The organism is Paraburkholderia sp. JPY465 (assembly GCF_050436725.1).
GTDB classification, from domain to species: Bacteria; Pseudomonadota; Gammaproteobacteria; order Burkholderiales; family Burkholderiaceae; genus Paraburkholderia; species Paraburkholderia youngii.
In genome coordinates this window covers 3566513-3680997 of the sequence record NZ_JBNDMT010000003.1, presented here as the reverse complement: position 1 = coordinate 3680997, position 114485 = coordinate 3566513, and the positions used below count along the sequence as shown (strand labels likewise).

At 63.4% G+C, this 114485-nt stretch carries 96 protein-coding genes, 6 tRNA genes, 3 rRNA genes, 6 pseudogenes and 1 riboswitch (2 of these 112 running past the window's edge); of the genes and pseudogenes, 45 read left to right on the top strand and 66 right to left on the bottom strand.

Going from position 1 to position 114485, the window contains the following annotated elements:
• The 17 genes and pseudogenes from rpoB to QFZ94_RS31560 all read right to left on the bottom strand — a co-directional run.
• Positions 1 to 4103 (bottom strand): annotated as a pseudogene (gene rpoB / locus QFZ94_RS31640) (DNA-directed RNA polymerase subunit beta) (it extends 5 nt beyond the left edge of the window).
• Positions 4104 to 4472: 369 nt separating this feature from the next.
• Entirely contained in the window at positions 4473 to 4850 is a 378-nt protein-coding gene (gene rplL / locus QFZ94_RS31635; RefSeq protein ID WP_018420143.1) for a 50S ribosomal protein L7/L12, read from the bottom strand.
• A gap of 63 nt (positions 4851 to 4913) precedes the next feature.
• Positions 4914 to 5417 carry a 50S ribosomal protein L10 gene (gene rplJ / locus QFZ94_RS31630; RefSeq protein WP_115781228.1) on the bottom strand — a complete coding sequence of 168 codons (504 nt, stop codon included), beginning with the start codon at positions 5415 to 5417 and terminating at the stop codon, positions 4914 to 4916.
• 303 nt (positions 5418 to 5720) lie between these two features.
• Positions 5721 to 6419, bottom strand: coding sequence for a 50S ribosomal protein L1 (gene rplA, locus QFZ94_RS31625; RefSeq protein WP_013090766.1), 699 nt, complete (start codon positions 6417 to 6419; stop codon positions 5721 to 5723).
• Complete coding sequence (rplK, locus tag QFZ94_RS31620; protein WP_008922976.1) at positions 6420 to 6851, bottom strand: 50S ribosomal protein L11; 432 nt, start codon at positions 6849 to 6851, stop codon at positions 6420 to 6422.
• A 160-nt stretch (positions 6852 to 7011) separates the two neighbouring features.
• Positions 7012 to 7569 carry a transcription termination/antitermination protein NusG gene (gene nusG, locus QFZ94_RS31615; protein WP_075303275.1) on the bottom strand — a complete coding sequence of 186 codons (558 nt, stop codon included), beginning with the start codon at positions 7567 to 7569 and terminating at the stop codon, positions 7012 to 7014.
• A gap of 1 nt (position 7570) precedes the next feature.
• Complete coding sequence (secE, locus tag QFZ94_RS31610) at positions 7571 to 7951, bottom strand: preprotein translocase subunit SecE (RefSeq protein ID WP_410850202.1); 381 nt, start codon at positions 7949 to 7951, stop codon at positions 7571 to 7573.
• 34 nt (positions 7952 to 7985) lie between these two features.
• Positions 7986 to 8061: transfer RNA gene (locus QFZ94_RS31605), tRNA-Trp, on the bottom strand.
• Between the two features lie 64 nt (positions 8062 to 8125).
• On the bottom strand, positions 8126 to 9316 hold the full coding sequence (gene tuf, locus QFZ94_RS31600; protein ID WP_013090760.1) for an elongation factor Tu: 1191 nt from the start codon (positions 9314 to 9316) through the stop codon (positions 8126 to 8128).
• 62 nt (positions 9317 to 9378) lie between these two features.
• Positions 9379 to 9453, bottom strand: a tRNA-Thr gene (locus QFZ94_RS31595).
• A gap of 16 nt (positions 9454 to 9469) precedes the next feature.
• Positions 9470 to 9543 (bottom strand) — tRNA-Gly (locus QFZ94_RS31590).
• Between the two features lie 39 nt (positions 9544 to 9582).
• Positions 9583 to 9668, bottom strand: a tRNA-Tyr gene (locus tag QFZ94_RS31585).
• A gap of 157 nt (positions 9669 to 9825) precedes the next feature.
• A 5S ribosomal RNA gene (gene rrf, locus QFZ94_RS31580) occupies positions 9826 to 9939 on the bottom strand.
• A 225-nt stretch (positions 9940 to 10164) separates the two neighbouring features.
• Positions 10165 to 13044: ribosomal RNA gene (locus QFZ94_RS31575) — 23S ribosomal RNA — on the bottom strand.
• Positions 13045 to 13335: 291 nt separating this feature from the next.
• Positions 13336 to 13411, bottom strand: a tRNA-Ala gene (locus QFZ94_RS31570).
• 57 nt (positions 13412 to 13468) lie between these two features.
• A tRNA-Ile gene (locus tag QFZ94_RS31565) sits at positions 13469 to 13545 on the bottom strand.
• Between the two features lie 78 nt (positions 13546 to 13623).
• Positions 13624 to 15156 (bottom strand): 16S ribosomal RNA (locus QFZ94_RS31560).
• Together the 16S, 23S and 5S rRNA genes with 5 tRNA genes alongside form the textbook arrangement of a ribosomal RNA operon.
• A gap of 128 nt (positions 15157 to 15284) precedes the next feature.
• Here QFZ94_RS31560 and QFZ94_RS31555 point away from each other — a divergent pair.
• A complete protein-coding gene (locus tag QFZ94_RS31555; protein ID WP_429461692.1) occupies positions 15285 to 15509 on the top strand; it encodes a hypothetical protein in 225 nt (74 codons plus the stop codon).
• 1 nt (position 15510) lies between these two features.
• Here QFZ94_RS31555 and QFZ94_RS31550 read toward each other — a convergent pair whose 3' ends face one another.
• Both QFZ94_RS31550 and QFZ94_RS31545 read right to left on the bottom strand, forming a co-directional pair.
• Complete coding sequence (locus QFZ94_RS31550; protein WP_429461690.1) at positions 15511 to 16791, bottom strand: SGNH/GDSL hydrolase family protein; 1281 nt, start codon at positions 16789 to 16791, stop codon at positions 15511 to 15513.
• A gap of 85 nt (positions 16792 to 16876) precedes the next feature.
• Positions 16877 to 18499 carry an NAD(P)/FAD-dependent oxidoreductase gene (locus tag QFZ94_RS31545; protein ID WP_368587924.1) on the bottom strand — a complete coding sequence of 541 codons (1623 nt, stop codon included), beginning with the start codon at positions 18497 to 18499 and terminating at the stop codon, positions 16877 to 16879.
• Between the two features lie 199 nt (positions 18500 to 18698).
• Here QFZ94_RS31545 and paaA point away from each other — a divergent pair, with 199 nt between their 5' ends.
• The 8 genes from paaA (at position 18699) to QFZ94_RS31505 (ending at position 25116) form a co-directional block, all read left to right on the top strand.
• A complete protein-coding gene (paaA, locus tag QFZ94_RS31540; protein ID WP_368588000.1) occupies positions 18699 to 19697 on the top strand; it encodes a 1,2-phenylacetyl-CoA epoxidase subunit PaaA in 999 nt (332 codons plus the stop codon).
• Positions 19698 to 19766: 69 nt separating this feature from the next.
• On the top strand, positions 19767 to 20051 hold the full coding sequence (paaB, locus tag QFZ94_RS31535; protein ID WP_410853326.1) for a 1,2-phenylacetyl-CoA epoxidase subunit PaaB: 285 nt from the start codon (positions 19767 to 19769) through the stop codon (positions 20049 to 20051).
• Positions 20052 to 20067: 16 nt separating this feature from the next.
• Positions 20068 to 20880, top strand: a complete 813-nt coding sequence (gene paaC / locus QFZ94_RS31530; protein WP_429461963.1) for a 1,2-phenylacetyl-CoA epoxidase subunit PaaC — start codon at positions 20068 to 20070, stop codon at positions 20878 to 20880.
• 7 nt (positions 20881 to 20887) lie between these two features.
• Positions 20888 to 21463 carry a 1,2-phenylacetyl-CoA epoxidase subunit PaaD gene (gene paaD / locus QFZ94_RS31525; protein WP_410849977.1) on the top strand — a complete coding sequence of 192 codons (576 nt, stop codon included), beginning with the start codon at positions 20888 to 20890 and terminating at the stop codon, positions 21461 to 21463.
• Position 21464: 1 nt separating this feature from the next.
• Entirely contained in the window at positions 21465 to 22553 is a 1089-nt protein-coding gene (gene paaE, locus QFZ94_RS31520; RefSeq protein ID WP_429461687.1) for a 1,2-phenylacetyl-CoA epoxidase subunit PaaE, read from the top strand.
• Positions 22554 to 22728: 175 nt separating this feature from the next.
• Positions 22729 to 23544: a DUF1835 domain-containing protein gene (locus QFZ94_RS31515; RefSeq protein WP_410852561.1), complete on the top strand. Its 816-nt coding sequence runs from the start codon at positions 22729 to 22731 to the stop codon at positions 23542 to 23544.
• A gap of 17 nt (positions 23545 to 23561) precedes the next feature.
• Positions 23562 to 24173, top strand: coding sequence for a TetR/AcrR family transcriptional regulator (locus QFZ94_RS31510; protein WP_368586392.1), 612 nt, complete (start codon positions 23562 to 23564; stop codon positions 24171 to 24173).
• Between the two features lie 274 nt (positions 24174 to 24447).
• Positions 24448 to 25116 carry a GNAT family N-acetyltransferase gene (locus QFZ94_RS31505; RefSeq protein WP_410852562.1) on the top strand — a complete coding sequence of 223 codons (669 nt, stop codon included), beginning with the start codon at positions 24448 to 24450 and terminating at the stop codon, positions 25114 to 25116.
• Positions 25117 to 25215: 99 nt separating this feature from the next.
• Here the strand turns inward: QFZ94_RS31505 and QFZ94_RS31500 are convergent, their stop codons facing one another.
• Positions 25216 to 25713 carry an Lrp/AsnC family transcriptional regulator gene (locus QFZ94_RS31500; protein ID WP_013090779.1) on the bottom strand — a complete coding sequence of 166 codons (498 nt, stop codon included), beginning with the start codon at positions 25711 to 25713 and terminating at the stop codon, positions 25216 to 25218.
• A gap of 188 nt (positions 25714 to 25901) precedes the next feature.
• Between QFZ94_RS31500 and hppD the strand changes: the two genes are divergently transcribed.
• Positions 25902 to 26999: a 4-hydroxyphenylpyruvate dioxygenase gene (hppD, locus tag QFZ94_RS31495; protein WP_368586390.1), complete on the top strand. Its 1098-nt coding sequence runs from the start codon at positions 25902 to 25904 to the stop codon at positions 26997 to 26999.
• Positions 27000 to 27137: 138 nt separating this feature from the next.
• Here the strand turns inward: hppD and QFZ94_RS31490 are convergent, their stop codons facing one another.
• The gene (locus tag QFZ94_RS31490; protein WP_368586389.1) at positions 27138 to 27332 is read right to left on the bottom strand and encodes a hypothetical protein; all 195 of its coding nucleotides are present in this window, start codon (positions 27330 to 27332) and stop codon (positions 27138 to 27140) included.
• Positions 27333 to 27720: 388 nt separating this feature from the next.
• Here QFZ94_RS31490 and QFZ94_RS31485 point away from each other — a divergent pair, with 388 nt between their 5' ends.
• Positions 27721 to 31320: an indolepyruvate ferredoxin oxidoreductase family protein gene (locus QFZ94_RS31485; RefSeq protein WP_429461683.1), complete on the top strand. Its 3600-nt coding sequence runs from the start codon at positions 27721 to 27723 to the stop codon at positions 31318 to 31320.
• A 126-nt stretch (positions 31321 to 31446) separates the two neighbouring features.
• Here QFZ94_RS31485 and QFZ94_RS31480 read toward each other — a convergent pair whose 3' ends face one another.
• Entirely contained in the window at positions 31447 to 33729 is a 2283-nt protein-coding gene (locus QFZ94_RS31480) for an NADP-dependent malic enzyme (protein ID WP_368586387.1), read from the bottom strand.
• A 293-nt stretch (positions 33730 to 34022) separates the two neighbouring features.
• Positions 34023 to 35267 carry an MFS transporter gene (locus QFZ94_RS31475; RefSeq protein WP_368586386.1) on the bottom strand — a complete coding sequence of 415 codons (1245 nt, stop codon included), beginning with the start codon at positions 35265 to 35267 and terminating at the stop codon, positions 34023 to 34025.
• Positions 35268 to 35580: 313 nt separating this feature from the next.
• On the opposite strand from QFZ94_RS31475, the gene QFZ94_RS31470 reads away from it, so the two are divergent.
• On the top strand, positions 35581 to 36267 hold the full coding sequence (locus tag QFZ94_RS31470; RefSeq protein ID WP_013090785.1) for an orotate phosphoribosyltransferase: 687 nt from the start codon (positions 35581 to 35583) through the stop codon (positions 36265 to 36267).
• A gap of 157 nt (positions 36268 to 36424) precedes the next feature.
• On the opposite strand, the gene QFZ94_RS31465 is transcribed toward QFZ94_RS31470, so the two are convergent.
• Positions 36425 to 37114, bottom strand: coding sequence for a response regulator (locus tag QFZ94_RS31465; RefSeq protein WP_429461680.1), 690 nt, complete (start codon positions 37112 to 37114; stop codon positions 36425 to 36427).
• A gap of 269 nt (positions 37115 to 37383) precedes the next feature.
• Here QFZ94_RS31465 and QFZ94_RS31460 point away from each other — a divergent pair, with 269 nt between their 5' ends.
• From QFZ94_RS31460 to argC, 3 genes are all read left to right on the top strand, one after another.
• Positions 37384 to 37980, top strand: a complete 597-nt coding sequence (locus QFZ94_RS31460) for a YbhB/YbcL family Raf kinase inhibitor-like protein (protein ID WP_368586384.1) — start codon at positions 37384 to 37386, stop codon at positions 37978 to 37980.
• Positions 37981 to 38069: 89 nt separating this feature from the next.
• Positions 38070 to 38642: a flavodoxin family protein gene (locus QFZ94_RS31455; RefSeq protein WP_410852567.1), complete on the top strand. Its 573-nt coding sequence runs from the start codon at positions 38070 to 38072 to the stop codon at positions 38640 to 38642.
• Between the two features lie 217 nt (positions 38643 to 38859).
• Positions 38860 to 39807, top strand: a complete 948-nt coding sequence (gene argC, locus QFZ94_RS31450) for an N-acetyl-gamma-glutamyl-phosphate reductase (protein ID WP_429461677.1) — start codon at positions 38860 to 38862, stop codon at positions 39805 to 39807.
• A 373-nt stretch (positions 39808 to 40180) separates the two neighbouring features.
• Here argC and QFZ94_RS31445 read toward each other — a convergent pair whose 3' ends face one another.
• Together QFZ94_RS31445 and QFZ94_RS31440 are read right to left on the bottom strand one after the other, a co-directional pair.
• Positions 40181 to 40816 carry a LysE family translocator gene (locus QFZ94_RS31445; protein ID WP_368586381.1) on the bottom strand — a complete coding sequence of 212 codons (636 nt, stop codon included), beginning with the start codon at positions 40814 to 40816 and terminating at the stop codon, positions 40181 to 40183.
• Between the two features lie 108 nt (positions 40817 to 40924).
• Positions 40925 to 41794 (bottom strand): NAD(P)-dependent oxidoreductase, encoded by an 870-nt coding sequence (locus tag QFZ94_RS31440; RefSeq protein WP_368586380.1) that lies wholly within the window; start codon positions 41792 to 41794, stop codon positions 40925 to 40927.
• Positions 41795 to 41887: 93 nt separating this feature from the next.
• On the opposite strand from QFZ94_RS31440, the gene QFZ94_RS31435 reads away from it, so the two are divergent.
• Positions 41888 to 42646 (top strand): Mut7-C RNAse domain-containing protein, encoded by a 759-nt coding sequence (locus QFZ94_RS31435; RefSeq protein WP_368586379.1) that lies wholly within the window; start codon positions 41888 to 41890, stop codon positions 42644 to 42646.
• Between the two features lie 53 nt (positions 42647 to 42699).
• Positions 42700 to 42978 (top strand): hypothetical protein, encoded by a 279-nt coding sequence (locus QFZ94_RS31430; RefSeq protein ID WP_410852571.1) that lies wholly within the window; start codon positions 42700 to 42702, stop codon positions 42976 to 42978.
• Between the two features lie 151 nt (positions 42979 to 43129).
• Here the strand turns inward: QFZ94_RS31430 and QFZ94_RS31425 are convergent, their stop codons facing one another.
• The gene (locus QFZ94_RS31425; RefSeq protein WP_018432578.1) at positions 43130 to 43339 is read right to left on the bottom strand and encodes a hypothetical protein; all 210 of its coding nucleotides are present in this window, start codon (positions 43337 to 43339) and stop codon (positions 43130 to 43132) included.
• A 268-nt stretch (positions 43340 to 43607) separates the two neighbouring features.
• Positions 43608 to 44360, bottom strand: a complete 753-nt coding sequence (locus tag QFZ94_RS31420; protein WP_368586377.1) for an IclR family transcriptional regulator domain-containing protein — start codon at positions 44358 to 44360, stop codon at positions 43608 to 43610.
• Between the two features lie 236 nt (positions 44361 to 44596).
• Here QFZ94_RS31420 and QFZ94_RS31415 point away from each other — a divergent pair, with 236 nt between their 5' ends.
• On the top strand, positions 44597 to 45526 hold the full coding sequence (locus QFZ94_RS31415) for a DMT family transporter (RefSeq protein WP_429461674.1): 930 nt from the start codon (positions 44597 to 44599) through the stop codon (positions 45524 to 45526).
• A 78-nt stretch (positions 45527 to 45604) separates the two neighbouring features.
• Here QFZ94_RS31415 and QFZ94_RS31410 read toward each other — a convergent pair whose 3' ends face one another.
• The 3 genes from QFZ94_RS31410 to QFZ94_RS31400 form a co-directional block, all read right to left on the bottom strand.
• Complete coding sequence (locus QFZ94_RS31410; RefSeq protein WP_368586375.1) at positions 45605 to 45856, bottom strand: hypothetical protein; 252 nt, start codon at positions 45854 to 45856, stop codon at positions 45605 to 45607.
• Between the two features lie 782 nt (positions 45857 to 46638).
• Positions 46639 to 47511: a DUF2242 domain-containing protein gene (locus tag QFZ94_RS31405; RefSeq protein ID WP_429461671.1), complete on the bottom strand. Its 873-nt coding sequence runs from the start codon at positions 47509 to 47511 to the stop codon at positions 46639 to 46641.
• A gap of 197 nt (positions 47512 to 47708) precedes the next feature.
• Positions 47709 to 48386, bottom strand: coding sequence for a transglycosylase SLT domain-containing protein (locus QFZ94_RS31400; RefSeq protein WP_429461669.1), 678 nt, complete (start codon positions 48384 to 48386; stop codon positions 47709 to 47711).
• Positions 48387 to 48944: 558 nt separating this feature from the next.
• On the opposite strand from QFZ94_RS31400, the gene QFZ94_RS31395 reads away from it, so the two are divergent.
• A complete protein-coding gene (locus QFZ94_RS31395; RefSeq protein ID WP_368586396.1) occupies positions 48945 to 49205 on the top strand; it encodes a DUF6723 family protein in 261 nt (86 codons plus the stop codon).
• 49 nt (positions 49206 to 49254) lie between these two features.
• On the opposite strand, the gene QFZ94_RS31390 is transcribed toward QFZ94_RS31395, so the two are convergent.
• The 6 genes and pseudogenes from QFZ94_RS31390 to QFZ94_RS31365 all read right to left on the bottom strand — a co-directional run bounded on the left by QFZ94_RS31390 (position 49255) and on the right by QFZ94_RS31365 (position 55753).
• Complete coding sequence (locus QFZ94_RS31390; RefSeq protein WP_429461667.1) at positions 49255 to 49854, bottom strand: rhomboid family intramembrane serine protease; 600 nt, start codon at positions 49852 to 49854, stop codon at positions 49255 to 49257.
• Between the two features lie 197 nt (positions 49855 to 50051).
• Positions 50052 to 51871 (bottom strand): annotated as a pseudogene (glmS, locus tag QFZ94_RS31385) (glutamine--fructose-6-phosphate transaminase (isomerizing)).
• A 59-nt stretch (positions 51872 to 51930) separates the two neighbouring features.
• The gene (glmU, locus tag QFZ94_RS31380; RefSeq protein ID WP_429461665.1) at positions 51931 to 53292 is read right to left on the bottom strand and encodes a bifunctional UDP-N-acetylglucosamine diphosphorylase/glucosamine-1-phosphate N-acetyltransferase GlmU; all 1362 of its coding nucleotides are present in this window, start codon (positions 53290 to 53292) and stop codon (positions 51931 to 51933) included.
• A 141-nt stretch (positions 53293 to 53433) separates the two neighbouring features.
• Positions 53434 to 54435: a tRNA 2-thiocytidine(32) synthetase TtcA gene (gene ttcA, locus QFZ94_RS31375; protein ID WP_429461663.1), complete on the bottom strand. Its 1002-nt coding sequence runs from the start codon at positions 54433 to 54435 to the stop codon at positions 53434 to 53436.
• 3 nt (positions 54436 to 54438) lie between these two features.
• Entirely contained in the window at positions 54439 to 54834 is a 396-nt protein-coding gene (locus tag QFZ94_RS31370; protein WP_013090805.1) for a dihydroneopterin aldolase, read from the bottom strand.
• A gap of 90 nt (positions 54835 to 54924) precedes the next feature.
• Positions 54925 to 55753 (bottom strand): annotated as a pseudogene (locus QFZ94_RS31365) (SDR family oxidoreductase).
• A 13-nt stretch (positions 55754 to 55766) separates the two neighbouring features.
• On the opposite strand from QFZ94_RS31365, the gene QFZ94_RS31360 reads away from it, so the two are divergent.
• A complete protein-coding gene (locus QFZ94_RS31360) occupies positions 55767 to 56969 on the top strand; it encodes a class I SAM-dependent methyltransferase (protein ID WP_410852165.1) in 1203 nt (400 codons plus the stop codon).
• 31 nt (positions 56970 to 57000) lie between these two features.
• Positions 57001 to 57195, top strand: a complete 195-nt coding sequence (locus tag QFZ94_RS31355) for a DUF2905 domain-containing protein (protein WP_018418711.1) — start codon at positions 57001 to 57003, stop codon at positions 57193 to 57195.
• Between the two features lie 31 nt (positions 57196 to 57226).
• Here QFZ94_RS31355 and QFZ94_RS31350 read toward each other — a convergent pair whose 3' ends face one another.
• From QFZ94_RS31350 to QFZ94_RS31335, 4 genes are all read right to left on the bottom strand, one after another.
• Entirely contained in the window at positions 57227 to 58459 is a 1233-nt protein-coding gene (locus QFZ94_RS31350; RefSeq protein WP_368586365.1) for a multifunctional CCA addition/repair protein, read from the bottom strand.
• On the bottom strand, positions 58456 to 59109 hold the full coding sequence (locus QFZ94_RS31345) for a glutathione S-transferase family protein (RefSeq protein ID WP_429461660.1): 654 nt from the start codon (positions 59107 to 59109) through the stop codon (positions 58456 to 58458). Before QFZ94_RS31345 ends, QFZ94_RS31350 begins: the two co-directional genes overlap by 4 nt.
• Positions 59110 to 59149: 40 nt before the next feature.
• On the bottom strand, positions 59150 to 60103 hold the full coding sequence (locus QFZ94_RS31340; protein WP_368586363.1) for a complex I NDUFA9 subunit family protein: 954 nt from the start codon (positions 60101 to 60103) through the stop codon (positions 59150 to 59152).
• Between the two features lie 82 nt (positions 60104 to 60185).
• Complete coding sequence (locus QFZ94_RS31335) at positions 60186 to 62153, bottom strand: lytic transglycosylase domain-containing protein (RefSeq protein ID WP_368586362.1); 1968 nt, start codon at positions 62151 to 62153, stop codon at positions 60186 to 60188.
• 77 nt (positions 62154 to 62230) lie between these two features.
• On the opposite strand from QFZ94_RS31335, the gene QFZ94_RS31330 reads away from it, so the two are divergent.
• A complete protein-coding gene (locus QFZ94_RS31330; protein WP_410852168.1) occupies positions 62231 to 62773 on the top strand; it encodes a 5-formyltetrahydrofolate cyclo-ligase in 543 nt (180 codons plus the stop codon).
• A 50-nt stretch (positions 62774 to 62823) separates the two neighbouring features.
• On the opposite strand, the gene QFZ94_RS31325 is transcribed toward QFZ94_RS31330, so the two are convergent.
• Positions 62824 to 63336, bottom strand: a complete 513-nt coding sequence (locus tag QFZ94_RS31325) for a winged helix DNA-binding protein (RefSeq protein WP_018418717.1) — start codon at positions 63334 to 63336, stop codon at positions 62824 to 62826.
• A gap of 210 nt (positions 63337 to 63546) precedes the next feature.
• On the opposite strand from QFZ94_RS31325, the gene pxpB reads away from it, so the two are divergent.
• The 5 genes from pxpB to QFZ94_RS31300 all read left to right on the top strand — a co-directional run bounded on the left by pxpB (position 63547) and on the right by QFZ94_RS31300 (position 67955).
• Entirely contained in the window at positions 63547 to 64200 is a 654-nt protein-coding gene (gene pxpB / locus QFZ94_RS31320; RefSeq protein ID WP_429461657.1) for a 5-oxoprolinase subunit PxpB, read from the top strand.
• Entirely contained in the window at positions 64197 to 65249 is a 1053-nt protein-coding gene (locus QFZ94_RS31315) for a biotin-dependent carboxyltransferase family protein (protein ID WP_429461655.1), read from the top strand. Before pxpB ends, QFZ94_RS31315 begins: the two co-directional genes overlap by 4 nt.
• Positions 65250 to 65269: 20 nt before the next feature.
• The gene (gene pxpA, locus QFZ94_RS31310; RefSeq protein WP_368586358.1) at positions 65270 to 66022 is read left to right on the top strand and encodes a 5-oxoprolinase subunit PxpA; all 753 of its coding nucleotides are present in this window, start codon (positions 65270 to 65272) and stop codon (positions 66020 to 66022) included.
• A 206-nt stretch (positions 66023 to 66228) separates the two neighbouring features.
• On the top strand, positions 66229 to 67002 hold the full coding sequence (locus QFZ94_RS31305; RefSeq protein WP_368586357.1) for a DUF969 domain-containing protein: 774 nt from the start codon (positions 66229 to 66231) through the stop codon (positions 67000 to 67002).
• Positions 66999 to 67955: a DUF979 domain-containing protein gene (locus QFZ94_RS31300; RefSeq protein WP_368586356.1), complete on the top strand. Its 957-nt coding sequence runs from the start codon at positions 66999 to 67001 to the stop codon at positions 67953 to 67955. The genes QFZ94_RS31305 and QFZ94_RS31300 overlap by 4 nt, the downstream gene beginning before the upstream one ends.
• Before the next feature lie 86 nt (positions 67956 to 68041).
• On the opposite strand, the gene QFZ94_RS31295 is transcribed toward QFZ94_RS31300, so the two are convergent.
• The 15 genes from QFZ94_RS31295 to QFZ94_RS31225 all read right to left on the bottom strand — a co-directional run bounded on the left by QFZ94_RS31295 (position 68042) and on the right by QFZ94_RS31225 (position 82720).
• Positions 68042 to 68320 carry a hypothetical protein gene (locus tag QFZ94_RS31295; protein ID WP_410852171.1) on the bottom strand — a complete coding sequence of 93 codons (279 nt, stop codon included), beginning with the start codon at positions 68318 to 68320 and terminating at the stop codon, positions 68042 to 68044.
• Positions 68317 to 68799: a DUF2778 domain-containing protein gene (locus QFZ94_RS31290; RefSeq protein WP_429461652.1), complete on the bottom strand. Its 483-nt coding sequence runs from the start codon at positions 68797 to 68799 to the stop codon at positions 68317 to 68319. Before QFZ94_RS31290 ends, QFZ94_RS31295 begins: the two co-directional genes overlap by 4 nt.
• Positions 68800 to 68802: 3 nt before the next feature.
• Complete coding sequence (locus QFZ94_RS31285) at positions 68803 to 69279, bottom strand: Hcp family type VI secretion system effector (protein ID WP_429461650.1); 477 nt, start codon at positions 69277 to 69279, stop codon at positions 68803 to 68805.
• Positions 69280 to 69483: 204 nt separating this feature from the next.
• A complete protein-coding gene (locus QFZ94_RS31280; RefSeq protein ID WP_429461648.1) occupies positions 69484 to 70743 on the bottom strand; it encodes a TraB/GumN family protein in 1260 nt (419 codons plus the stop codon).
• Positions 70736 to 71755 carry a peptide ABC transporter ATP-binding protein gene (locus QFZ94_RS31275; RefSeq protein ID WP_429461646.1) on the bottom strand — a complete coding sequence of 340 codons (1020 nt, stop codon included), beginning with the start codon at positions 71753 to 71755 and terminating at the stop codon, positions 70736 to 70738. The genes QFZ94_RS31280 and QFZ94_RS31275 overlap by 8 nt, the downstream gene beginning before the upstream one ends.
• On the bottom strand, positions 71752 to 72756 hold the full coding sequence (locus QFZ94_RS31270; protein WP_368586353.1) for an ABC transporter ATP-binding protein: 1005 nt from the start codon (positions 72754 to 72756) through the stop codon (positions 71752 to 71754). The genes QFZ94_RS31275 and QFZ94_RS31270 overlap by 4 nt, the downstream gene beginning before the upstream one ends.
• 2 nt (positions 72757 to 72758) lie before the next feature.
• Positions 72759 to 73676: an ABC transporter permease subunit gene (locus QFZ94_RS31265; protein WP_176124541.1), complete on the bottom strand. Its 918-nt coding sequence runs from the start codon at positions 73674 to 73676 to the stop codon at positions 72759 to 72761.
• An 8-nt stretch (positions 73677 to 73684) separates the two neighbouring features.
• Positions 73685 to 74695 carry an ABC transporter permease subunit gene (locus QFZ94_RS31260; RefSeq protein WP_429461643.1) on the bottom strand — a complete coding sequence of 337 codons (1011 nt, stop codon included), beginning with the start codon at positions 74693 to 74695 and terminating at the stop codon, positions 73685 to 73687.
• Positions 74696 to 74835: 140 nt separating this feature from the next.
• Positions 74836 to 76467: an ABC transporter substrate-binding protein gene (locus QFZ94_RS31255; protein WP_429461641.1), complete on the bottom strand. Its 1632-nt coding sequence runs from the start codon at positions 76465 to 76467 to the stop codon at positions 74836 to 74838.
• Between the two features lie 203 nt (positions 76468 to 76670).
• Complete coding sequence (locus QFZ94_RS31250; RefSeq protein ID WP_429461639.1) at positions 76671 to 78314, bottom strand: ABC transporter substrate-binding protein; 1644 nt, start codon at positions 78312 to 78314, stop codon at positions 76671 to 76673.
• A 173-nt stretch (positions 78315 to 78487) separates the two neighbouring features.
• On the bottom strand, positions 78488 to 79318 hold the full coding sequence (gene metF / locus QFZ94_RS31245; RefSeq protein ID WP_176110677.1) for a methylenetetrahydrofolate reductase [NAD(P)H]: 831 nt from the start codon (positions 79316 to 79318) through the stop codon (positions 78488 to 78490).
• Positions 79319 to 79329: 11 nt separating this feature from the next.
• The gene (locus tag QFZ94_RS31240; protein WP_018432546.1) at positions 79330 to 79683 is read right to left on the bottom strand and encodes a phage holin family protein; all 354 of its coding nucleotides are present in this window, start codon (positions 79681 to 79683) and stop codon (positions 79330 to 79332) included.
• A 175-nt stretch (positions 79684 to 79858) separates the two neighbouring features.
• Complete coding sequence (gene ahcY / locus QFZ94_RS31235; protein ID WP_368586350.1) at positions 79859 to 81277, bottom strand: adenosylhomocysteinase; 1419 nt, start codon at positions 81275 to 81277, stop codon at positions 79859 to 79861.
• A 33-nt stretch (positions 81278 to 81310) separates the two neighbouring features.
• A riboswitch (S-adenosyl-L-homocysteine riboswitch) is annotated at positions 81311 to 81445 on the bottom strand.
• A gap of 61 nt (positions 81446 to 81506) precedes the next feature.
• Entirely contained in the window at positions 81507 to 82232 is a 726-nt protein-coding gene (locus QFZ94_RS31230) for an LrgB family protein (RefSeq protein WP_368586349.1), read from the bottom strand.
• On the bottom strand, positions 82229 to 82720 hold the full coding sequence (locus tag QFZ94_RS31225) for a CidA/LrgA family protein (protein WP_429461636.1): 492 nt from the start codon (positions 82718 to 82720) through the stop codon (positions 82229 to 82231). Before QFZ94_RS31225 ends, QFZ94_RS31230 begins: the two co-directional genes overlap by 4 nt.
• Positions 82721 to 82832: 112 nt before the next feature.
• Here QFZ94_RS31225 and QFZ94_RS31220 point away from each other — a divergent pair, with 112 nt between their 5' ends.
• Positions 82833 to 83783, top strand: a complete 951-nt coding sequence (locus QFZ94_RS31220) for a LysR substrate-binding domain-containing protein (protein ID WP_429461634.1) — start codon at positions 82833 to 82835, stop codon at positions 83781 to 83783.
• A 76-nt stretch (positions 83784 to 83859) separates the two neighbouring features.
• Here QFZ94_RS31220 and QFZ94_RS31215 read toward each other — a convergent pair whose 3' ends face one another.
• Positions 83860 to 85485, bottom strand: coding sequence for a GMC family oxidoreductase (locus QFZ94_RS31215; RefSeq protein ID WP_429461632.1), 1626 nt, complete (start codon positions 85483 to 85485; stop codon positions 83860 to 83862).
• Positions 85486 to 85812: 327 nt separating this feature from the next.
• Here QFZ94_RS31215 and QFZ94_RS31210 point away from each other — a divergent pair, with 327 nt between their 5' ends.
• The 4 genes and pseudogenes from QFZ94_RS31210 (at position 85813) to QFZ94_RS31195 (ending at position 90261) form a co-directional block, all read left to right on the top strand.
• Complete coding sequence (locus tag QFZ94_RS31210; protein WP_368624191.1) at positions 85813 to 87501, top strand: isovaleryl-CoA dehydrogenase; 1689 nt, start codon at positions 85813 to 85815, stop codon at positions 87499 to 87501.
• Positions 87502 to 87609: 108 nt separating this feature from the next.
• The gene (locus QFZ94_RS31205; RefSeq protein ID WP_429461629.1) at positions 87610 to 89028 is read left to right on the top strand and encodes a coniferyl aldehyde dehydrogenase; all 1419 of its coding nucleotides are present in this window, start codon (positions 87610 to 87612) and stop codon (positions 89026 to 89028) included.
• Positions 89029 to 89499: 471 nt separating this feature from the next.
• Positions 89500 to 90005 (top strand): annotated as a pseudogene (locus QFZ94_RS31200) (DUF2778 domain-containing protein).
• Positions 89986 to 90261 (top strand): hypothetical protein, encoded by a 276-nt coding sequence (locus QFZ94_RS31195; RefSeq protein WP_429461627.1) that lies wholly within the window; start codon positions 89986 to 89988, stop codon positions 90259 to 90261. Before QFZ94_RS31200 ends, QFZ94_RS31195 begins: the two are co-directional and overlap by 20 nt.
• Positions 90262 to 90811: 550 nt before the next feature.
• Here QFZ94_RS31195 and QFZ94_RS31190 read toward each other — a convergent pair.
• Positions 90812 to 91021 (bottom strand): annotated as a pseudogene (locus QFZ94_RS31190) (transposase); the annotation flags it as partial.
• Positions 91022 to 91267: 246 nt separating this feature from the next.
• On the opposite strand from QFZ94_RS31190, the gene QFZ94_RS31185 reads away from it, so the two are divergent.
• Positions 91268 to 92503, top strand: a complete 1236-nt coding sequence (locus QFZ94_RS31185; RefSeq protein WP_429459802.1) for an IS110 family transposase — start codon at positions 91268 to 91270, stop codon at positions 92501 to 92503.
• Here the strand turns inward: QFZ94_RS31185 and QFZ94_RS31180 are convergent.
• Positions 92482 to 93597: pseudogene (locus tag QFZ94_RS31180) on the bottom strand (IS256 family transposase); the annotation flags it as partial. The gene QFZ94_RS31185 and the pseudogene QFZ94_RS31180 sit on opposite strands and share 22 nt — an antisense overlap.
• A gap of 93 nt (positions 93598 to 93690) precedes the next feature.
• The gene (locus QFZ94_RS31175) at positions 93691 to 94404 is read right to left on the bottom strand and encodes a PepSY-associated TM helix domain-containing protein (protein ID WP_429461625.1); all 714 of its coding nucleotides are present in this window, start codon (positions 94402 to 94404) and stop codon (positions 93691 to 93693) included.
• Between the two features lie 333 nt (positions 94405 to 94737).
• On the opposite strand from QFZ94_RS31175, the gene QFZ94_RS31170 reads away from it, so the two are divergent.
• Positions 94738 to 96636, top strand: a complete 1899-nt coding sequence (locus QFZ94_RS31170; protein ID WP_429461623.1) for a DUF3857 domain-containing transglutaminase family protein — start codon at positions 94738 to 94740, stop codon at positions 96634 to 96636.
• A gap of 19 nt (positions 96637 to 96655) precedes the next feature.
• Here QFZ94_RS31170 and QFZ94_RS31165 read toward each other — a convergent pair whose 3' ends face one another.
• Positions 96656 to 97693 (bottom strand): serine/threonine protein kinase, encoded by a 1038-nt coding sequence (locus tag QFZ94_RS31165; protein ID WP_429461621.1) that lies wholly within the window; start codon positions 97691 to 97693, stop codon positions 96656 to 96658.
• 218 nt (positions 97694 to 97911) lie between these two features.
• A complete protein-coding gene (locus tag QFZ94_RS31160; RefSeq protein ID WP_176109797.1) occupies positions 97912 to 98124 on the bottom strand; it encodes a hypothetical protein in 213 nt (70 codons plus the stop codon).
• Positions 98125 to 98545: 421 nt separating this feature from the next.
• Between QFZ94_RS31160 and QFZ94_RS31155 the strand changes: the two genes are divergently transcribed.
• From QFZ94_RS31155 to QFZ94_RS31135, 5 genes are all read left to right on the top strand, one after another.
• Entirely contained in the window at positions 98546 to 101728 is a 3183-nt protein-coding gene (locus QFZ94_RS31155) for an efflux RND transporter permease subunit (protein ID WP_429461618.1), read from the top strand.
• Between the two features lie 103 nt (positions 101729 to 101831).
• Positions 101832 to 103142 carry an efflux RND transporter periplasmic adaptor subunit gene (locus QFZ94_RS31150; RefSeq protein WP_429461616.1) on the top strand — a complete coding sequence of 437 codons (1311 nt, stop codon included), beginning with the start codon at positions 101832 to 101834 and terminating at the stop codon, positions 103140 to 103142.
• A 2-nt stretch (positions 103143 to 103144) separates the two neighbouring features.
• Complete coding sequence (locus QFZ94_RS31145; protein ID WP_429461614.1) at positions 103145 to 104749, top strand: efflux transporter outer membrane subunit; 1605 nt, start codon at positions 103145 to 103147, stop codon at positions 104747 to 104749.
• 220 nt (positions 104750 to 104969) lie between these two features.
• Positions 104970 to 106160, top strand: coding sequence for an MFS transporter (locus QFZ94_RS31140; RefSeq protein WP_429461612.1), 1191 nt, complete (start codon positions 104970 to 104972; stop codon positions 106158 to 106160).
• Between the two features lie 283 nt (positions 106161 to 106443).
• Positions 106444 to 106626 carry a hypothetical protein gene (locus QFZ94_RS31135; RefSeq protein ID WP_008923386.1) on the top strand — a complete coding sequence of 61 codons (183 nt, stop codon included), beginning with the start codon at positions 106444 to 106446 and terminating at the stop codon, positions 106624 to 106626.
• A gap of 102 nt (positions 106627 to 106728) precedes the next feature.
• Here the strand turns inward: QFZ94_RS31135 and mgrA are convergent, their stop codons facing one another.
• On the bottom strand, positions 106729 to 107772 hold the full coding sequence (mgrA, locus tag QFZ94_RS31130; protein ID WP_429461610.1) for an L-glyceraldehyde 3-phosphate reductase: 1044 nt from the start codon (positions 107770 to 107772) through the stop codon (positions 106729 to 106731).
• A 226-nt stretch (positions 107773 to 107998) separates the two neighbouring features.
• On the opposite strand from mgrA, the gene QFZ94_RS31125 reads away from it, so the two are divergent.
• Complete coding sequence (locus tag QFZ94_RS31125; protein WP_152851698.1) at positions 107999 to 108205, top strand: DUF3185 family protein; 207 nt, start codon at positions 107999 to 108001, stop codon at positions 108203 to 108205.
• A gap of 30 nt (positions 108206 to 108235) precedes the next feature.
• On the opposite strand, the gene QFZ94_RS31120 is transcribed toward QFZ94_RS31125, so the two are convergent.
• Entirely contained in the window at positions 108236 to 108997 is a 762-nt protein-coding gene (locus QFZ94_RS31120; RefSeq protein WP_429461608.1) for a phytanoyl-CoA dioxygenase family protein, read from the bottom strand.
• Positions 108998 to 109512: 515 nt separating this feature from the next.
• On the opposite strand from QFZ94_RS31120, the gene QFZ94_RS31115 reads away from it, so the two are divergent.
• Positions 109513 to 109875, top strand: coding sequence for a hypothetical protein (locus tag QFZ94_RS31115; protein ID WP_368583243.1), 363 nt, complete (start codon positions 109513 to 109515; stop codon positions 109873 to 109875).
• A gap of 152 nt (positions 109876 to 110027) precedes the next feature.
• Here QFZ94_RS31115 and metK read toward each other — a convergent pair whose 3' ends face one another.
• Positions 110028 to 111215, bottom strand: coding sequence for a methionine adenosyltransferase (metK, locus tag QFZ94_RS31110; protein ID WP_429461606.1), 1188 nt, complete (start codon positions 111213 to 111215; stop codon positions 110028 to 110030).
• A gap of 282 nt (positions 111216 to 111497) precedes the next feature.
• On the opposite strand from metK, the gene QFZ94_RS31105 reads away from it, so the two are divergent.
• The 4 genes from QFZ94_RS31105 to xerC form a co-directional block, all read left to right on the top strand.
• Positions 111498 to 112382: a lipid A biosynthesis lauroyl acyltransferase gene (locus tag QFZ94_RS31105; protein WP_429461604.1), complete on the top strand. Its 885-nt coding sequence runs from the start codon at positions 111498 to 111500 to the stop codon at positions 112380 to 112382.
• A 228-nt stretch (positions 112383 to 112610) separates the two neighbouring features.
• Positions 112611 to 113546 carry a diaminopimelate epimerase gene (gene dapF, locus QFZ94_RS31100; RefSeq protein ID WP_429461603.1) on the top strand — a complete coding sequence of 312 codons (936 nt, stop codon included), beginning with the start codon at positions 112611 to 112613 and terminating at the stop codon, positions 113544 to 113546.
• A 57-nt stretch (positions 113547 to 113603) separates the two neighbouring features.
• Positions 113604 to 114362, top strand: coding sequence for a DUF484 family protein (locus QFZ94_RS31095; protein ID WP_429461601.1), 759 nt, complete (start codon positions 113604 to 113606; stop codon positions 114360 to 114362).
• A 28-nt stretch (positions 114363 to 114390) separates the two neighbouring features.
• A protein-coding gene (gene xerC, locus QFZ94_RS31090) for a tyrosine recombinase XerC (RefSeq protein WP_410850712.1) crosses the window boundary here: on the top strand, positions 114391 to 114485 show its start. 829 nt of this gene lie beyond the right edge of the window; the window shows 95 of its 924 coding nt (coding positions 1–95); the start codon lies at positions 114391 to 114393; the stop codon falls past the right edge of the window.

The window sequence follows — 114485 nt, the reverse complement described above, 5'->3', positions numbered from 1 at the left end:
TCCGGTCCAGGTCGATGTCGATACCCAGCGACCGGATTTCCTTCACCAACACGTTGAACGACTCAGGCATGCCGGCATCGATCACGTGATCGCCCTTCACCAGGTTCTCGTAAACCTTGGTCCGGCCGGTCACGTCGTCCGACTTCACCGTCAGCATTTCCTGCAGCACGTACGATGCGCCGTACGCTTCGAGCGCCCACACTTCCATCTCACCGAAACGCTGGCCACCGAACTGCGCCTTACCGCCCAACGGCTGCTGCGTCACGAGCGAGTATGGGCCCGTGGAACGCGCGTGCATCTTGTCGTCGACCAGGTGGTGCAGCTTCAGGTAGTGCATGTAGCCGACCGTCACCGTACGTTCGAACATCTCGCCCGTGCGGCCGTCGAACAGACGCACCTGGTTCTTCGACGGCGTCATGCCGAGGTTTTCAGCGATGTCGTCCGGGAACGCCAGATCCAGCGCGCGCGACATTTCTTCTTCCGTCGCACCGTCGAACACCGGCGTTGCGAACGGCACGCCTTCGCGCAGGTTCTTCGCCAGTTCGAGGATTTCGTCGTCGCTGAAGCTATCCAGCTCTTCGGCACGGCCTGATTCGTTGTAGATCTTGATCAGGAATTCGCGCAGTTCTGCGATCTTCGCCTGACGCTGGAGCATTTCGCCGATACGCCAGCCGAGACCCTTCGCGGCCCAACCCAGATGCACTTCGAGAACCTGACCCACGTTCATCCGCGACGGCACGCCGAGCGGGTTCAGAACGACGTCAGCCGGACGGCCGTCGGCCATGTACGGCATGTCTTCGATCGGCACGATCTTCGACACGACACCCTTGTTACCGTGACGGCCTGCCATCTTGTCGCCGGGCTGCAGACGGCGTTTCACCGCCAGATACACCTTCACCATCTTCAGCACGCCCGGCGGCAGTTCGTCGCCCTGGGTCAGCTTCTTGCGCTTCTCTTCGAACGCGAGATCGAACTGGTGACGCTTCTCTTCGATCGAGTTCTTGATCGCCTCGAGCTGGGCTGCTGCTTCTTCATCCGCGAGGCGGATGTCGAACCAGTGGTAGTGGTCCAGATCTTCAAGGTAAGCGCGCTCGATCTTCGTGCCTTTCGCGAGCTTCTTCGGACCGCCGTTCGCGACCTTGCCTTCGAGCATACGCGCGAGACGCTGGAACGCATCGCCTTCCACGATACGCAGCTGGTCGTTCAGGTCGAGACGATAGCGCTTCAGTTCATCGTCGATGATCTGTTGGGCGCGCTTGTCGCGCTGGATGCCTTCACGCGTGAACACCTGAACGTCGATCACGGTACCGCTCATGCCCGACGGCACACGCAGCGACGTGTCCTTCACGTCAGACGCCTTCTCACCGAAGATCGCGCGCAGCAGCTTCTCTTCCGGAGTCAGCTGGGTTTCGCCCTTCGGCGTGACCTTGCCGACCAGCACGTCGCCCGCTTCGACTTCCGCGCCGATGTAAACGATGCCCGACTCGTCGAGACGGCCAAGCTGCACTTCCGCGAGGTTCGAGATGTCGCGCGTGATTTCTTCCGGTCCGAGCTTCGTGTCGCGAGCAACGACGTTCAGTTCTTCGATGTGGATCGACGTGTAACGGTCGTCCGCAACCACCTTCTCCGAGATCAGGATCGAGTCTTCGAAGTTGTAGCCGTTCCACGGCATGAACGCGATCAACATGTTCTGGCCGAGCGCGAGCTCGCCCAGATCGGTCGATGCGCCGTCAGCCAGCACGTCACCGCGCGCAACCTTGTCGCCCATCTTCACGATCGGACGCTGGTTGATGTTCGTGTTCTGGTTCGAACGCGTGTACTTGATCAGGTTGTAAATGTCGACACCGACTTCACCTGCGACCGCTTCGTCGTCATTCACGCGAATCACGATACGGCCCGCGTCGACGTAATCGACCACTCCGCCACGCAGTGCCTGAACCGTCGTGCCCGAGTCGACCGCCACGGTGCGCTCGATGCCCGTACCGACGACCGGCTTTTCCGGACGCAGACACGGCACAGCTTGGCGCTGCATGTTCGAGCCCATCAATGCGCGGTTCGCGTCGTCGTGCTCGAGGAACGGGATCAGCGAAGCTGCGACCGACACGATCTGCGACGGCGCCACGTCCATGTACTGGATGCGGTCCGGCGTGACCATCAGCGTTTCGCCCGCTTCACGCGACGACACGAGTTCGTCGGTCAGCGTGCCGTCGTCGGCCACCGCCGCGTTCGCCTGGGCGATCACGTAACGGCCTTCTTCGATCGCCGACAGGTAATCGATCTGGTCGGTCACCTTGCCGTCGGCAACCTTGCGATACGGCGTTTCGAGGAAGCCGTATTCGTTCAGGTGCGCGTACAGAGCGAGCGAGTTGATCAGACCGATGTTCGGTCCTTCCGGCGTTTCAATCGGGCACACACGGCCGTAGTGGGTCGGATGCACGTCGCGGACTTCGAAGCCTGCGCGCTCACGCGTCAGACCGGCCCGGGCCCAGTGCGGAAACACGACGCTTGTGCGTGATTTCCGACAGCGGGTTGGTCTGGTCCATGAACTGAGACAGCTGCGACGAACCGAAGAACTCGCGAATCGCCGACGAAATCGGCTTCGAGTTGATCAGGTCGTGCGGCATCAGGTTTTCGCTTTCGGCCTGGCCGAGGCGTTCCTTCACAGCACGTTCGACACGCACGAGGCCCGCGCGGAACTGGTTCTCCGCGAGTTCGCCGACGCAACGCACACGACGGTTACCGAGGTGGTCGATGTCGTCCACTTCGCCCTTGCCGTTGCGCAGTTCGACGAGGATCTTGATCGTCGCGAGGATGTCGTCGTCCTGCAGCGTCATCGGGCCGACGATTTCGTCACGGCCGACGCGGCGGTTGAACTTCATCCGACCCACCTTCGACAGGTCGTACGCTTCTTCGCTGTAGAACAGGCGGTTGAACAACGCCTCGACCGCTTCTTCGGTCGGCGGCTCGCCCGGGCGCATCATGCGGTAGATTGCGATGCGCGCGGCCATCTTGTCGGCCGTTTCGTCGATACGCAGCGTCGACGAGATGTACGGACCCTGGTCTAGATCGTTCGTATAGAGCGTCTGGATGTCCTTGATCTTCGCTTCGCGCAGCTTCTCGAGCACGGATTCCGTGATTTCGTCGTTCGCGTTCGCGATGACTTCACCCGTATCGCCGTCGATCACGTTCTTCGCGAGCACGCGGCCGAGCAGATAGTCTTCCGGTACCGAGATGAACTTGGTTTTCGCGTTGTCCAGGTCGCGAATATGCTTGGCGTTGATCCGCTTGTCCTTCTGGACGATCACGTTGCCGTCGCGGTCCGTGATATCGAAGCGCGCGACTTCACCGCGCAGACGCTCCGGCACGAATTCCATCTGCGCGCCTTCCGGCATCAGCGTGAAATTGTCGAACACGAAGAAGTTTGCGAGGATCTGTTCCGGCGTCAGGCCGATTGCCTTCAACAGGATCGTGACCGGCATCTTGCGGCGGCGGTCGACGCGGAAGTACAGCACGTCCTTCGGGTCGAACTCGAAGTCGAGCCACGAGCCACGGTAAGGAATGATACGTGCCGAAAACAGCAGCTTGCCCGAGCTGTGCGTCTTGCCCTTGTCGTGTTCGAAGAACACACCCGGCGAACGGTGCAGCTGCGAAACGATCACACGTTCCGTGCCGTTGATGACGAACGAACCGGTCGGTGTCATGAGCGGAATTTCGCCCATGTATACTTCCTGTTCCTTCACTTCCTTGACGACCGGCTTGCTCGGCGATTCCTTGTCGAGCAGCACCAGACGCACCTTGGCGCGCAGCGCCGAGCAGTACGTCAGACCGCGCTGCTGGCATTCCTTGATGTTGAATGCCGGCGGAGACAGCATGTAGCTGACGAACTCGAGACGCGCGAAACCGTTGTGCGAAACGATCGGGAAAACGGAAGTGAACGCGGCCTGCAGGCCTTCCGGCTTGCGTTGAGTAGACGACGTATCTGCTTGCAGAAACGTGCTGAATGATTCAAGCTGGGTAGCCAGCAGGAAAGGTACTTGGTGAACGATGGGGCGCTTCGCAAAACTCTTGCGAATACGCTTCTTCTCGGTGAAGGAATATTGCATACGATCTCCGAATCACGGCGGGCATAGTTGTCGAGGCAGGATACCTTGATGAGACAACCCGAGTGTTCACCGACTGAGACCCGATGGCCGTCCGATGGCTTGAACGAGCCTAGAAGCTTGGTGGTTGGCCGCTACCAACCGCTGGCTGACGGCAGCGGATGCCTGTGTTGCCCGCTACCCGACCAAACTTGCCTTCTGCAGTCGCTTCAGAAGACAAAGAGAAACGCCGGTCAATATTACCGAGGGCGTTTCTCTTTGGCTTCTGGAAATCACATTCCTGCTGGCATACACCTGCAAAAACGCGTCCTCCACAAAGCACAAAAAGGCCGGCGGTGGAAAACCGCCAGCCTTCGCACAGCGCGCTGAAGCTTACTTGATTTCAACCTTCGCGCCGGCTTCTTCCAGCTTCTTCTTGGCTTCTTCAGCAGCAGCCTTGGGCACCGCTTCCTTAACGGGCTTCGGTGCGCCGTCGACCAGATCCTTCGCTTCCTTCAGGCCGAGACCCGTCAGTTCGCGAACAGCCTTAATGACCGAAACCTTGTTTGCACCGGTCTCAGCCAGGATGACCGTGAATTCGGTCTGCTCTTCAGCAGCAGCTGCGCCGCCGGCTGCACCTGCCGGGCCTGCCACTGCAACAGCAGCTGCCGACACGCCAAACTTTTCTTCGAACGCCTTGACCAGCTCGTTCAGTTCCAGAACCGACATCGAGCCTACGGCTTCGAGGATGTCTTCTTTTGCGATTGCCATTTGAAATACTCCTAAATTGAATTCGGATACAGCCAGCGATCAATTACGCTCGACTGAAGTGCATTACGCAGCGGTTTCTTCGCCTTGTTTCTTTTCTGCAAGCGCGGCCAGAGCGCGCGCAAAGCCAGAAACAGGTGCCTGCATAACGAACAACAGCTTGGAGAGCAGTTCTTCGCGGCTCGGGATGTTTGCCAGCGCTTGCACGCCCGCCTTGTCCATCACCTTGCCTTCGTAGGAACCAGCCTTGATGACCAACTTGTCATTGCTCTTGCTGAAGTCATTGACGACCTTAGCAGCAGCAATTGCATCTTCGGAGATGCCGTAGATCAGGGGGCCAGTCATCTGCTCTGCCAGCGGAGCAAACGGGGTACCCTCAACGGCGCGACGCGCCAGCGTGTTCTTCAACACGCGAAGGTAAACCTGTTGCTCACGCGCTTTCGCGCGCAGCTTGGTCAGATCGCCAACCGCGATTCCACGATACTCAGCCAGAACCACGGTCTGAGCTTTCGCGACTTGCGCGGCAACCTCAGCGACGACGGCCTGCTTGCTTTCTTTGTTGAGTGGCACGGTTAACCTCCAGATTCGATACACGCAGCGTGCGCCATGTGTACCGCATTCAATAACGGCGTCCGACCAGTCAGGAGTATTTCGACCGTCCGAAGCCCGCATTCCCACGGACATCCGACGGCTTCATCACTACAAAACCTTTTCGGGTTCGCCATCTGCGTTGGCTTTACATTAAGGACCCGCCTACCTGCTGCGTGCCCGCCAACGGTCTTTGACAACCGGTTGCGCAGTGCAGACTGCCACCTCGCAACCGCCCAAAGCCCATAAAAACCGCTCCGATTCGCACCGGAGCGGCCAAATTCATTACTGTGCAGCGATCGACGTTTGGTCGACGCGAACGCCAACACCCATCGTGCTCGACAGAGCGACCTTGCGGAGGTACACACCCTTGCTCGTTGCCGGCTTCGCCTTTTGCAGCGCTTCGATCAGCGCGTTCAGGTTGTTGCGCAGAGCTGCCGGTTCGAACGAAGCACGGCCGATCGTTGCGTGGATGATACCGGCCTTGTCGACACGGAATTGCACCTGACCCGCCTTGGCGTTCTTGACCGCGGTCGCGACGTCCGGCGTGACCGTGCCGACCTTCGGGTTCGGCATCAGACCGCGCGGGCCGAGGATCTGACCGAGCGTACCGACAATACGCATCGTGTCCGGCGAAGCGATCACGATGTCGAAGTTCAGGTTGCCGGCCTTGACCTGTTCAGCGAGGTCTTCCATACCGACGACGTCAGCACCAGCCGCACGAGCCTGCTCAGCCTTGTCGCCCTGCGCGAACACAGCGACACGGACCGACTTACCAGTACCAGCCGGCAGCACGACCGAGCCACGAACCACTTGATCCGATTTCTTTGCGTCGATGCCGAGTTGCACGGCGACGTCGATCGACTCGTCGAACTTCGCGCTTGCACATTCCTTCACGAGCGACAAAGCATCCTCGATCGGATACAGCTTCTGACGATCCACTTTGGCTGCAAATGCTTGCAGACGCTTCGAAAGCTTAGCCATTTACACGCCCTCCACGGTGATGCCCATCGAGCGGGCGCTACCAGCGATCGTACGAACCGCTGCGTCCAAATCAGCAGCCGTCAGATCGGGCATCTTGGTCTTGGCGATATCTTCGGCTTGAGCGCGGGTGATCTTGCCGACCTTGTCGGTATGCGGCTTGCTTGAACCCTTGTCGAGCTTCGCTGCCTTCTTGATCAAAACCGTTGCCGGCGGCGTCTTCAGAACGAATGTGAAGCTCTTGTCTGCGAATGCCGTGATCACAACAGGAATCGGCAGACCCGGCTCCATTGCTTGAGTCTGCGCGTTGAACGCCTTGCAGAACTCCATGATGTTTAGGCCGCGCTGACCCAGTGCCGGACCAACCGGCGGCGACGGGTTGGCTTTACCTGCAGGAATCTGCAGCTTAATAAAGCCGATAATTTTCTTTGCCATTTCGAGAACCTCTTTGGAACGCCGACCTACGTGCGGACGCTCAGTGAGTAGTAGCGCGTGTTCGCCGACGCTTGGCTAATTACGCTCCTCAACGGCCATTACGCGGACCGTAAGCGCGAAATACGGAACGCACCCAGCGGTGCGTTCCGTAAAACTAGGACTACAACTTTTCGACCTGACCGAATTCCAACTCGACCGGCGTTGCCCGGCCGAAGATCGTAACGGAAACACGGACTCGCGACTTTTCGTAGTTCACTTCTTCGACGCTGCCGTTGAAATCTGTGAACGGGCCTTCTTTTACCCGCACCATCTCGCCCACTTCGAACAGGGTCTTCGGACGTGGCTTCTCCACGCCCTCCTGCATTTGCGACATGATTTTTTCGACTTCCCGCGGGGAAATCGGACTAGGGCGGTTGCGCGCCCCCCCTACAAAACCGGTCACCTTGGCCGTGTTCTTCACCAGGTGCCACGTTTCATCCGTCATTTCCATCTCGACTAGAACGTAGCCGGGGAAGAAACGGCGTTCCGTCACTGATTTGTGACCGCCCTTTACCTCAACAACTTCTTCTGTGGGAACGAGGATCTGGCCAAACTGATCCTGCATGCCAGCCCGCTCAATGCGCTCTTGGAGCGCTCGCTGCACACTCTTCTCCATACCTGAGTATGCGTGCACCACGTACCAACGTTTGCCGCTCGGGGATGCCGGAGTATCACTCATATCATTTCCAACCCAGAATCGCCGAGAAAATCGCCCACTCAATGGATTTATCACAAATCCAGAGGAAGATGGCCATCACGACTACGAAGCCGAACACTACAAGCGTCGTTTGGGTGGCTTCTTTGCGAGTCGGCCAAACGACCTTACGGACTTCTTTGTACGAGTCTCTGGCGAAAGCGATGAAACCCTTGCCCGGCGCTGAGAGAAGCCCGACTGCGACACCCGCGATCGCACCAACAGCCAAGGCGGCTCCGCGGATGTACCATTCCTGGCCACTAAGCCAGAAGAACCCCACGAACCCGGCCAAGACCAGCAACACACCGGCGATCAACATCATCTTGTCGCCGGATGTATTCACAGTTTCGACGGAAGGATTCGCCATAACACCTTAACGAGCGCCACTACGACGCGATAGTTGGCAGGGGCAGAGGGAATCGAACCCCCAACCTTCGGTTTTGGAGACCGACGCTCTGCCAGTTGAGCTATACCCCTAAACCATGTGGGGTTGACGACACCGCCAACCCCGATACAGCCGATTATCGAGAACTGTCTGGCGTTACTCGATGATCTTTGCGACGACACCAGCGCCGACCGTACGGCCACCTTCGCGGATTGCGAAGCGGAGACCTTCTTCCATCGCGATCGGGTTGATCAGCTTCACCGTGATCGACACGTTGTCGCCCGGCATCACCATTTCCTTGTCCTTCGGCAGCTCGATCGAGCCCGTCACGTCGGTCGTACGGAAGTAGAACTGCGGACGGTAGTTGTTGAAGAACGGCGTGTGACGGCCGCCTTCGTCCTTGCTGAGCACGTACACTTCAGCCGTGAAGTGGGTGTGCGGGTTGATCGAACCCGGCTTGGCCAGAACCTGACCACGCTCCACGTCTTCACGCTTCGTGCCGCGCAGCAGGATACCAACGTTGTCGCCGGCCTGACCCTGGTCGAGCAGCTTGCGGAACATTTCCACGCCCGTGCAGGTCGTCTTGGCCGTTGCCCGGATACCGACGATCTCGATTTCCTCGCCGACCTTGATCACGCCACGCTCGACGCGGCCCGTCACCACCGTGCCACGACCCGAGATCGAGAACACGTCTTCCACCGGCATCAGGAACGAACCGTCAACCGCGCGTTCCGGCGTCGGGATGTACGTGTCCAGCGCGTCGGCCAGGTTCATGATCGCCACTTCGCCCAGCTCGCCCTTGTCGCCTTCCAGCGCCAGCTTGGCCGAACCCTTGATGATCGGCGTGTCGTCGCCCGGGAAGTCGTACTTCGACAGAAGTTCGCGCACTTCCATCTCGACGAGCTCCAGCAGCTCGGCGTCGTCCACCATGTCGCACTTGTTCAGGAACACGATGATGTACGGAACGCCAACTTGACGCGCCAGCAGGATGTGCTCACGCGTTTGCGGCATCGGGCCGTCAGCAGCCGAGCACACCAGGATCGCGCCGTCCATCTGTGCCGCGCCCGTGATCATGTTCTTCACGTAGTCAGCGTGGCCCGGGCAGTCGACGTGTGCGTAGTGGCGGTTAGCCGTTTCGTACTCGACGTGCGCGGTATTGATGGTAATGCCACGTGCCTTTTCTTCCGGCGCCGCGTCGATCTGGTCGTAGGCCTTCGCCTCGCCGCCAAACTTCTGCGTCAGAACCGTCGTGATCGCTGCCGTCAGCGTGGTCTTGCCGTGGTCAACGTGACCGATCGTGCCCACGTTCACGTGCGGCTTGGTCCGCTCAAACTTACCCTTGGCCATTTTCGACTCCTAAGAGGATTTTCCGTACGTTGCGCCGGGCGCAAACAATCACCGAGTACTTCTGGTGCCCATGGGCAGGATCGAACTGCCGACCTCTCCCTTACCAAGGGAGTGCTCTACCACTGAGCCACATGGGCGTTACATCTGTGTTGCTGGAGCGGGTGAAGGGAATCGAACCCTCGTCGTAAGCTTGGAAGGCTTCTGCTCTACCATTGAGCTACACCCGCAAGGCCATGGATTCCCAACAACTGCTACAACTTGCATTCTGGTGGAGGAGGTTGGATTCGAACCAACGTAGGCGTAAGCCAACAGATTTACAGTCTGCCCCCTTTAGCCACTCGGGCACCCCTCCGCAGAGAACTAACGATTATGGGGGAACAACATCATTTTGTCAAGACCTGCTTGACCGTTCCGATCGCAAAGCTCTCACTTATATAGTGATTGGCTGTTAGCTTTCCGTAAACGCAAAAACCCCACCGCTGGGGGTGGGGTTTCTGGCTTGTGGGGGAGCCTGACGATTACCTACTTTCACACGGGCAATCCGCACTATCATCGGCGTGGAGTCGTTTCACGGTCCTGTTCGGGATGGGAAGGGGTGGGACCGACTCGCTATGGTCATCAGGCATGACGGGTTGCTGCGTCGCTGTCAGGTTGAGGTCAACCTGGCGCCACAGCCAATCGGGAAGAAGCGTAAAGGATTCGTGTGTGGGTTGTGTTGTTTCTGGCGCAACACTGATCTCTCAACCGTGTGGGCTGGTGACTCCTGCGGGAGTTCCAGCGCATCCCTTTCGGGGATCGGACAGTCGCAAGCGCTAAAGCGCTAACTCATGTCGAAACACACCTGTTATAGGATCAAGCCTTACGGGCAATTAGTATCAGTTAGCTCAGTACATTACTGTACGTGCACACCTGACCTATCAACGTCCTGGTCTTGAACGACCCTTCAAGGGGCTCAAAGCCCCGGGGATATCTCATCTTAAGGCGAGTTTCCCGCTTAGATGCTTTCAGCGGTTATCTCTTCCGAACATAGCTACCCGGCGATGCCACTGGCGTGACAACCGGTACACCAGAGGTTCGTCCACTCCGGTCCTCTCGTACTAGGAGCAGCCCCCTTCAAATATCCAGCGCCCACGGCAGATAGGGACCAAACTGTCTCACGACGTTTTAAACCCAGCTCACGTACCTCTTTAAATGGCGAACAGCCATACCCTTGGGACCGGCTACAGCCCCAGGATGAGATGAGCCGACATCGAGGTGCCAAACACCGCCGTCGATATGAACTCTTGGGCGGTATCAGCCTGTTATCCCCAGAGTACCTTTTATCCGTTGAGCGATGGCCCTTCCATACAGAACCACCGGATCACTATGACCTGCTTTCGCACCTGTTCGACTTGTCAGTCTCACAGTCAAGCACGCTTATGCCATTGCACTATCAGCACGATTTCCGACCGTACCTAGCGTACCTTCGTACTCCTCCGTTACACTTTGGGAGGAGACCGCCCCAGTCAAACTGCCTACCATGCACTGTCCCCGATCCGGATCACGGACCAAGGTTAGAACCTCAAACAGATCAGGGTGGTATTTCAAGGACGGCTCCACGCAGACTGGCGTCCACGCTTCATAGCCTCCCACCTATCCTACACAGACCGGTTCAAAGTCCAATGCAAAGCTACAGTAAAGGTTCATGGGGTCTTTCCGTCTAGCCGCGGGGAGATTGCATCATCACAAACACTTCAACTTCGCTGAGTCTCGGGAGGAGACAGTGTGGCCATCGTTACGCCATTCGTGCAGGTCGGAACTTACCCGACAAGGAATTTCGCTACCTTAGGACCGTTATAGTTACGGCCGCCGTTTACCGGGACTTCAATCAGGAGCTTGCACCCCATCATTTAATCTTCCGGCACCGGGCAGGCGTCACACCCTATACGTCCACTTTCGTGTTTGCAGAGTGCTGTGTTTTTATTAAACAGTCGCAGCCACCAGTTTATTGCAACCCCTTCACCCTTCTGGCGCAGGCCAGTCAAGCTACCGGGGCGTACCTTATCCCGAAGTTACGGTACCAATTTGCCGAGTTCCTTCTCCCGAGTTCTCTCAAGCGCCTTAGAATACTCATCTCGCCCACCTGTGTCGGTTTGCGGTACGGTCACTGTGAAACTGAAGCTTAGAGGCTTTTCCTGGAACCCCTTCCAGTTGCTTCGCTTCCGAAGAAGCTCGCGCCACACCCTTGAGTCCTGTGCCCGGATTTGCCAGGGCACCCTCTCCAATGCAGCGACCGGGACTTCCAACACCCGGACAACCTTCCGCGATCCGTCCCCCCATCGCATTTCACAATGGTGCAGAAATATTAATCTGCTTCCCATCAGCTACGCATTTCTGCCTCGCCTTAGGGGCCGACTCACCCTACGCCGATGAACGTTGCGTAGGAAACCTTGGGCTTACGGCGAGGGGGCCTTTCACCCCCTTTATCGCTACTCATGTCAGCATTCGCACTTCCGATACCTCCAGCACACTTTCCAGTGCACCTTCGCAGGCTTACGGAACGCTCTCCTACCATGCACATAAATGTGCATCCGCAGCTTCGGTATATGGCTTAGCCCCGTTACATCTTCCGCGCAGGACGACTCGATCAGTGAGCTATTACGCTTTCTTTAAAGGGTGGCTGCTTCTAAGCCAACCTCCTGACTGTTTTAGCCTTCCCACTTCGTTTCCCACTTAGCCATATTTGGGGACCTTAGCTGGCGGTCTGGGTTGTTTCCCTCTTGACACCGGACGTTAGCACCCGATGTCTGTCTCCCGTGATTGCACTCTTCGGTATTCGGAGTTTGCTATGGCGAAGTAATCCGCAATGGACCCCACAACCATGACAGTGCTCTACCCCCGAAGGTGATACACGAGGCACTACCTAAATAGTTTTCGGAGAGAACCAGCTATTTCCAGGTTTGTTTAGCCTTTCACCCCTATCCACAGCTCATCCCCTAACTTTTCAACGTTAGTGGGTTCGGTCCTCCAGCACGTGTTACCGTGCCTTCAACCTGGCCATGGATAGATCACCTGGTTTCGGGTCTACACCCAGCGACTGGACGCCCTGTTCGGACTCGCTTTCGCTACGCCTGCCCTAATCGGTTAAGCTCGCCACTGAATGTAAGTCGCTGACCCATTATACAAAAGGTACGCCGTCACCCCTTGCGAGGCTCCGACTGTTTGTATGCATGCGGTTTCAGGATCTGTTTCACTCCCCTCCCGGGGTTCTTTTCGCCTTTCCCTCACGGTACTGGTTCACTATCGGTCGATCACGAGTATTTAGCCTTGGAGGATGGTCCCCCCATCTTCAGACAGGATTTCACGTGTCCCGCCCTACTTGTCGTACACCCAGTTCTTTCACAATGTTTTCGCCTACGGGGCTATCACCCGCTATGGCCGCACTTTCCAGAGCGTTCGGCTAACACTGCAAATAAAGAGTACAGGCTGATCCCATTTCGCTCGCCACTACTTTGGGAATCTCGGTTGATTTCTTTTCCTGCGGTTACTTAGATGTTTCAGTTCACCGCGTTCGCTTCACGCAGCCTATGGATTCAGCTACGGATACTCCATTAGGAGTGGGTTTCCCCATTCGGACATCTCCGGATCAAAGCTTGTTTGCCAGCTCCCCGGAGCTTTTCGCAGGCTACCGCGTCCTTCATCGCCTGTGATCGCCAAGGCATTCACCACATGCACTTGTTCGCTTGACCCTATAACGGGTGTGTCTCAGTTCAGACGCACGCGCTACAGGTTGAGTATTCGTGTTGCGCCGTATTCCAAAGCGATCTCTCGATCACTTATAAAATACATCGATACAATCACAACCCTGATTCACCTACTCACGCACCCATCTCCAGGTCCGCTTTCGTGAATCTCTTTACTACTTCTTCCTGATTGTTAAAGAACGACAGCCGATCATGAGTTGCCTCACATCGCGCTGACTGGCTCAATCGCCAATGCGCAACGCTCTGCATGTGTGCAGAACCCTGCGCATTGAGGATTGGTGGAGGATGACGGGATCGAACCGACGACCCCCTGCTTGCAAAGCAGGTGCTCTCCCAGCTGAGCTAATCCCCCAGTCATACAGCACACACTCCAGAGGGGCTCACCCGACCAGCTCACCAGACAAGACAGTGGTGGGTCTGGATGGATTCGAACCATCGACCCCCGCCTTATCAAGACGGTGCTCTAACCGACTGAGCTACAGACCCCTGAGTCTGTCTGCGTTGCTTCTCTAAACCACAGCCGATAAGCGTGAGCACTTGAATGCACTGAATGCATAGCTCTGGAAAGGAGGTGATCCAGCCGCACCTTCCGATACGGCTACCTTGTTACGACTTCACCCCAGTCATGAATCCTACCGTGGTGACCGTCCTCCTTGCGGTTAGACTAGCCACTTCTGGTAAAACCCACTCCCATGGTGTGACGGGCGGTGTGTACAAGACCCGGGAACGTATTCACCGCGGCATGCTGATCCGCGATTACTAGCGATTCCAGCTTCACGCACTCGAGTTGCAGAGTGCGATCCGGACTACGATCGGTTTTCTGGGATTGGCTCCACCTCGCGGCTTGGCAACCCTCTGTTCCGACCATTGTATGACGTGTGAAGCCCTACCCATAAGGGCCATGAGGACTTGACGTCATCCCCACCTTCCTCCGGTTTGTCACCGGCAGTCTCCCTGGAGTGCTCTTGCGTAGCAACTAGGGACAAGGGTTGCGCTCGTTGCGGGACTTAACCCAACATCTCACGACACGAGCTGACGACAGCCATGCAGCACCTGTGTGATGGCTCCCTTTCGGGCACTCCCGCCTCTCAGCAGGATTCCATCCATGTCAAGGGTAGGTAAGGTTTTTCGCGTTGCATCGAATTAATCCACATCATCCACCGCTTGTGCGGGTCCCCGTCAATTCCTTTGAGTTTTAATCTTGCGACCGTACTCCCCAGGCGGTCAACTTCACGCGTTAGCTACGTTACCAAGCCAATGAAGGCCCGACAACCAGTTGACATCGTTTAGGGCGTGGACTACCAGGGTATCTAATCCTGTTTGCTCCCCACGCTTTCGTGCATGAGCGTCAGTATTGGCCCAGGGGGCTGCCTTCGCCATCGGTGTTCCTCCACATCTCTACGCATTTCACTGCTACACGTGGAATTCCACCCCCCTCTGCCATACTCCAGCGCTGCAGTCACCAATGCAGTTCCCAGGTTAAGCCCGGGGATTTCACATCGGTCTTACAGCACCGCCTGCGCACGCTTTACGCCCAGTAATTCCGATTAACGCTCGCACCCTACGTATTACCGCGGCTGCTGGCACGTAGTTAGCCGGTGCTTATTCTTCCGGTACCGTCATCCCTCATGGATATTAGCCACGAGGTTTTCTTTCCGGACAAAAGTGCTTTACAACCCGAAGGCCTTCTTCACACACGCGGCATTGCTGGATCAGGCTTGCGCCCATTGTCCAAAATTCCCCACTGCTGCCTCCCGTAGGAGTCTGGGCCGTGTCTCAGTCCCAGTGTGGCTGGTCGTCCTCTCAGACCAGCTACAGATCGTCGGCTTGGTAGGCCTTTACCCCACCAACTACCTAATCTGCCATCGGCCGCCCCTTGAGCGCGAGGTCCCGAAAGATCCCCCGCTTTCCTCCACAGAGCGTATGCGGTATTAATCCGGCTTTCGCCGGGCTATCCCCCACTCCAGGACACGTTCCGATGTATTACTCACCCGTTCGCCACTCGCCACCAGACCGAAGTCCGTGCTGCCGTTCGACTTGCATGTGTAAGGCATGCCGCCAGCGTTCAATCTGAGCCAGGATCAAACTCTTCAGTTCAAACCTGTTACTGTTTTCGGTTTCGTCAGAAACCGGTCGCTCACTCAACGTACTGACGATGATCAATCCGTCTTTCGACAGATAAACCTTCCTCTAATACTGTGTGAGGCTTTCTGATACCTTTTGCCTTGCAGCAGATCCAGAAGAATCCGCCGCCGCATTCCGCATCAAGCGCCCACACTTATCGGCTGTTAGTTTTTAAAGATCGATCCGCCCAACCCGCCGCACCTGAACCACCACTACCCGGCACCGCTTCGTTTGCGTCGCTGCGTCTGCAGCAGAGAAACGAGATTATGGAGAACTTTCGCCGGATCGTCAACACCCATTTTCACTTTCGCTTAAAAAAGCTGTGACTCACTTCCGGACAGCGCTCACCACGGCCTCAACTGGAACAGCATCGGCCATGGCCGCGTAGCCCGCGTCGCTCGGATGGATGTGATCACCGCTATCGAAAACGCGCTGCAGACGCTCCGGCTGCGCCCGATCGCGCAACGCCGCGTCGAAATCGACGACGTCATCGAAAGCGCGACTGGTCCGGATCCACTGATTAACCGCGAGTCGGATGTTTTCCCGCTCCTGTGGCAGCGACGCCGGCGTCAGCGTCGCGCCGAACACCTTGACACCCTTGCGCCGCGCGGCCGCGATCACGCGCTGGTAACCGGCAATCAAATCGGCAGCCGTGACCGACGTATGAGGAAAATCGCAGTCGAGCCCGCCATGAGGCGGCATTGCCGCAAAGTTAATGTCGTTGATGCCAATCAGCAGGACCGCCGCCTTGACGCCCGGACGTTGCAAAACGTCACGCTCGAAGCGGCTCGCTAGCGCGTCGCCATAACAAGGCGAGTCGCTAAGAAGCCGGTTACCGCTGATGCCGAGATTCACGATTGCGGTCGATTGCGCGCCGCTCGCCGCCAGGCGCCGAGCCAGCGCATCTGGCCAGCGACGGTTCTGATTCAGGCTGGAGCGCATGCCGTCGGTGATTGAGTCGCCGATCGCAGCCACGGCAATTGACGGTCCCGCCACCTCCACTGACAAGCCTGTGACCCACACATATTGGGTGAAGCGACCGCGAAACGCGGCGGCGGACGCGTCGGCGGTGTGATTGCCCGGCACCGACACATAATTCACCTGATTCGACACACGGTGCCACGCGACGATCCGCTGCTCCGGTCCCATAAACGCACTGATCGCATACGGCGCGCCCTCCACGACGTCGATCCCGATCGGATCGCTGTCCAACTCGCCGCCGGGCGGAACGCTGACCGCGCCCTTGCCAGCAAACGTCACTCGACTTCCGCCCCCCTCTACCGCCGCCGTGCCGCCGACCGAGCGCGCGATGCGCAGTTCGTCGATGACGAGAGCTGTCTTGCTGTACACATTGCTCAGATGGATTCGCGCCGCCTTCCCCGACAAGGTCGGATACACGATTTGCCGAACGCTGCGCCCCGCGACTTCCGGCGCGCGATACAGCGGCGGCAAGTCGGCTCGCTGGGGAATCGGTTGCAGCGCGGTCGCCCACACGGCAACCCAATGCTCCGGCGCTTCGGCAGCGAACGCACTCGAGGAAACGGCAAACGGAGCAAATTGGGCAAGCAGCGCCGCGCCGCATGTGGCAGCCAGGGTGCGAATGGTCATTCGGACGGTCGGTTCGAGGCGAAACGCGCATTGTGCCCGAACGACGCGACAATCGCCGGTACCCGGCGGCTGTGCCCGTTCGGACTCATGCCGTTTGCTGACTCATGATCTGCAGAGCGACGGCTTCGGCGACCTCGATTCCGTCGATCGCCGCCGAGTAGATGCCGCCAGCGTATCCCGCACCTTCGCCGGCGGGATACAGCCCTTTGATGTTGACGCTCTGATAATCATCGCCGCGACGCACGCGGACCGGCGACGACGTCCGCGTTTCAACGCCGGTCAGCACCGCGTCATGCATCGCGAAACCGGCGATTTTCTTTTCCATCTGAGGCAGCGCTTCGCGAATCGCCTCGATCGCATAGTCGGGCAGTGCAGTGCTGAGATCGGTCGGCCGCACGCCGGGCTTATACGACGGCACGACCGAGCCGAGCGACGTGGACGGCCGCCCGGCGATGAAGTCGCCGACCAACTGCCCCGGCGCCATATAGTTACCGCCACCGAGTTCGAACGCCCGCTCTTCCCACTTGCGCTGGAACGCGATGCCCGCGAGCGGGCCGCCCGGGTAGTCGTCTGGCGTAATGCCGACCACGATGCCCGCATTCGCGTTGCGCTCCGCGCGCGAGTACTGGCTCATGCCGTTAGTGACGACCCGCCCCGGCTCCGAAGTTGCCGCCACCACGGTGCCCCCGGGACACATGCAAAAGCTATACACCGCGCGCCCGTTGCTGCAGTGGTGCACCACCTTATAGTCGGCTGCGCCGAGCTGTTTGTGACCGGCAAATTTGCCGAAACGGCTGCGATCGATCACCCCCTGCGGATGCTCGATCCGGAAACCGAGCGAAAACGGCTTCGCCTCGACGTGAACGCCCCGGTCGTACAGCATCTGGAAGGTGTCGCGTGCGCTATGGCCGACCGCCAGTACCACGTGGTCGCAACGCAGCGTCTCGCCGGTCGACAGCTTCAGCCCGCGCACCTGGCCGTTGTCGATGTCGATGTCCTCGACGCGGGTCTCAAAGCGCACTTCGCCGCCCAACTCGTGGATGCTCGCACGCATCTTCTCGACCATGCTGACGAGGCGAAACGTGCCAATATGCGGCCGGCTCAGATACAGGATGTCCTCCGGCGCACCAGCCCGCACGAATTCGTCGAGTACTTTGCGGCCGTAATGTTTCGGGTCCTTGATCTGGCTGTAGAGCTTGCCGTCGGAAAAAGTGCCCGCGCCACCTTCGCCGAACTGCACGTTCGACTCGGGATTCAGCACCGATTTGCGCCACAGGCCAAACGTGTCCTTGGTGCGCTCGCGCACGGCCTTGCCGCGCTCGAGGATGATCGGCCGGAAGCCCATCTGCGCGAGGATCAGTCCCGCGAACAGACCGCACGGTCCCATGCCGATCACGACCGGACGCGGCGTGCTTAGTTGGGCGGGCGCTTTGGCGACGAACTTGTAGCTCATGTCGGGGGTCACGCCGCAATGCGGCACGTCGGCGAGCCGTTTCAGCGCGGCCGCTTCATCCTTGACCTCGACATCGACGATATAGGTGAGCTTGATGTCGGCGCGCTTGCGCGCGTCATGCGCGCGGCGAAACACGGTGTATCGGATGAGCCCGTCCCGCGCGACGCCTAGGTCCGCGAGGCGCGCACGGATGGCGGCTTCGAGGGCGCTTTCGGGATGATCGAGCGGGAGTTTGATTTCGCTTAGACGTAACATGAGTACCGGAGATGCAAGTGGGCCGCAAATCGCGGCCAATTCGCAATTTTACCGGTAAGTGTCGGGGCGGGGTGACCTGCTTCGACACCCCCGAATGACGCTATCGAGCCTAATCCCCGTCCTCAAAAAATTTATTAACCGACCGGTCGGTTGGTTTATACTACGCCGACACAGACCACTCCTCCAGAGAGCGTCCCTCATGTACACCCAATCCCTCGATATCCCCGGCAACGTCGCCCCGCTGGACGCGGATGCGAATTCGCCCGAACAGGCGCGCTTCGACGCGGTCATGGCCGCCGACGGCAAGATCGAGCCGCAGGACTGGATGCCCGACGCCTACCGCAAAACGCTGGTGCGGCAGATCTCGCAGCACGCGCACTCGGAAATCGTCGGCATGCTGCCCGAGGGCAACTGGATCACCCGCGCGCCGAGCCTCAAGCGCAAGGCGATCCTGATCGCCAAGGTGCAGGACGAAGCCGGCCACGGGCTCTATCTGTATAGCGCCGCCGAAACGCTCGGCGTGTCGCGCGAGCAGCTGATCGACGCACTGCACGCGGGCAAGGCCAAGTATTCGAGCATCTTCAACTACCCGACGCCCACCTGGGCCGACGTCGGCGTGATCGGCTGGCTGGTCGACGGCGCGGCGATCATGAACCAGATCCCGCTGTGCCGCTGCACGTACGGGCCCTATGCCCGCGCGATGATCCGCATCTGCAAGGAAGAGTCGTTCCACCAGCGCCAGGGGTTCGATGCGCTGCTCGCGATGATGGCCGGCACCGACGCGCAGCGCGAACTCGTGCAGCAGGCGGTGAACCGCTGGTGGTGGCCGGTGCTGATGATGTTCGGCCCGAGCGACAAGGACTCGGTGCACAGCAACCAGTCGGCGCAATGGGGCATCAAGCGCATCACCAACGACGACCTGCGCCAGAAATTCGTCGACGCGACCGTCGAGCAGGCGAAGGTGCTCGGCGTCACGCTGCCCGATGCGGAGCTCAAATGGAACGAGGCGCGCGGCCACTACGACTACGGCGACATCGACTGGGAAGAGTTCTGGCGCGTCGTCAATGGCGACGGCCCGTGCAACCGCGAGCGCCTCGCCACGCGCGTGAAGGCCCATGAAGACGGCGCCTGGGTGCGCGAAGCCGCGCTCGCCCATGCGGACAAGCAGCGCCAGCGCGCGCAACAGCACGCCGCCTGAGCGGCACGGCAAAACACCCGCGAAACACCCGCGAAAGATCAGCGAGAGTCAGGAATCAGGAGATCAGCAATGAACAAGGAATGGCCGATTTGGGAAGTGTTCGTGCGCAGCAGGCAGGGCCTCGACCACAAGCACTGCGGCAGTCTGCACGCGGCCGACGCGCCGATGGCGCTGCGCATGGCGCGCGACGTCTACACGCGCCGCCAGGAAGGCGTGAGCATCTGGGTGGTGCCGTCCTCGGCGATCACCGCCTCGGCGCCCGACGAGAAGGCCGAGCTGTTCGAACCGGCGGGCGACAAGATCTATCGCCACCCGACGTTCTACACGCTGCCCGACGAAGTCAACCACATGTAAGCGCGCCATGACCACTATGTCCCCGACCTCTATCACGCCCGAACATCTGCAGTACGTGCTGCGCCTCGCCGATACCGCGCTGATTCTCGGTCAGCGCAACGCCGAGTGGTGCGGCCACGGCCCGATCCTCGAAGAGGACATCGCGCTGTCGAACATGAGCCTCGACCTGATCGGCCAGGCGCGCCTGCTGTACACGCACGCGGCCGCGCTCGAGCAGCAGCTCACCGGCCGTCAGCGCAGCGAAGACGACTACGCGTACTTCCGCGCCGAGCGCGAATTCGCGAACTACACGCTCGCCGAGCTGCCGCACTACGGCCCGCTCGCCGGCACCGCGCAGGCGCAGAAGGACTACGCGGTCACGATCGTGCGCAACTTCCTGTATTCGACGCTGATGAGGCATCTGTGGGGCGCGCTGACGGGCTCCACCGACGAACAGCTCGCCGCGATCGCCGCGAAGTCGATCAAGGAAACGCAGTACCACGTGCATCACGCGGGCGAGTGGCTGATCCGCTTCGGCGACGGCACCGACGAATCGCACCGTCGCGCGCAGGCCGCGCTCGACTACCTGATGCCGTACACGTACGAGTTCTTCAGCGCGGACGCGGTGGAAGACGCGATCGCCGCGGCGGGCATCGGCCCGCGCACCTCGGCGCTGGAAGCCGCATGGCTCGACGACGTGCGCGCCACGCTCGACGCCGCCACGCTGACGCTGCCCGCGGCGCTGCGGCACGTGAGCACCGGCAAGCACGGCGAGCATTCGGAGCATATGGGCTTCGTGCTCGCCGAGATGCAGAGCCTTGCGCGCCAGCATCCGGGCGCGAGCTGGTGAGCCCGCGATGACGACCTCGACCGCCCCGCAGCCCGTGAACACCCCCGCCACGACCGCCGCCACCGATCCCGCGCTCACCCGCGCGTGGAGCGTGCTCGAAGCGGTACCGGACCCGGAGATCCCGGTGGTCTCGATCCGCGAGCTCGGCATCCTGCGCGACGTGCGACGCGCGGCGGACGGCGCGCTCGAAGTCGTGATCACGCCGACCTACTCGGGCTGCCCGGCGATGTCGCAGATTGCCGGGGACATCGGCCGTGCGCTCGAGGCCGCGCAGCTGACGCCGTACCGCGTGGCCACCGTGCTCGCACCGGCGTGGACCACCGACTGGATCACCGCCGAAGCGCGCGAAAAACTGCGCGTCTACGGCATCGCGCCGCCCACCGGCAACTGCGGTTCAGCCGCGACGTCTGCGCCACAGGAAAAAGTGCTGCGCTTCGTGCCACGCGCGCTGCCCGCACCGGCCTGCCCGCGCTGCGGCTCGGCACACACCGAGCGACTCGCGCAGTTCGGCTCGACCGCCTGCAAGGCGCTGTATCGCTGCCTCGACTGCCGCGAACCCTTCGACTACTTCAAACCGTACTGATATGGCCACCCCGCAATTCCATCCGCTGCGTATCCGCGAAGTACGTCCCGAAACCACCGATGCGGTGTCGGTCGCCTTCGAAGTCCCGCCCGAACTGCGCGACCAGTATCGCTTCACGCAGGGCCAGTTCGTCACGCTGAAGACGCATATCGACGGTGAGGAAACGCGCCGCTCGTATTCGATCTGCGTGGGTGTCACCGACTACGACCGCGACGGCGAGTTGCGCATCGGCATCAAGCGCGTGCGCGGCGGGCGTTTCTCGAACTTCGCGTTCGACACGCTGCAGCCCGGCCACACGATCGACGTGATGACCCCGGACGGGCGCTTCTTCACGCACCTGAACGCCGAACAGGGCCAGCAGTATCTCGCGTTCTCGGGCGGCTCGGGCATCACGCCGGTGCTCGCGATCATCAAGACGACGCTCGAAGTCGAGCCGCGCAGCACGTTCACGCTGGTGTACGGCAACCGCAGCGTCGACCAGATCATGTTCGCCGAGGAGCTCGAGGATCTGAAGAACCGCTTCATGAACCGCTTCGTGCTGTATCACGTGCTGTCGGACGACCTGCAGGACGTCGAGCTGTTCAACGGCGTGCTCGACCAGCAGAAGTGCGCAGCGTTCCTCGAACAGCTGCTGCCGGCCGACGCGATCGACGAAGCCTTCATCTGCGGCCCCGCGCCGATGATGGATGCGGCCGAGGCGGCGCTCAAGGCTGCCGGCGTGCCGCCCGCGAAGGTGCACGTCGAGCGCTTCGGCACGCCGCTGCCGCAGGCGGGTGTGCCGCCCGTCGAGATCACCGCGGACACGCCTGCGGCCGACCTCGAGATCGTGCTTGACGGCAAGCGGCGCAAGCTGCGCCTGCCGTATCAGGGCGTCAGCGTGCTCGACGTCGGGCTGCGCGCCGGTCTCGCGCTGCCGTATGCGTGCAAGGGCGGTGTGTGCTGCACGTGTCGCGCGAAGGTGCTCGAGGGCGAAGTGAAGATGGAAAAGAACTACACGCTCGAAGAACACGAGGTCCGCGACGGGTTCGTGCTGACGTGTCAGTGTCATCCGGTGAGCGACAAGGTCGTCGTCAGTTACGACGAACGTTGAGCCGGGAGCTTTCGTGGTCAGGGTGCGGACTCGCTTCGTGTAACGGCCGGCGCCGCTTTCGGCCGTTTCGCGATCCGCTTACACTAGGGGCCGCTCTTCGATCGGGACGTCGGTTTCCAGTCGGCGAGCGGCCTCTTTTTGTTACAGCTGCAAGCGTCACAGCAAGCCCTTGCCCATGAGCACGATTCATCTCACCAACGGAGACGTCGCCGCCGAGTCGCTGCGGAGCGCGCTGGCCCAGGCGGGCCGCGACGATCGCGTGCAGCCGTTGCGCGACGATCTGGCGGTCGGCCCGTTGCGCGGCGTCGACGACGCTCCGCACGTGCGTGCCGACTTCTGGGAACGCGTCAGCGCCGACCCGCAGCGCGACTTCGTGCGCGAGTTCCGCGAACAGGCCGCAGTGCTCGACGGCCTCGCGAGCGACACCGCGAATCTCGTTGTGTGGCATGGCGAAAGCGCGTCCGATCAGCTGATGCTGCGCCGCGTCTGCTACCTGGTGCGCAACAGCCCGCAGCGTTTGAATGAAGTGCGTCTGTCGATCGCCGACCTCACCGATCCGCAAGCGTGGGCGCATACTCGCAAGGATCGCGCGACATCGGTCGGCATGTTTGCGCCGGACGTATTGCAGGCACATCTGCCGGACGCCGCGCCGATTTCCGTGCTACGCATCAGCCGGCTCGCGCTCGAATGGCAGGAGGTCAAGCAGGCGAACGGCGAGACACGGCGCTGGCGTGACAACACCTTCACGAGCGGCAGCTTTGCCGAACTCGACACGCTGATCCTCGAACGCGCAACCGACGACTGGCAGTCCGCCGCGCGCGTCGCCGCCTATGTTATGACCGCCGAACTATGGTTTCTCGCCAGCGACAGCATCGTGCTGTGGCGCATGCACGAACTCGCGACGCAACGACGCATCCATCTGCGCGGCGACGCGAACGAATGGCGCTCGCTCGAACTGCGCGCGTCATCCGCTCCTTGCTCACCCCAATAAGACAAAAACAGACAACTATGGCCCGCACCCGAGCCCCCGACCACGAAACCCAACGCGAGCAGATCCTCGAACTGGCCGCCGCGAAGTTTGCGCAGACCAGCTATCCAAGCACGTCGATGGCCGATCTCGCCGCGGCGAGCGGCACCTCGAAAGCGCGCCTCTATCACTATTACGAGAGCAAGGAAGCGATCCTGTTCGACCTGCTCGATCGCTACACGAAGCGGCTGATGCTGATCATCGCCGAGGTGGAAGGGTCGAGCCAGCGGCGCGAACTGAGCGAGCGAGAAACCTTCGCGGAGCTGATCCGCGCGTTCCTGTCCGAGTATGAGACGTCGCACAGCCGGCACGTTGCGCTGCTGAACGACGTCAAGTATCTGGTCGATTCGCAGCGCGAGATCATCCTGAACCGCCAGCGCGACGTGGTCGCCGCGTTCGCCCGGCAGCTCGCGCGCGCCTACCCCGAACGCGCGACACGCGACAACCAGACCGCGCTGACGATGATGGTGTTCGGCATGATCAACTGGACCTTCACGTGGCTCAAGCCGGACGGCCGCATGGGCTATCGCGAGTTCGCAGAGCAGGTGGTCGGCATGGTCGAGCATGGTCTCGGCACCGCGCCGGCCAGGTGAGACGACGGTCCGAACCGATCCCGCGCCTCGGATGATGCAAAGCAACAACATTCAGACGAAGTATCTCAGCTCCCGGGATGCATGCGGCATGGTGTCACGTACGTGCGTTCATTTTGAATTCCCATTAAAAATCAATTAACTAAATTTAGGGCTCCAGCATTCCAGGTAATCACGTCAGTTTTTGGTACGGGTTTTCCCTAGTGAATGGCTTGGGTTTCCGCTAAAATCGGTTTTGCGGTGCACAACGCCGCCTGATTAAAAGGAGAACCCGACCATGAACACGCTTAGCCTTCGCACCACCGAGCCGATCGAGCCGAACGACCGCGCGTCGCTGCCTGCTGGACGCCCGCACGTTCTGGTCCGAGAACTCACCGCTGTCGATCGCGAACGCCTGCTCACGCACTTCCTCGCGCTTGACGAGGAAGACCGCCTGCTGCGCTTCGGCCAGGTCGTGCCGAACCACGTGATCGAAAACTACGTACGCACGATCGACTTCACGCGCGACACGGTGTTCGGCGTATTCAACAGCAAGCTTGAACTGAGCGGCGTCGGCCATCTGGCCTACCTGCCGGCCGAAGACAACAAGCGCACCGCCGAATTCGGCGTCTCGGTGCTCGAAAGCGCGCGTGGCATTGGTATCGGCTCGAAGCTGTTCGAGCGCGCCGCGATCCGCAGCCGCAACACGCATGTGACGACGCTGTACATCCACTGCCTGGCGCGCAACTCGACCATGATGCACATCGCCAAAAAGGCCGGCATGAAGATCGAGTACGCGTACGGCGAAGCCGACGCTTATCTCACGCTGTCGCCAGCAGATCAGTCGAGCATCCTCGCGGAAATGCTGCAGGAGCAGGCCGCCGTGTTCGACTACGCACTCAAGCGCCACGCGCGCCAGGCATCGCGACTGTTCGAGTCGTTCATGCCGGTGGCTGTCGCTGCCTGAATAATCGCTACGGGGACATGAGCTTGGGGCGGCCGCAAGGTCGCCCTTTTTTCTATCTGTACCAAATTAACGCGATGCGCAGGGCGTGACGCGTGAAGCCTACAAAATGGGCAGCGCTGTCGTTTCCTTGATCTTTTCGAGCGAAAAGCTCGATTTCACATCGATCACCGACGGATGGCGCAGCAACTGATCCTGCACGAAGCGCGAAAAGTGCGCCATGTCCTCGACCTGGACGCGCAGCAGGTAATCCATCTCACCCGTCATCGCGTGACACGCGACCACTTCGGGCCACGTCTGCACGGCCGCGCCGAACAGATCGGCGTGCGTAGCCTCGCCATGCGGACTGAACGCGCGACCGCCACCCTTCTCCAGCCGCACGTTGACATACGCAAGCAGGTCGAGTCCGAGACGCTGCGCGTCGAGTAGCGCGACGTAGCCGCGAATCACGCCGCTTTCCTCGAGCCGGCGAATCCGCCGCAGGCACGGACTCGGCGACAGATTGATCCGCTCCGCAATCTCCTGATTCGACAGCCGGCCGTTTTCCTGAAGGATCGCCAGAATGCGGCGATCGATCGCATCTATCTCGCTATTAGCCATGTTCTGCCACGTCTCGTTCGAATCGAGCCATAAAGTAGCTGAAGAGTAGCGATGTGCGATTAAGTTCGCAAGTTCTTGCCTCCATCGCAGTTCTACACTTGCCCTATCCGGTCGCGCTCAGCCGACCGTCCCGCGCGCTCACCGCCAGCGCGCCTCGGCAACCCCGTACATGGGATCGGAGACAGACAATGCAGGTTTCTACTTGGGAAAATCCGGTCGGCACCGACGGCTTCGAATTCATCGAATACACGGCGCCGGACCCGAAAGCGCTCGGCAAACTATTCGAACGGATGGGCTTCACGGCCGTCGCGCGACATCGTCACAAGGACGTGACGCTGTATCGTCAGGGCGACATCAACTTCATCGTCAACGCGGAGAAGCATTCGTTCGCGCAGCGCTTCGCGCGCCTGCATGGCCCGTCGATCTGCGCGATCGCGTTTCGCGTGCAGGACGCCGCGAAGGCTTATGCTCAAGCGCTCGAAAAAGGCGCTTGGGGATTCGACAACAAGACCGGCCCGATGGAGCTGAACATCCCAGCGATCAAGGGCATCGGCGATTCGCTGATCTATTTCGTCGACCGCTGGCGCGGCAAGAACGGCGCGGCGCCGAACAGCATCGGTGACATCGACATTTACGACGTCGACTTCGAACCGATTCCCGGCGCGAACCCCAATCCGGTCGGCCACGGCCTGACTTATATCGATCACCTGACGCATAACGTGCATCGCGGCCGCATGCAGGAATGGGCCGAGTTCTACGAGCGCCTGTTCAACTTCCGCGAGGTGCGCTACTTCGACATCGAGGGCAAGGTGACGGGCGTGAAGTCGAAGGCGATGACTTCGCCGTGCGGCAAGATCCGCATTCCGATCAACGAGGAGGGCTCGGACACCGCCGGTCAGATCCAGGAATATCTGGACGCGTACCACGGCGAAGGCATCCAGCACATAGCGCTCGGCACCAGCGACATCTACCGCACCGTCGACGGCCTGCGCGCATCGAACATTTCGCTGCTCGACACGATCGACACCTACTACGAACTCGTCGACCGGCGCGTGCCGAATCATGGCGAGCCGCTCGAGGAACTGCGCAAGCGCAAGATCCTGATCGACGGCGCACCGGACGATCTGCTGCTGCAGATCTTCACCGAAAACCAGATCGGCCCGATCTTCTTCGAGATCATCCAGCGCAAGGGCAATCAGGGCTTCGGCGAGGGCAACTTCAAGGCGCTGTTCGAATCGATCGAGCTCGATCAGATTCGCCGCGGTGTCGTGCAGGATAAGACCTGACCACGATGACTCGCGCCTGATCGGCGCGCGGAAGAAAAAAGGGCGAAGATCGCAGGATCCTCGCCCTTTTTCGTTTGCACGCCGCCGCTCTCTCCGAACCGGCGGCCGGTTGTCACAAGACGCGCGCGATGCGGCGCGTCAAGAATTCTGCCTGTACTCGTTGCTGCCGGTCGCACCGTCGATCGTTCCCGCCTGCGCTGGCGCGACCTGCGCCGTGCGAACGATCGCGTTCGACAGCGCCCCCGTGCTGCCCGGATTCGAGTGCATCGGCGCGCTCATCGCGAAGAAAGCGGCGGAAACCATCAGGAACGTCTGGATGTTTCTTGTGTGCATGCGTACTCCTTTTCTAACTACCCTGCTGTCCAGAAGCTGCGCAGAATGCGCAGCGATCGGCATCGCTCGCAGGCCGGGGATTAGACAGTGGTTTTCACTGCGGTTCCGCACGTTTGTAGGTTTTACAGCTTGTTACATGCCCAAGTGCAACCCAACTCGATTCCGCCGAAAATGCGTGCCAACTGTTGACAACCCGCAGCCAACTTGCCGCGAAACCATCTGAATTCAGACCGCGCACAGGCGATTTCTGATCTGCTGCGGCGGGTTTCCACCAGTGCTACCATCGCTTGAAACCCGTCAATATGACGACCCCGGCCCCAGCATTCACGAGATGCCGGGAGCCAGAAAAGTTTTGGTGATCCCAAGCTGAAGTGGAGGAGTACACATAATGAATGCCCCGCTAGACGCAGGTCAGCGAGCCTCGCTCGAAGCCGCGTTGTCTTCCGTCACGCTCGACGACAAATACACCCTCGATCGCGGCCGCGCTTACATGAGCGGCATCCAGGCGCTGGTGCGTCTGCCGATGCTGCAGCAGGAACGCGACCGCGCCGCCGGCCTCAATACGGCCGGCTTCATCTCCGGCTACCGCGGTTCCCCGCTCGGCGGACTCGACCAGTCGCTGTGGAAAGCCAAAAAGCATCTGTCCGCGCATCAGGTCGTGTTCCAGCCCGGCGTCAACGAAGACCTCGCGGCCACCGCCGTGTGGGGTTCGCAGCAGGTCAACCTGTACCCGAGCGCCAAATACGACGGCGTGTTCTCGATGTGGTACGGCAAGGGCCCCGGCGTCGACCGTTCCGGCGACGTCTTCAAGCACGGCAACTCGGCCGGCTCGTCGCGGCACGGCGGCGTTCTGGTGCTCGCCGGCGACGATCACGCGGCGAAATCCTCGACACTCGCGCACCAGTCCGAACATATATTCAAGGCATGCGGGCTGCCGGTGCTGTTTCCTTCGAACGTGCAGGAATATCTGGACTTCGGCCTGCACGGCTGGGCGATGAGCCGCTACTCCGGCCTGTGGGTCGCGATGAAGTGCGTGACCGACGTGGTCGAATCGTCCGCATCGGTCGATATCGACCCGCACCGCACCAGCATCATCCTGCCGGAAGACTTCGTGATGCCCGACGGCGGCCTGAACATCCGCTGGCCCGATCCGCCGCTCGTGCAGGAAGCGCGTCTGCTCGACTACAAGTGGTACGCGGGCCTCGCCTATGTGCGCGCGAACAAACTCGATCGCGTCGAAATCGATTCGCCGCATGCGCGCTTCGGCATCATGACCGGCGGCAAGGCCTATCTCGACGTGCGTCAGGCGCTCACCGATCTCGGCCTCGACGATGAAACCTGCTCGCGCATCGGCATCCGGCTGTACAAGGTCGGCTGCGTCTGGCCGCTCGAAGCGCAAGGCGCGCAGGCCTTCGCGCGCGGCCTCGACGAAATTCTCGTGGTCGAGGAAAAGCGCCAGATCCTCGAATACGCGATCAAGGAAGAGCTGTACAACTGGCCCGACGCGCAACGCCCGCGCGTGTTCGGCAAGTTCGACGAAAAAGACGGCGCCGGTGGCGAGTGGTCGGTGCCGATGGGCAACTGGCTGCTGCCGGCGCACTACGAGTTGTCGCCCGCGATTATCGCGAAGGCAATCGCCACGCGGCTGGACAAGTTCGATCTGCCGTCGGACGTGCGCGCCCGCATCGCCGCGCGCATCGCGGTGATCGAAGCGAAGGAAAAGGCGCTCGCGCGGCCGCGCGTCGAAGTCGAGCGCAAGCCGTGGTTCTGCTCGGGCTGCCCGCACAACACGTCGACCAACGTGCCGGAAGGCTCGCGCGCGATGGCCGGCATCGGCTGTCATTACATGACGGTCTGGATGGACCGCAGCACCAGCACGTTCAGCCAGATGGGCGGCGAAGGCGTCGCGTGGATCGGCCAGGCACCGTTCACGAACGATAAGCACGTGTTCGCCAATCTCGGTGACGGCACCTACTTCCACTCGGGGCTGCTCGCGATCCGCGCGGCGATCGCGTCGAAGGCGAACATCACCTACAAGCTGCTGTACAACGACGCGGTCGCGATGACCGGCGGCCAGCCGGTCGACGGCGTGCTGACCGTGCCGCAGATCACGCATCAGCTCGCCGCCGAAGGCGCGGCGAAGATCGTCATCGTCACCGATGAGCCGGAGAAGTACGCGGCGAACGTCGGCCTCGCGCCCGGCGTCGACATTCATCACCGCGACCAGCTCGACGACGTGCAGCGCCAGCTGCGCGAGGTGCCGGGCACCACGATCCTGATTTACGACCAGACCTGCGCGACCGAAAAGCGCCGTCGCAGAAAGCGCGGCGCGTATCCCGATCCGGCACGGCGCGTCGTGATCAACGAGGCGGTGTGCGAAGGCTGCGGCGACTGCTCGGTGAAGTCGAACTGCCTGTCGGTCGAGCCGCTCGACACCGAGTACGGCACGAAGCGCCAGATCAACCAGTCGACCTGCAACAAGGACTTCTCGTGCGTGAACGGGTTCTGCCCGAGCTTCGTCTCCGTTGAAGGCGGCCAATTGCGCAAGCCGAAGGCGGCGCCGGGCGCCGGCGCGGAAATGCCACCGGTGCCGGACCCCGAGTTGCCGTCCATCGAACGTCCGTACGGCGTGCTGGTGACGGGCGTCGGCGGCACCGGCGTCGTTACGATCGGCGCGCTGCTCGGTATGGCCGCGCATCTCGAGAGCAAGGGCGTCACCGTGCTCGACGTCACCGGCCTCGCGCAGAAAGGCGGCGCCGTGATGAGCCACGTGCAGATCGCGAACCACCCCGCCGACATCCACGCGACTCGTATCGCGATGGGCGAAGCGAGCCTCGTGATCGGCTGCGACGCGATCGTAACCGCCAGCGACGAATGCGTGTCGCGCATGCAGGCGAACCGCACGCGCGTCGTGCTTAACAGCGCGCACACGCCAACGGCCGAGCTGATCAAGAACCCGAACTGGCGCTTCCCCGGCAGCAGCACCGAAGCCGACGTGCGCGCCGCGGCCGGCGACGACAACGTCTCGGCCGTCGACGCAAATCACTTCGCGGTCGCGCTGCTCGGCGACGCGATCTACACGAACCCGTTCGTGCTCGGCTACGCGTGGCAGCGCGGCTGGGTGCCGCTCACGCACGAGTCGCTGATTCGCGCGATCGAGCTGAACAACGTGCAGGTGGAGAAAAACCGTGCCGCGTTCGAATGGGGCCGGCGTGCCGCGCACGATCTGGCCGCGGTGCGCAAGCTCGCGCAAACGCAGGGGCGCGGCGAGTCGGCCGACAACGCAAACGGCAAGATCATCGCACTGCATACGCCGAAGGCGCTCGACACGCTGATCGACAAACGCGCCGACTATCTGACCGCCTGGCAGAACAGTGCGTACGCGCAGCGCTATCGCGCGCTGGTGTCGCAGGTGCGGGCCGCGGAAGAAGCGCTCGATTCCGCCGACGGCCGAATGCCGCTGACCGAAGCGGTCGCGAAGAACCTGCACAAGCTGATGGCGTACAAGGACGAATACGAGGTCGCGCGTCTGTACAGCGACCCGGCGTTCATCGAAAAGCTGAACGCGACGTTCGAAGGCGACTGGAAGCTGCATCTGCATCTCGCGCCGCCGACGCTATCGAAAAAGGACGCGCACGGCCATCTGATGAAGAAGAAGTACGGTCCGTGGATGTTCCGCGCGATGCACGTGCTCGCGAAGCTCAAGTTCCTGCGCGGCACCGCGCTCGACGTGTTCGGCAACACCGAGGAGCGTCGCACCGAGCGCGCGCTGATCGGCGAATACGAGGCATTGGTGCGTGAATTGATCGGCGGACTGACTGCGCAGAAGCGCGATCTCGCGGTCGAGCTCGCGAATCTGCCCGACGGCATCCGCGGTTATGGGCACGTCAAGGAGAACAACCTGAAAGGCGTGCGCATCAAGTGGAACGAGCTGCTCACGCGTTGGCGTTCGTCCGATGCAGGCAAGACGACGCAGCACGCGGCCTGATCGACTCTGGCAGTTGAACTGAAAAGCGGCGGTCTTCACAGACCGCCGCTTTTTTTGGGGGGCGCAAAAAAACGCGCTACGGAACCGGAGTTCCGTAGCGCTTTTGCCGAGGCCGTCGCGTGCGCGTTACTTCGCGTTCACCGACTTGCGCGCGTTCGCCGAAGCGACCGCCGTCATGTTGATGATCCGGCGCACGGTCGCGGCCGGCGTCAGGATATGCACCGGCTTTTCCGCGCCGAGCAGGAACGGGCCGACCGTCACGCCCTCGCCGCCCACCACCTTCAGCAGGTTGTACGCGATGTTCGCCGCTTCGACGTTCGGCATGATCAGCAGGTTCGCTTCGCCGGCGAGCGTCGTGCCCGGGAACGCGGCCTTGCGGACCGCCTCCGACAGCGCGGCGTCGCCGTGCATTTCACCGTCGATTTCGAGCGACGGCGCGCGTTGCGTAATCAGCTTGCGCGCCGCGGCCATGCGCTGCGACGACGACGACGGCGCGCTGCCGAAGTTCGAGTTCGACAGCAGCGCGACCTTCGGCGTGATACCGAACTTCTCGATTTCGCGCGCGGCGAGCATCGTCATGTCGGCGAGCTGCTCGGCGGTCGGCACTTCGTTCACGTACGTGTCGCAGATGAACAGGTTGCGGCCCGGCAGCATCAGCAGGTTCATCGCGGCGAAGTTATCGACGTTGTCGGCCTTGCCGAGCACCTGCTCGATGAAGTTCAGGTGCGTGTGGTACTGGCCGATCATCCCGCAGATCATGCCGTCCGCATCCCCGAGATGCACGAGGATCGCGCCGATCAGCGTGTTGAACTTGCGCATCGCCGCCTTCGCGACGTCGGGCGTCACGCCCTCGCGCGCGCCGATTTCGTGATACGCCTGCCAGCTCTTGTGATAGCGCGGATCGTCTTCCGGATCGACGATCTCGACGTCTTCGCCGCACTTGAGCTTCGAGCCCATCTTCTTCAGACGCATCTCGATCACCGACGGACGGCCGACCAGGATCGGCTTCGCGATCTTTTCGAGCAGCACGAACTGCGCGGCGCGCAGCACGCGCTCGTCTTCGCCTTCCGCGAACACGATGCGCGCCGGCGCCGACTTCGCCGCCGCGAACACCGGCCGCATCACCATGCCCGAGCGATAGACGGTCGCGCCGAGTTGTTCGCGATACGCGTCCATGTCCTGGATCGGACGCGTCGCGACACCCGAATCCATCGCAGCCTGGGCGACGGCCGGCGCGATCTTGATGATCAGGCGCGGATCGAACGGCTTCGGAATCAGGTATTCGGGACCGAATTCGAGCGAGTGGCCTTCGTAGGCCTTCGCGACTTCATCGCCCTGGTCGGTTTCCTCGGCCAGCTCGGCGATCGCGCGCACGCACGCGAGCTTCATTTCTTCGGTGATCGTCGTCGCGCCCACGTCGAGCGCGCCACGGAAGATGAACGGGAAGCACAGCACGTTGTTGACCTGGTTCGGATAGTCCGAACGGCCGGTCGCGATGATGCAGTCCGGACGCACCTTGCGCGCTTCTTCCGGACGAATTTCCGGCTCCGGGTTCGCGAGCGCGAGAATCAGCGGCTGCGAGCCCATTTCGGCGACCATCTCCGGCTTTAGCACGCCGGCGCTGGAGCAGCCGAGGAACACGTCGGCGCCACGAATCGCATCGGCGAGCGAGCGCGCTTCGGTGTGCGCCGCATAGCGTTCCTTCGACGGATCGAGGTTGCCGCGCCCTTCGTAGATCACGCCCTTCGAGTCGGCGACGATAATGTTCTTCTTCGACAGACCGAGATTGACGAGCAGATCCAGACACGCAATCGCCGCCGCGCCCGCGCCCGAACAAACCAGCTTCACTTCGTCGAGCTTCTTGCCGACCACTTTGAGGCCGTTCAGGATCGCCGCCGACGCGATAATCGCGGTGCCGTGCTGATCGTCGTGGAAGACCGGAATCTTCATACGTTCGCGCAGCTTCTTCTCGATGTAGAAGCACTCGGGCGCCTTGATGTCCTCGAGATTGATGCCGCCCAGTGTGGGCTCGAGCATCGCGATCGCCTCGACGAGCTTGTCCGGATCGGATTCGGAGAGTTCGATGTCGAACACGTCGATGCCGGCGAACTTCTTGAACAGACACCCCTTGCCTTCCATCACCGGCTTCGCGGCGAGCGGGCCGATGTTGCCGAGGCCGAGCACCGCAGTACCGTTCGTGATCACGCCGACCAGGTTGCCGCGCGACGTGTACTTCTGCGCGTCGAGCGGTTCATCGTGAATCGCCATACAGGCTGCGGCCACGCCCGGCGAATACGCGAGCGACAAATCTAGCTGGTTCGACAGCGGCTTGGTGGGCGTCACCGAAATCTTGCCAGGTTTCGGATTCTGGTGATATGCGAGAGCGCTTTGCTTCAGTTGTTCGTCCATTTCTAGGCCTGCGAGACGTAAGTGATTGGGCCCGGCGCCCCACACCGTTGCGGCGTTTTCATCTGTCGAATGGATAGCCGACCGAGGCGGTTTTCGCACGCGCCCGGCAAGGCGCGATGGCTTACCTCGACGAAGACGGGACGATGTGGAGTGCTTCGCGGGTCGATCAGTGTACACCCCGGATGTGTCGATGCACTGAGTGGTTAACAGAACTCGCAATTGGCGAAACAGCCGCTATAAATGCAGAGTCGCTGCATCCGGCAGTGTTTTTGCGCCATGTGGCGGCGACACGCTCAATCGAGCTCGGCGCCGCGTCGTTCAGGGATCAGAAATAGTGTCGCGAAGATGTCGAGCAGATAAATCGACGCGAGCAGCGCGAGCGCCGCGCCGAACGAGTAGCGCGCCGCCAGCGCGCCCACCACCACCGGCCCAAAGCCGCCCACCGCGCGGCCGGCGTTGAACAGCACGTTTTGCGCGGTGGCGCGCGCATCGGTTGGATAGAGCTCCGAAATCAGCGCGCCATAGCCGCCGATCATGCCGTTCACGAACACCCCCATCGCCGCGCCGCCAATCAGCAACGCCATCGGCGTCGTCAGTTGCGCATAGACGAACACCATCACGACGGCGCCCGCCTGGTAGAACAGGAACGTCGGTTTACGGCCGAAGCGGTCGGCGGCGATGCCGAATAGCCAGATGCCGGCCGCCATGCCGAGAATCGTCGCGGCGGTCCATAGCCCCGATTTGGTCAGCGAATAGCCGAAGGTCTTCGACAGATAGCTCGGCAGCCAGATCATCAAGCCGTAATAGCCGAAGTTCTGCACCGAGCACAGGATCGTGACGCCGAGGCTCGCGCGCGTCGTGCGCGCATCGACGAACAGCAGTTTCAGCGGCAGCTTGCGCATGCCGCGCGCGACGCGCTGGTTGAAAAGCGCCGGCTCCTCGACGCGGCGCCGCACGAAGAACGATACGACCGCCGGCGCCAGCCCGAGCGCGAACATGCCGCGCCAACCGATCACCGGCAGCAGGAGCGGCGTCAGCAGCGCGGCCGCCAGCACGCCGAGCTGCCAGCCAAGCCCGACATACGACGACACCCGCGCCCGCTGCGACGCCGGCCACGCTTCGGCGACCAGCGTCATACCGATGCCGAATTCGCCGCCCAGCCCGATGCCGGCGATGGTCCGGTAGATCAGCAGGTCCGTGTAGCCCTGCGCGAGCGCGCACAGGCCGGTGAACACCGCGAAGATCAGGATCGTCCAAGTCAGCATGCGCACGCGGCCGAAATAATCGCTGAGCACGCCGAACAGCACGCCGCCCGCGACTGCGCCGATCAACGTCCATGTAACCAGCGCGCCAGCCTGCGACGAGCTTAGATGCAGATCGGCGGCGATCACAGGCAGCATGAAGCCGAGGATCAGCAGATCGAAGCCGTCCATCGCGTAGCCCAGCAACGACGCGAGCAGCGCGCGGCCCGCATGGCCCGGCTTGACGGCCGAACGGGTTTCGGTGGCGGAGGCAGAGGCGGGTGGGGCGGCGTTCATTGAAAGCATTCCGTTGGTCTGGGGGCGGCCGTGTGGGTTGCCGCCTGGGGAAAGTCGCGTGAGTGTAAAGGCGGCCTCAGCCGGTCACAAGACGATGCGCGCGCCGAACCGTCCGCTGGCGGCGCCTCCGCGTACGACGGCCTCCTCGGTGCGACCCATTTCAGGTAAAATAACGGCCCACGCGCGCAGCAAAAGCCGGTCTGTGCTCTTCCCCCGGCCGCGTATCCCGCCCAGCATGGCGCGGCATACCCCGCATGCTGCGCCACCGGGCCCGGCGCCCGCTTCTCCCCCGCTCACTCCGAAGGATCCGCCCATGACAGGCTTCGATCGCCAGACGATCTCCGACACCACCGCCAAAATGCTGCTCGAAGTGCAAGCAGTGCATTTCAACGCGGAGAAACCGTATATTTTCACGTCCGGCTGGGCGAGCCCGGTGTATATCGACTGCCGCAAGCTGATCTCGTATCCGCGCGTGCGCCGCGGCCTGATGGAAATGGCCGAAGCGACGATCCTGCGCGACGTCGGCTATGAGCAGATCGACGCGGTCGCCGGCGGCGAAACCGCGGGTATCCCGTTCGCGGCATGGCTGTCCGACCGCCTGATGGTGCCAATGCAGTACGTGCGCAAGAAGCCGAAGGGTTTCGGCCGCAACGCGCAGATCGAAGGTCTGCTGACCGAAGGCCAGCGCGTGCTGCTCGTCGAAGACTTGACGACCGACAGCCGCAGCAAGATCAACTTCATCAACGCGCTGCGCACCGCCGGCGCGACGGTGAACCACTGCTTCGTGCTGTTCCACTACAACATCTTCAAGGAAAGCGTGTCGGTGCTGAAAGACATCGACGTCGATCTGCACGCGCTCGCCACGTGGTGGGACGTGCTGCGCGTCGCGAAGCAAAACAACTACTTCGACACGAAGACGATCGACGAAGTGGAGAAATTCCTGCACGCGCCGGCCGAATGGTCCGCGGCGCATGGCGGTGCGACGTCTGCGCCGCAATAAAGCCATCGTGGTAAAGCAGTGACAATAAAAACGTAGCCGCTTTATGCGAATTGAATAAAAAGCCGCCTGTTGCAAAACAGGCGGCTTTTTTTATCGCCGATTGTTTATTGCCGCTTGCCGTTCGCGGATTACGCGGCGGACAAAACGAGGCGCGATATCAGGACTCGTTCGTGATGCTCCTGATCGAGTTCGACGACAGATTCAGCAAACCATTGCTCTGTGCATACTGAAACAGTTGGGAGTCGCGATCGATTCCGAGCTTGCGCATGGCCGCATTTTTCTGCGTGCTGATGGTCTTGATGCTGCGATTCAAACGCTCCGAAATTTCCTTGATCGTCATACCCGATACGAACAGCCGCACGACTTCGAGTTCGCGCCGCGACAGCTTCGAGTCGTCGCGCTTGCCGGCCGAATTGACCCGCAACCCTTCGAGCACCGCCTTCACCGACGGACTCATATAAGTCATGCGACGGCCGACGTGCTGTACCGCAAGCGCAATATGGCTCAGATCGTCCGACTTGTTCACGACCGACGTCACGCCCAGCTCCTTGAGCCGTTTCAGCAAGGCGGCGTTCTCGAGCATGGTGAGCACGACGATCGGTAGGTTCCGGAAATTGCGGCGCAAATAGTCGATCAGTTGCAAGCCATCGCCGTACTGGCCGCCCGGCATGGCCAGGTCGGTGACGAGCACGTCGCATTCGGTGGATTGCAACAATTTGATGAGTTCAGTCGACTGTCTTGCGCGCCCAACGACTTGCATACCGGGAAATTTGTGAAGCGCATTTTCGGCACCAAACAGAATAACCGGATGATCGTCTGCCACCACGACCCTGAGTGAAACTTGCATCGTCCTCCTCTGGACGGATAAACCGGTCTCCACAACTCCTAACACTTCTTTCGACGCTCGCTATTTAAACGAGACAAATACAGCCAGGGTCGCACGATAATCCTCTTACTATAGCTGATTTCCTATCTGCTAATTCCGCGGGACGCGAACAGATTGCGTCGCAGAGCTAATCAGCGCTGGTGTTAGACTTTATTCGACCTTGGGGCACAATTCAGGACAACGACCATCGCGAGGACCCGCGCCTCGCGCCCTGACAGGAGAACCGGCATATGCGCGTGCGTTGCCTGGTTGTTTCGTTGGCTTCATCGTGGCGGCATCGATCGCTCGCCGTCGGCGCGATGCTTGCACTATTGGCGGCGCATGGTGCCGGTGCCCGGGCCGACGAGCCGTTCACGCTGACGAGCGCGAGCGTGCGCGCGGGCGGCGCCGTGCAGAATGCGCAGGTGTTCGACCAGAACGACTGCAAGGGCGGCAACCGTTCACCGCAGCTCTCATGGCGCGCCGCACCAGCCGGCACGCGCGGCTTCGCGATCACGATGTTCGACGAGGACGCGCCGGGACGCGGCTGGTGGCACTGGGCGGTCGCGGGCATCCCTGCCACGGTCGACAGCCTGCCCGAGAATGCCAGTTCGTCCGGTTTCCTGCGCAAGCTCGGCGCGGTCGAAGCGCGCAACGACTTCGATACCGACGGCTATGGCGGCCCGTGCCCGCCGCCCGGCAAACCGCATCGCTATATCATCACCGTGTACGCGCTGAACTCTGCCGATCTGCGTCTCGCGCAAGGGCGTCCCGCGTTGATGTTCGATCACGAGATCGGCACGGCCGCGATCGGCAGCGCGAAGCTGGTGGTCAATTACGCGCGCTAGTGGCGGTCAGCGCGGCCGTCATGGCGCGCCACCCCGCCGCCTCGCGTTTCGTCTCCGATCACCTGCGGGTCGCCTTGCTGGAGCAGTCCATGTCGAAGATCGTCATCGTTTATCACAGCGGCTACGGCCATACGAAGAAGGTTGCCGAAGCCGTCCTCGCGGGCGCACTCGAAGCCGGTGCGCATGCGAAGTTGATGCCGGTCGGCGACCTCGACGACGCCTCGTGGGACGAGCTCGCCGCCGCCGACGCGCTGATCTTCGGCGCGCCGACCTACATGGGCGGCCCGTCTGCCGACTTCAAGAAGTTCGCCGATGCGAGCTCGAAGCCGTGGTTCGCGCAGGCGTGGAAAGACAAGATCGCGGCCGGCTTCACGAACTCGGCGACGATGAACGGCGACAAGTTCTCGACGATCCAGTACTTCGTCACGCTGGCGATGCAGCACAGCATGATCTGGGCGGGCACCGGCATGATGCCGTCGAACACGAAGGCCGCGACGCGCAACGATCTGAACTTCGTCGGCGGCTTTACCGGCCTGCTCACGCAATCTGCGGCCGATGCGTCGCCCGACGAAGCGCCGCCGCCGGGCGATCTCGAAACCGCACGCCTGTTCGGCGCGCGCATCGCCGGCGTCACTGCGCGCTGGAACGCGGCGCGCGGCTGATGGCTGCATGCACTGAAGGGCGCCCAAACGGCGTCGCGCCGCATCGATGGTGCATCTTCGGTCATCAGTCAGCATTTGCCGCACAGCGGGTCACGCCGATGTCACGTTGCGCGCGCATCGTCGTTTTTTCGCGCTGCACCGCACTGGCCCGGCGATGACGTCTTAAAATAACGTTCCGGCGCGGCGTCGCGCCCCGTTTCCAGCGAGTGAGATTGAGATGAGCACGAAAGTTTTTGTCGACGGACAGGAAGGCACCACCGGCCTGAAGATTTTTGAATACCTGTCGCAGCGCGCCGACGTCGAAATCGTGCGTATCGAAGAAGCGAAGCGCAAGGATCTGGACGAACGCCGTCGTCTCATCAACGCATCGGACGTCACGTTCCTGTGTCTGCCCGACGTCGCCTCGCGCGAATCCGCTTCGCTCGTCGAGAACGACCGCACGGTGCTGATCGACGCGAGCACCGCGTTCCGCACGTCGCCCGACTGGGCGTACGGCCTGCCTGAGCTGGCCCGTTCGCAGCGCGAGCGGCTGCGCACCGCCAAACGCATCGCCGTGCCGGGCTGCCACGCCTCGGCATTTGTGCTCGCAATGCGTCCGCTCGTCGCAGGCGGCGTAGTCGCGCCCGAGTTCGCCGCGCACGCGTACTCGATCACCGGCTATAGCGGCGGCGGCAAGAAGATGATTGCCGACTACGAAGCCGGCGGCAACGACAGGCTAAAGAGCCCGCGCCCGTACGCGCTCGGCCTCACGCACAAGCATCTGCCGGAAATGGCCGCGCATACGGGCCTGAAGTCGGCGCCGATCTTCACGCCGATCGTCGGCGACTTCTACAAGGGCCTCGCGGTCACCACGTACTTCTCGCCGGGTCAGCTCGCGAAGAAGACGACGCCGCAGGACCTGCAGGCTCTGTTCGCCGAGTACTACGCAGGCGAAGCATTCGTGCACGTCGCACCGTTCGACGCCGATGCGAACCTCGACAACGGCTTCTTCGATGTGCAGGCGAACAACGACACCAATCGTGTCGACCTGTTCGTGTTCGGCGATGAGGAGCGCTTCGTGACCGTCGCGCGTCTGGACAATCTCGGCAAGGGAGCGTCGGGTGCGGCGATCCAGTGCATGAATCTCGCGATCGGCGCGGCCGAAGACAGCGGTTTGACACGCTAAGCGAGTCGGCTCGCGGGCCTCACCGCGAGCTACGAAAACGAAAAAGCCGGTCTTTACAGACCGGCTTTTTTCGTTTCAATACCGCGAACCCGATCACTTCCTACGTGGCCGTGTCGTATAAGTTCTGAGCTTGGTTTTCCACGTTCGCGGCCGCGCTTTGCGCACATGCGGCGAATTCCGGGCAAAAAAAAAGCCCGCCTAGGTTGGCGGGCTGAATCCATATCAGAGGAGACATGGAGGAGACAAGACGTACTATAGCAAACCGCTTGGTGCGTTGCAACATGCAAATTAGGGTTGACCCTCGATGTTGCAAACATACAACAGCCACATTAATACGCTTGCGTTTCTCCTTGTCTGCCAGGAGGCGCGGTGCTTAGTGCCGCACCAGCGCCATCATCGCGCCGAAACCGACGAACACACCGCCCGTCAGCCGGTTGAACATCCTTGCGACGCTGCGGCTTTTCAGCTTCGCGCCGATGCGCGTGCCGAAACCCGCGTACACCAGATACCAGCTGACCTCGATCAACGCGAACGTCGCGAGCAGCACGCCGAACTGCGGCAACTTCGGCTCGGTGGCATCGATGAATTGCGGCAGCAGCGCGGCCGCGAACAGAATCGCCTTCGGATTGCTGCTCGCGACCAGAAAGCCGTTGCGAAACAGCGCGAAGCGCGAGCGCGCTGGCCTGAGCGCCAGGTCGTCGACGGTTTGCGCGGCGGCTTCGTCGGCTGGCGCACGCCATGCCTTGATGCCCAGATACACGAGGTAGGCCGCGCCGATCATGCGCAGTGCGTTGAACATGGTCGGCCATGCCGCCAGAAACACGCCGAGTCCCGCCGCCGATACCGCCAGCATCAGCACCAGCGCCGACAGACAGCCGGCCATTGTCGCGCTCGCGCGGCGCAGACCGTGCTGGGCGCCGTGCGTCATCACGAGCAGCATGTTGGGACCGGGAATCGCGGAAACGACGAAAACGGTGGCGACGAACAGCCACCAGGTATGCAGAGTCATCGAAATCGGATGTGAGGGGATCGGGCGGCCATTATGCCTTGCCGCCCAGCGTGACTTCATGCGCTCACATTAAGGCGATCGCTCGCGTGCGGCGATCGAAGCCTTTCGTCAACGGCCGGCGCGCCGCGCGGCCACCTGGCCCAGTACCGCGAAATCCTTCTCGCCGTCGCCGTGCGCGATCGCTTCGATCAGGCTGTCGCGTACCACGCTCGCGACCGGCATCGGCGTCGTCACCGCATCGGCGGCGGCGAGCGCGAGGCGCACGTCCTTGAGTCCCAGACGCGCCTTGAACAGCGCCGGTTCGAAGCGTTGCTCGGCGATCAGCTTGCCGTAGCCCGAATACACCGGTCCCGGGAACAGGCCGCTCGTGATCACGTCGAGGAAGTCGTGCATCCCGACGCCGTGGCCCGTCACGAGCGCGGCCGCTTCGCCGAGCGACTCGATCGCCGCACCGAGCATGAAGTTCGCGGCCAGTTTCATCACATTCGCCTGCTGCGGCAGCGAGCCGATGCGCCAGGTCTTCTGGCCGAGCACGTCGAAAATCGGCTGGATCCGGTCGATCGATTCGGCCGGCCCGCCCGCGACGATCGTCAGCTTGCCCGCGGCCGCGACGTCGGGCCGACCGAGCACCGGCGCGGCCACATAGTGCACGCCGCGCGACGCGTGCGCGGTCGCCAGTTCCTCGGCGAGCGCGACGGAAATCGTCGCCATGTTCGCGTGGATCAGCCCGCGCGGTGCATGTTCGAGCAGCGACGCGGTGATGACTTCGCGCAGCGCGGCATCGTCGGCGAGCATCGAGAACACGGCGTCACCCGCAAACGCTTCAGCCGGCGTGGCGACCACTTGCGCGCCCAGCGCGGCCAGCGGCTGAGCCTTTTCCGGCGAGCGGTTCCACACGCGCACCTGGTGCCCGGCTTTCAGAATGTTTGCAACCATCGCGGCGCCCATCTCGCCGAGACCGATAAAACCAATGTCCATCTATCGCTCCGTCTGCTAAAGAACCCGAAGTAAAGCACACTCATGCGACACGCGCAGGACAACACGCAGCCCGGGCGGTGCGATACTGCAGGCATGGTCACCGCGACATTCCGCTTCTACGAGGAGCTGAACGACTTCATCGCACGGCCGCTGCGCCGGCGCGCGTTCACCTGCGTGTGCGCGCGCGACGCGACGACCAAGCACATGATCGAAGTGCTCGGTGTGCCGCATACCGAGGTCGAACTGATCCTCGTGAACGGCGAGTCGGTCGGTTTCGATTATCCGCTCGCCGACGGCGACCGCGTCGCGGTCTATCCAAAGTTCGAGGCGCTCGACATCCAGCCGCTGCTGCGTGTGCGCGAGCGTCCGTTGCGCGTGATGCGCTTCATCGCCGACGCGCATCTCGGCGGCCTCGCGCCACTGTTGCGGCTGGCGGGCTTCGATACGCTGTACGACAACCACTTTCCCGACGCCGATATCGAGGCGCTCGCCGCCGCGCAACAGCGCATCGTGCTGACGCGCGACCGCGAGCTGCTCAAGCGCCGCAACATCACCCACGGCTGCTATGTGCGCGCGCTGCGGCCGCGCGAGCAGTTGCGCGAAGTGTTCGAGCGGCTCGATCTCGCGCGCAGCGCGCAACCGTTCCGGCTATGCCTGGTATGCAACGCGCCACTGCGGCGCATCGGGCGCGAGGAAGCCGGCCCGCGTGTGCCGCACGGCGTGCTGCAGCGGCACAGCCGCTTCGTCACCTGCGATGTATGCGGACGCGTGTTCTGGGAAGGCACGCATTGGCAGAGGATGCGCGCATTGATGGACAGCGTCTCCGCCAGCGCGCCGGAGCGGGTCGGCTGAGCCCGCGCGCTTGCGTACAATGCGGGTTGATCTATTTGGCAGAGGCCTTTCCGATGGCGATGAAAAAAACCGACCTTGAAAAGAACAAGGCGCTGAAACTGGGCAACGCGATGAAGCAGGCGGCCGCGAACCGCGGCGGCAAGAATGTCGCGACCGAGCCGAAAGCCGACCGGCGCGAGCAGCGCAAGCTCGATCAGGCGCAAGGCCTCGTCCCGTTTGCGTGCAAGCTCAATAGCGGGCTGGTGGAAGAGTTGAAAACGCGCGCCGCCACGCATCCGGACGGCCTGAACGGGCTGCTCGATGAAGTGATCCGCCGCGGGCTCGCGGGCTGATCGTCCCGCGCGCGATATTCGCCGCAAAAGCAAAAAGGCCAGAGCGCGAGCTCTGGCCTTTTTGCTAGCAACGCATCTGCCTTCGCCGGCCACACCGACCGGCAAGCGGCCCGGTGCAGCGGCATGGCACGCCCGACGAACGGGCGTCGGCTTAGTTCTGCGTGCCCTTGTCGTTCGTGCCGGCGGCCGAAGCTGCAGCGGAAACGTGTGCCTTCTTGCCGTGGGTCTTCAGTTGCTTGATGTGATGCTTCTTCGGTGCGCTTGCTGCTTCCGTAGCGGCGGCATCCGATGCCTGTGCGAAAGCCTGAACGGAAACGAGTGCGATCGAAGCGGCTGCGAGCGAGACGATAACTTTTTTCATGTGTTGATCCCCAAACCAGACGACTTAGTCAATGTGAATGAATACAACAGCTGCACGGTAGAGCGGGCCGGACTTCGAGGCGCCTTGCGCTCCCCGCGGGAGAGTATTACCCAAGCGTAGGCGGTTTGTCATGCGCAAAACTCGATATGTATTTTCCGGGAGACAGCCTGCTTTCAGCGTGCTTTCACGACCTGCAAGTTGCGCCAGGGACACTACCATCTCCCCGTGAAGCCGCCCGCCGCGCGCCTCACCGACCGCTTCGCCGCGCTCAAACCAGGTTCCGCAGCAGGCTCGCGGTCTCCTGCAGCGCCGGCAAAACACGGTGCAGCGCGGCGTTCGCGGACTCCTCGCCGATCGGCATGCTGACGCTGATCGCCGCGACCACCGTACCGTGCCGGTCGCGCAACGGCACCGCGACGCCGCGCACGCCGAGCTCGAGTTGCTGGTCGGTGACCACGTAGCCGTTGCGGCGGATTTCGCCGAGCACTTCCCTGAGCCGGTCGACCGTCGAATAGGTGTACGGCGTAAAAACCTTGATCGGATACGACGCGAGCCACGGGTCGATGCTGTCGGGCGGCTGAAACGCGAGCAGCACGAGCCCCGCCGACGATAATGGCGCCGGCGCGCGCGAGCCGGTCACGAAGCCGACCGCCATCGCCCGATTCACGCCGTTGCGCGCGACGTAGACGACATCGTGTTCGTCGAGGATCGCGACCAGCGCGGTTTCCTGCACGGTTGCGGTGATCCGCTGCAGGAACGGCTGCACCGTGCGCGGCAGCCGCGCCGAATCGAGGTAGGACTGGCCGAGCCGCAGCACGCGCGGCGCGAGCCAGAACAGCTTGCCGTCGGTGTCGACGTAGCCGAGCTCGCGCAGCGTCAGCAGATAGCGGCGTGCGGCCGTCCGCGAAAGGCCGGCGCGCGCGGCAACCATCGTCGGCGTCATGCGCGCGTGCTCTTCGTCGAATGCTTCGATGATCGCGAGCGCCTTCGCGGCGCCCGCGATCCAGTCCCTGTCGTCCATTTCGTTTGCTCGTGGAAAGAGCCGGGATCACGGTCCGGTTTGCAAGTCGCCTGATCAGGGCGGTCCGCACGACGGCGACCGCGCGGCCGTTGCGCGATTATCGCGCGGCTCGCGGGCTTTGCCTGCCCTGCGCGCGAGTCCCGCGTATCATGTGAGCGATTCCTTACGGGCTGCGCACCGCGTGAAGCGCCCTTGCGGCTTTCCAGCCGGATCCACACGACAAATCAGAACCAACCTTGAATCCCGACAGCCGACAACACCTGCGCGCGAACGTGCTGATGCTGATCGCCGCGATGATCTGGGGCTCCGCGTTCGTCGCACAGCGACTGAGCCTCGATACGATCGGCCCATTCCTGTTCACCGGCCTGCGCTTTCTGCTCGGGGCGCTCGTCGTGCTGACGATGATCGTCTGCGTGCGCCGCCCGGCGCTCGCCGAACTGACGAAGCGCGCGCCCGGCGGTGCACGCGAACTGCTTGGCGCGGGCGGACTGCTCGGTGTCGTGCTGGCCGAGTCAATCTCGCTGCAGCAGATCGGCCTGCAGTACACGAAGATCGCGAACGCGGGCTTCATCAGTTCGCTGTATGTGGTGATCGTGCCGCTGCTCGGCGTGCTGTTTCGCCACCGGACCGGCCTCGGTACATGGCTTGGCGCGTTGCTCGCGGCCGTTGGCATGTACTTTCTGAGCGTCGACGAGCACTTCTCGATGCTGTATGGCGACTGGTATCAGCTCGCCGGGGCGCTGGTGATTTCCGCGCAGATGATGCTGGTCGGCCGCTTCGCGGCGCGCCACGACACGCTGATGCTCGCACTCGTGCAGTTCGTGACCTGTGGGCTCGTATGTCTGTCGATCGGCCTCGTCGTCGAGCCCGTTAGCGCCGCGGTAATTGTGCGAGCCGCGCCGACCATCGTTTACGGCGGTGCGTTATCGGTCGGCGTCGCGTATACGATCCAGGTGGTTGCGCAGCGCTATGCGGCGCCTTCGCATGCGGCGGTGATTTTCAGCATGGAAGGCGTATTCGCGGCGTTCGCGGGCTGGCTCGTGCTCGGCGAAACGCTGACGGCTCGCGCATTGTTCGGCTGTGCGTTGATGCTCGCGGGATTGATCGTGTGTCAGATGCTGCCGGGCTGGAAACGCGCCCGGCAGCGTGCTCCGCAGGGGTTGTGATTGACAGCGGTTAAAACCATTCGACGCCGACGCTCGGTGCGCGATCCGCACCGGCAGGCGTCCTTCCCATTCGCCTAACTATGCTGCGCGTGGATGAGCGAATTGGCTCGGCGTATCGGCGGTCGGCGGAAACACGCACCAGCAGCCATCGTCGTGCCGAAAGAAGAACAAACCTCGCGCGCCCTCTTCCGATGAAGTTTCCACCCGCACATAACGCCGCCCGCCGGTGCGCGTGCGGCTGAACTCGGTCACGTGAACCGGCTCGGCCGGCGATGGCGAAAGCCACTTGTCGACCAGAAACCGCAACGACTGTTCGCTCGCGGTTCTCATGATCTGCTCCGGAACAGCTTGTCGCGCTGCGCATCGCGCGTGGACTCGGGACTGTCGTCGTCGCGAGTGGTGTCGCCGTTCTCGGCAGCCTCGGCGGCTGCCAGCGCCATCACCCGATTGGTCGAGGCCGCCCGCAACGATCTGCAATGGGCCGCATGTCGAAGGTCCGACAGAAGACGGACTAGCTGTCGTGCTGATCTGCGTTTCATACATCCCCCGCACTGCACCAGAAACCTCACAAAACACTTTAACTCTATGCCGGATTGTTCGCTGGGCAAATGGTTTTGACGAAATAGCAACAGTTGCGCTTGCAATAAGAAGGCGCGCAATCTTCGTACCGCGTCATCAATGTGCGCGTTCGATGGGCGAAATTCTGTGCGTTGGCGAGCGCTTCGCATCACGCGAAGCGAAGGTGCCCAGCAACGGAAGGCGTGCTTCGGAGGCGATGGTTATCCACAGCGACCTCTGAATAACTTCGGGATAGCGCGAGGAACAGCCTGTGCGCGAAATCTTGATAAAGGTGGGGGTCGGTTAACGGGTGTTCGAACTTATCCCAGTTATGTAGTTTTTCTACCGAGGTGTTCCGCAGGGTTATCGGCTTCGCATGATGTTGAAGCGGCGCGACATTTGCCACTTATCCACAGAATCGGTTAACCCTTGTTAACTACTACTACGTATGTATACGTATCAAGTAAACACCATAAGGTGAATCTGACCGCGCGCATGAGTAAAAGGCTGATCGGGACTTGATCAGCCTTGATGCGAAAGTCGCTGCGCTGCCTTCACGGCACCAGAGGCGCCGTGCCGCTCGCGGGTTCGATCGCCGCGGCTTGGCCGATCGGGCCGGATGGATGGACCGGAGAAGAGGGCGACGGCGTTGTTAACGGAACCGGTGCGGGCGCGGTTAACTGCACGGGGGCGGGCGCTGGTTGGACCGCTTGAGCGGTAGTTGGCGACAACACCTGAACCGGCACGGCCGGCGTCGCCTGAACGGCAGCGGGAGCCGCCGCCGGTACCGGCTCGGGGACCGGGTCAGGAATCGTCAGCTGGAGCGGCGTGGTTACCTGCATCGGCAGCGTGCGTGTTTCGATCGAGCTGCTCGCCACCGGCTGCGTACGCACGACGGTTTGCAAGTAATGATCGACGAGGCTGAAAAAACGGTCGTAGAACTTGCCCGACGGGATCGTTTCGCTCGAGATCTTCACCATCGCGTCGCTATTCGAGCGAATCGGCAGCGACAGCGAACCGAGCACGCTGAGCCCGACGCTCGCCGACGTATCGCTCTTCTTCAACGCGAAGCCGTTCTGCACCGCGTTCACATAAACGATGCTGGTATTGGCCGCCTCTTCGCCCGGTGTGCAGACGACGTGAAATTCGACAACCACGTGCGAATCGCCGGTCGGCTGAAAATTCTTCGTGCCATCCACGGTATCGGGGCGCGACATCGTCGTCAGATAGCCTTGGCTCAGCAGTGCGCGGCGCGCGGCTTCGCAGCTATCGCCGGTGCTCGAATTGAAATTGCGCGCGTACGGGCTTGCGCCGGTTTCGAACAGTTCCTGCGTAAATTTGGGTTGCGGCGTGCTGCTGCTGCATGCCGTGAGCGCGAGCAGCCCGAACAGGGCCGCGGCGGTGGTGCGGGAGAAGGGGGTCTGCATGATCAGGTGCAAGAAGCGCCTCGTGAGCGCGAATGGGAATGCATTGTAGAGCGGGTAGCGCCACGTGCGTAAAAAGCGTGCAAGCCGGAGCCCGAACCACATTACGTCATGTAACACAGCACATCAATTGGATGCACGAAGCCCGGCCTTCGCAGCGCATACGGGCTAGAACGGGAGTAGAAACCGCGCGGGCGCGCCTAGTTGGATGTCGTGCGCGTCGAGCCCGCTGTCGCGGCCGAAGTCGACCCAGAGGCCGCAGTGGCCCCGCTCGCGGCAGGCGCCACAGGTGCAGTGAGCGCCGCAGGTACGCTGAACGCGTCGGCCCACGGGTTCGCACCGGCGCAACGATCCGCCTCGCACGACGCGGCCCGCCCAGCGGCTCCTGATACGCCGTCCGCGGGCGTCGCAACCGCCGCGAAATCCTCGACGCGCAGATTCACCTTCTGCGCATAGGCCTTCGAACCGCCATAGCTCTTCAGCGCGGTATTCAGATCGCCGTTCGCCGAGCGCATGTAGCCGTACAGGATCGCCGAACCGGCTTCGATATTCGCCCCCGGTTCGGTCAGGTCCTTCACGTTGCGCAACAGCCCGCGGTGAGCCTGCGGTACGACCTGCATCAGCCCCGTCGCGCCATTGGCGCCGCGGGCCTTTTCCTTGAAGCGGGATTCGATCGAGATGATGGCGAGCAGCAGCGCCGGAGGGAGGGAGTATTTGTTGGCGGCTGATTGCACCGCGTCGGAGATCTTTTGAGCTTTTTCTTTGCCCACACCGAATTTCTGCGTCAGGTACGCCGATATTCGGTCAGTGTTTTCGTCGGCCGCCGCGGTTTGCGCGAGGCCGAGCGAAAGCACGATCAGGCAAAGTAATCGGCTCATGGTGGACGTCGGAGAGCAAAGATCCGCGCATTATAGCCCCGCTGTACCGTGCGGCACCATTTTTGTCTTTTAAATCAAGGGTGACCATAACTCTTCGCATTTTTCGATCCGCTTCTCTGGCCGCTTTGGCCTTCAGGTCGAAACCGTCCGTCAGCGTCTGGAGGAAAGGCGGCGACGTCGTCGCTATCACGCTCGGAACAGACCGGACGCTCGCCTGCTTTGCGCGTGGGCGGTTCGTCAGTCGTGTCGACGTTCACGCGCAGTGCGACCGGCGGATCGTTCGACTTGTCGACTTTGCCGTGCGCATCCTTCGGATATCACGTGTCCGGGTTCGTATCGCGTTGCACGTAGAAACACAGCGACACCGACGCCCAGCAGCTTTTTGCCTCGCAACTCTTGTGCAGTTAGTTGCACTTTTCCGTCCCGGTAGTAATCGAACCTGCTGATCGCGCGGCGAGGGGGCTCGCTCGCTTCATCATTCGCGCGGATTTGAGACAATGCACGTCGGCCGTGCGCATCGTTGCGCACCGCTTCGATGAACAACCGATGTTTTCAGCTATGAGCAAGACCGCGTTTATTCCCAGCGTCCCGGGCACATCGGAGGACGACTTCGAGATTTCGGCGAGCGCGAAGATGGCTGGCTACCGGCGCTTCTTCGGCGTGTTGAAGGTCGTGCGCACGACCGACGGCCGCGTGCTGTTTCCGTTCGACGGCGCGCCCGAACTGGGTCCGCATCCGAGCCGCGTCGAAGCGCTCGCGGCAGCGCAGGTGTATGGCGAGCACATCGTCGCGAGCGATCTGGCGCGGCCGGAGTTGTAGGCCGATACGCCCTCGAACCGGGCCCATTCCAACGAACCGGAGATCTCCGTCAGCGCGCTCGCATCCGGCGCGCAGCCCCGGCCCCCGAACGCGCCGCGAGCACACCACCGATCACGCCGCCGATATGGCTCTGCCACGACACATCGGGATAGATCGGCAGCACACCGAACAGCAGACTCAGGCCGTAGCTGCCGACCACGACCAGAGCCACGAGGATCGACACCAGATTGCGCGTGTAGTACCCGCGTGCGACCAGGTAACCCGCATAGCCGAACACCAGCCCACTCGCGCCGATATGCACCGAATACGGCGCGCCGAACAGCCACGCGCAAAGACCGGCGCCGAGCATCGCGCCGATGGTTGCGCGCCAGAAGCCGCCGATGTGCGGCCACATACACAGCCAGCCCAGCACGACGAGCCCGCTCGTGTTGGCCGCGATATGCCCGACGCTCGCATGCAGCCACGGCGCGAACAGGATCCCTTGCAAGCCGCCGAGCGTACTCGGCACGACACCGAGTTCGTCCAGATGCAGGAACGGCAACGCAACCGACAGAAAGAACGCGGCCCACATCGAACCGACGAACAGCGCGATCAGTACGACCCGGGACTTGAGCTTCTCGGTGAGCGTGTTGGGAGATGAGGTCTTCATGGTGACGTGGCCACGGGATGTCGACAGAGGGTAGTCGAGCTGGCGTCGTCACGCCGAGGCATCGTGGGACGACAGATGCCGATTGGAGCGGTGGATGTTTCGTCAGCCACACCGTTTGGCGGTGCGGCTGATTTGGCGCGAACCGACGGCCTGGTTCGTCGCAGCCGTCGTTTGCTACGTCTTCTCCTGCTTCGTCGTCACTCCACCGTCACCGATTTCGCCAGGTTGCGCGGCTTATCCACATCCGTGCCACGCGCACATGCGGTGTGATACGCGAGCAACTGCAGCGGCACCACGTGCAGGATCGGCGACAGCAAGCCATAGTGCTCTGGCATCCGGATCACATGCAGCCCTTCGCCGTTGACGATCTTCGTGTCCGCATCGGCGAACACATACAGCTCGCCGCCGCGCGCGCGCACTTCCTGGATGTTCGACTTCAGCTTTTCGAGTAGCGCATCGTTCGGCGCAACCGTCACCACCGGCATCGCTTCGGTCACGAGCGCCAACGGCCCGTGCTTGAGCTCGCCAGCCGGATACGCCTCGGCGTGGATATACGAAATCTCCTTGAGCTTCAGCGCGCCTTCGAGCGCGATCGGATAGTGCATGCCGCGTCCGAGGAACAGTGCGTGTTCCTTGCGCGAAAACTCCTCCGCCCACGCGATGATCTGCGGCTCCAGCGCGAGCACGCTGTTGAGCGCGGCCGGCAGGTGGCGCAACTGCTTCAGATAGCTCGCTTCCTGCTCGTCATTCAAACGTCCGCGCAGCTTCGCGAGCGTTGCCGCCAGCGTGAACAGCGCGACCAGCTGCGTCGTGAATGCCTTGGTCGACGCTACGCCGATCTCGCGGCCCGCATGCGTGAGGAACGACAACTCGGTCTGACGCACCATCGCGCTCGTGCCGACGTTGCAGATCGCAAGCGTGTGGTTGTGGCCGAGTTCCTGCGCGTGCTTGAGCGCCGCGAGCGTGTCGGCGGTTTCGCCCGACTGCGAGATCACCACCACCAGCGACTTCGGATTCGGCACCGACTCGCGATAGCGATACTCGCTCGCGATCTCGACCTGAGTCGGAATCTTCGCGACCGATTCGAGCCAGTATTTGGCGGTGAGTCCCGAGTAGTAGCTGGTGTGCCGCACGCGAGAATCAGCAGGCTGTCGATGTCCGCGAACACCTGGCGGGCGCCTTCGCCGAAGATCGACGCATCGAACGCGTCGGCTTGCGGAATCGTGTCGGTGATCGCGCGCGGCTGCTCGAAGATTTCCTTCTGCATGAAGTGGCGATACGGGCCGAGTTCGACCGCGCCGCCATAGGCCGCGACCTGACGCACCTCGCGTTGCGCGATCTCGCCCTGGCGATCGGCGATGCGCACGCCATCGAGCGACAGTTCGCAGACGTCGCCTTCCTCGAGGAAGATGAAGCGCTCGGTGCTGCCCGCGAGCGCGAGCGCGTCGGAGGCGAGGAAGTTTTCGCCGTCGCCGAGTCCGACCACGAGCGGCGAGCCCTGGCGGGCGCCGACGACCGTATGCGGCTGATCCCGGTGCAGCACCGCGATCGCATACGCGCCATGCAGTTGCGCGATCGCCTCGCGCACCGCGGCGAACAGGTCGCCGCGATACAGGCTATGGATCAGGTGAGCAATAACCTCGGTGTCGGTCTGCGAAACGAACTCGTAACCCTTGCCACGCAGCATTTCGCGCAGGGTCTCGTAGTTTTCGATGATGCCGTTGTGTACCAACGCCAGCGCATCGCGCGAGAAGATCGGGTGCGCGTTGTCGGTAACCGGTGCGCCATGCGTGGCCCAGCGGGTATGCGCGATGCCCGTCACGCCTTCGAGGTGACCTTCGCGCACCTGAGCGTCGAGGTCGGCGACGCGCGCGACGCTGCGTGCGCGGCTCGGCCCGCGAGCGCCGAGCACGGCGACGCCGCACGAATCGTAGCCGCGATATTCGAGACGTCGCAGTCCTTCGATCAGGACGGGAACGATATTACGTTGCGCAACCGCGCCGACAATGCCGCACATGGTGTATTCCTTTTCAGTGCCGAATTCAGTGAGCGCGCGTCGTGGGCGCGCCGTATCGATCAGCTTTTCTTTTTGACAGGGCGCACGTAGCCCGTCTTGCTCGTCTGGGTTTTATCGTTCAACACCAGCGCATTCGCGGCGACGTCTTTCCACACCGTGGTGCCGGCCGCGATCGTCGCGCCGCGCTGCACGCGCACCGGTGCGACCAGTTGCGTGTCCGAGCCGACGAACACGTCGTCCTCGATCACGGTGCGGAATTTGTTCGCGCCGTCGTAGTTGCAGGTGATCGTGCCCGCGCCGATATTCACGCGCGCGCCGACATCCGCGTCGCCGATGTAGGTGAGGTGGTTGGCTTTCGAGCCATGACCGAGCACCGCGTTCTTGATCTCGACGAAGTTCCCTACATGAGACTCGTCTTGCAGCGCCGCGCCTGTGCGCAAGCGCGCATACGGACCGACAACGGCCTTCGCGCCGACTTCCGCACCTTCGATGTGCGTGAACGCATCGACGCGCGTTCCCGCGCCGATACGCGCGTTGCGGATCACGCAGTTCGGCCCGATGCTGACGTTGTCAGCGAGCGACACGCTGCCTTCGAACACGCAGTTGACGTCGATCGATACGTCGCGGCCGCATTCGAGCGTGCCGCGTACGTCGACGCGCGCCGGATCGGCGAGCGTCACGCCCGCGACGAGCAGCGCGTCGGCGACATTGCGCTGATGAATCCGCTCGAGTTCGGCGAGCTGCTGCTTGCTATTGACGCCGAGCGTTTCCCACTCGTCGTCGGGCTGCGTGGTGACGACTTCGAGGCCGGCTTCGATCGCCATCTCGACCGCGTCGGTCAGATAGAACTCGCCTTGCGCGTTGTCGTTCTTGAGCGCCGCGAGCCAGCCGGCGAGGCGCGCGGTTGGCGCGACGATGATGCCGGTGTTGATTTCAGCGATCTTCAGCTGTTCGGGACTTGCGTCCTTCTGTTCGACGATGCGCTGCACGTTGCCATGCTGATCGCGCACGATGCGGCCATAGCCGGTCGGGTCGTCGAACGTGACGGTGAGTACGCCGTAGCCGTCCCGGCCGGCGCGCTCCGTCAGTGCGCGCAGCGTTTGCGCGCGCGTGAGCGGCACGTCGCCATAGAGCACCAGCGTGGGCAACGAAGGCTCGAGCAGCGGCAGCGCTTGCTGCACCGCGTGGCCGGTGCCAAGCTGTTGCTCCTGCACCGCGAACTGGATATCGGGCGCCGCGACGGCTTCGCGCACGGCTTCGGCGCCGTGGCCGATCACGACGATCAGGCGCGCGGGCTTCAGCGCGCGGGCGGTGTCGATGACATGAGCGAGGAGCGGCCGGCCGGCCAGAGGATGGAGCACCTTGGGAAGCGCGGACCGCATGCGCTTGCCGGTACCTGCCGCCAAAATGACGATGTTCATGGCGTCGGCAAATAGACGAGTTTGGAGCGGACGATTCTATCATGCTGCACCTGCAAAAAAGGCCGCAGAAGCGGCCTCGGCAGGACGTGCAGGCCAGCGGAAAACCGCCGGAATACCGCCAAAACAAGCAATTTTCGCTCTCTACAGGTCGTCGAACTGGACCAGCGGAATAGTCTTGGCGCCGGTGAGCGGCGCACCTTCGTCGCCGCTCGAGCAGGGTTCTTCGTCGAACGCGATGTCGCCTTGCGGGTCGGCCTCGCCGGTCGCACGCAGCCCCGCGAACGGAAACAGCTGGTGGTCCATCAGATGCGACGGCACCACGTTCGACAGCGCGTTGAACATGTTCTCGATGCGGCCGGGGAAACGCTTCTCCCAGTCGCGCACCAGCGCCTTCATTTCCGCGCGCTTCAGGTTTGGTTGGCTACCGCACAGATTGCACGGAATGATCGGAAATTCGCGCAGCTCCGCGTACTTCTCCAGATCGGTTTCCTTCACGTAGGCAAGCGGCCGGATCACGATGTTCTTGCCGTCGTCCGATTGCAGCTTGGGCGGCATGCCCTTCAGCTTGCCGCCGTAGAACAGGTTCAATAGCAGCGTCTGCAGGATGTCGTCGCGATGATGGCCGAGCGCGATCTTGGTCGCGCCGAGCTCGCCGGCGACGCGATACAGGATGCCGCGCCGCAGTCGCGAGCACAGCGAGCAGGTGGTCTTGCCCTCGGGCACGAGCCGCTTGACGATGCTGTAGGTGTCCTGGTTCTCGATGTGGAACGGGATGTCGAGCTGGGTCAGATACTCGGGCAGCACGTGCTCAGGGAAGCCCGGCTGCTTCTGGTCGAGGTTGACCGCGACGATGTCGAAATTGATCGGCGCGCGCTCGCGCAGCCGCATCAGGATATCGAGCATCGCGTAGCTATCTTTGCCGCCCGACAGGCACACCATCACCTTGTCGCCGTCCTCGATCATGTTGTAGTCGCCGATCGCCTGGCCGACCTGGCGCGCGAGGCGCTTGAACAGCTTGTTGTTCTCGTACGCCTCCTTCTGCTCGCGGCGCGTGAGCGGCAATTTCGGCGCACGCGCAGCGTTCGAGGCCGTGGCGGCCTCGGCGGCCTGCTTGCCTGCGTTCAGCATTTCCGGTGCATTCATCTCTCAGTCCTCCTTGATGCGGAAGACTTCGACGCCGACCGCGTCGCAGTCCGGATAAACATCCGGCTTCTCGGTCGACACGCGCGCGCCGCGCACCTGCGGATGTTCGAGCATCACGCGCACGAGGTCGTCGCACAGCGTTTCCTGCAGATGGATATGGCCTTGCGACACGCGCTTGGCGATCGTCGAGCGCATGAAGTCGTAGTCGACGACTTCGGTGAGCTTGTCGTGTACCGGCGTGGACATCGCGAGCGGCACGAACAGTTCGACGTTGATCACGACGCGCTGCTCGCCGCGCTTTTCGAAGTCGTGCACGCCGATATTGATGTGCACTTCGTAATTGCGCAGAAACAGCCGGCGGCAATCGGCGAGCCGGGGGTGCGAAAGAGCGGCAAACATGTTCGTTCCAGTCAAAAAAGCGTGCGGGGCACGCAAAGGGGCGCTGCTCCACACGCGACGGCCGCTTCGAAGGCTGGCCGCGCGCGCATGTCAGGCGCCCGTCAAAAACATTACGTCGCGCGGCAGCGGCACGAGATGCTGCCCGCGCGTCGACCACCAGCGTCGTTCCGGTGACGCCGGCTGCATCCGCGAGATACAGCGCGGCGGCGACGATATCCTCGGGCCGCGACGCACGGCCCAGAGGCGTCATACGGTGAGCGGCCTCGAACCCGTGCTGGGTCTGGTCGCCCGATTGCATCGTCAGGCCGGGCGCGAGCCCGACCACCCGGACCTTCGGCGCGAGCGCCTGGGCGAGCGCGACCGTCGCGGTCTGCAGCGCCGCCTTCGACAGCGTGTACGACAGATAGTCCGGGTTCATGTTGTACAGCTTCTGATCCAGCACATTGATGACCACGCTGCGCTGGCTTTCGTCGCGCAGCGCAGCATCGGGCGTCGCGTCGTAAAGCATGCGCGCAAGCACCAGCGGCGCGCCGAGGTTCATCGCGGTCAGCTTCAGCAGCAGCTCGTAGCCGACGTCGCGCGCCGTGTCTTCCTCGAAGCGCGACGCGTTGTTGACGATGCACGACGGCCGCCCTAGCGCCGCGGCACAGTCCGGCAGCAGCCGCGCGACCTGCGCTTCGTCGCCGAGCTCGGCGTGCAGCGCGACCGCGCGGCGGCCCAGCGCGACGATCTGCGCGACCACTTCGTCGGCGTCCTCACGCGAGGCCCCATAGTGCACGGCCACGTCCCAGCCGCGCGCGGCGAAGCCGAGTGCGAGCGCGCGCCCGATGCGGCGCGCGGCGCCGGTAATCAGCACGACGCGGGGCGGTTCAATCGGCGCTTCGGCAGCGCGGGCAGCGATGTCCGGAGAAACGGTCATTTACAATGCGGGGATGAATCCGAAAGCTCACCAACCCGATAGTTTACCTGCTCCCGGCCCGAGCGCGCTCGCGCAGTCCGACGCGCTCGTCGCCGAGATCCGCGCGCAGCTCGACGCGGCCGGCGGCTGGCTGCCGTTCGACCGCTACATGGAGCGCGCGTTGTACGCGCCGGGGCTCGGCTACTACAGCGGCGGTGCGCGCAAATTCGGCCTGCGCGCCGACGACGGCAGCGACTTCGTCACCGCGCCGGAACTGTCGCCGCTGTTCGCCGCGACGCTCGCGCGCCCGGTCGCCGAAGCGTTGGAGGCGAGCGGCACGCGCGACGTGATGGAGTTCGGTGCCGGCACCGGCAAGCTCGCCGCGGGGCTGCTCAATGCGCTCGACACGCTCGGCGCCGAATTCGACAGCTATTCGATCGTCGATCTGTCGGGGGAGCTGCGCGAGCGGCAGCGCGAAACGATCGCGGCGGCCGCGCCCGAACTGCTCGCCAAAGTGCGCTGGCTCGACGCATTGCCGGAGCGCTTCGAAGGCGTGGTGATCGGCAACGAGGTGCTCGATGCGATGCCGGTGCGCCTCTTCGCGCAAAACGGCGGTGTCTGGCACGAGCGCGGCGTGGTGTGGCGCGACGGCGCATTCGCGTTCGACGACCGCCCCGTCGCGGCCGCCGCGGACCGCGCGCTGCTGACCGAAATCGATACTGATCGCGAGAACGCCGCCGACGGCTACGTGACCGAAACGCACGAAGCCGCCCGCGCCTTCACGCGCACGATCTGCACGATGCTCGCGCGCGGCGCGATCTTGCTGATCGATTACGGCTTTCCGCGCCATGAGTACTACCACGACCAGCGCGCGCAGGGCACGCTGATGTGCCACTACCGGCATCGCGCGCACGGCGACCCGTTCCTGTACCCCGGTCTGCAGGACATCACCGCGCACGTCGAATTCACCGGCATCGCCGAGGCGGGCGTCGAGACCGGCGCGGACCTGCTCGGCTTCACGTCGCAAGCGCGCTTCCTGCTGAACGCGGGTGTCACTGAGGTGCTCGGCGAAATCGATCCCGCCGACGCCAGGCGTTTTCTGCCCGCGGCCAACGCGGTACAGAAGCTGCTGTCCGAGGCGGAGATGGGCGAACTCTTCAAGGTGATCGCGTTTTCGCGCGGACTCGACGATACGCTGCGGGCCTTTTCGAGCGGCGACCGCTCGCATACGCTGTGATTGTGAAGCCGCTCCGCTTCGAGGATTCGCGATGATTCGCTGGCTGTTGACTACCTTCGTTGCCGTCGCGGTGCTGTCGTCGTGCTGGCCCTGGCTGAGGAAGCTCGGCATCGGCCGGATGCCCGGCGACGTGACCTTGCGGCTGTTCGGCCGCGAGTATCCGTTTCCGTTCATGTCGACGCTGGTGCTGTCGATGCTGTTATCGCTATTGGCGCGGGTGTTGTAGACACCGCGCGCCGCTTCACGTTACCTCCGCTTCAGGCAAGCGCCGCTTGCACCGCGCGCACCCGCTCCTCATGCACGGCGTCCTTGATGCCCGCCGGCGCATCGGCGAGCCGCTTGGCGACCGCTCCCGCATCCACGCCTCGCGCGGCCACCAGCGCCACCCTCAGCCGCTCGGCCTGCGGGTACTCGCTCATCTCGAGGCCGAGCCGCCCGCGCGCATCGGACTCGCAGGCCTGTAGCGCCTCGGCGAAGCGCGCCGGCTTCCTGATCGCGTCGCTGCGCTCGAGCAGGCGCACCAGCGCTGCCGCCCCCATCTCCATCACGCGATGAATATTGCCGTGCTCGCGCGCGACCAGCACCGCGAGATCGCGGCACTCGTTCGGCACGCGCAGCCGCTCGCACAACGGCTTGAGCAGATCGACGCTGCGGCCCTCGTGGCCGATGTGCCGCGGCAGTTGCTCCTCGGGCGTGGTCGCCTTGCCGAGGTCGTGTGTCAGCGCTGCGAAGCGCACCGGCAGCGTGTAGCCCTGCTGCGCGGCATGGTCCAGCACCATCATCACGTGAACACCGGTATCGACTTCGGGGTGATAGTCGGCGCGCTGCGGCACGCCGAACAGCGCATCGATCTCCGGCAGAACTCGCGCGAGCGCGCCGCACTCGCGCAGCACGTCAAACATCCGCGACGGCTTCTTCTCCATCAATCCGCGCGACACTTCCTGCCACACGCGCTCGGCCACCAGCGCATCGGCTTCACCGTCGGCGACCATTTCGCGCATCAGCGCCAGCGTTTCCGGCGCGACCGTGAATTCGACGAAGCGCGCCGCGAAACGCGCGATGCGCAGAATCCGCACCGGATCTTCGAGGAACGCATCGCTGACATGGCGAAAGAGCCGCGCCTGCAAGTCAGCCTGGCCGTTGAACGGATCGATGACGGGGCCGGTCAGCTCACCGTCCGGGCGCACCTCGCGCGCCATCGCGTTGATCGTCAGATCGCGGCGCGCGAGATCTTCTTCGAGCGTCACGTCGGGCGCATAGAAAAACTGGAAGCCGTGATAACCGGCCGCCGTCTTGCGCTCGGTGCGCGCGAGCGCGTACTCCTCGTGCGTCTGCGGATGCAGGAAAACCGGAAAGTCCTTGCCCACCGGCCGATAGCCCTGCGCGACCATCTGCTCGGGCGTCGCGCCCACCACCACATAGTCGCGGTCCTGCACCGGTACGCCGAGCAGCTCGTCGCGGACCGCGCCACCTACTGCATAGATATTCATGGGCATTCGTCTTGATAGGCGATCGCGTGCGTTTCACGGCGCGAGGCATCGATCCATGCATTGACCGCGGGCAGCCCGGTAAGCCGCTCGACATAGGCGGCCGAGGTCTGCGACAACGCCGGCTTCCACGTGTTGAAGCGCATGGCGACCGGCGCATACATCGCGTCGGCAATGCCGAATTCGCCGAACAGGAACGGACCGCCGTAGGTGTCGAGGCAGTCGCGCCAGATCGTCTCGATCCGCGCGATGTCGGCGAGCGCGCCGGGCGTCGCGTTCTTGCCCGGGAACGACGCACGGATGTTCATCCACATCTTCGAGCGCAAATCGCCGAAGCCCGAATGCATCTCGGCGCTGACGCTGCGCGCATGCGCGCGCGCCGGCGCGTCGCGCGGCCACAGCGCGTGTTGCGGGAAGCGCTCGGCGAGCGTTTCGGCGATCGCGAGCGAATCCCACACGGCCTGACCCGCGTCGTCGATCAGGCACGGCACCTTGCCCGGTCCGCGCGGTGCCCGAGCGAGGATCTTCGCATTCGTGTCCGCTTCGTTTAGCAGGATCAGTTCCTCGTCGAACGGAATGCCGAAGTCCGTGAGCAGCAGCCACGGACGCATCGACCACGACGAATAGTTCTTGTCACCAATCAGCAGTTTCATGCTTGTTATCAGGGAGTGTTGGATGGGATTGTGCGAGGGTTCAGCGCCCCGCGCTGGCTCGGAACGTGTCGAGTCGCGACCCCGAGGACGCGCCGGTCAGATACGTCGGCACGATCGCTTCGATGCTGACCGGTTCGAGTCCGAGCTCCGGCGCGAGTGGCCCGCTCAGAATATTGGCGACCTTCATCGAATCGAGATTGTCGCGCGAAATCACCGGTTCGCCCGGCGCCAGTTCGAAGCTCAGCGCCTGCAGCCGCGCGAGCGGCTCGGGCAGACGGATGATGCGCGCATGCTTGCCGATCACGTCGCCGCAATACGACACCAGGTCTTCGAGCGTATAGACGGTGGGGCCGCCGAGCTCGTAGGTGCGGCGGCCCGCGCCATCCATATCGAGCACGTTGACGATCGCCTTCGCGACGTCGCCGACATAGACCGGCTGGAATTGCGCGTCCGGCATCGCGAGCGGGATGGCCGGAAACACGCGCTGCAAAAACGCGAACTTGTTCAGGAACGCGTCCTCGGGTCCGAACACGACGGACGGACGGAAGATCGTCCATGCGACGTTCGCCGCATGCACGGCTTTCTCGCCGTCGCCCTTCGAGCGCGCATACATGCTCGGGCCGCTCGGATTGGCGCCGAGCGCGCTCAGATGAATCAGCCGATGCACGCCCTTGCCTTCGCAGGCGGCGACGATGCGCGTCGGCAACTCGACGTGCGCATGCGCGAACTCCGGTCCATAAGGCTTGCCGCGTTTGCCGTTCAGGATACCGACGAGGTTGATCACGCAATCCGCTCCTTCGACGAAGCGCGCGAGCTGCACCGGATCGAACACGTCGGTTTCGAGCACGTCGATCGGCAGTGTGGTCAGATGGCGCGCGTTGTAGCGTCGCCGTGTGGCGACGCGCACATCCTTGCCCATTTCGACGAGCGAGTTGACGAGGTAGCTGCCGATGAATCCGGAGCCGCCGATGACCGCGATAGCTTGATGTCGCATTTTTCGACTCCCTGATGGAAGCCGCGGCAACGGCTGGCGAAGCGCGCCGCAACCTCGAAACGAGATTGCGGCGGCAAGGCGCTTACGGTGCGATGTAACCCAGGCGCGCCTTCAGCGATTGCGGACGGCCTTCGAACAATGCCGCGTAGTAGACCGTGTTGGACAGCACATTCTTGACGTAGTCGCGAGTCTCCTGGAACGGAATCGTCTCGGCGAACACCGCCCCTTCGACCGGGCGCTGCAGCGACTGCCGCCAGTTGCGCGGACGGCCCGGACCTGCGTTGTAGCCAGCGGTGGCCAGCACGGCGGACCCGTCGAACTGATTGTAGATCATCGCCAGGTAGTTCGTGCCGAGCAGGATGTTGGTGTTGATGTCGTTCATCTGCTCGCGCGAGAGCGGGCCCAGACCGATTTTCTTCGCGACCAGCTGCGCGGTGGCCGGCATCAGCTGCATCAGTCCGCCCGCGCCGACATCCGAGCGCGCATTGATGATGAAGCGCGACTCCTGACGAATCAGCCCGTACGCCCACTCGACGTCGAGCCCGCTCGACTGCGCGTCCTGCTCGACGATGTTGCGGAACGGCGATAGATAGCGCAGTGAAAAATCGTGCTCGCTCTTCGTGCGGTCCGCAGTGTTGACGGTGCGGTCGTACAGCTCGATACGGCGCGCGTACTCGGCGGCCGCCAGCAGTTGCCGGTCGGTCATGCCGCGCAGCGGCCAGTTCCACTCGCGATTGCCTTCGAGCCGCAGATTCAGCGCATAGAAGCGCTGCGCCAGATCGAAGCCCGGCGTGGTGCCGGCCTGCTGCACTTCGGCGTCGGTGACCGTGGTTTTCGGCGGCACGGTGATCTTCTGGCCGAGTTCTTCGAGCGCAAGCTGGCCGTAGAAATTGAAGTTCGACGCGATCGACTGGAATTCCTGGTTGGCCGTCGCGGTGTCGCCGGCCTGCTTCAGCGCGCGCGCATGCCAATACACCCACGACGGCTGCTTGCGCAGCGACTCGGGCATCTGTTCGATCGACCAGCGCACCATGTTCCAGTCGCCGGCGAGCAGTGCGCTGCGCGTGCGCCATTCATACGCGGGATTCGACAGCGGCGCGTTCGCCGACAGCCGGAACCAGTCGACCGCGGCAGGCATCTGCTTGAGCGCGCCCTGATAGCCGATCGTGCCCCAGCCGATTGCGCGCTCCGGCGAATTCAGCGACGGCGCGACCGATGCGAACGTGGCCGCGGCCATGGCCGGATCGTTGCGCGCCATGCGCGTGATCGCGAGCAGCGCCAGCTGATGCGATTGTGCGTCCGGTCCGACGCCGCGCGCGAGCAGCAGCGGCGGCGTATTGGCGGCCTGGCTGAACAGCACCGGGTCGGGCGGCGGGTCGCCGAGCGCGTCGACGAGCTTACTGCCGGTGTTCGTGTAGTTCTGCTCGTACGCGAGACGGATCTGCGCCCAGACGTCGTCGCTGCTGAACTGATGGTTCACGCCGAGCACCGTGATCAGATCGACGCAGCCGTCGCCGTACCACTTCGGATCGACGAGCAGCGCGCGCGCCGCGTCCGCGACGTTCTCGCCGCGCGACGCGCGCGATTCGAGCGCGTAGCACTTGACCTGAGTGTCGTCGTCGAGCACGAACTTCGCGTACTGCTGGTCGAAGTTGCGCCAGTCGTGGCGCGTGCCGAGCACGGTCAGATAGTCGTTGCGCATGCGATCCGCGATCGCCTGGCCGTCGTACTTCTGCAGGAACGCGAGCACCGGCGCATCCGGCGCGTCGATGCGCGCATGGCCGGTCGAATCGAACAGCTGCGGCTTGATCTGGAAGTACTCCAGATACGAGGGCGCCGGATAATCCGGGATCATGCTCGCGAGCTGGGCTGCGCGCGCTGCGTCGTTAGTGCGCGCGGCTTCGCGAAGCTGGACGAAAATCTGGTCGTCGTTCGTGAGTTGGGAGATCGGGAGGGGCTTGACGGCCGAGGCAGTACTGCAGGCCACGAGTGCCGCTGCGGCCAGCGCGATACCGGCCGCGCGATATACTCGAAAAAGGCGTTTTGACATCGTTGTTTCTGGAGCGCGAATTGGACCCAAGCATAGCATGCAACCCTGTCCCCGCAACCAAAAAGGCGCTGCGCCGGATGTTGCTGGAAAGCCGTCTGCAAGCGGCTTCCGAGCCGTCGAAGAATGCCGCGCTCGGGCGTCGAATGCTCGACGCGCTGAAGCACTATGCGGTACGCAGCGCCGGATTCTACTGGCCGCTCGCCGGCGAGTTCGACGCGCGCGGCGCGATCGGGATCTGGCTCGCCGCGGATTCGCATCACGAAGCCAGTCTGCCAATCATTAAAGAACGCGGCATGGCACTCGAATTCCATGCGTGGACGCCCGCGACGCCGATGAAAATCGGTCATCACAAGATTGCCGAGCCCACTTCGGGGCGCGTCGTGCTGCCCGAGCTGCTGTTCGTGCCCTGCGTGGGTTTCGACTCGGACGGCTATCGGCTCGGCTATGGCGGCGGCTATTACGACCGCACGCTGGCCGCCTGGCCGACCGCGCACAAGCCGATCACGGTCGGCATCGCGTACGAAGCGTGCCGCACCGACACGCTGGAACGCGAGGCGCACGACATTCCGCTCGATCTGATCGTGACCGAAGCGGGGTTTCATCCGGCGCTGCCGGACTGAACTCGCGATGCGCGCCGTGTGACGCTCGGCGTTTTCGCGCTATTTCGTCGTTACAGCGAAGCGGCCGCGCGCGCCGCCGTGTCGTACAGCCCCGACGCATTGCGCATCAACTGCGCGGCCTCGCCGATCTGCTGGTTGGTCAGGCCGCTTTCCTTGAGCGTCGAGATCAGGCAGTTCTCGCGCACCTCGCGATACTTCAGGCATAGCTCGCGGCCCGCGTCGGTTGCGGAAAAAAACACTTCCTTGCCGGTCTTTTCGCTTTTTACGTACCCTCTAGCTACGAGCTTTTTCAACGCGTAAGTCGCGACGTGCGTGTCTTCGATGTTCAGCACGAAGCAGATGTCCGCGAGCTTCTTGCGGCGCTCGCGATGGCTCACGTGGTGCAGCAGCGACACCTCGATCGCGGTCATGTCCTTGTCGCCGGCCGCCGACATGCAGCGCACCATCCAGCGGTTGAACGCATTGCCCGCCATGATCAGCGCGTATTCGAGTTCGGACAGCTCCGCGCTGCTCTCGGAGACGAGGTGTTCCGACGAAACGATCTTGGTGGGATGACGCGTCATACGAGGTTCCCGTGACGAATTGGGATGGAAAAGTGTCGCAAGTGTACGACGATGCCCCGTCGCCGACGAGCCTGGCAAAAACGCTTATTGATAAATCGTCAATATTTTATTGATAATGTACTCCCGAAACGTTGCCGACTCCGTGCCGGACATGCGCCAACGTGCCGCGCTGTCCGGCTCATTTTCCGACTCGATGCGGGCCGCCCACTCATGAGCCAACCACGAATCTTTCCGCTCGGCGATACCGCGCTCGTCTGCGAAGCGCCCCCGCCGGCCACGCTGGAGTGCCAGCAGCGCGTGTGGGCCGCCGCTGAAGCCGCGCGCGACTGGCCGCAGGTGCTCGAGGTCGTGCCCGGTATGAACAATCTGACGCTCGTGTTCGACCCGCTCGCAACCGACGCCGACGCGCTCGGCGAGCAGTTGCTGACGGCCTGGAACGCAGCGGAAGAAACCGCCGCGCCCACACGCGACGTCGAAATTCCGGTGCAGTACGGCGGCGCATTCGGCCCCGATCTGCAGGCGGTCGCCGAACATACGGGCTTGAGCGCGCGCGAGGTCGTCGAGCGTCATGCGGGCGGCGCCTACGTGGTGTTCTTTCTCGGATTCCAGCCCGGCTTCGCCTATATGGGTGGGCTCGACGCGGCGCTGCACACGCCGCGCCGCGCGTCGCCACGGCTCGAAGTGCCGGCGGGCTCGGTCGGCATCGGCGGCGAGCAGACCGGCATCTATCCGGCGGTGTCGCCGGGCGGCTGGCAGCTGATCGGCCGCACCGAAGTGGCGCTGTTCGACCCGGCGCGCCGCCCGCCCACCCTGCTGCAGCCCGGCGACCGGGTGCGCTTCACGATCGCGGGGATGCACGCATGATCGACGTGATCCGCGCGGGTCTCCAGACCACGATCCAGGACCTCGGCCGCCACGGCTACCGGCATCTCGGTGTCGCGATGGGTGGTGCGCTCGACCGGTTGTCGCTCGAAGTCGGCAACCGGCTGGTCGGCAATCGCCCGGATGCGGCCGGCCTCGAAATCACCTTCGGACCGACCGTGCTGCGCTTTCTGCGCGCAACCCGCGTGGCGATCGCCGGCCCCGACTTCGGCTCGACGCTCGACGGCAAGCCGGTCTATTCATGGTGGAGCATGCCCGTGCAGGCCGGCCAGGAGCTCGTGCTGAACGCGGCGAAGCGCGGCATGCGCGGGTATGTGTGCGTGGCGGGCGGCATCGACGTGCTGCCGATGCTCGGCTCGCGCAGCACCGATCTCGCCGGCCGTTTCGGCGGACTCGGCGGCCGCGCGCTCAACGATGGCGACCGTCTGCCGGTCGGCGTGCCGCCGCAGCGCGGCCACCTCGGCTTCGCGCCGGAGGCGCCCGCGTTCGGCGTGAAGGCGCCCACATGGTGCAAGTTCGTGCTGGTCCCCGAGCCGCTGCGGCGCGGCCGGCATCCGTCGGGCGTGCCGTGGGCGATACCGATCCGCGTGCTGCGCGGCCCCGAATACGACAGCTTCACCACGGATGCGCAGCAGTCGTTCTGGTCCGACGAGTGGCTCGTCACGCCGAACAGTAACCGCATGGGCTACCGCCTTGCCGGCACGGAACTCAAACGCACGCACAAGACCGATCTGCTGTCGCACGCGGTGCTGCCCGGCACGATCCAGGTGCCGCCGAACGGTCAGCCGATCGTGCTGATGAGCGACGCGCAGACCACCGGCGGCTATCCGAAGATCGGCGCGGTGATCCAGGCCGATCTGTGGAAGCTCGCGCAGGTGCGCCTGAACGCGGCGGTCCGTTTCATCCCGACGACGCCCTATGAGGCGCGCCAGGCTTTACTGGAAGAACGCACGTATCTGCGGCAGATCGATGCCGCGATCGCGATGCATGAAGAGCGTTGCACGCGCCAGGCGGCGCTCGCGGCGCTGTAACGGTGAATAAAGGAATCCCCATGGAAATCGATCTGAACGCCGATCTCGGCGAAGGCTGCGGCTCCGACGAGGCGCTGCTCGACCTCGTGAGCTCGGCCAACATCGCATGCGGCTGGCATGCGGGCGGACCCAACGCGATGCGCGATTGCGTGCGCTGGGCCGTGCAAAAAGGCGTGTCGATCGGCGCGCATCCGAGCTTCAACGATCCCGAGAATTTCGGCCGCAAGGAAATGGATTTGCCGGCGGGCGAGATCTACGCGGGCGTGCTGTATCAGCTCGGCGCGCTGTCGGCGATCGCGCAGGCCGAGGGCGGACGCATCGCGCACGTGAAGCCGCACGGCGCGCTGTACAACCAGGCCGCGCGCGACGCGAAGATCGCCGACGCGATCGTCTCCGCGGTGCACGACTTCGATCCGTCGGTGGCGGTGTTCGCGCTCGCCAACAGCGGGCTCGTCAGCGCCGCGCGCAACGCGGGCCTGACCGCGATCGAGGAAGTGTTCGCCGACCGCGGCTATCGCGCCGACGGCTCGCTGGTGCCGCGCAAGGAGCCGGGCGCGCTGCTCGAGGACGAGGACGAAGTGCTCGCGCGCACGCTTACGATGATCCGCGAGCAACGCGTGAAGGCCGTCGACGGACAGTGGGTGCCGTTGAAGGCGCAAACCATCTGCCTGCACGGCGACGGCCCGCACGCGCTCGCGTTCGCGCGACGCATTCGGGACGCGCTCGCCGAGGCCGGCATCGAAGTGCACCCGGCGGGCGTCGCGCGCGTCTGAGCGTTCGCATCGCCGCCGTGCACACCGCGCGCGGTGATGCCCGCTGCAAACCCGCCGATGCCGACGCACGCGCATCCGCGGGGTAGGTGAAGAGAGTTCGACGCGGCCGCAGAGCCGCGGCAGCACGCCGGCGCATGGGGCCGCATGCACCGGTTCACGTCAGCCGCCACCCGCGGCGAAGTTGAATTACCTCTTTGGAGACCCTGATGCAGACAACCGTCAGTCTATGGCCGCTCATCGGTGTGGCCGTCATCATCGTTGGCTTTCTGTTGCGCTTCAATCCGATGCTGATCGTCGCCGTGGCCGCGATCATCACCGGTTTCGCCGCGCATTTCCCGCCGGAAAAAATCCTCGCTCTGATCGGCACCGGCTTCATCAAGACACGCAATATCCCACTGATCATCCTGCTGCCGCTCGCGGTGATCGGCCTGCTCGAACGACACGGCCTGCGCGAGCGTGCGCAGGCGTGGATCAGCGGCATCAAGGCGGCGACCGCCGGGCGTCTGTTGATCGTCTATCTGGCCGTGCGCGAGCTGACCGCCGCGGTCGGCCTGACCGGGCTCGGCGGCCATCCGCAGATGGTGCGTCCGCTGATCGCGCCGATGGCCGAGGGCGCGACCGAGAACCGATTCGGCAAGATCAGCGACGCGGTGCGCTTCCGGCTGCGCGCGTTCTCGGCCGCAACCGACAACGTCGGGCTCTTTTTCGGTGAGGACATCTTCGTCGCGTTCGGCGCGATCGTGCTGATGACGACCTTCCTGAAGGAAGCGGGCATCGTCGTCGAGCCGATTCACGTGGCGGTGTGGGGCATTCCGACCGCGATCAGCGCGTTCATCGTGCATGGCTTCCGGCTCTGGCTGCTCGACCGGCGGCTCGAGCGTGAATTGCGCGGCAAGGTGCCGGACGGTACCTCGAGCGCGAAAGCGACTGCCACATCGACGCCGTCGTCGGGCACGCGTGCTACCGGAGACGAAGCATGACCTTCACGATCACCTATCTGTTCTGGTTGCTCGGCATCGTGCTGCTGATCGTCGGCGGCATGATCGTTATGGACCGCCAGCATCCGCGCCGCTTCACTGCGGGCGGCTTCTGGATTCTTTACGCGCTGATCTTCCTGATCGGCGACCGCCTGCCGCCGGCCGTGGTCGGCGTCGCGGTGATCGCGATGGCGCTGATCGCGGGCTTCGGCGGCGTCACCGCGGGCAAGCCCAAGACGCTGTCGCTCGAAGCGCGTCAAGCGAGCGCCGCGCGTCTGCGCAACAGGCTGTTCGTGCCCGCGCTGACGATTCCGATCGTCACCGTGATCATCACGTTGGCGGCAAGTCATCTTGTGTTCGGCGGTGTGCCGTTGATCGAGAAGGCCAACGTCACGCTGATCGGCTTCGGTCTCGGCTGCGTGATCGCGCTCGCGATCGCCTGTGTGATTACACGCGACACGGTCGGTCAGTCGATGAAGGAAGCGCGCCGCCTCGTCGATGCGCTGTCGTGGGCGGCGGTGCTGCCGCAGATGCTCGGCATGCTCGGCCTCGTGTTCTCGGACGCGGGCGTCGGCAAGGCGGTCGCGCACGTGACGACGTCGTATATCAGCCTCGACTACCGCTTCGTCGCGGTGGCCGTGTACTGCATCGGCATGGCGCTGTTCACGATGGTGATGGGCAACGGCTTCGCCGCGTTTCCGGTGATGACGGGCGGCGTCGGCGTGCCGATCCTCGTCGGCGTGTTCCACGGCAACCCGGCCGTGATGGCCGCGATCGGCATGTTCTCCGGCTACTGCGGCACGCTGATGACGCCGATGGCCGCAAACTTCAACATGGTGCCGGTCGCGCTGCTCGAATTACCCGACAAGAATGCGGTGATCAAGGCGCAGATTCCGACCGCGTTGACGCTGCTGGTGATCAATATTTTTCTGTTGAACTTTTTGATGTTTCTGTAGCGTCTTTTTGAACCTTTTTCTTCGTATCGACGAGGTGCTGCCCATCTGAGGCAGTACCTCGCCGTCCGGAAGCTTCAGATGTCCAATCAACGGCGATGCGTACGACGCAAATGACTAACGATCGCTAACAAAGCAACGGCCAACATCAGCGAGACAAAAAAACTGACAACGAGCAACGTTGCGACGATGATGTCCGTGTTGTTTTCTCCGCCAACCGAATCCAGCATTTCGAAAAGCGGGGCAAAAAACTCAGAGCCCGCGCCGCTCGCAAACCATTCATCAATACCCGGCATGCGGGCAATTCCCACTGCGATGGGCAGCGTCATCGCCAGTGCGAGCGCAACACAAATCAGCGCCTTTTTCATTTCACGTCGATGGTACCGTAGTATCTGGTCGTCGTCCCGGGGATAAACGCGGGCGGCTGTGCTTTAAAGTATGACCGCAGCGCCTTGAACTGCTCGCGGGACGAAAGCGTAATGCAACCGTCGCTCTCTCCGGGTCGCCCTACCGGGTGTAACCGAAAGTTTCCGCGTCGCACACCGTCTACGAACGTCCAATCATCAATGTGTTGCTCATAGCGATACAGAGCAAACCATTCCCTGCGATGCGTGTCCGCCAATAGGTCTTTGACAGCATCCCAGAGCCAACCGAGCTGCCCCCCGCTTTCCCTATCGACGATGTAGTACTCGCCTTTGGGAATAGCGCCCGCGCTTACCACTTTCGCGGAATCTGGGTCATCGATATATCGCCCTTTACCTGAAAATGCAGGGACACCACCAAAACCGGGACAAAGCAAACTCGACATCGGGCGTCGATTTAATGTGAAAGTGCAAGATACAGGCATTTATTAACTCTGCCTGTTTGCCCTGATGTCTATGAGGGCAGTCACTGTGCCGCCGCTTCCGCCATGACTGTTCTGCAAGATGTACTCGTGCTTCATTCGCGCAAATGACAAACGCACCTGTTCGTGGCAGCACTGACCGCCTCCAATCGGTTCAACAAAAGAGACGATTACGTCGTACATCGTGATTTTCGCGTACTCGTGAGGGATACCGCCGGCTCTTCGCACCGTGAGTTTCGCTTCGGGGATGCGCTCTCCAGAGAAGCAGTATCTGGCCAAATTCGGACTCGCACGGTCCATCAGATGAGTAAATTCAAGATCGGAAACGGTGGCTTTTGGAACACGTCCGCTTGAACCCGCGAGCATCCCCGCCGGCTGTGCAACTTGCCAGCGCCATCCGATTACATCGATCTCGTTGAGATGAGCCGCATCCTGCGATTCGCCATCGATACCGTCGATCCTGATAAAGATGTCCTGTGCCATCGTTGGATTTCCTTCCTGTTAGTCGCTTGCTGAGAACTTTTGACGAAGCTAACAGGCGTAGGATGTGGCACGACTCGGATTCGTCCGAAAAATGCGCAGGAGCCGGCCCGGACAGATCGCGGCGACCGTGGCGCAGCTCACGTAAACAGTGAAGCACAATGTCGACAATGCGCCCGGCCGCGACGGCTGTAGCCTCGACCCGGCTCACCCCGCCTCCACCACGAAGCCGTGCTGCCGCAACAGCTGCAGCACGCCCTTCGGTCCACCCAGATGGAGCGCGCCGATCGCGACGAACAGCGGCTTGTTCGGCGCGGCGAGCTGCAGCATCTTCGCGACGAAGCGGCGATTGCGCTCATAGACGATGCGGTTGTCGATCGAATCGGAGATGCGCGGATCGCGCGCGAGCTTCTCCGATTTAGCGGTCTGCCACGCGGCGATCGCATCGGCATCGCCGACCTGCCATAGCCGATGCAGCGTGCGCACGTCCTGGACGTTCTGCGCCGGCGTCTGCACCAGGTCCTGTGCGAGCATCTCACGCTGCTGCGCGGCCGACAGTCCGGTGAACGAACGCATCTGCTGTGCGAGCGTTTCGAGTCCGACGATCTTGCCGCGCGTCTTCAGATACACGTTCTGCAATTGCGCTTCGGTACCGTACTCAGTTTGCAGACCCGCTGACAGCGAGTCGTAGGTCTCGACCACCAGCGACGCAAGCCACGGCCGCATCTTCTTGATCGCATCGAGCGCGGCCGGGTTGCCGCGCAGCCGCAGCGCGAGCTTGTGCCACAACGGCTCGGGCAGCAGGCCCGGCAGGCAGTCGTGCTTGCACACGCCGTACTTGGAGACGTCGTCCTGCGACACCAGCAGTTCGTCGGGCGACAGTTCGAGCGCGAGTGTCGGCGACGCGGCGAGCGCCGCGAGGATCGGCGCGCGGAACGGCTGCGCCGCCGGATAGTCGGCCGGATCGCCGACGTGCAGCGTGCCGAGCACATAGATGGTGATATTGCCGCGTGTCGCGACATAGAACGGCATGCGCGCCGGTTGCTGACGCACCGGTCCGCTCGCGGTGGTGCCAGGGACCGGGGGCGGAGCAATCGACGGCGGTGGCGTGGTTGGCACATTAACCGCCGGCCGGGCCGCCTGGGCCGCGGGGGCTGGCGTGTTGGCCGCCGCGCCGGCCGCGTCAGCGATGCCGGGCACGGCCGCGCCGACCGACAGCGCGCAGCCTACGCGCAAAAAAACGGACAGCGACGCGGGAAGAAATATGGAGAACAATGCGCGCGCGAGCGCATCGACAAACGCGCAGAAAAACGTGCGAAAAAACTCGCTGACGAAGCTTCCAGCAAATGCGCCGCAGGGCGCGGCGCCTCCCGGCGCACGCGCCCCGCGGCGCCGCGCGAAGGCGGCTATCCCGCCGCCCTCACACAAGCGGCGCGCAAGACGACGCGCCGCCACCCCATCAGGCATCCACGTCCCCCACCTCTTCGGCGCGGTGACACGAGACGAGGCGCCCATCCACTTCACGCAGCTTCGGCACCTCGCTGCGGCAGCGGTCGATCACGTACGGACAGCGCTGATGGAACGTGCAGCCCGACGGCGGATTCAGCGGCGATGGCATTTCGCCTTGCAGCTTGATCTTGATCGTGCGGTCCGCCTCGAAGATCGACGGGGTCGCCGACATCAGCGCGCGCGTGTACGGATGGCGCGGCTTCGAGAAGATGCGCTTCTTGTCGCCGAGCTCGGCGACGCCGCCGAAGTACATGACCATCACGTCATCGGCGATATGCTCCACCACCGACAGGTTGTGCGAGATGAACACGTAGCTCGTCTTGAACTCGTCCTGCAGGTCCATGAACAGGTTCAGGATCTGCGCCTGGATCGACACGTCGAGCGCGGACACAGGTTCGTCGGCGACTACGATCTGCGGATCGAGGATCATCGCGCGCGCGATCGCGACCCGCTGACGCTGGCCGCCGGAGAACATGTGCGGATAGCGCTTCGCGTGCTCGGGCCGCAAGCCGACCGTGCGCATCATCTGCGCGATGCGCTCGGCGCGCTCGGTCGCGCTCATCTGCGTGTTGATCGCGAGCGGCTCGCCGAGCGTCTGCTCGACGGTCTTGCGCGGATTGAGCGACGCAAACGGGTTCTGGAACACCATCTGCACGCGCCGCCTGAGCGCCGCAATCTTCTCGTGATTCGCCCCGGCCACGTCTTCGCCATCGATCAGCAGGCGGCCCGCGCTCGGCGTTTCAATCATCGTCAGCTGACGCGCGAGCGTCGACTTGCCGCAGCCGGACTCGCCGACCACCGCCAGCGTCTTGCCGCGTTCGAGCGCGAACGACACGCCGTTCAGCGCCTTCACCGTGCCGTGCGCGAACATGCTGCGTTTGACCGTGTAGTAGCGCGCGAGCTGGTCGGCGACGAGCACGTGATCGCCAGGACGATCCGGCTGACGACGGATTTCGAGTGCTGCGCTCATCGGGCGCCTCCTTGCGTGTGAACGTTGGCGTCCTTCTCGAGGTTCAGCGGCTTGATGCAGCGCACGCGCGTGAAATCGGCGTGAGCGGGCAGCGCAGCGAGCGCGGGCCGCGCCTTCATGCAGTCATCGACCACGTATTTGCAGCGCGGCGCGAACAGGCAGCCCTTGGGCCGGTCGTCGCGGCCCGGCACCATGCCCGGCAGCGCCGCGAGCCGCACCGCGCCCACGTTGTGCTCGGGAATCGCGGCCAGCAGCGCTTCCGTGTACGGATGATGAGGCGCGGCGAAGATGTCGGGCACCTTGTTCGTCTCGATCACCTCGCCCGCATACATCACGGCGACGCGCTGCGCGACCTCGGACACCACGGCCAGATCGTGCGAAATCAGCACGAGCGCCATGCCGCGTTCCTTCTGCAGGCGCATTAGCAGTTCCATGATCTGCGCCTGGATCGTCACGTCGAGCGCGGTGGTCGGCTCGTCGGCGATCAGCAGCTTCGGGTTGCAGGCGATCGCCATCGCGATCATCACGCGCTGGTTCATGCCGCCCGACATCTGATGCGGAAACGCGCCGATGCGGTTCTTCGCATCGGGAATGCCGACCTGGTCGAGCAGTTCGAGCGCGCGCTTGTCGAGCGCGCTGCCGCGCAAGCCTTCGTGCAGCTTCAGCACTTCCTTGATCTGATAGCCGACCGTGTAGCTCGGATTCAGGCTCGTCAGCGCGTCCTGGAACACCATCGCGATGTCCTTGCCGATGATCTTGCGGCGTTCCTTCGCGGAGGCGTTCAGCAGATTCTTGCCGTCGAACGTGATTTCGTCGGCCGTGACCTTGCCGGGCGCGTCGATCAGGCCCATCAACGCCATCATCGTCACGCTCTTGCCCGAGCCCGATTCGCCGACCACGCCGAGCACTTCGCCCGGCGCGACGTCCAGATTGATGCGGTCGACCGCGGGCAAGCCGCCGAAGTTGACCGCGAGATTGCGGATGGTCAGTAGATTGCTCATGTTCAGGCCATCCGTTTCAGTTTGGGGTCGAGCGCGTCGCGCAGCCCGTCGCCGAGCAGGTTGATCGCAAGCACCGAGATCAGGATGGACAGGCCAGGCATCGTGACGATCCACCATGCACTGTCGATGTAATCGCGCGCCGACGCAAGCATCGCGCCCCACTCCGCCGACGGCGGCTGCACGCCGAGGCCGAGAAAGCCGAGCGCGGCGGCATCGAGAATCGCCGACGAAAAGCCGAGAGTGGCCTGCACGATCAGCGGCGCGGTGCAGTTCGGCAGCACCTGCGAGAACATCAGCCGCAACGTGCTCGCACCCGCGACCCGCGAAGCGGTCACATACTCCTTCTGCAATTCGCCTTGCGCGGACGCGCGCGTCAGACGCACATAGCCCGGCAGCGCGACGATCGCGATCGCGAGCATCGTGTTGACGAGACCCGGACCGATGATCGCGACCACCGCGACCGCGAGCAGCAGCGACGGCAGCGCGAGCAGCACGTCCATGATGCGCATGATCGGCGTGTCGGCCCATTTCTCGAAGAACGCGGCGATGAGGCCGAGCACGATGCCCGGAATCAGCGCGAGCACGACCGACACGAAGCCGATCCAGAACGACAGCCGCGCGCCGTACATCAGACGCGAGAGGATGTCGCGGCCCGCTTCGTCGGTGCCGAGAATGAACTTCCAGTTGCCGCCGTCGAGCCACGCGGGTGGAATCTTCACGGAGTCGCGATACTGCTCGATCGGGCTGTGCGGCGCGATCAGCGGCGCGAAGATCGCGATGAAGATCAGCACCAGCACGATGATGCCCGCGCCGACCGCGCCGCGGTTGCGCGAGAAGTTCGCCCAGAATTCGCGCGCCGCGATGGCGCGGCCGCTCGGTGGGGTGACCGCTTGGGGGACGGTGTTTTGAATGTCAGCCATGGTCGTGATTACCTCGTATGGCGAATGCGCGGGTTGAGCACGCCGTACAACAGATCGACGACGAGGTTCACGACGATCACCAGCGTCGCGATCAGCAGGATACCGCCCTGCACGACCGGATAATCGCGCCGGCCGATCGCATCGATCAGCCACTTGCCGATGCCCGGCCATGAAAACAGCGTTTCGGTCAGCACCGCGCCGGCAAGCAGCGTGCCGACCTGCAAACCGATCACCGTAACGACCGGAATCAGCGCATTGCGCAGCGCATGCACGACGATCACGCGTCCCGGCGACAGCCCCTTCGCACGCGCGGTGCGGATGTAGTCCTCGCGCAGCACTTCGAGCATCGACGAGCGCGTCATGCGCGCGACCACCGCGAGCGGAATCGTGCCGAGCACGATCGCGGGCAGGATCAGATGGCTCAACGCGGACTTGAACGCGCCTTCGTCGGTGGACATCAGCGAGTCGATCAGCATGAAGCCGGTCACGTGCGGAATGTCGTATTCGACTGCGATGCGGCCCGACACTGGCGTCAAGCCGAGCTTGACCGAGAACACCATGATGAGGATCAAGCCCCACCAGAAGATCGGCATCGAGTAGCCGGTCAGCGCGGTGCCCATCACGCCGTGATCGACCACCGTGCCGCGCCTCAGTGCCGCAAACACGCCCGCCGGCAGGCCGACGATCAGCGCGAACAGCATCGCGCACATCGACAGTTCGACGGTGGCGGGAAAGCGTGCGAGGAATTCGCCCATCACGCTGGTGTTGGTGATGATCGAAGTGCCGAGGTTGCCGTGCAACGCACGGACGATGTAGTGGAAGTACTGGATCGGCAAGGGCTCGTCGAGCCCGAGGCGGTGCATCGCGGCCGCATGCATGGCCGGATCGACGCCGCGCTCGCCCATCATCACTTCGATGGGGTCGCCCGGGATCAGGTGAATCAGCGCGAACGCAAGGATCGTGATGCCGATGAACGTCGGTATCACCATGCCGATGCGGCGCAAAACGAAGCGGAACATGGTTCGCTCCTATGGTACTGGTGATGAAAAAACGCAACCGGCGACGAGGGCTCGTGACCCCGGTCGCCGGACCATTTCGACCAGTTTTCTAACCGTGCGAAAGCGTACTCTACTGCGGCGTACTGTGCGAACTTTACGAATTACTTGATGCTGACGCCGTCGAATCGCGCATAGCCGAGCGGTTCGATGCGCATGTCGACCACCTTCTTGCTGACCGGCTGATAGACGGTCGAGTGCGCGATCGGCGAGAACGGCAGTTGCTGCGCGAAGATGTGCTGAGCGTCGCCGTAGATCTTCGTGCGAGTCGGCACGTCCGAAGTCGTGCGGCCCTTCTGGATCAGATCGTCGAACGGCTTGTAGCACCACTTCGAGAAGTTGTTGCCGTTGATCGCCTCGCAGCCGAGCAGCGTGCCGAGCCAGTTGTCCGGATCACCGTTGTCGCCGGTCCAGCCGATCAGCATCGAGTCGTGTTCACCCGCGTGCGCGCGCTTGATGTACTCACCCCATTCGTACGTGACGATCTTCGCCTTCACGCCGATCTTCGCCCAGTCCGCCTGGATCATTTCCGCCATCAGACGAGCGTTCGGGTTGTACGCGCGCTGCACCGGCATCGCCCACAGCGTGATGTCGAAGCCGTTCGGGTAGCCGGCCTTCGCCAGCAGATCCTTCGCCTTGGCCGAATCGTACGATGCTGCCGGCAGATTCTTGACGAACGACCATTGGGTCGGCGGCATCGGGTTCGTCGCGAGCTGGCCCGCGCCCTGGTAGACCGAGTCGATGATCGCCTTCTTGTTGATCGCCATGTCGAGCGCCTGACGCACTTCGAGCTTGTCGACCGGCTTGTGCGACACGTTGTACGCGAGGTAGCCGAGGTTGAAGCCGGGCTGCGACGGCATGTCGATGTTCGGCTCGGCTTTCAGCGGCGCGATGTCGGCCGGACGCGGATAGCTCATCACCTGGCATTCGTCGCGCTTGATCTTCTGCACGCGCACGCCGGCGTCCGGCGTGATCGAGAAGATCAGCTTCGAGATCTTCACCGCGTTCGGCTTCCAGTATTCTGGATTGCCGTCGAAGCGGATCGTCGCGTCCTTCGTGTAGCTGCGGAAGATGAACGGACCGGTGCCGACCGGGAACTGATTGATATCGGCGGCCTTGCCTGCCTTGAGCAGCTGATCCGCATATTCGGCCGACAGGATCGACGCGTATTCCATCGCCAGATTCTGGATGAACGGCGCGTTGACTTCCTTCAGCGTGAACTTGACCGTGTACGGGTCGACTTTCTCGACGCTCGTGATCAGCTTGTCGAGGCCCATGTCGGTGAAGTACGGGAACTGCACCGGATACGCCTTGCGGAACGGCTGGTTCGGGTCGAGCATGCGCTGGAACGAGAACACCACGTCGTCCGCGTTGAATTCGCGCGTCGGCTTGAAGAACGAGGTGGTCTGGAACTTCACGCCATGACGCAGATGGAACGTGTAGGTCTTGCCATCGGGCGACACGTCCCACTTCTCGGCGAGGCCGGGTTCGACCTTGGTGCCGCCGCGCTCGAATTCGACGAGGCGGTTATAGACGGTGAACGTGTTGGCCGTGAAGTCGACGCCCGTCGTGTATTGGGCCGGATCGAAACCCGCGGGACTGCCTTCCGAGCAGTAGACGAGGGTTTTGTTCGGAATCCCAGCGGCCTGCGCGCTCGTGACGCCAAGCAGGGATGCCGCTGCGGCTGCGACGAGCGTAGACACACGCGCGACGCGCAACAGATTGTTTTGCTTCATGTTTCCTCCAGGTTCAGGGCCGGCTTGCGCCGGCGTAGCGGGATATTACTTGAGCTTGGGCCGGCCACCAAGCGGAGCAAAATCCCTCTGTTGACGATAGGAAACACTTCGTGCAAACGTTTTGCCGCGGTACTGTCGCGGGCCGGACGGCCCGTTCGAGCCGCCCGGCGACGAAAGCGGCGCAAAAAGCGCGCAGCGTCCGCTTACTTCACCCCGACCTCCAGGAATTGCGTCGGTCCGAACGGATCGATCTTGAAGCCCGTCACGTTCTTGCTGATCGGCTGATACACGGTCGAATGCGCGATCGGCGTGAACGGCACCTGGTCCTTGAAGATTTCCTGAGCCTGGGTGTAGGCCTTCAGCCGATCGGGCATCTTGGTGGTGCTGCGGCCCTGCTTGATCAGATCGTCGTAAGGTTTGTAGCACCACTTCGAGAAGTTGCTGCCGTTGACCGCGTCGCAGCCGAGCAACACGCCGAGCCAGTTGTCGGGGTCGCCATAGTCACCGGTCCAGCCGATCAGCATCGCCTGATGCTCGCCGGCGTGCGCGCGGCGGATGTACTCGCCCCACTCGTACGTGGCGATATTCACCTTGACGCCGATCTTCGCCCAGTCCGACTGCAGCATTTCGGCCATCAGGCGCGCGTTCGGGTTATACGGGCGCTGCACCGGCATCGCCCACAGCGTCAGCTCGAAGCCGTCGGGGAAGCCCGCCTCCTTCAGCAGCGCTTTCGCCTTGTCGGCGTCGTACGGCGCGTCCTTCAGGCTTTTGTCGTAGCCCCATTGCGTCGGAGGCATCGGGTTGGTCGCGAGCTGGCCCGCCCCCTGGTAGACCGCTTCGATGATCGCCTTCTTGTTGACCGACATGTCGAGCGCGCGGCGCACGAGCACGTTGTCGAGCGGCTTTTTGGTGGTGTTGTATGCGATATAGCCGAGGTTGAAGCCCACTTCGCTCGGCATCGCGAGCGACCCATCGGCCTTCACGGTCGCGATGTCGGCCGGCCGCGGGTACGACATCACCTGGCATTCGCCCCGCTTCAGCTTTTGCAGGCGCACGGCCGGATCGACGGTGATCGCGAAGATCAGCTTGCCGACCTTCGCGACGCCCGGCTTCCAGTAGTCGGGATTGCCGTCGAAGCGGATGGTGTCGTCCTTCGTATAACTGCGGAAGATGAACGGACCGGTGCCGACCGGGTACTGGTTGATATCCGACGCCTTGCCCGCCTTCAGCAGCTGATCCGTGTATTCAGCCGACAGGATCGAGGCGAACGGCATCGCGATCTGCTGCAGGAACGGCGCGTCGACTTCCTTCAGCGTGAAGCGCACCGTGTACGGATCGACCTTCTCGATCTTGGCGATGTTCTTCGCGAGACCGAGATCGTTGAAGTACGGGAAATTGACCGGATACGCCTTGCGGAACGGATTCTCGGGATCGAGCATGCGCTCGTAGGTGAACACGACGTCGTCCGCGTTGAATTCGCGGGTCGGCTTGAAATACGACGTGGTCTGGAATTTGACGCCGCGGCGCAGATGGAACGTATAGGTGAGGCCGTCGGCCGACACGTCCCACTTTTCGGCGAGTCCCGGCTCGATGTCCGTGCTGCCATGCGCAAACTCGACGAGCCGGTTGTAGACCGTGTACGAGCCGGCGCTGAACTCGACACTGGTCGTGTATTGCGCGGTATCGAAGCCCGCCGGGCTGCCTTCGGAGCAGAAAATCAGCGTCTTGTCGGGCAGCGTGGCCGCCTGCGACGCGGCGGGCGCGAGGCCGCTCGTGGCGACCGCGAGCGCGGCGAGAGCCGGCAGGCAGAACTGGTGAAGCGCGAACAGTCGGTGTGCCGCAGTCATTCTTGTCACTGTCATATCGTCCTCCGCACAGCAGCCGGGGTAGCTGCTTTTCGATGATAGACAGCCCAAAAATGAGCTTCAACAGGGACTTACCACGCTATTTGGGACAAATTCGAGACCCACGCCAGCCTGACGGGGACCGCGCGGCCGTTGCAGCCGCGCGGGCATGGCCGTTACACGGCGAGCCGTTCGCAGATCGCCTTGGTCGACGTGGCCGCGTTCAGCGTATAGAAGTGCAGGCCGGGCACCTTCGCGTCGACGAGCCGTTGACACAGATCCGTCACCACGTCGAGCCCGAACGCGCGGATCGACTCGCGATCGTCGCCGAAGCTCTCGAGCCGGCGCGCGATCCAGCGCGGTACTTCGGCGCCGCACATTTCGGAGAAGCGCATCAGCTGCGAGAAGTTCGTGATCGGCATGATGCCGGGCACGATCGGCACGTCGACGCCGAGCTGGCGCGCATCGTCGACGAAACGGAAGTATGCGTCCGCGTTGAAGAAGTACTGCGTGATCGCCGAGTTCGCGCCGGCCTTCACCTTGCGTGCGAAATTCTCCAGATCGTGACGCGGCGAGCGCGACTGCGGATGGTATTCCGGGTAGCCCGCCACCTCGATCCAGAACCAGTCGCCGAACTCGGCGCGGATGAAGCTGACGAGCTCCGACGCATAGCGCAGCTCGCCGACCGCGCCCATGCCCGAGGGCAGGTCGCCGCGCAGCGCGACGATATGGCGGATGCCGTGCGCGCGGTACTCGTTAAGAATCGCGCGCAGGCTTTCCTTCGACGAGCCGATGCACGACAGGTGCGGCGCCGCCTCGAGCCCTTCCTTCGCCATGTCGATGACGGTATCGAGCGTGCCTTGCTGGGTCGAGCCGCCGGCGCCGAACGTGACGGACACGAACTTCGGCTTGAGCGACACGAGTTGCGCGCGGGTCGCGCGCAGTTTGTCGATGCCTTCCTGCGTCTTCGGCGGGAAGAATTCGAATGAGAGTTCGATCGGATTCATAGTGAATAAGGTCAACCGAGACTGCGGTTGCCGAAAATGAGCGCGGACAGCAGCCACGACACGATGCTGTACAGGATCGAGCCGAAGAACGCCGACCAGAAGCCCGACACCTCGAAGCCCTTCAACAGCGACGAGGCCAGCCAGAAGCACAGCGCATTGACGACCAGAATGAAGAGTCCGAGCGTGAGGATCGTGACGGGCAGCGTCAGCAGGATCAGTACCGGCCGAATCACCGCATTGATGAGACCGAGCACGATAGCGACGATCAGCGCGGTGCCGAAGCTACGGATGTGGATCGACGGAACGATGTAGGTGATGATCAGCAGCGCGAGCGCGTTGATGAGCCAGGTCAGCAGCACGGTCATGTTAGAACTCCTTGTAAGCACCTGTGCGGGGAAGATGTCCAGCAAATGAAAAGCGGCGCTGTCGAACAAAGCGGCGCATTGCGCGCCGCCCCGAGATCAGACCGTCAAACTTTTCACCGCCGTCCGCTTGGCCGGGCGCGCGAAGCGCGCCTCGAACCCGCGGGCGGCCGCCTACTTAGTAGCGATAGTGGTTCGGCTTGAACGGACCGTTCTTGTCGACGCCGATGTAGCCGGCCTGCGCGTCGGACAGCACGGTCAGGTTCGCGCCGATACGCGCCAGATGCAGACGCGCGACCTTCTCGTCCAGGTGCTTCGGCAGCACGTACACCTTGTTCTCGTACTTCGCGCCCTGCGTGAACAGTTCGATCTGCGCGAGCGTCTGGTTCGTGAACGAGTTCGACATCACGAACGACGGGTGGCCCGTCGCGCAGCCGAGGTTCACGAGACGGCCTTCGGCCAGCAGGATCACGCGCTTGCCGTCCGGGAAAATGATGTGGTCGACTTGCGGCTTGATGTTTTCCCACTGGTACTGACGGGTCGACGCGACGTCGATTTCCGAGTCGAAGTGGCCGATGTTGCAGACGATCGCGTTATGACGCATCGCCTTCATGTGATCGTGGTTGATCACGTGATAGTTGCCGGTTGCGGTCACGAAGATGTCGGCTTTATCCGCCGCGTATTCCATCGTCACGACGCGGTAGCCTTCCATCGCCGCTTGCAGTGCGCAGATCGGATCGATTTCGGTGACCCACACGGTCGCGCCCAGACCGCGCAGCGATTGCGCGCAGCCCTTGCCCACGTCGCCGTAGCCCGCCACGACCGCGATCTTGCCGGCGATCATCACGTCGGTCGCGCGCTTGATGCCGTCGACCAGCGACTCGCGGCAGCCGTACAGGTTGTCGAACTTCGACTTCGTGACCGAGTCGTTGACGTTGATGGCCGGGAACGGCAGACGGCCTTCCTTTTCCATCTGGTACAGACGATGCACGCCGGTGGTGGTTTCTTCGGTGACGCCCTTGATTGCCGCGAGGCGCTTCGAGTACCACGTCGGGTCGACCTCGAGGTGCGCGGCGATCGACTTGTACAGCGCGACTTCTTCCTCGTTGGTCGGCTTGGCGATCACCGAGCGGTCCTTCTCGGCCTTCGAGCCGAGGATCAGCAGCAGCGTTGCGTCGCCGCCGTCGTCGAGGATCATGTTGGCGAACTCGCCGTTCGGCCATTCGAAGATGCGGTGCGAGAACTCCCAGTATTCGTCGAGCGACTCGCCCTTGAACGCGAACACCGGCGTGCCGGCCTGCGCGATTGCGGCGGCCGCATGGTCCTGGGTCGAGAAGATGTTGCACGAGGCCCAGCGCACGTCCGCGCCGAGCGCGGTCAGCGTCTCGATCAGCACGCCGGTCTGGATCGTCATGTGCAGCGAGCCGGCGACGCGCGCGCCCTTCAGCGGCTGCTGCGCCTTGTACTCTTCACGCGTCTGCATGAGGCCGGGCATTTCGGTCTCGGCGATCGTGAGTTCCTTGCGGCCCCACGCGGCGAGCGACATGTCTGCAACGACGTAATCCTGCTTTTGGGAATCGATGACTGCGGCGTTCATCACGCCCTCCTTTCTAAGAAATTGACTAGAAATGTGACGTGAGCGCGGTTTGAGGCAACGCACGGATTCGCGTGATGCGCATTCCATGCTGCCGATTGAAGCCTTCGAGCCTGGCGGGCGGCCGGCGAATGTGGATTCGCGGTACCCGTCGCAACGCTCCTCGAAGACGAACGGCGATTGTAGCAAATCGAGATGACTTCGGCGCGCGCGGGATGGTGGGCGCGCCGCTTCAGATCGGCAGCAGGCCCAGCATCGGCGCGAGCAGCACCATCGCGACGCCGGCGATCATCATCGTCAGGCTGGACACGACGCCCTCCTCGCTGCCGATCTCGCGTGCCTTCGCGGTGCCGACGCCATGCGCGGCCGCACCGAACAGCGCGCCGCGCGCGAGCCGCGTGCGCAGCGGCATGAACGCGAGCACGAGTTCGCCGAACAGCATGCCGCAGACGCCCGTCGCGATCACGAACAGCGCGCTCAGATCCTTCGGCGCGTGAATCCTGTCTGATACGGCGAGCGCGAACGGCGTCGACACCGAGCGCGTCATCAGGCTGCGCTGCAATTCCGGCGACAGATGCAGCAGCTTCGCGAGCACCAGCGAGCCGCCGACGCCGACCAGAATGCCCACCGTCACGCCGACGGACAGCGAGATCCAGTGACGCTTCAGCAATGCGCGGTACTCGTAGATCGGCACGGCGAACGCGACCGTCGCGGGGCCGAGCAGCCACATCAGCCAGCGCGTGTCCTCGAAGTACAGCGAATAGGGAATGTGCGCGAGCGCGACGATCGCGACGAGCGCGGCCGGCACGGTCAGCATCGGCGTGAGCCATGGCGAGCGCACGCGCGCATACAACGCCTTCGACGCGAAATACAGCGCGATCGTCAGCGCGAGGCAACCTGCCGCGATCAGGCGCGAGGCGTCGTCGGCCAGCAGCGAAGCGAGAATGTGCGGGCTCATCGGCGCTCGCGCGACAGACTGCCTGCCTCGCGCGCAACCCGCACGCGGCGCAGCGCGAAACGCCGTTCGACGCGCGCGGCCTGATCGACGGCGAACGCCACCGCGACCATCACCATCAGCGTGCCGGCGATCACGACCAGCGCAAGACGCAAGCCGTCCGCGCGGAACAGGCCGCCGTATTGCACGGCGGCGACCGCGGCCGGTATAAAGAACAGCAGCATGTCGGACAGCAGCCAGTCCGCGCCGGCCTTGACCCAGCGCGGCGCGACGCCGCCGCAAAACAGCAGCGCGAGCAGCACGACGAGGCCGAGCACGCCGCCCGGCACCGGCAGATGAAGCCGTCGCACGATGAAATCGGCGCCGATCCACAGCGCGGCGATCGCGGCGCTTTGCACGGCGATGCGTGCGACCCGGCCGATGCCATCCGCGCGGCCGCTCGAACCGCCATCGGCGGGAGGGGCGGAACGGACGAAAACTGGCGTGGACATGGCATTCCTTGGCTGACTCGGAAGGCACTCAGTATGCAGCGCGCCGCGCCATAAACAAAATGACTTACAATCATCGAAACCATTCCAAACTGGAATTCTGGAGGCCACGATCATGGAACTCCGCGCGCTGCGCTATTTCGTCGAAGTGGTCCGTCAGCAGAGCTTCACGGTCGCCGCCGAGCAGATGTTCGTCACGCAGCCGACCATCAGCAAGATGGTCAAGTCGCTGGAAGATGAAATCGGCTCGCCGCTGCTGCTGCGCGACGGCCGTCAGATGGTGCTGACCGACGTCGGCCGGATCGTCTATCAGCGCGGCCAGGACGTGCTCGCCGCGCACGCGCAACTGCAGGCCGAGCTGAACGATCTCGACACGCTCGGGCGCGGCGAACTCGCCATCGGCATCCCGCCGATGGGCGGTGAGCTCTTCACGCCCGCAATCGCCGCATTCCGCCAGCGCTATCCGAAGATCGAACTGAAGCTGTTCGAGCAGGGCTCGCGCGCAATCGAAGCCGCGCTGATCAACGGCGAGCTGGAACTCGGCGGGGTGCTGCAGCCGGTCGATCCCGACAACATCGACGTGCTGCCGATGTCGCGCCAGTTGCTGTGGCTCGTTGCGCGCAGCGGCTCGCGCTGGGACGCGTCGAACGAGGTGCCGCTCGCGCAGCTCGCCACCGAGCCGTTTGTGTTTTACGGCGAGAGCCTCGCGTTGAACGACGTCGTGCTGAACGCGTGCCGCGCGGCGGGATTTGCGCCGGCGATCGTCGGGCGCAGCGGGCATTGGGACTTCATGGCGGCACTGGTGCTGGCCGGCGTCGGCATCGCGCTGCTGCCCGCGCCCTATTGCCGGCGGCTCGATCCCGCGCAGTTCACCTGCCGCCCGGTCGTCGAACCGGAGATACCGTGGGAAATGGCAATCGGCTGGCGCCGCAACGGCTATCTGTCGCACGCGGCGCGCGCATGGCTCGACGTCGCGCGGGAAACACTGCCGACGCACATCAGCGACGATTTCATGCTCGGACCGGGAATCGGCTTCAACGGAATCGCGGCGCCGGACGAAGCTTAGCTACCCGCGCATGAATGAAGCGCGGCGGGCGGTTGCACTGCGCCGCCGCGTTTCTCGAACTCGTCGTCAGCGGCGATCAAGCCGCCTGCGCCGACAGCCCAGCTCCTTGTCGCCGGCTTGCCGCGATCAACTCCGCCGCCCGTTCGCCGATCATGACCGTCGGCGAGTTGGTGTTGCCGCCGATCAGGGTCGGCATCACCGACGCATCGACGATCCTCAACCCCGTCACGCCGCGCACGCGCAATTGCGGATCGACGACCGAGCGCGCGTCGCCGCCCATCCGGCAGGTGGCGACCGGGTGATAGATCGTGTCCGCGCGCTCGGCGATCGTCTGGCGCAGTTCAGCGTCCGATTGCCCCGGCCGCGTATATAACTCCTTGCCGCCGTGCAGCGCGAGCGACGGCGCGTCGAGAATGCGCCGCGCGATCTTCGCGCCCTCGACGAGCAGATCGAGATCGCGCGCATCGCTCAGAAAGCGCGGATCGATCAGCGGCGCGACACGCGCATCGGCGCTCGCGAGCGTCACGGTGCCGCGGCTATGCGGACGCAGCACACACACGTGCAGCGAATAGCCGTGGCCCCAGTGCATATGGCGGTTGTGATCGTCGACGATCGCCGCGCAGAAATGCAATTGCAGATCGGGCCGCTCGAGTGTCGGCCGGGTCTTCAGAAACCCGCCCGCCTCGGCGACGTTGCTCGACAGCATGCCGCGCCCGTGCCGCATGAACGTGACGAATTGCGGCAGCATCCGCGCGATGCCGCGCACCGAGAAACCGACCGGCTCGATCGACCTCACCCGCTTGTTGATCGTGAAATCGATGTGATCGGTCAGGTTCTGGCCGACTTCGGGTGCGTCGTGCAGCACGTCGATGCCGAGCGAGCGCAACTGCGCGGCCGGCCCGATGCCCGAGCACATCAGTAGTTGCGGCGAGTTGAACGCGCCCGCGGCGAGCACGACCTCGGCGCGCGCGGCGAGCGTTTCGATCCGGCCGGCGCGCGCGATCTCGACGCCGCTCGCGCGCTTGCCGTCGAACACGACGCGCAGCACGGTTGCATCGGCGATCGTGTGCAGGTTCGCGCGCGGCCGGTCGTAGATATACGCGCGCGCAACGCTGCAGCGTCGCCCGTCGCGTTGCGTGACCTGATAGAAGCCGATGCCTTCCTGGTCCGCGCCGTTGAAATCGTCGTTCGCCTTGTAGCCCGCTTCGAGCGCGGCCTGCACGAAGCGCTTTGAAAACGGATTCTTGAAGCGCAGATCCGACACCGTCAGCGGACCGGCCTCGCCATGCCATGCATCGGCGCCGCGCTGGTTGTCTTCGGCGCGGCGGAAATACGGCAGCACCTCGGCCCACGACCAGCCGTCGCAGCCGAGCCGCGCCCACTCGTCGTAATCGAGCGGATGGCCGCGCGTGTAGATCATCGCGTTGATCGCGCTCGATCCGCCGAAACCGCGTCCGCGCGGCTGATAGCCCTGGCGACCGGCGAGCCCCGGCTGCGGCGTGCTCAGGTAGCCGTAGTTGGTCTTCAGCCGGTTCGGCACCACGGCCGCGACGCCGACCGGCATGTTCACCAGCAGATTGCGCCCGGTATGCGGACCGGCTTCGACCAGCGCGATGGTCGCGTCGGGACAGCTATCCGCGAGACGGCTCGCGAGCGTGCAGCCACCCGAGCCCGCACCGACGATGATGTAGTCGTATTGCATGCGCTCCTCCTGATGGGCCGCGTTGCTCGCGGACCCTGTCCCGTGCACACTTGTCTACGTGTGTTTTCTGCGCATTGTAGGGAGCGTTTTGGGGCCGCGGCGGCTTACTGACAGAACGATTCCTCTAAACGCCGGCGGCATCGCGCCCCTATGATGCAAGTCGCGCACGTCGCCGTCTGTGGGCCGTGCGCGGCTTTCAAACATGGCGCGACGCGCGCCTTCTCCGCGCATGCAACATCACGCGCCGCGCTCGAACAGATGCGTCGAGACGCATCGCGGATGCCGTCGGCAAAGCGGCGCACAATAGCGAAAACACGGAGACAGCAGATGGAACGGCACGGCTTCGGACAGACTCACGAGGTGACGAATCAGGCGCCTGCGCTCGCGGACTACAACCTGTTCGGGAGTGACGCCGCCTTGAGCGCGGCCGTCGATCGCGACGGCGCGAGCTGGCATCGCGAGGCGCTGCTGCGACACGGCGCGGCGCTGACGACACCCGAGACGCTCGCGCTCGCCGAGCTCGCCAACCGCCATACGCCGGAGCTGGTCACGCATAGTCCACGCGGCGAGCGCATCGACGCGCTCGAGTTTCATCCCGCATGGCACGAACTGCTCGCGCTGCTGCGTCGCGAAGGACTGCACGCGCTGCCGTTTTCCGATCCGCGAAGTGGCGCGATGGCCGCGCGCTGCGCTGGCTACTTCATGCATGCGCAGATCGAATCCGGCTCGCTGTGTCCACTAACGATGACCTTCGCGAGCATTCCGGTATTGCAGCGCGAGCCCGCGCTGTTCAAGACACTGCGCGAGCAGTTGTACACGCGCGAGCACGATCCGCGCGACGTGCCGCTCACGCAGAAGCGCTCGATGATGATCGGCATGGGCATGACCGAGAAACAGGGCGGCTCCGACGTGCGCAGCAACCAGACGCGAGCGCATGCGCTCGACGGAGCCGGCGGGCGCGGCGGCGCCTACGGGCTCATCGGTCATAAGTGGTTTTTCTCGGCGCCGCAATGCGACGCGCATCTGGTGCTCGCGCGCACCGACACGCACGAGGGACTGTCGTGCTTTTTCGTGCCGCGCTTCGCGCCGGACGGCAGCAAGAACGCGGTGCAGATCCAGCGTCTGAAGGACAAGCTCGGCAACCGCTCCAACGCAAGCAGCGAAGTCGAATTTCTCGACGCGTACGGCGTGATGATCGGCGACGAAGGACGCGGCGTGCCGACCATCATCGAAATGGCGAACTACACGCGGCTCGACTGCGTGATCGGCAGCGCCGCGCTGATGCGCGCCGCGCTCGTGCAGGCGATCCATCATGCGCGGCATCGCAGCGCGTTCGGCCGGCACCTCGCCGAGCAGCCGCTGATGCGCAACGTGCTCGCCGATCTCGCGCTCGAATCGGAAGCGGCGACGGTGCTGTTCATGCGTCTCGCGCGCGCGTTCGAGCAATCCGCCGATGCGTCGTCGGCTTCATTGGCCGAACGCGCATGGCGGCGCATCGTTACGCCGGCCGCGAAGTACTGGGTCTGCAAGCGCGCGCTCGAATTCACCGGCGAGGCGATGGAAGTGTGGGGCGGCAACGGCTACGTCGAAACCGGGCCGATGGCGCGCTTCTATCGCGAGGCGCCGGTCAACTCGATCTGGGAAGGCTCGGGCAACGTGATGTGCCTCGACGTGCTGCGCGCGATGGAACGCGAGCCGCAAGCCGCGCAAGCGCTGTTCGCCGCCTGGCAGGACGTCGCGCGCGCGCATCCAGCATTGGGCGCGGCGCTCGCGCGGCTCGCCGCGACGCTGAACGGGCCAGCCGAACAGCGCGAGGCATCGGCACGACGTATCGCGCAGCAGATCGTGCTGATCGCGCAGGCCACGCTGCTCGCGCAGCACGCGCCCGCGGCGGTCGCCGACGCATTCATCGCAACGCGTGTCGCCGACGGCTGCGGCGAAAGCGGCCGCGTGTACGGCACGCTGCCGGCCACGTTCGATCACGCGGCGATCATCGAGCGCGCCTTTCCCGCTTAAGCGCGGCGGGGCCCGCTAACTGCGGGCGCTCCGCTCGCAATACCGACGCAAGCTCAAACCAATAAGCGCGCTCGACGCGCATCGTCATCCATCAGGGAGTGGACTCACATGAAGAATGATCTGTCGGGGGTCGCCGCGCTCGAAGCGCTGCTGCGCGATCAGCGTCACGCGTACCTGCGCGCGCCGTATCCGTCGTGGGACACGCGCGCGACGCATCTGCGCGCGCTGCGCAAGCTGATGCTCGACAATCGCGACGCGCTCGCCGATGCGATGCACGCGGACTTCGGCAATCGAGCGAAAGAAGAAGTGCTGCTCGCCGAATTCCTGCTCGTGAAGGAAGAGATCGACGCAGCGCTGCGTCACGGCAAGCGCTGGATGAAAGCGCAGCGCCGCCGCACCAACAAGTGGCTGCTGCCGGCGCGCGCGAAGGTGGTGCCGCAGCCGCTCGGCGTGGTCGGCATCATCGTGCCGTGGAATTATCCGGTGTTGCTCGCGGTCGGGCCGTTGATCAGCGCGCTGACGGCCGGCAATCGCGCGATCATCAAGATGTCCGAGCTGACGCCGCGTACCTCGGCGCTATTCGAGTTGCTGATCGGCCAGACCTTCGCGCGCAATCACGTCGCGGTCGTCAACGGCGACGCGGCGCTCGCGGCCGCGTTCAGCGCGCAGCCGTTCGATCATCTGCTGTTCACCGGCTCGACCAAGGTCGGTCACGAAGTGATGCGCGCGGCGGCCGAGCATCTGACGCCGGTCACGCTCGAACTCGGCGGCAAGTCGCCGGCGCTGATCGGCGCGCATGCGCGTTTCGACAACGCGGTCGACAACCTGATCGCCGGCAAGACGCTGAACGCTGGGCAGACCTGTATCGCGCCCGACTATGTGCTGGTGCCGCGCGGCAAGGAGCAGGCGTTCATCGAACGGGCGCGCGTGCGAATGGCGAGGATGTACCCGGACTTCGCGCAGAACCCGGACTACACGTCGATCATTTCGGCGCGGCACTTCGAGCGGCTCGAACGTCTCGCCGACGAAGCGCGGGCTGCGGGCGCGCAGTTGCACGCGCTGACCGACGCGACGCCCGATGCCGCGAGCCGGCGCTTTCCGCTGATTGCCGTGACTGGCGCGCCGAACGAATGCGCGCTGATGCAGGAGGAGATTTTTGGGCCGCTGTTGCCGCTCGTGCCGTATGACACGCTTGATGACGCGATCGCGTGGATCAATGCGCGGCCGCGGCCGCTGGCGCTTTATCTCTATGCCGACGATGCGCGGACTGTTGAGCGTGTCACGCTCGAAACTATTGCCGGTGGAATGGCGGTTAATGAGACGTTAATGCAGCTTGCGTGTGAGAGTTTGCCGTTCGGCGGGGTTGGAGCGAGTGGCATGGGGGCGTACCACGGGTATGAGGGGTTCGTTACTTTTTCGAAGATGAAGCCTGTGCTTATGCAGGCGCGCCTCAACGCGCGTGGGTTGATCTCGCCGCCGTATGGGAGACGCGTGAACGCGTTGTTGAAGTTGATGATGAGGTTTTGATTTTTCATCTTGGGCGGTGAGGCCTTTTTTGTCTTTGTTCTTGGCGGGGTTGGCCTTTCCTTGCTGACTTATTGGTCTATTAGCGTTGCCCCTGTGCGGGGCGGCACCTACTTTCTTTACTGCTGCAAAGAAAGTAGGCAAAGAAGACAGCTTTAAACCGCTAACTCTTAAGCGGGTCCCTCGGTCCGCACGAGGTAGTGGTGCATCTGGAATCCGGGCTTCCGCACATTCGGCGCTAGTGACAAGGCAGTCATTCTTCCGGCGGCGCTGCGCGCGCCGAAACCCTGTTCCAAAACCACTGGTTGTTTCGGGGCTTCGCTGGGGCCCAGCCGTTTGTTCGCAAATTATCAGCACACTCTTATCGCCACTCAGATTTAAGCCGAGTAAAAAAGGATGCCCGCATTTTGTATTACCCAGCGGCGAGATTTTCAAGCCGCCCAGCGGTCATAAACCTTCTCCAGGACAACATACGTGGCGTACGAAGGAACATTTCTTGTGAATAACGCGCCGTTGTCGCCACTGACGATTTTCGGCGTCGGCACATTCAACGCGTTTTCAGGTCACCATCAATATCGCAATCGCGGCGGATGCACAGCGGTGCCTAACGACGGCCCTATACCGGCGGGTAAATATTGGATCGTTGACCGCCCCAAGGGCGGCATCCGCTCTCAGGCTTACGCGTGGGCTCAAGATACCTTCAACTCAGCATTCGGCACGCCTTCGAATCACAGTGAATGGTTCGCGCTCTATCGGGATGACGGCAGCATTGATGACATAACCTAAGGCGCGGGCAGTTCCGGTTGCATCCGGCAGGCGGTCAAGGTATTTCACTTGGTTGTATTACCGTGCCGAGCCATAGCGATTTCATGAGAATCCGCAACGCGCTGATCCACACCACTACTATTCCTGCCCGCAGTTCGGGGCTTCGCGCGTACGGAACAATCGAGGTCATCACGTATGGCAGCACTTGCCCGTAGGCTATTCAAGATCGCGCTGTTTGTCGGTCTGTTCTGTCTCGCCGTACCCTATATCCACACGTATCCCTGGCCAATGCCTGAAAGCCAGTCGGTGATTTGGTGGCGTGCTTCGCGCTGGCTTGGAATCCGCGATCCCGAGGATTTGTATTTCGTCGTGTGGGTGACTATTGATCTGCTTGTGGCGGCGTTAGCGTATTTGGCGATTATCAGGCTATGGCGGTGCTGGCGGGGCTGGAATAGGCACATAGAATCGTAACGGCTTGCAGGCCGCGCACGTCGCGCAAGAGATCGTCGGGCGCCGCATAGCGTGACGGCTTCGATAGGGATATTTATTTTGTCGGTGTTCTTACGGGGTTGGCCTTTCCTTGCTTTCTTATCGGTCTATTAGCGTTGCCCCTGTGCGGGGCGGCACCTACTTTCTTTGTTGCTGCAAAGAAAGTAGGCAAAGAAGACAGCTTTAAACCGCTAGCTCTTAAGCGGGTCCCTCGGTCCGCATGAGGTAGTGGTGCGTATCCGTGGTCATATCGTGCGCGATTATCCCGCGCTGGCCAATGATCCGACCTTGCGCGACCGGCTTAATGCGCCTTTACGCAAACAAAGATGCTCCGCTTTACACATGACGGGCCGATAGTCGATTTCCTGTATGCGGAAGCGACGACGCCGGGGTTTTACTGGATTCCGGAGGTCATAGCATGGCTGCACAAACCCGGCGTTCGGCAAGAAAAGACCAACACAAGAGGGAGTGTCTGAATTTTTGTGTGCAAGGCGTCTGAACATTTCAGGCGTGGCAGGCGATCAATTTCATTCTAGCTGTTGGGTCGTGTGAAGCGATCCTCGTAGAGGATCGCGAACTGCCGCATGGCGGCCTTCCAGTCGTGGGCCGCACGGTGCCAGTCGCTGGTGATTTTGCGCAGCGCAAGCCAGAGCAGTTTGGTCGCCGCTTCATCGGACGGGAAGTGTCCGCGCGTCTTTATGATCTTGCGCAGCTGTGCATTCACGCTCTCCAGCGAATTGGTAACCGGCATGATATAGCCGGTGCCTCGCGTTCCCGCGCCCAGCGGTTTGAGCGTATGGTGTGACCATCCGGGACAGGGGCACTGGGGAGCACTTCGGGTGGGCAGGCCGTTGTTACATGATGAGCCGCGAGCTCGTGTTAGTAGTTGGCCGCCCCTGCGACCCGCCCGGTTGCGCTGTGAGCGCGAATCCGTAGTTGTCGTGCTGCCCCACCGGCTCCCAACAGTGATCTGATACGGGAGACGGTTATGCGAATCGTGGGATTTGATGTTTCGCGCTCCGTGGCCGAGATCGCGTACCTGGAGAATGGCCTGATGCATGCCGGCGGCCGTACCGGGTTGCGACGCGACCAGCTGGAACGCTTTGCCGAGAACCTACGTGCCACCGATCACGTGGTGCTCGAGGCAACCGGCAACACTGCCGCCATCGTCAACGTGCTCCGCCGTCACGTCGCGCGTGTGGCGATTGCGAATCCGCTGCAAGTCCGGCTGATCGCCGAAGCCCGCGTCAAAACGGACAAGATCGATGCGGCCGTGCTGGCACAACTGTATGCAAGCGGCTTTCTGCCGGAAGTCTGGATGCCAGACGAGCGCACGCTGGCGTTGCGTCGGCAGATCTCGCGCCGTTCGCAGCTGGTGCGGCAACGCACGCGGCTGAAGAACGAGGTTCACGCCGTGCTGGCGGCGCATCTGATCGAGCGGTGTCCTGCCACCGATCTGTTTGGCAGGAAGGGGCGTGCATGGCTCAGCGTTCAACCGCTGCCGCTGGATGAACGCCTGGGCATCGAGCAGCGACTGCGCGAACTGGACCGCCTCGGCGAAGATCTGCGTGAGGTGGAGCAGGCACTCGCGCAAGCGACCATCGACGACGCGCGACTACGCGTGATGCTGACGATTACCGGCGTCAATACCACGGTGGCGATCGGGCTGCTATCGGCCATCGGCGACATCGAGCGGTTTCCGAATCCGGAGAAGCTGGTGAGCTACTTCGGGCTCAATCCGTCGGTCTATCAATCCGGCCCAACACCGGCCAGGCACGGCCACATCACCAAGCGCGGCCGCTCTTACGCACGGGCGATGCTGGTCGAGGCTGCCTGGGGCGCCACGCAGGCGCCCGGGCCACTGCGCGCCTTCTTCCTGCGCGTGCGCGATCGCCGCGGCCAACAAATTGCCGTCGTAGCGACCGCTCGCAAGCTCGCCGTGATCGTCTGGTATGTGATGACACGTGGCGAACCGTTCGCGTGGGATCGTCCCGCGTTAACCGCGCACAAGCTGCGCGCGCTGGAACTGCAGGCTGGAATGCCGGCGCAGCATGGCTCGCGCAAAGGTTCGGCTGCCGCCTACAGTCTGAAGAGCGTCCGCCAGCAGGAGCGAGCCATGGCCGAGCAGTCCGAGCGAACCTATCAGAGACTGTTTAACCGATGGAAGCAGTCGCGCCCCAAATCAGACAGCGCGCCGATACGGTGGCCGGAAGCGCGGACATAGCGAACGAGCGAAGTACGGCGTGAGGGCTTGTGTATTTCATCCGTGGTGTAGATGACCTTGCGCACCTCAGGCGGAAACGCGAAGAACGGAATCACGCGAACCCATGCGCGGCGCCAGGCTGCCATGACCGTCGGGAACCTGCTTGCCCACGGGCCCCGTTCCAGGGCAAGCAACTCCGCCTCGGCTGCAGCAGCACTGGCCGCCGTGTAGATTGGACGCAGGGCTGCGGCCAGCTCCCGACGCTCCTTCCAGCCGGCATAGTCGAGCGAATTGCGGATGAGGTGCACGATACAGGTCTGCAGCGTGGTCGCCGGGAAGACCGCTTCAAGCGCGTCGGACATGCCCTTCAGTCCGTCGGTGACGGCAATCAGGATGTCCTGCACGCCGCGTGTCTTCAGATCGCTGAAGACCTTCATCCAGAACTTCGCGCCCTCGGTGTTCTCGATCCACAGTCCGAGAATGTCACGCGTGCCGTCGGGCAGGATCCCCAGCGCCAGATAGATCGCCTTGTTGCGCACCATCCCTTCGTCGCGGATCTTCACACGCAGCGCGTCGAAGAACACCACCGGATACATTGGCTCGAGCGGACGGCCCTGCCAGGCTGTGATCTCCTCAGTCACCGCATCGGTGACACAGCTGATGAACTCCGGCGATACTTCGGTGCCGTACTGTTCGGCCAGAAAGCCCTGTATCTCACGCACGGTCATGCCTCGCGCGTACATCGCAATGATCTTGTCGTCGAAGCCGGTAAAGCGGCGTTCGTGCCGTGGTATCAGGATCGGTTCGAAGCTGCCGTCACGGTCGCGCGGAATGTCTACCCGCAACGGGCCGTCCTCCGTCAACAGGGTCTTGCCGCTCCTGCCGTTGCGCTGGTTGGTCGACTCCGGCGGGCGTTGGCCTCCGCTCGGATAGCCCAGGTGATGTTTTAGCTCGGCGCCCAGCGCACGCTCGATCAGCGCCTTCTTGAACGCCATCGAGGCTGCCTGCACCGCTTCCGCCGTCATCGGACCCTTCACGAACTCATCGATGAGCTCCTCTGGAATCGCGGGCAGCTCAGGCGGGGGCGCAGACCCTGCTTTTGGTTTGCTTGGCATACATGCTCCTTTGGGTACATGTTATGCCTTGAACACAAAATTTCTGACAGGCTCAACGAACCAGGCGGAGGGAACCCGGCGTGCCTTCCGCGCTCACATCAAGCCGCAAACCACTGCCGCGATCACCGAGCCGCTCACCAGTACCACGCCCACCACGCGGCGTTTATTCAATTCGGTCCACAGCAGCACGCCGGTCAGCGACAGCAGAATCAGGCTGCCCGCGATCGTGTCGATCAACAGCACCCACCCGACGCTGAGACCCACGCCCTTGTGCAGATTGCTCAGCGTCGCGAAAAACGAGTTGCGCGTGTGCTTCACCGTCACGAAGCCGTTGCCGACCCAGTACTCGGCCTGCACGCTCTGCCCCGGGCCCATGATGCCGACCTGCCATTGCTCAGGCTGAATGGTGCGGTGATCGCCCCATGCGACCGGATGCGCGGGCTCGCGCTTCGCGCGCCCCGGCTTGCCGTCGATCTTCAACTCGCGTTGCAGCCACTTCGCCATCTCTGCCGGCGAGTGCAGCGGCTTCTCAGGCACCGCGATCTGCATTTCCTCGACCTGCGGCGCCCCCGTCGAAATTTTCAGCGGACCGGCGCGATGATTGAGCAGGAAGCCGGTCACGCCGAACATCAGCCCGAGCACCGCGCCCCACAAGCCGATCCAGCCATGCACGTTGCGCAGCCCCTTGATGAAGGTCGCACGACGCGAACGCTGCCGCCGCGGCGCCTGTTGCGCGGTGGCGCCCGGCCTGGGGACGCCCGGCGCGGCGACGGTAGGTTTCAGATCGATCGATTCAGGCGCGTTCAAAACGGACTCCAGGCTAGAGCGGTAGGAAGAATTCGAGTGAGAACAGGCGGACCGGCCGGCTTGTGATCCGGGCGATCCGCGCGAAGGGCTGGCTGGCGAGTCACAGGGGAGTAGCGTGACAAAAAGCTTGCGATGCCTTTCAATTGAGAAACATTATCATTACACAATTAAGTGTTTGGCTCAATGTCGTGACGCCGTGGGCGCGCAGTGCATACCCGCCGGGCAATCTTCGAGTCGCCTCCCAATGCGCGCCAGCCGCTTGACATCCGCGCGGCGCGAAACGACGCTAGCTGGCGATGCCGTCAACGCCGCCGTCCGGGGATACCTGCCGTCATGCGACTCTGCTTCGTGGTCCTTGCCACCGCCGGCTGGCTGGCCGGCATCGATGCCGCGAGCGCGAGCGCGCCGGTCAAACTGGACGACCCCTATACCAACGAGGGCGAGACGCAGACCTTCACCATCAACGCGGACGGCTCGTATGCGAAGCTCGATTCGATGACGCTGCGCGTGAACAACGAAGCCGGTGTCGAGCGGGTCGCGCAGCAATACGTCTGGTTCAACCGCAACATGGCCGACGTGCAGATTCTCGAGGCCTACACGGTCACCGCCGACGGCAAACGTCACGACGTATCGCCCGAGCAGATCCGCGACGTGCAGGAAGTCCGCTCGTTCGACGCGCCGATGTTCCAGGACATCCAGGAAAAGGTGATCGTGTTCCCCGCGGTCGAACCCGGCGCGCGCGTGCATCTGACCTACCGCAAGACGCAGCATCAGCCGATCGTGCCGGGCGAATTCAGCGACTTCACGCCGCCCGATCTCGCGCCGACCCGCAACTTCCGCCTGATCTACGACCTGCCCGCCGACAAGCCGCTGTACGCGGACGCCCGTGGCTTCAGCACGGTGACGCCCATCACGCGCGACGGCCGCACGCGCTACGAATTCCGCTACGACAAGGCGCATTTCGACCGGCTCGAACGCGGCTCGATTGCATACGTGTCGTACGGGGATCGGCTGATGGTGTCGACCTTTCCGAGCTATGCCGCGTTCGCCGCGTCCTATCGCAGTTCCGCAGCCGACCCGGGCACGCACGACGCCGCGATCACCCAGCTCGCGCAAAAGTTGACCGCGCACGATCACACCCCGCGCGACAAAGCCAAAACGCTATACGACTGGGTGCGCCGCAACATCCGCTATGTCGCGATCTACGTCGGACGCGGCTCCGTCGTGCCGCACAGCGCGAGCGCCATCCTCGCGAACCGCTATGGCGATTGCAAGGACCACGTCGCGCTCTACGGCGCGCTGCTCGACACGGTCGGCGTGCGCAACGAGCCGGCGCTGATCAGCAGCGGCACGATCTACACGCTGCCGAGTGTGCCCGGCTACGGCGTCATCAATCATGCGATCACGTGGCTGCCCGATTTGCAGATGTACGCGGATTCGACCGCGTCGAACGTCGAGTTCGGTTTTCTGCCTTCGTCCGATATGGACCGTCCTACCGTGTTGATCGACGACGGCGTACTCGCGCAAACACCGGCCACCGCGCCGATGTCGCGCAGCACCGATCTCGCGATCAAGATCGAACCTGACGGCTCGGCGAGCTTCACGTATCGGCTGCAAGATGCCGGACCGTACGCCGAGCAGGCCCGCGCGCGGCTGCGCACGCAAACGCCCGCGCAACGAGAGGAATCGATTCAGGCCGAGCTGCGCAACGCGAATCTGCGCGGCACCGCGACGCTGACGACGAGCGACCTCAGCGCGGCCGACGGCCCGCTCACGCTGACGATGAAAGGCACGCTGGAAAGTCTCGTGGTGACCGGCATGACCGCATCGATCCCGGCCCTGACGAGCCTCGGCGGCGGCGTCGAGGCCGATACGCGCTACTGGCTCGGCGAACGCAAGCGCACGCAGCCGTTCGTGTGTCACAACCTCGCGATCCACGAACGCGCGCGCATCGAGCTGCCGGCCAACTTCCGCGTGCTCGACATGCCGGAGGCGCAACGCACGCAGGACCGCTTCGTCGATTTCACGTCCGAGTACGCGTTCGATCCGCTCAGCAACGTGGTCACGATGACGCGCGACGGCGCCACCCATTTCGACAGCGACGTCTGCACGCCCGATGATTTCACGCGCATGCGTCCCGCGATCGAAGCGATCGGACGGGACGTGCGCGCGGAGGTGATCGTCAGGTCGACGCTGGTGGAGTCGTCGAACGTGGCGTCGCAGGCGCCTTGAACATCAACGCGTCAACGCGTCAAACCGGCCACAACGGGCCTTCCTGCATCGCGCCGATCTGCTCGCGCATCTCGAGGATGCGATCCTCCCAGTAGCGCTGCGTGTTGAACCATGGAAACGCGGCCGGAAACGCCGGATCGTTCCAGCGGCGCGCGAGCCACGCCTGATAGTGAATCAGCCGCAACGTGCGCAGCGCTTCGATCAGATGCAGTTCGCGCGGCTCGAACTCGCAGAAATCCTCGTAGCCGGCGAGCAGATCGGCGAGCGCGCGCGACGCCTCCGCGCGTTCGCCCGGCAACAGCAGCCACAGGTCCTGAATCGCGGGACCCATGCGGCTGTCGTCGAAATCGACGAAATGCGGGCCCGCATCGGTCCACAACACGTTGCTCGGATGACAGTCGCCGTGCAGACGCAACGTGCGAATCTCGCCGGCCCGCTCGAACGCACGCGCGACACCTTCGAGCGCGAGATTCACGACGGTTTCCCACGCGGTTCGCAAGTCGTCGGGCACGAAACGATGCGCCAGCAGGAAGTCGCGCGGCTCGTAGCCGAACGTGTCGATGTTCAACGTGGGACGTTCCTCGTAGTCCTGGGTCTGTCCGATCGCATGAATGCGCCCGATGAAACGTCCGAGCCATTCGAGCGTGTCGCGCCGGTCGAGATCCGGCGCGCGGCCGCCGCGTCGCTCGAAGACCGAGAAGCGGAAACCGTCGAAGCTATGCAGTGTGCGGCCATCGAGCACGCGCGCGGTCACGGCCGGGATCTCGCGCGCGGCGAGTTCGGCGACGAACGCGTGCTCTTCGAGAATCGCCGCGTCGCTCCAGCGCTCGGGACGATAGAACTTCGCGACCACGGGCGGACCGTCTTCGACGCCGACCTGATACACGCGATTTTCGTAGCTGTTGAGCGGCAGCAGACGGCCGTCGGTCCGCACGCCGGTCGTTGCGAGCACGCCGTCGATCGCGTCCAGCACGGTTTCCGGCGTGAGCCGCGCGAACGGCACGGCGCCATCGGCGCCGGCCTCAGGATGGGAATTATCGGGAATGGTGTCGTTCATGCCCCGCATTGTGCGCCGCGCCGCGGCTAAAGACGAGGGCGACGGCTCGTAATACGTGCGGGGCATCGCTAGAAATACGGGCTGATTTGCGGCGCGCCGTGGATCGACGCGCGCATCGACCCGCAGCGATGCCGGCGAGCCGATCTCACCTTACAACATCACTACAGCCCGCTCCTGCGTGTCACACAACGGCAATGAGCAACAGATAAGCCTCTCGTTCAATGCGTCTGCGCGCCGGCCGGACGTATCAGGTCGCCGGTATCGATCAGATCTTCGAGGAAAAAGGGTTCGGTGTTGAGCTGCCGCGATGCGCCGGGCTCGCCGGCGTACCACGCCACCATCGCCATGTCGCCAAGAATGCGCATGACGATTCCGCGCGCGCCTTGCGGCACGGCGATATGTACCGATCGGACAATGGAACCGACTTCCATGATAATTCCCCGCTTCCCTTAGCCGGCTTTATGATTTCACGCCGGTCGAGGTGATGATAAAAACGCCGCTTCGCATTGGACGTTGCGTGCGCACTTAATCTGTCGCGCGCATGGCGCGTGAGAGGTTCGAGTCATTGTTCCCGCTTTGCGGGGCTTTGGGAAGGCGAATAGAAGGCTTTTACCAGTCGTTTCGCCCTATTCCCATTGCGCTGCGCACGGCCGATGATCTCGGCGTCAGACGTCGTAATGAAGACCATCATAAACCCTGTCGGGGGGAGACATCAAAAACGTGCATTACCAGAACGATCTGCAAGATGCGGCTAACGCGCAGCTTCGCACCTGCCTTCGCGCCGACGGGGCGCGCCTGCGTTTCCGATCCGCGCGGCGCGGCCGCCGCTGATTTCATCAGTCTGCGCTAGTCATGTGGATCGTTCGTCTCGCGCTACGGCGCCCCTATACGTTCGTCGTGCTGGCGTTGCTATTGCTGATCGTCGGGCCACTGACGATTCTGCGCACACCCACCGACATCTTTCCGAACATCGATATTCCGGTGCTGTCGGTGATCTGGTCGTACAACGGCCTGCCCGCCGACGAAATGGAGCGGCGCATCGCGCTGAACTACGAGCGCGGCTTGTCGGTGGCGGTCAACGATATCGAACACACGGAATCGACGTCGCTGAACGGCATCACGGTCATCAAGATCTTTTTCCAGCCGGGCGCGAATATCGACGAAGCGCTCGCGCAGGTCACCGCGCTGTCGCAGTCGCAAGTGCGCTCGCTGCCGCCCGGCATCACGCCGCCGTTCATCCTGCGCTACAACGCGTCGACGGTGCCGATTCTGCGCCTCGCGTTGTCGTCCGCGTCGCTGACCGAGCAGGAGCTGTTCGACTTCGGCAATAACTTCCTGAAGACGCAGCTCGCCACCGTGCCCGGAGCATCCGCGCCGCTGCCGTATGGCGGCAAGCAACGGCAGATCATGATCGATATCGATTCGCGCAAGTTGCAGGAGCGCAATCTGTCGCCGATGGACGTGGTCAGCGCGGTCTCCGCGCAGAACCTGATTCTGCCTTCGGGCACCGCGAAGATCGGCTCGACCGAGTACTCTGTGGTAATGAACGGCAGCCCCGATTCGCTCGCCGGGCTGAACAACATTCCGATCCGCACCACCGCAAACGGCACCGTCTATATCCGCGACGTCGCGCACGTGCGCGACGGCTACCAGCCGCAGACCAACATCGTGCGCGTGAACGGCCAGCGCGCCGCGCTGCTGACGATCAACAAAAGCGGCAACACGTCCACGCTCAATATCGTCGACCGTATCAAGACGATGATGCCGACGCTGCGCAATCTGGTGCCGCCGTCGCTGAATATCGACCCTGTCGCCGACCAGTCGCTGTTCGTGCGTGCATCGGTGGAGGGCGTGCTGCGTGAAGCGCTGATCGCCGCGTGTCTGACGGGCCTGATGATTCTGCTGTTCCTCGGCAACTGGCGCGCGACGCTGATCATCGCGGTATCGATTCCGTTGTCGATGATCACGTCGATCATCGCGTTGTCCGCGCTCGGCCAGACGATCAACATCATGACGCTCGGCGGGCTCGCGCTCGCGGTCGGGATTCTGGTCGACGATGCGACCGTCGCGATCGAGAACATCAGCCATCAGCTCGAACAGGGCAAGACGCTAGAACAGGCGATTCTCGACGGCGCGCATCAGATCGCGATTCCGACGCTGGTGTCGACGTTGTCGATCTGCATCGTGTTCGTGCCGATGTTTCTGCTCACCGGTGTCGCGCACTACCTGTTCATTCCGCTCGCCGAAGCGGTGGTGTTCGCGATGCTCGCGTCGTACTTCTTCTCGCGTACGCTCGTGCCGACGCTCGCGAAGTATCTGCTGCGCTATCACCACAAGCCCGCTGATCTGCATCACGCGCCGGCGCAAACGCGCAATCCGTTCATGCGCGTGCACTACGCGTTCGAACGCGGTTTCTCGCGTTTGCGCGAGCGCTATCGCGTGTTTCTCGAAGCGCGCATGGCGCGGCCGAGCCTGTTCGTTACGCTGTTTCTCGTGTGCTGTGGCGCGTCGCTGCTGTTGTTGCCGTTTATCGGCCGCGACTTTTTCCCCGCCGTCGATGCCGGCACGATCGCACTGCACATGCGCGCGAAAACCGGCATGCGGGTCGAGGAAACGGCGGTGCTGACCGATCGCGTCGATGCGCGCATCCGCCAGCTGATTCCGGCCGGCGAACTGCATTCGATCATCGACAACATCGGCCTGCCGGTGTCGGGTATCAACCTGTCGTACAGCAACACGGGCACGATCGGCACCTCCGACTCGGACATCCTGATCACGCTGAACCCCGAACATCATCCGAGCGCCGGCTATGTGCGCACCTTGCGGCGCACGCTCACCGACGAATTCCCCGGCGTGCAGTTCGCGTTTCTGCCGGCCGATATCGTCAGTCAGACGCTGAACTTCGGCATGCCGTCGGCGATCGACATCCAGATCGTCGGCCGTGAGGTGGCCGCCAATCGTGCGTTCGCCGCTAAGCTGCTGAACCGTCTGCGCACGGTGCCGGGCCTCGTCGATGCGCGCATCCAGCAGCCCGCCGATCTGCCGCGGATTTTCATCGACGTCGATCGCACGCGCGCGCAGCAAGCGGGTTTTTCGCAGCGCGATATCGCGAGCAATCTGCTGATCACGCTGTCGGGCAGCCAGCAGACCACGCCGACGTTCTGGCTCAATCCGCGCAACGGCGTCAGCTACAACGTGATCACGGAAGCGCCGCAATACACGATCGATTCGCTGCAATCGCTCGCGAACATTCCGTTGAACGCCAACGGCCGCAACAACATTCTCGGCTCGCTCGCGACAATGCGCCGCGAAGCCAGCAACGCGGTGCTCACGCACTACAACGCGCAAACCACGATCGACATCTACGGCACCGCCGACGGCCGCGACCTCGGCGGCGTGTCCGACGACATCCGCAGGATCATCGACGAATCGAAAGCCGAGTTGCCGAAGAGCTCGACGATCGAACTGCGCGGCCAGGTGCAAACGATGAACGAGTCGTTCTCGGGCCTGCTCGCCGGTCTGCTGTTCGCGGTGCTGCTCGTGTATCTGCTGATCGTCGTCAATTTCCAGTCGTGGCTCGATCCGTTCATCATCATCACCGCGCTGCCCGGCGCGCTCGCGGGCATCGTGTGGATGCTGTTCCTCACGCACACCACACTGTCGATCCCTGCTCTCACCGGCGCGATCATGTGTATCGGCATCGCGACCGCGAACTCGATTCTGGTGATCAGCTTCGCGCGCGAACAATTGCTGCTGCACGGCGACGCGACCCGCGCGGCGATCGAAGCGGGCTTCACGCGCTTCCGCCCGGTGTTGATGACCGCGCTCGCGATGGTGATCGGCATGGTGCCGATGGCGATCGGTCTCGGCGAAGGCGGCGAGCAGAACGCGCCGCTCGGGCGCGCGGTGATCGGCGGGCTCGCGGTCGGCACGCTGGCCACGCTGATCTTCGTGCCGGTCGTGTTCTCGATGATCTATCGACGGCTCGCGGCGCGGCATCAGCGCGCCGCGGAACACGTGGTGCAGAAGCCATGAACATCCCGCACGCGATAACCGTTCCGGCCGGCACGCGCATCATGCGATGCCACGACACAAGAGGCAGCCTCGACTGCCCATGCAATTTCGAAGGGGAAGCTTGATGGAAGCACAACGTCCCGGCGGCTCGGGTTCAGGATCGGGCTCTGGCGGCCACGCCGCGCATGATCCGGCGAAAGCGCGACGCACGCGCCTGATCATGATTGCCACCGCCGTTGCGGTGCTCGCGCTCGCCGCGCAAGGGATCTGGTCGCGCCACGATGCGCATGCGGCGCTCGAACGCGATGCCGAGCACACGAGCCAGATGAGCGTCGAAGTCGTGCAGCCGCAAAAGTCGTCGGCCGGGTTCGATCTGACGTTGCCCGGCAACGTGCAGGCCTTCCTCGACACGCCGATCTACGCGCGCACCAGCGGCTATCTGAAGAAGTGGTACGCCGACATCGGCACGCGTGTGAAGAGCGGCCAGTTGCTCGCGGAAATCGACACGCCCGAAATCGACGACCAGTTGCGCGCCGCCCGCGCCGATCTCGCGAACGCCGAAGCGAATTACGCGCTGGCGAAGAGCACCGCGGATCGCTGGACGGATATGTTCAAAAGCAAGTCGGTGTCAAAACAGGAGACCGACGAGAAAGTCGGCGACATGCTCGCGAAAAAAGCCACGCTCGACGCCGCGCGTTTCAACGTCGCGCGACTCGAAAAGACGCAGTCGTTCCAGAAGGTCTATGCACCGTTCGACGGCACCGTGACCGCGCGCAACGTCGACGTCGGCGCGCTGATCGACGCGGGCAGCTCGGGCGGCCCCGCGAAGGAAATGTTTCATGTCGCGCAGGCGGACCGGCTGCGCGTCTATGTGAACGTGCCGCAAGCGTACGCGCAGCAGGTGCGCGCGCAGCAAAGCGCGTTTCTGACGCTGACCGAGACGCCGTCGCGGCACTACCCGGGTACGGTCGCGCGCACCGCAGGTGCGGTCGATCCGCAGCAGCGCACGATGCTCGTCGAAGTCGACGTCGACAATCGCAGCGGCGAGCTGTTGCCGGGCGCGTACGCGCAGGTGCATTTCGCGCTCGGCGCGGGCACGGCGTCGTTCACGCTGCCGGGCAACGCGCTGCTGTTCCGTCCCGACGGCGTCAAGGTCGCGACCGTCGATCCGCAGCACAAGGTGAAGCTGGTGCCGGTATCGCTCGGCACGGACTTCGGCACGCGCGTCGCGATCGTGGCGGGTTTGCAGGGCAACGAGCAGGTGATCCTGAATCCGCAGGATTCGATCGTCGATGGCGCACCGGTGCGGATCGTGCCGCGCAAGGCGGAAGGCGGTGCGGCGCCGGAAGGCACGGCTGGAGCCGCCGGTGCGACCGGCGCGGCGGCCAGCTCGCCGGCGGCGCAAGCCGACGCGCGGTCGGGCGCGAGGACGTGATCATGAAGGTGTCGGTTTTGCGGCGCGTGCTTGCGTCATCGGCTGATTTCGCGCGCGGGTCGGCGAACGCTTCCATTCGCGCCCCGGCAGTCGCGCTGACTCTCGCCGGTGCGCTCGGCGCCTGCACCGTCGGCCCCGACTACGTGAAGCCCGCCGCCGTCACACCCGCGACCTGGCGCGAACTCGAAGGCACCGGCTGGAAGCCCGCGCAACCGGCCGACACGCTCACGCGCGGCGCGTGGTGGCGCATCTACGGCGACGCGTCGCTCGATGCACTCGAAGCGCAGGTCGCGAGCGCGAACCAGGACGTGCAGGCCGCCGAGGCGCGCTTTCGCGCGGCGCGCGCGAGCGTCGCGCAGTATCGCTCGCAATTCTTCCCGGTAGTCACCGCGGGCGTCCAGTATTCGCGCACGCGGACCTCGGAGAACGTGCTGCATAAATCGACCGCCGGTCTCGCGCTGAACGACTATCTGGTGCAGGTCGACGCGTCGTGGGAACCGGACCTGTGGGGCCGCGTGTCGCGCAGCGTCGAAGGCGCGAAGGCTGGCGCGCAGGCGAGCGCCGCCGACGTCGACGCCGCGCTGCTGTCGATGCAGGCCGAGCTCGCCACCGATTACTTCGAGCTGCGCGGACTCGATCAGGAGCGCCGACTCCTCGGCGACACGATCAAGGCCTACCAGGAGGCGCTCGAACTGACGCAGCATCGCTACGCCGGCGGCATCGCGACCGATGCCGATGTCGCGCAGGCACAAGCGCAGCTGAAGACGACCCAGGCGCAGGCGCTCGATCTCGGCGTGCAGCGCGCGCAGCTCGAACATGCGATCGCGATCCTGATCGGCCAGCCGCCGTCGACCTTCACGCTGCCGGTCGCGCCGCTCGTCGCGGTGCCGGTCGTCGCGGCGGCCGGCGTGCCGTCCGGCTTGCTCGAGCGGCGTCCCGATATCGCGGCGGCCGAGCGGCACGTCGCCGCGATGAATGCGCAGATCGGCGTGGCCACCGCGGCGTTTTTCCCGAATCTCGTGCTGGCCGTGACGGGCGGACTCGAAGCGACCAACTACAGCCAATGGCTGCTCGCGCCGAGCCGGCTGTGGTCGCTCGGGCCGACGCTCGCGGGCACACTGCTCGACTTCGGCGGCCGCGCGGCCGTCAAGGATCAGGCGCGCGCGCACTACGACGAAAGCGTCGCGCAATATCGGCAAACGGTGCTGAACGCGTTCGGCCAGGTCGAGGACAATCTCGCCGCGCTGCGCGTGCTGGAACAGGAAGCCGCTGCCCAGGACGACGCGGTCGCGGCCGCGCGGCGCGCGCTCGCGGTCGTGTCGGACCGCTACCGGAACGGCGCGATCACCTACCTCGACGTGGTCGTCGCGCAGACGACCACGCTCACCAACGAGCGCAACGCCGTGTCGATCGCACGCCGCCGGATGGCCGCGAGCGTCGCGCTCGTGAAGGCGCTCGGCGGCGGCTGGGATACGTCGGTACTGCCTGGCGACGATTCGCCGGGCGACGATTCGCCGGGCGACGCTTCGCTCGTCCATCGGCCTGCGGCGACTTCCGGTTCGACGCAGACGCCGACGCCGGCCAGCGAAGCCGGGGCGCACGGCTAGCGCAGGGAGACGGGCGCGCGACATGCTCGGGTGACGCGGCACGCCGCGTTGCCCGCGCCGCCGGCTCGAAACGCGTTTGCAGCGTATCCTTAACATCTTTTGCGCGTTTCCGTGTGACCCAAGGAGTTCAGTTGTGAACCTGCCGCCGCAATCCCAGCGGACTGCTTCTGCCGTTCCCTCCCCCGCCGCAGCTTCGGCTCCTTCCACCCGCACCACCACCGTGTCGGATATCCCCTATCTGGAACGCGGCTCGCCCGCGTACTGGCGCGCCAGCCTCGCGCTGCTGTTCGCCGGCTACGCGACGTTCTCGCTGCTTTACTGCGTGCAGCCGCTGCTACCGTCGTTCTCCGAAGCGTTCGACGTGACGCCGGCGCAAAGCAGTCTGTCGCTGTCGCTATCCACCGCGGCGCTCGCGCTGGCGATTTTCGTCGCCGGTTTCGTCTCCGAGGGTTGGAGCCGGCACAAGCTGATGACGCTGTCGCTGACGGTGTCGTCGGTGCTGACGATTGGCGTGTCGGTCGCGCCGCACTGGAATCAGCTGCTCGTGCTGCGCACGCTCGAAGGGCTCGCGCTCGGCGGCGTGCCGGCCGTCGCGATGGCCTATCTCGCCGAGGAAGTGCATCCCGACGGCCTCGGTCTCGCGATGGGTTTGTACGTCGGCGGCACGGCGATCGGCGGCATGGCCGGACGGGTGATCACCGGCGTGCTCGCGGATCTGTTTTCATGGCGCGTCGCAATCGGCACGATCGGCGTGCTCGGCCTGCTGTCGATGCTCGCGTTCCGCGCGCTGCTGCCGCCATCACGCCATTTCGTGCCGCGCCGCGGCCTCGGCTTCGCGCATCACCGCACGCTGCTGTTGCGGCAGTTCACGCGACCGGGCTTGCCTCTGCTGTTCCTGCTCGGCTTCGTGCTGATGGGCAGCTTCGTCACGCTGTACAACTACATCGGCTACCGGCTGCTCGCGCCGCCGTATCGCCTGAACCAGACGGAGATCGGCGCGATCTTCATCGTCTATCTGGTCGGTGTGGTCGCGTCGCCGTGGTCCGGGCGCATGGCCGATACGTTCGGTCGCGCGCGCGTGCTGATCGGCAGCCTGCTGCTGATGGTGTTCGGCCTCGCGCTGACGATGCTGCATCCGCTCGCGGCGATCGCGACCGGCATCGCATGCGCAACGTTCGGGTTCTTTGCCGGTCATTCGGTCGCGAGCGGCTGGGTCGGTCGTCTGGCGAAAGATGCGAAAGGCCAGGCCGCGGCGCTGTATCTGCTCGCGTACTACATCGGCTCGAGCCTGGTCGGTTCGTATGGCGGCCACGTGTGGGCCGGTCATGGCTGGAACGGAGTCGTCGGGCTGGTCGGTGCGCTGCTCGTGATCGGCCTGGTCGCGGCGACGCGCCTGCGCGCACGGGAGTAGCCGCAGGCGATGATCCACCCCGCATGGATCGGCGCAAAACGAAAGGCTTGCGTAAGCGAACGCTCGACACTTTCCGCCGTGTTTTGTTGCGCCGCGCCAATCGCCGCGCGCCCGTCGCGCCGGGGTTCAGCGGCTTGCGAATAAGCGACGGCGCGCAAGCTTGCGCCGCCGCGCCGCTCCTTCAGTCTCCTATACTCGATTAGTGCACTGGTACTGCATGATTTCAAAGCCGCAGCCTCTGCTGGAACGACATAGCAATCATCCTGCATGGGAGGAGACGAAGATGACGTACTTTACGATCGGCGATTTCATCCTGGTCATTCCGATGGCGTTGGCGGGTGCGCTATTCGTCGGCGCACTGCCCTGCAAAACCGAGTTGCGACACAACGCGCTGCGTGTGCTGGGCGCGCTGATCGGTGTGATGTGCGCGGTGGCGCTGGTCGAGGGTCTGCCGGCGCTCGTGTAGCGGCGCGGCGCGAAGTACCAACGAAAAGGCCGCACGCTGAGCGTGCGGCTTCGTTTTGCCCTTGGTTCCGTCTGCCAGTTGCGCGGACGGCTCCTCACGCGATCAGATCGCCTGATCCGTCGACGGCTTTTCCCACAGGTTGATCCCGCCTTCGGTCGCATAGCGATCGATCTCGGCGAGCTCGTCGGCCGAGAATGCGAGGTTCTTCAGCGCGCCGACGTTCTCGCGGACCTGCTCCGCGCGGCTCGCGCCGATCAGTACCGACGTCACGCGCTGATCGCGCAACGCCCACGCGAGCGCCATCTGCGCGAGGCTCTGACCACGGCGCTGCGCGATGTCGTTGAGCTTCCTCACGTGCTCGATGTTCTGCGGGCTCAGATGCTCGTCTTTCAGCGAACCGCCGCCCGGCTTGTTGACGCGCGCATCGGCCGGCACGCCGTTCAGGTACTTGCCAGTCAACAGCCCTTGCGCGAGCGGCGTGAACGCGATCGCGCCCGCGCCGACTTCGTCGAGCGTATCGAGCAGGTCGTGTTCGATCCAGCGGTTCAGCATGTTGTACGACGGCTGATGGATCAGCAGCGGCACCTTGTATTCGGCGAGCAGCTTCGTCATTTCGCGCGTCTTCGCCGACGAGTACGACGAGATGCCGATGTAGAGCGCCTTGCCCTGCTGCACCGCGCTCGCCAATGCGCTCGCGGTTTCCTCGAGCGGCGTGTGCGCGTCGAAGCGATGCGAATAGAAGATGTCCACGTAATCGAGGCCCATGCGCTTCAGGCTTTGATCGAGACTCGCGAGCACGTACTTGCGCGAGCCGCCGCCCTGGCCGTACGGACCCGGCCACATATCCCAACCGGCCTTCGACGAAATCAGCAGCTCGTCGCGATACGGTTTGAAATCGTCCTTGAAAAGGCGGCCGAAGTTGGTTTCCGCGCTGCCGTACGGCGGGCCATAGTTGTTCGCCAGATCGAAGTGCGTGATGCCGAGGTCGAAGGCCGTGCGCAGGATGTCACGCTGCGTCGAGATCGGCGTGGTGTCGCCGAAGTTGTGCCACAGGCCGAGCGACAACGCCGGCAGTTTGAGACCCGACTTGCCGCAGACGCGGTATTGCATGTCCGAATAGCGTTCTGAAGCTGCTTCGTAAGCCATTGCTAGTGTCCTTGTCGATGAGATCGCCCGAGAATTCCGGGCGTGAGGATTCGCGCGTTGCGGGAGGCGTGCTGCTCGGGGAATTTATTGTTGTGATGTCGCCGTGGTGCGGCTAGACCGCTATGTTAGCCAATCGACGCGGCGCTTGCAGGCACCAGTATGCGGGATGGACGAGCACGCGCGGCTCACCTACACTCTGGCCGGTTCAAGTTGATGGGAGGTGCAGATGGCCAAAGCGATTTCGATCGCGCTGATTGTCGGCGGTATCGTGCTGCTGTATTTCGGCGGGCAGGCGTTCAATTCGGTGAGCAGCGACGTGTCGCGCTTCTTTACCGGTTCGCCGAGCAACAAGGCGATCGTGCTGATCGTCGCGGGCGTGGTGGCGACGCTAGCCGGGCTGACGGGAATCGCGATGTCGGGGCGCAAGCGCTGAGCGTCCGCACGAGGCCCACGACGAAAATAGCTAGAACGCGATCTCGGGCTTCGCGGCCGAGCGCGTGCCGGGCAGCGGCACGTTGCTTACGCCGTGATAGGTGAACACCAGCGAGAACTTCACCTGATCGCTGAGATTCTTGCCGGCCGAGTGCAGCGTGTTGCAGTGGAAGAACACCACGTCGCCGGTCTTCAACTCGGGCGACACCGCGGTGCGGATCGCCGCCTCGTTCTCGGCGATATCCGTGCGGAAAAATTTCGCTTCGTCGAAACGATCCGACGTGAAGGCGGCGCCGTGCGATTGCGGCACGAACCACAGCGCGCCGTTATCGATCGTTTCCGGGCCGACCGCGAGCCACACCGACACCAGGTCGTCGCGCTCGAACGACCAGTAGCGCACGTCGCGATGCCAGCCGGTCAGGCTGCCGTACGCGGGGTGCTTGGTCATCATGCAGTTGTGATGCGCGCGCGACAGTCGCGGCTCCTCACCAAAATACAGTTCCATCCAGCCACGGATTTCGGGCGCGGTCGCCCATTGCGCGAACGCCGGGTGACGACCGTACGCGTCGAGCAGGCGCCGCACCGTGTGTCCGCCCGGCGCATCCTTCGATGACGGCGCGCCCGGATACTTCAGATCCGCTTCGAACTCGATCGGCGCCGCCGCTTCCTGCAGCTGCCGCTGTGCGATCCGCTTCAGCTCGCCGCAACGTTCGGGCGACACGAGTCCTGGCACGACGACAAAACCCTGCTCCCGCAACGTTTGAATCTGCTCTTTCTTCGAATGGAGTGACATGGCGTTCCGTTACTGTCGACTAACTGATGTTCGATTGTAAAACGGGCGCGATCGGGGTGCGTTGTTTCGCGGCGCGCCGATGCACCGGTTTCAGGCGTGGAGTGCATCCGCATCGCACATTCGCAGGGCAACTATGCACGTAAATCGCCCGTCAAAAGTGAGACCAGATTGGTGTCGGCGACGATTCGATCCAGAGGAAATTCGATCTCGCAGGGTACTAACCCGACTTTCTGACGTCACGATTCCCGTGTAGCCTGCTCGCATGTCGATCGCCGCTTACGCAGTTTTCTATTGTGCGCAGCCCGTCAAGGCTCGTGCCGTCGGTTTCTCCGCGTCGTACCTTCGCAGCGCTGCGCGCCTTGTTTCGCGTCGCGGTCTCCCGCGACACGACGCGCACCGGATTTCCGGCTTTCAGGCCGTTCATCGCAACCCCGTCATTGGCACATATGGTGCTGTTTGTCCGTGCACATCCGATGCACGCGCCGACGTGCGGTTCATTGCCTAAATGTGAAGCCATGCATACTCTTTTGAGCACCCGTCTTACCCGCGCCGCGCTGAAAGCGGCGCGTCCCGCGCGCCGTCATATGATGCGAGCGCTGCGCCACCATGCCGCGCGCACCCGTGCGCTCGGCGAGCAGTGGCGCGACGCGAAGGCCGTCGACGGCTTTCGCACCTGGTTCCATACGTTCTTCTCGGCGCTGCGCCAGCAGAGCGGCACGCGCCGCCTGTCGCTGCGTACGTTGCTGCGCAAGCCGACACCGTTGCACCTCGCGGTCGCGAAACGCGCGCCGGAGGTGCGCACGCCTGCGAGCCGCCGACCGCGTCGGCTGTCGACGAGCAGCAGCGGGTGGTTCGCGTTTGCGTTTGCGAGCCGGTGAGATTGCCGGGCCGGTGAGTTGCAGTTGCGCGTTGAGTGGCTAGACCGCTGATCTGCTGACATCGCCGCGCCATCGACGGACAAAGAAAAAACCCCGCCCGGCTCACGCCGGCGGGGTTTTTTTGCTTTCAGGCAATGATCGACCCGCGCTAGTTACGCGATCGCCGCGACCGGCTCGGTGCCTGCCGTTTCGGCGAGTGCGAGCGCCTTGTCGGTGGCTTCCCACGTGAATTCCGGCTCTTCGCGGCCGAAGTGACCATACGCCGCGCTCTTCTCGTAGACCGGGCGCAGCAGGTCGAGCATCTGGATGATGCCCTTCGGACGCAGGTCGAAATGCTGACGCACGAGTTCCGTGATCGTCGCATCCGACACGCGGCCGGTGCCGAACGTGTTGACCATCACCGAGGTCGGCTGAGCGACGCCGATCGCGTACGACACCTGGATCAGGCAGCGCGACGCGAGGCCCGCGGCCACGATGTTCTTCGCGACGTAACGGCCGGCGTATGCTGCCGAGCGGTCGACCTTCGACGGGTCCTTGCCCGAGAACGCGCCGCCGCCGTGCGGTGCCGCGCCGCCGTACGTGTCGACGATGATCTTGCGGCCCGTCAGACCGCAATCGCCTTGCGGACCGCCGATCACGAAGCGACCGGTCGGGTTCACGAGGTACTTGATGTCACCCTTGATCAGCTCGGCCGGAAGCGTCGGCTTGATCACTTCTTCGATCACCGCTTCGCGCAGCGTGTCGAGCTCGATGTCCGGCGCATGCTGGGTGGACAGCACGACGGTGTCGATCGAATGCGGCTTGCCGTCGACGTAGCGCACGGTGACCTGCGACTTCGCGTCCGGACGCAGCCAGGGCAGACGGCCGTCGCGGCGCAGATTCGCCTGACGCTCGACGAGGCGGTGCGACAGGTGGATCGGCAGCGGCATCAGTTCCGGCGTTTCTTCGCACGCGTAACCGAACATCAGGCCCTGGTCGCCTGCGCCTTGATCGAGGTTATTGTCGTGCGCGCGGTCCACGCCTTGGGCGATGTCCGGCGACTGCTTGTCGTAGGCGACGAGCACCGCGCAGCCGCGGTAGTCGATGCCGTAGTCGGTGTTGTCGTAGCCGATGCGCTTGATCGTGTTGCGCGCGATCTGGATGTAGTCGACGTTCGCGGTGGTGGTGATTTCACCGGCCAGCACGACGAGACCCGTGTTGCACAGCGTTTCGGCCGCGACACGCGAGTACTTGTCCTGAGCGAGGATGGCGTCGAGGATCGCGTCCGAGATCTGGTCCGCGACTTTGTCGGGATGGCCTTCGGAGACGGATTCGGAAGTGAAGAAATAGTCGTTTGCCACGTTGCAGACTCCTGTTAGTGGTTACGGTTGCGTTCCACGTAGCCGACTTCGGGAGTCTGAAGCGGCGACGCTTTAGCGGATTACCTTACCGATGGACGCAACCCATGGAATCCATGGACCGCACCCGCCGGCTTCGCCCCGCAAGTTGTCTATTAACTCGGCGAAGCCCTTATTATAGCGACTTCCTTTGAATGTCACAGAGTGTCCACGAGTGCGGTATCACGCCAATTTTTCCGCCCACCAAAATTCTGGCCCCATCAGCGCCGCGCGCCCGGAGGTTGCATGCTGAGCCGCTACGGCGCGAAGCTCGCGGTCGGGCTGCTTAAACTCTTTGCGTTGTTGCCGTATGGATTCGTCGCCCGTCTCGGTGATGGGCTCGGCTGGCTGCTCTATCAAATCCCGAGCCGTCGCAAGCGCATCGTTAATACGAATCTGAAGCTGTGCTTCCCCGACTGGAGCGACGAGCACCGCGAGGACGTCGCGCAGAAGCACTTCCGTCATGCTATCCGCAGCTATCTCGAGCGCAGCGTGCAGTGGTTCGGCTCGGCGAAGAAGCTCGAAAAGCTGATCCAACTCGACAGCGCGATCGACCTGACCGACCCGAACCTGCCGCCGACGCTCTTTCTAGGCTTTCATTTTGTCGGCATCGAGGCGGGTTCGATTTTTCTGAACTACTCACTGAAGCGCCGGTGCGGCTCGCTGTATCAGCCGATGTCGAATCAGGAGCTCGAGGGAGTCGCGAAAGCGGCGCGTGCGCGTTTCGGCGCCGACATGGCGAGCCGCGCGGACAGCGCGCGCGTCGTACTGCGCTGGCTGCGCGAACGCAAACCGGTGATGCTCGGCGCGGACATGGACTACGGCGCGCGCAATTCGACGTTCGTGCCGTTCTTCGGCGTGCCGACCTGCACGCTGACCGCGGTCGGCCGTCTCGCGAAGGTCGGGCACGCGCAGGTCGTGCCGTTCATCGGCGAAGTGCTGCCGAACTACAAGGGCTACCGGCTCAAGGTCTTCAAACCTTGGGACAACTATCCGACCGGCGATGATGACGCCGATGCGCGACGCATGAACGAATTTCTCGAAGAGCAGATTCCGCTGATGCCCGAGCAATATTACTGGGTGCACAAGCGGTTCAAGACGCGGCCGCCGGGAGTGCCGGGGGTGTATTGAAGATGGCGCTGGCACCGGGCTCCCAGCAGTCGGAGCACGTCGATCAGTGCACGTGAGGCGGCATCTCGGCCCTTGCCCGCCATACCGTTTCCGATGGGCCAACGTGTATCATCTGCTATTGGCCCAACCCGGCTCGAAAGGGTGATTCACCCGACGGCCGGCAAGGCCCGGATTTTCGGCTCCGCCCGCACGCGCGAAGCCCTACGCAGCAACGGATACACGAAAAACGTGAAGCTCAAATTCACCAAAATGCACGGCGCGGGTAACGACTTCGTCGTACTCGACGGCTATACCCAACCGCTTGAACTGACCACGGCACAGGTTCGCGCGCTCGCGAACCGCCATTTCGGCGTCGGTGCCGACCAGTTGCTGCTGGTCGAAAAGCCGACCGTCGAAGGCGTCGATTTCAGATATCGCATCTTCAATTGCGACGGCGGCGAGGTCGAACATTGCGGCAACGGCGCGCGCTGCTTCGTCAAGTTCGTGCGCGAGCGCGGGCTCACTGACCAGCGCAGTGTGCGCGTGCAAGTCCAGAACGGCACGATCACGCTGACGATGCAGGACAACGGCGAGGTGATCGTCGACATGGGCACGCCCGTGTTCGATCCCGAACTCGTGCCGTTCGCGACCAAAGGCCTGCAAGGCCGCCGCGAAGGCGCGGACACGCTCTGGCCGCTCGACGTGAACGGCACGACGCGCTGGATGTCGGTGGTGTCGATGGGCAATCCGCACGCGGTGCAGGTCGTCGACGATGCCGAGGCGTTCCCGGTGCTGGTCGAAGGTCCGGCTATCGAGCGGCACACGCGCTTCCCGCAGCGGGTCAATGCGGGCTTCATGCAGATCGTCGACCGCAACGAGATCAGGCTGCGCGTCTACGAACGCGGCGCGGGCGAAACGCTCGCGTGCGGCACCGGCGCGTGCGCGGCGGTCGCGGCCGGTATCCGGCGCGGGCTGCTGGATTCGCCGGTGCTCGTGCACACGCACGGCGGCGATCTGACGATCACGTGGGACATTGCGCAACCAGGCGCGCCGCTGCTGATGGCCGGCCCCGCGGCCACCGTCTTCGAAGGGGAGATCGAGTTGGCAGAAGAGGCGGCGAGCGCGTCGCCGGACTCGCCGCAGCACAACCCGTCCAGCCCGGCCGCCGTGGCGCCCTCCGTCTAACTCATTGACCGACGCGCCGCCGTGAGGCGGCCCTCCCGTAGTCCTCTAGCCGAAACCATGAACGATCGCGAAGTCGCCGAATACCTGCTCGCCAATCCCGAATTCTTCGTCGAACACGCGGAAACGCTCGCGACCATCCGGCTCGCGAACCCGCACGGCAAAGCCGCGGTGTCGCTGCAGGAGCGGCAGATGGAAATGCTGCGCGACAAGAACAAGCATCTCGAGCGGCGTCTGGCCGAACTGCTGCGCTACGGTCACGAGAACGACAGCATCGCGGCGAAGTTCAACCGCTGGACCATCCGGGTGATGGCCGAGCGCGATCCGTACGCGCTGCCGCGCACGATCGCCGGCGGCCTGCGCGATATCTTCGACGTGCCGCAAGCGGCACTGCGCGTGTGGGACGTCGCCGAGCCGTATGCGCAAGCCGACTTCGCGCGCCACGTCAGCGAGGAGGTGCGGATTTTCGCGGGCAGCCTGAGCACGCCGTACTGCGGCGCGAACACCGGCTTCGAGGCCGCGCAATGGCTCCCGCAAGCGGCGAGCGCTGCCAACGGAGCGGCCACCCCGGCGACGAACGTGGCAATGAGCGCGACCGACGACCCCAACGCCGCATCGAGCGAAACGGCGCAGAACACCGAATCGATCGCGCTGCTCTCGCTGCGCGACCCCGAAGGCGCCGAAGACGCGCCGACGTTCGGCCTGCTCGTGATGGGCTCATCCGACCCGCGCCGCTTCCACGAAGGCATGGCCACCGATTTCCTCACGCAGATCGGCGCGCTCGCGAGTGCCGCGCTGAGCCGGCTGCTGCCGCGCTGAGCCGCGCCATACAACATCACCGCCCACCGTGACCGCCGCCGACCCGATCGCCGCCTACCTGTCGCATCTCGAGCACGAGCGGCGGCTGTCGGAGCATACGCTGCGCGGTTATACGCATGAGCT

Excerpts from the sequence above, each read along its gene's own strand:
- rplL (WP_018420143.1), bottom strand. The coding sequence starts at position 4,850 with ATGGCAATCGCAAAAGAAGACATCCTCGAAGCCGTAGGCTCGATGTCG.
- rplA (WP_013090766.1), bottom strand. The coding sequence starts at position 6,419 with ATGGCTAAGCTTTCGAAGCGTCTGCAAGCATTTGCAGCCAAAGTGGAT.
- rplK (WP_008922976.1), bottom strand. The coding sequence starts at position 6,851 with ATGGCAAAGAAAATTATCGGCTTTATTAAGCTGCAGATTCCTGCAGGT.
- nusG (WP_075303275.1), bottom strand. The coding sequence starts at position 7,569 with ATGAGTGATACTCCGGCATCCCCGAGCGGCAAACGTTGGTACGTGGTG.
- secE (WP_410850202.1), bottom strand. The coding sequence starts at position 7,951 with ATGGCGAATCCTTCCGTCGAAACTGTGAATACATCCGGCGACAAGATG.
- tuf (WP_013090760.1), bottom strand. The coding sequence starts at position 9,316 with ATGGCCAAGGGTAAGTTTGAGCGGACCAAGCCGCACGTGAACGTGGGC.
- QFZ94_RS31550 (WP_429461690.1), bottom strand. The coding sequence starts at position 16,791 with ATGACCATTCGCACCCTGGCTGCCACATGCGGCGCGGCGCTGCTTGCC.
- QFZ94_RS31545 (WP_368587924.1), bottom strand. The coding sequence starts at position 18,499 with ATGTTACGTCTAAGCGAAATCAAACTCCCGCTCGATCATCCCGAAAGC.
- paaA (WP_368588000.1), top strand. The coding sequence starts at position 18,699 with ATGTACACCCAATCCCTCGATATCCCCGGCAACGTCGCCCCGCTGGAC.
- paaB (WP_410853326.1), top strand. The coding sequence starts at position 19,767 with ATGAACAAGGAATGGCCGATTTGGGAAGTGTTCGTGCGCAGCAGGCAG.
- paaC (WP_429461963.1), top strand. The coding sequence starts at position 20,068 with ATGTCCCCGACCTCTATCACGCCCGAACATCTGCAGTACGTGCTGCGC.
- paaD (WP_410849977.1), top strand. The coding sequence starts at position 20,888 with ATGACGACCTCGACCGCCCCGCAGCCCGTGAACACCCCCGCCACGACC.
- paaE (WP_429461687.1), top strand. The coding sequence starts at position 21,465 with ATGGCCACCCCGCAATTCCATCCGCTGCGTATCCGCGAAGTACGTCCC.
- QFZ94_RS31515 (WP_410852561.1), top strand. The coding sequence starts at position 22,729 with ATGAGCACGATTCATCTCACCAACGGAGACGTCGCCGCCGAGTCGCTG.
- QFZ94_RS31510 (WP_368586392.1), top strand. The coding sequence starts at position 23,562 with ATGGCCCGCACCCGAGCCCCCGACCACGAAACCCAACGCGAGCAGATC.
- QFZ94_RS31505 (WP_410852562.1), top strand. The coding sequence starts at position 24,448 with ATGAACACGCTTAGCCTTCGCACCACCGAGCCGATCGAGCCGAACGAC.
- QFZ94_RS31500 (WP_013090779.1), bottom strand. The coding sequence starts at position 25,713 with ATGGCTAATAGCGAGATAGATGCGATCGATCGCCGCATTCTGGCGATC.
- hppD (WP_368586390.1), top strand. The coding sequence starts at position 25,902 with ATGCAGGTTTCTACTTGGGAAAATCCGGTCGGCACCGACGGCTTCGAA.
- QFZ94_RS31490 (WP_368586389.1), bottom strand. The coding sequence starts at position 27,332 with ATGCACACAAGAAACATCCAGACGTTCCTGATGGTTTCCGCCGCTTTC.
- QFZ94_RS31485 (WP_429461683.1), top strand. The coding sequence starts at position 27,721 with ATGAATGCCCCGCTAGACGCAGGTCAGCGAGCCTCGCTCGAAGCCGCG.
- QFZ94_RS31480 (WP_368586387.1), bottom strand. The coding sequence starts at position 33,729 with ATGGACGAACAACTGAAGCAAAGCGCTCTCGCATATCACCAGAATCCG.
- QFZ94_RS31475 (WP_368586386.1), bottom strand. The coding sequence starts at position 35,267 with ATGAACGCCGCCCCACCCGCCTCTGCCTCCGCCACCGAAACCCGTTCG.
- QFZ94_RS31470 (WP_013090785.1), top strand. The coding sequence starts at position 35,581 with ATGACAGGCTTCGATCGCCAGACGATCTCCGACACCACCGCCAAAATG.
- QFZ94_RS31465 (WP_429461680.1), bottom strand. The coding sequence starts at position 37,114 with ATGCAAGTTTCACTCAGGGTCGTGGTGGCAGACGATCATCCGGTTATT.
- QFZ94_RS31460 (WP_368586384.1), top strand. The coding sequence starts at position 37,384 with ATGCGCGTGCGTTGCCTGGTTGTTTCGTTGGCTTCATCGTGGCGGCAT.
- QFZ94_RS31455 (WP_410852567.1), top strand. The coding sequence starts at position 38,070 with ATGTCGAAGATCGTCATCGTTTATCACAGCGGCTACGGCCATACGAAG.
- argC (WP_429461677.1), top strand. The coding sequence starts at position 38,860 with ATGAGCACGAAAGTTTTTGTCGACGGACAGGAAGGCACCACCGGCCTG.
- QFZ94_RS31445 (WP_368586381.1), bottom strand. The coding sequence starts at position 40,816 with ATGACTCTGCATACCTGGTGGCTGTTCGTCGCCACCGTTTTCGTCGTT.
- QFZ94_RS31440 (WP_368586380.1), bottom strand. The coding sequence starts at position 41,794 with ATGGACATTGGTTTTATCGGTCTCGGCGAGATGGGCGCCGCGATGGTT.
- QFZ94_RS31435 (WP_368586379.1), top strand. The coding sequence starts at position 41,888 with ATGGTCACCGCGACATTCCGCTTCTACGAGGAGCTGAACGACTTCATC.
- QFZ94_RS31430 (WP_410852571.1), top strand. The coding sequence starts at position 42,700 with ATGGCGATGAAAAAAACCGACCTTGAAAAGAACAAGGCGCTGAAACTG.
- QFZ94_RS31425 (WP_018432578.1), bottom strand. The coding sequence starts at position 43,339 with ATGAAAAAAGTTATCGTCTCGCTCGCAGCCGCTTCGATCGCACTCGTT.
- QFZ94_RS31420 (WP_368586377.1), bottom strand. The coding sequence starts at position 44,360 with ATGGACGACAGGGACTGGATCGCGGGCGCCGCGAAGGCGCTCGCGATC.
- QFZ94_RS31410 (WP_368586375.1), bottom strand. The coding sequence starts at position 45,856 with ATGAGAACCGCGAGCGAACAGTCGTTGCGGTTTCTGGTCGACAAGTGG.
- QFZ94_RS31405 (WP_429461671.1), bottom strand. The coding sequence starts at position 47,511 with ATGCAGACCCCCTTCTCCCGCACCACCGCCGCGGCCCTGTTCGGGCTG.
- QFZ94_RS31400 (WP_429461669.1), bottom strand. The coding sequence starts at position 48,386 with ATGAGCCGATTACTTTGCCTGATCGTGCTTTCGCTCGGCCTCGCGCAA.
- QFZ94_RS31395 (WP_368586396.1), top strand. The coding sequence starts at position 48,945 with ATGAGCAAGACCGCGTTTATTCCCAGCGTCCCGGGCACATCGGAGGAC.
- QFZ94_RS31390 (WP_429461667.1), bottom strand. The coding sequence starts at position 49,854 with ATGAAGACCTCATCTCCCAACACGCTCACCGAGAAGCTCAAGTCCCGG.
- glmU (WP_429461665.1), bottom strand. The coding sequence starts at position 53,292 with ATGAACATCGTCATTTTGGCGGCAGGTACCGGCAAGCGCATGCGGTCC.
- ttcA (WP_429461663.1), bottom strand. The coding sequence starts at position 54,435 with ATGAATGCACCGGAAATGCTGAACGCAGGCAAGCAGGCCGCCGAGGCC.
- QFZ94_RS31370 (WP_013090805.1), bottom strand. The coding sequence starts at position 54,834 with ATGTTTGCCGCTCTTTCGCACCCCCGGCTCGCCGATTGCCGCCGGCTG.
- QFZ94_RS31360 (WP_410852165.1), top strand. The coding sequence starts at position 55,767 with ATGAATCCGAAAGCTCACCAACCCGATAGTTTACCTGCTCCCGGCCCG.
- QFZ94_RS31355 (WP_018418711.1), top strand. The coding sequence starts at position 57,001 with ATGATTCGCTGGCTGTTGACTACCTTCGTTGCCGTCGCGGTGCTGTCG.
- QFZ94_RS31350 (WP_368586365.1), bottom strand. The coding sequence starts at position 58,459 with ATGAATATCTATGCAGTAGGTGGCGCGGTCCGCGACGAGCTGCTCGGC.
- QFZ94_RS31345 (WP_429461660.1), bottom strand. The coding sequence starts at position 59,109 with ATGAAACTGCTGATTGGTGACAAGAACTATTCGTCGTGGTCGATGCGT.
- QFZ94_RS31340 (WP_368586363.1), bottom strand. The coding sequence starts at position 60,103 with ATGCGACATCAAGCTATCGCGGTCATCGGCGGCTCCGGATTCATCGGC.
- QFZ94_RS31335 (WP_368586362.1), bottom strand. The coding sequence starts at position 62,153 with ATGTCAAAACGCCTTTTTCGAGTATATCGCGCGGCCGGTATCGCGCTG.
- QFZ94_RS31330 (WP_410852168.1), top strand. The coding sequence starts at position 62,231 with ATGTTGCTGGAAAGCCGTCTGCAAGCGGCTTCCGAGCCGTCGAAGAAT.
- QFZ94_RS31325 (WP_018418717.1), bottom strand. The coding sequence starts at position 63,336 with ATGACGCGTCATCCCACCAAGATCGTTTCGTCGGAACACCTCGTCTCC.
- pxpB (WP_429461657.1), top strand. The coding sequence starts at position 63,547 with ATGAGCCAACCACGAATCTTTCCGCTCGGCGATACCGCGCTCGTCTGC.
- QFZ94_RS31315 (WP_429461655.1), top strand. The coding sequence starts at position 64,197 with ATGATCGACGTGATCCGCGCGGGTCTCCAGACCACGATCCAGGACCTC.
- pxpA (WP_368586358.1), top strand. The coding sequence starts at position 65,270 with ATGGAAATCGATCTGAACGCCGATCTCGGCGAAGGCTGCGGCTCCGAC.
- QFZ94_RS31305 (WP_368586357.1), top strand. The coding sequence starts at position 66,229 with ATGCAGACAACCGTCAGTCTATGGCCGCTCATCGGTGTGGCCGTCATC.
- QFZ94_RS31300 (WP_368586356.1), top strand. The coding sequence starts at position 66,999 with ATGACCTTCACGATCACCTATCTGTTCTGGTTGCTCGGCATCGTGCTG.
- QFZ94_RS31295 (WP_410852171.1), bottom strand. The coding sequence starts at position 68,320 with ATGAAAAAGGCGCTGATTTGTGTTGCGCTCGCACTGGCGATGACGCTG.
- QFZ94_RS31290 (WP_429461652.1), bottom strand. The coding sequence starts at position 68,799 with ATGCCTGTATCTTGCACTTTCACATTAAATCGACGCCCGATGTCGAGT.
- QFZ94_RS31285 (WP_429461650.1), bottom strand. The coding sequence starts at position 69,279 with ATGGCACAGGACATCTTTATCAGGATCGACGGTATCGATGGCGAATCG.
- QFZ94_RS31280 (WP_429461648.1), bottom strand. The coding sequence starts at position 70,743 with ATGCCTGATGGGGTGGCGGCGCGTCGTCTTGCGCGCCGCTTGTGTGAG.
- QFZ94_RS31275 (WP_429461646.1), bottom strand. The coding sequence starts at position 71,755 with ATGAGCGCAGCACTCGAAATCCGTCGTCAGCCGGATCGTCCTGGCGAT.
- QFZ94_RS31270 (WP_368586353.1), bottom strand. The coding sequence starts at position 72,756 with ATGAGCAATCTACTGACCATCCGCAATCTCGCGGTCAACTTCGGCGGC.
- QFZ94_RS31265 (WP_176124541.1), bottom strand. The coding sequence starts at position 73,676 with ATGGCTGACATTCAAAACACCGTCCCCCAAGCGGTCACCCCACCGAGC.
- QFZ94_RS31260 (WP_429461643.1), bottom strand. The coding sequence starts at position 74,695 with ATGTTCCGCTTCGTTTTGCGCCGCATCGGCATGGTGATACCGACGTTC.
- QFZ94_RS31255 (WP_429461641.1), bottom strand. The coding sequence starts at position 76,467 with ATGAAGCAAAACAATCTGTTGCGCGTCGCGCGTGTGTCTACGCTCGTC.
- QFZ94_RS31250 (WP_429461639.1), bottom strand. The coding sequence starts at position 78,314 with ATGACTGCGGCACACCGACTGTTCGCGCTTCACCAGTTCTGCCTGCCG.
- metF (WP_176110677.1), bottom strand. The coding sequence starts at position 79,318 with ATGAATCCGATCGAACTCTCATTCGAATTCTTCCCGCCGAAGACGCAG.
- QFZ94_RS31240 (WP_018432546.1), bottom strand. The coding sequence starts at position 79,683 with ATGACCGTGCTGCTGACCTGGCTCATCAACGCGCTCGCGCTGCTGATC.
- ahcY (WP_368586350.1), bottom strand. The coding sequence starts at position 81,277 with ATGAACGCCGCAGTCATCGATTCCCAAAAGCAGGATTACGTCGTTGCA.
- QFZ94_RS31230 (WP_368586349.1), bottom strand. The coding sequence starts at position 82,232 with ATGAGCCCGCACATTCTCGCTTCGCTGCTGGCCGACGACGCCTCGCGC.
- QFZ94_RS31225 (WP_429461636.1), bottom strand. The coding sequence starts at position 82,720 with ATGTCCACGCCAGTTTTCGTCCGTTCCGCCCCTCCCGCCGATGGCGGT.
- QFZ94_RS31220 (WP_429461634.1), top strand. The coding sequence starts at position 82,833 with ATGGAACTCCGCGCGCTGCGCTATTTCGTCGAAGTGGTCCGTCAGCAG.
- QFZ94_RS31215 (WP_429461632.1), bottom strand. The coding sequence starts at position 85,485 with ATGCAATACGACTACATCATCGTCGGTGCGGGCTCGGGTGGCTGCACG.
- QFZ94_RS31210 (WP_368624191.1), top strand. The coding sequence starts at position 85,813 with ATGGAACGGCACGGCTTCGGACAGACTCACGAGGTGACGAATCAGGCG.
- QFZ94_RS31205 (WP_429461629.1), top strand. The coding sequence starts at position 87,610 with ATGAAGAATGATCTGTCGGGGGTCGCCGCGCTCGAAGCGCTGCTGCGC.
- QFZ94_RS31195 (WP_429461627.1), top strand. The coding sequence starts at position 89,986 with ATGGCAGCACTTGCCCGTAGGCTATTCAAGATCGCGCTGTTTGTCGGT.
- QFZ94_RS31185 (WP_429459802.1), top strand. The coding sequence starts at position 91,268 with ATGCGAATCGTGGGATTTGATGTTTCGCGCTCCGTGGCCGAGATCGCG.
- QFZ94_RS31170 (WP_429461623.1), top strand. The coding sequence starts at position 94,738 with ATGCGACTCTGCTTCGTGGTCCTTGCCACCGCCGGCTGGCTGGCCGGC.
- QFZ94_RS31165 (WP_429461621.1), bottom strand. The coding sequence starts at position 97,693 with ATGAACGACACCATTCCCGATAATTCCCATCCTGAGGCCGGCGCCGAT.
- QFZ94_RS31160 (WP_176109797.1), bottom strand. The coding sequence starts at position 98,124 with ATGGAAGTCGGTTCCATTGTCCGATCGGTACATATCGCCGTGCCGCAA.
- QFZ94_RS31155 (WP_429461618.1), top strand. The coding sequence starts at position 98,546 with ATGTGGATCGTTCGTCTCGCGCTACGGCGCCCCTATACGTTCGTCGTG.
- QFZ94_RS31150 (WP_429461616.1), top strand. The coding sequence starts at position 101,832 with ATGGAAGCACAACGTCCCGGCGGCTCGGGTTCAGGATCGGGCTCTGGC.
- QFZ94_RS31145 (WP_429461614.1), top strand. The coding sequence starts at position 103,145 with ATGAAGGTGTCGGTTTTGCGGCGCGTGCTTGCGTCATCGGCTGATTTC.
- QFZ94_RS31135 (WP_008923386.1), top strand. The coding sequence starts at position 106,444 with ATGACGTACTTTACGATCGGCGATTTCATCCTGGTCATTCCGATGGCG.
- mgrA (WP_429461610.1), bottom strand. The coding sequence starts at position 107,772 with ATGGCTTACGAAGCAGCTTCAGAACGCTATTCGGACATGCAATACCGC.
- QFZ94_RS31125 (WP_152851698.1), top strand. The coding sequence starts at position 107,999 with ATGGCCAAAGCGATTTCGATCGCGCTGATTGTCGGCGGTATCGTGCTG.
- QFZ94_RS31120 (WP_429461608.1), bottom strand. The coding sequence starts at position 108,997 with ATGTCACTCCATTCGAAGAAAGAGCAGATTCAAACGTTGCGGGAGCAG.
- QFZ94_RS31115 (WP_368583243.1), top strand. The coding sequence starts at position 109,513 with ATGCATACTCTTTTGAGCACCCGTCTTACCCGCGCCGCGCTGAAAGCG.
- QFZ94_RS31105 (WP_429461604.1), top strand. The coding sequence starts at position 111,498 with ATGCTGAGCCGCTACGGCGCGAAGCTCGCGGTCGGGCTGCTTAAACTC.
- QFZ94_RS31095 (WP_429461601.1), top strand. The coding sequence starts at position 113,604 with ATGAACGATCGCGAAGTCGCCGAATACCTGCTCGCCAATCCCGAATTC.